110 protein-coding genes and 1 pseudogene (1 of these 111 only partly in view) are annotated in these 115,343 nt (G+C 41.9%); 36 read left to right on the plus strand and 75 right to left on the minus strand.

Annotation, left to right across the window (positions count from 1 at the left end; translation table 11 throughout):
- The 4 genes from EXA13_RS05240 to EXA13_RS05255 form a co-directional block, all read left to right on the plus strand.
- Positions 1-382, plus strand: the final stretch of a protein-coding gene (locus EXA13_RS05240; RefSeq protein WP_238132238.1) for a bifunctional 5-dehydro-2-deoxygluconokinase/5-dehydro-2-deoxyphosphogluconate aldolase. Its footprint begins 1,556 nt before the window's first position; the window shows 382 of its 1,938 coding nt (coding positions 1,557-1,938); the start codon falls outside the window, past its left edge; its stop codon occupies positions 380-382.
- Positions 382-1,272 (plus strand): myo-inosose-2 dehydratase, encoded by an 891-nt coding sequence (gene iolE, locus EXA13_RS05245; RefSeq protein WP_238132239.1) that lies wholly within the window; start codon positions 382-384, stop codon positions 1,270-1,272. Before EXA13_RS05240 ends, iolE begins: the two co-directional genes overlap by 1 nt.
- Before the next feature lie 82 nt (positions 1,273-1,354).
- On the plus strand, positions 1,355-2,131 hold the full coding sequence (locus EXA13_RS05250; RefSeq protein WP_238132240.1) for a sulfite exporter TauE/SafE family protein: 777 nt from the start codon (positions 1,355-1,357) through the stop codon (positions 2,129-2,131).
- A gap of 251 nt (positions 2,132-2,382) precedes the next feature.
- On the plus strand, positions 2,383-3,894 hold the full coding sequence (locus tag EXA13_RS05255; RefSeq protein ID WP_238132241.1) for a CoA-acylating methylmalonate-semialdehyde dehydrogenase: 1,512 nt from the start codon (positions 2,383-2,385) through the stop codon (positions 3,892-3,894).
- Between the two features lie 203 nt (positions 3,895-4,097).
- On the opposite strand, the gene EXA13_RS05260 is transcribed toward EXA13_RS05255, so the two are convergent.
- Positions 4,098-5,270 carry an iron-containing alcohol dehydrogenase gene (locus EXA13_RS05260; protein ID WP_238132242.1) on the minus strand — a complete coding sequence of 391 codons (1,173 nt, stop codon included), beginning with the start codon at positions 5,268-5,270 and terminating at the stop codon, positions 4,098-4,100.
- A 314-nt stretch (positions 5,271-5,584) separates the two neighbouring features.
- On the opposite strand from EXA13_RS05260, the gene EXA13_RS05265 reads away from it, so the two are divergent.
- The 6 genes and pseudogenes from EXA13_RS05265 to EXA13_RS05290 all read left to right on the plus strand — a co-directional run bounded on the left by EXA13_RS05265 (position 5,585) and on the right by EXA13_RS05290 (position 10,824).
- A complete protein-coding gene (locus EXA13_RS05265) occupies positions 5,585-6,964 on the plus strand; it encodes a GntP family permease (RefSeq protein ID WP_238132243.1) in 1,380 nt (459 codons plus the stop codon).
- A gap of 153 nt (positions 6,965-7,117) precedes the next feature.
- The gene (locus tag EXA13_RS05270) at positions 7,118-8,293 is read left to right on the plus strand and encodes a Gfo/Idh/MocA family protein (protein ID WP_238132244.1); all 1,176 of its coding nucleotides are present in this window, start codon (positions 7,118-7,120) and stop codon (positions 8,291-8,293) included.
- A gap of 301 nt (positions 8,294-8,594) precedes the next feature.
- A pseudogene (locus EXA13_RS05275) lies at positions 8,595-9,227 on the plus strand (DUF1538 domain-containing protein); the annotation flags it as partial.
- Positions 9,228-9,380: 153 nt separating this feature from the next.
- The gene (locus EXA13_RS05280; protein WP_238132445.1) at positions 9,381-10,079 is read left to right on the plus strand and encodes a DUF1538 domain-containing protein; all 699 of its coding nucleotides are present in this window, start codon (positions 9,381-9,383) and stop codon (positions 10,077-10,079) included.
- On the plus strand, positions 10,076-10,426 hold the full coding sequence (locus EXA13_RS05285) for a transcriptional regulator (protein WP_238132245.1): 351 nt from the start codon (positions 10,076-10,078) through the stop codon (positions 10,424-10,426). The genes EXA13_RS05280 and EXA13_RS05285 overlap by 4 nt, the downstream gene beginning before the upstream one ends.
- Positions 10,427-10,437: 11 nt before the next feature.
- A complete protein-coding gene (locus EXA13_RS05290; RefSeq protein WP_238132247.1) occupies positions 10,438-10,824 on the plus strand; it encodes a CBS domain-containing protein in 387 nt (128 codons plus the stop codon).
- Positions 10,825-10,872: 48 nt separating this feature from the next.
- Here EXA13_RS05290 and EXA13_RS05295 read toward each other — a convergent pair whose 3' ends face one another.
- Complete coding sequence (locus tag EXA13_RS05295; RefSeq protein ID WP_238132248.1) at positions 10,873-11,508, minus strand: hypothetical protein; 636 nt, start codon at positions 11,506-11,508, stop codon at positions 10,873-10,875.
- Between the two features lie 510 nt (positions 11,509-12,018).
- On the opposite strand from EXA13_RS05295, the gene EXA13_RS05300 reads away from it, so the two are divergent.
- Positions 12,019-12,558 carry a cytochrome b gene (locus EXA13_RS05300; RefSeq protein WP_238132249.1) on the plus strand — a complete coding sequence of 180 codons (540 nt, stop codon included), beginning with the start codon at positions 12,019-12,021 and terminating at the stop codon, positions 12,556-12,558.
- Entirely contained in the window at positions 12,555-13,124 is a 570-nt protein-coding gene (locus tag EXA13_RS05305) for a YceI family protein (RefSeq protein WP_238132250.1), read from the plus strand. The genes EXA13_RS05300 and EXA13_RS05305 overlap by 4 nt, the downstream gene beginning before the upstream one ends.
- An 85-nt stretch (positions 13,125-13,209) precedes the next feature.
- Here the strand turns inward: EXA13_RS05305 and focA are convergent, their stop codons facing one another.
- Positions 13,210-14,664 carry a formate transporter FocA gene (gene focA, locus EXA13_RS05310; protein ID WP_238132251.1) on the minus strand — a complete coding sequence of 485 codons (1,455 nt, stop codon included), beginning with the start codon at positions 14,662-14,664 and terminating at the stop codon, positions 13,210-13,212.
- Positions 14,665-14,883: 219 nt separating this feature from the next.
- On the opposite strand from focA, the gene EXA13_RS05315 reads away from it, so the two are divergent.
- The gene (locus EXA13_RS05315; protein ID WP_238132252.1) at positions 14,884-15,789 is read left to right on the plus strand and encodes a LysR substrate-binding domain-containing protein; all 906 of its coding nucleotides are present in this window, start codon (positions 14,884-14,886) and stop codon (positions 15,787-15,789) included.
- A 174-nt stretch (positions 15,790-15,963) separates the two neighbouring features.
- Positions 15,964-16,479, plus strand: coding sequence for a DUF1097 domain-containing protein (locus EXA13_RS05320; protein WP_238132253.1), 516 nt, complete (start codon positions 15,964-15,966; stop codon positions 16,477-16,479).
- A gap of 148 nt (positions 16,480-16,627) precedes the next feature.
- Here the strand turns inward: EXA13_RS05320 and EXA13_RS05325 are convergent, their stop codons facing one another.
- Positions 16,628-18,259 (minus strand): ATP-dependent endonuclease, encoded by a 1,632-nt coding sequence (locus tag EXA13_RS05325; RefSeq protein WP_238132254.1) that lies wholly within the window; start codon positions 18,257-18,259, stop codon positions 16,628-16,630.
- Positions 18,260-18,514: 255 nt separating this feature from the next.
- Here EXA13_RS05325 and EXA13_RS05330 point away from each other — a divergent pair, with 255 nt between their 5' ends.
- The 3 genes from EXA13_RS05330 to EXA13_RS05340 all read left to right on the plus strand — a co-directional run bounded on the left by EXA13_RS05330 (position 18,515) and on the right by EXA13_RS05340 (position 22,038).
- Entirely contained in the window at positions 18,515-20,251 is a 1,737-nt protein-coding gene (locus tag EXA13_RS05330; RefSeq protein ID WP_238132255.1) for a bifunctional metallophosphatase/5'-nucleotidase, read from the plus strand.
- Positions 20,252-20,658: 407 nt separating this feature from the next.
- Positions 20,659-21,627, plus strand: coding sequence for a TerC/Alx family metal homeostasis membrane protein (locus EXA13_RS05335; protein WP_238132256.1), 969 nt, complete (start codon positions 20,659-20,661; stop codon positions 21,625-21,627).
- A gap of 219 nt (positions 21,628-21,846) precedes the next feature.
- Entirely contained in the window at positions 21,847-22,038 is a 192-nt protein-coding gene (locus tag EXA13_RS05340; RefSeq protein ID WP_238132257.1) for a hypothetical protein, read from the plus strand.
- A 51-nt stretch (positions 22,039-22,089) separates the two neighbouring features.
- Here EXA13_RS05340 and EXA13_RS05345 read toward each other — a convergent pair whose 3' ends face one another.
- Positions 22,090-22,656 carry a PhnA domain-containing protein gene (locus tag EXA13_RS05345; protein WP_238115679.1) on the minus strand — a complete coding sequence of 189 codons (567 nt, stop codon included), beginning with the start codon at positions 22,654-22,656 and terminating at the stop codon, positions 22,090-22,092.
- Positions 22,657-22,761: 105 nt separating this feature from the next.
- Positions 22,762-23,553, minus strand: coding sequence for a M48 family metallopeptidase (locus EXA13_RS05350; protein ID WP_238132258.1), 792 nt, complete (start codon positions 23,551-23,553; stop codon positions 22,762-22,764).
- A 171-nt stretch (positions 23,554-23,724) separates the two neighbouring features.
- Between EXA13_RS05350 and EXA13_RS05355 the strand changes: the two genes are divergently transcribed.
- The 4 genes from EXA13_RS05355 (at position 23,725) to EXA13_RS05370 (ending at position 27,188) form a co-directional block, all read left to right on the plus strand.
- Entirely contained in the window at positions 23,725-24,174 is a 450-nt protein-coding gene (locus EXA13_RS05355; protein WP_238132259.1) for a hotdog fold thioesterase, read from the plus strand.
- Positions 24,175-24,177: 3 nt separating this feature from the next.
- Entirely contained in the window at positions 24,178-24,408 is a 231-nt protein-coding gene (locus tag EXA13_RS05360) for a DUF3389 domain-containing protein (RefSeq protein WP_238132260.1), read from the plus strand.
- An 80-nt stretch (positions 24,409-24,488) separates the two neighbouring features.
- A complete protein-coding gene (locus EXA13_RS05365; protein WP_238132261.1) occupies positions 24,489-26,183 on the plus strand; it encodes an SgrR family transcriptional regulator in 1,695 nt (564 codons plus the stop codon).
- A gap of 114 nt (positions 26,184-26,297) precedes the next feature.
- Positions 26,298-27,188, plus strand: coding sequence for a LysR family transcriptional regulator (locus EXA13_RS05370; protein WP_238132262.1), 891 nt, complete (start codon positions 26,298-26,300; stop codon positions 27,186-27,188).
- A gap of 61 nt (positions 27,189-27,249) precedes the next feature.
- Here EXA13_RS05370 and EXA13_RS05375 read toward each other — a convergent pair whose 3' ends face one another.
- Positions 27,250-29,943: a bifunctional acetate--CoA ligase family protein/GNAT family N-acetyltransferase gene (locus EXA13_RS05375; protein WP_238132263.1), complete on the minus strand. Its 2,694-nt coding sequence runs from the start codon at positions 29,941-29,943 to the stop codon at positions 27,250-27,252.
- A 263-nt stretch (positions 29,944-30,206) separates the two neighbouring features.
- On the opposite strand from EXA13_RS05375, the gene EXA13_RS05380 reads away from it, so the two are divergent.
- Positions 30,207-30,788: an SPOR domain-containing protein gene (locus tag EXA13_RS05380; protein ID WP_238132264.1), complete on the plus strand. Its 582-nt coding sequence runs from the start codon at positions 30,207-30,209 to the stop codon at positions 30,786-30,788.
- A 184-nt stretch (positions 30,789-30,972) separates the two neighbouring features.
- Entirely contained in the window at positions 30,973-31,977 is a 1,005-nt protein-coding gene (locus EXA13_RS05385) for a D-alanine--D-alanine ligase (protein WP_238132265.1), read from the plus strand.
- Here the strand turns inward: EXA13_RS05385 and EXA13_RS05390 are convergent.
- Positions 31,961-32,923, minus strand: a complete 963-nt coding sequence (locus EXA13_RS05390; protein WP_238132266.1) for a tyrosine-type recombinase/integrase — start codon at positions 32,921-32,923, stop codon at positions 31,961-31,963. The two genes, EXA13_RS05385 and EXA13_RS05390, sit on opposite strands and share 17 nt — an antisense overlap.
- Before the next feature lie 101 nt (positions 32,924-33,024).
- On the opposite strand from EXA13_RS05390, the gene EXA13_RS05395 reads away from it, so the two are divergent.
- The 3 genes from EXA13_RS05395 (at position 33,025) to EXA13_RS05405 (ending at position 34,493) form a co-directional block, all read left to right on the plus strand.
- Entirely contained in the window at positions 33,025-33,402 is a 378-nt protein-coding gene (locus EXA13_RS05395) for a DUF3319 domain-containing protein (RefSeq protein WP_238132267.1), read from the plus strand.
- A gap of 7 nt (positions 33,403-33,409) precedes the next feature.
- Positions 33,410-33,721: a stress response translation initiation inhibitor YciH gene (yciH, locus tag EXA13_RS05400; RefSeq protein ID WP_238132268.1), complete on the plus strand. Its 312-nt coding sequence runs from the start codon at positions 33,410-33,412 to the stop codon at positions 33,719-33,721.
- 349 nt (positions 33,722-34,070) lie between these two features.
- Positions 34,071-34,493: a phage protein gene (locus tag EXA13_RS05405; protein ID WP_238132269.1), complete on the plus strand. Its 423-nt coding sequence runs from the start codon at positions 34,071-34,073 to the stop codon at positions 34,491-34,493.
- Between the two features lie 22 nt (positions 34,494-34,515).
- Here EXA13_RS05405 and EXA13_RS05410 read toward each other — a convergent pair whose 3' ends face one another.
- The 25 genes from EXA13_RS05410 to EXA13_RS05530 form a co-directional block, all read right to left on the minus strand.
- Positions 34,516-34,980 (minus strand): type II toxin-antitoxin system death-on-curing family toxin, encoded by a 465-nt coding sequence (locus EXA13_RS05410; RefSeq protein WP_238129930.1) that lies wholly within the window; start codon positions 34,978-34,980, stop codon positions 34,516-34,518.
- Positions 34,980-35,138, minus strand: coding sequence for a hypothetical protein (locus EXA13_RS05415; protein WP_238132270.1), 159 nt, complete (start codon positions 35,136-35,138; stop codon positions 34,980-34,982). Before EXA13_RS05415 ends, EXA13_RS05410 begins: the two co-directional genes overlap by 1 nt.
- Before the next feature lie 118 nt (positions 35,139-35,256).
- Positions 35,257-35,421, minus strand: coding sequence for a hypothetical protein (locus EXA13_RS05420; RefSeq protein WP_238132271.1), 165 nt, complete (start codon positions 35,419-35,421; stop codon positions 35,257-35,259).
- Between the two features lie 5 nt (positions 35,422-35,426).
- A complete protein-coding gene (locus EXA13_RS05425; protein WP_238132272.1) occupies positions 35,427-35,594 on the minus strand; it encodes a hypothetical protein in 168 nt (55 codons plus the stop codon).
- The gene (locus EXA13_RS05430; protein ID WP_238132273.1) at positions 35,582-35,821 is read right to left on the minus strand and encodes a hypothetical protein; all 240 of its coding nucleotides are present in this window, start codon (positions 35,819-35,821) and stop codon (positions 35,582-35,584) included. The genes EXA13_RS05425 and EXA13_RS05430 overlap by 13 nt, the downstream gene beginning before the upstream one ends.
- Before the next feature lie 90 nt (positions 35,822-35,911).
- Complete coding sequence (locus tag EXA13_RS05435) at positions 35,912-36,343, minus strand: structural protein (RefSeq protein ID WP_238132274.1); 432 nt, start codon at positions 36,341-36,343, stop codon at positions 35,912-35,914.
- A 47-nt stretch (positions 36,344-36,390) separates the two neighbouring features.
- Entirely contained in the window at positions 36,391-37,101 is a 711-nt protein-coding gene (locus tag EXA13_RS05440; protein WP_238132275.1) for a hypothetical protein, read from the minus strand.
- Between the two features lie 3 nt (positions 37,102-37,104).
- Positions 37,105-37,794 (minus strand): hypothetical protein, encoded by a 690-nt coding sequence (locus EXA13_RS05445; protein ID WP_238132276.1) that lies wholly within the window; start codon positions 37,792-37,794, stop codon positions 37,105-37,107.
- 56 nt (positions 37,795-37,850) lie between these two features.
- Positions 37,851-38,228 (minus strand): chemotaxis protein, encoded by a 378-nt coding sequence (locus tag EXA13_RS05450; RefSeq protein ID WP_238132277.1) that lies wholly within the window; start codon positions 38,226-38,228, stop codon positions 37,851-37,853.
- The gene (locus EXA13_RS05455; protein ID WP_238132278.1) at positions 38,228-38,593 is read right to left on the minus strand and encodes a DNAase; all 366 of its coding nucleotides are present in this window, start codon (positions 38,591-38,593) and stop codon (positions 38,228-38,230) included. Before EXA13_RS05455 ends, EXA13_RS05450 begins: the two co-directional genes overlap by 1 nt.
- Positions 38,590-38,763 (minus strand): hypothetical protein, encoded by a 174-nt coding sequence (locus EXA13_RS05460; protein WP_238129940.1) that lies wholly within the window; start codon positions 38,761-38,763, stop codon positions 38,590-38,592. The genes EXA13_RS05455 and EXA13_RS05460 overlap by 4 nt, the downstream gene beginning before the upstream one ends.
- Before the next feature lie 32 nt (positions 38,764-38,795).
- Positions 38,796-38,945, minus strand: coding sequence for a hypothetical protein (locus EXA13_RS05465; RefSeq protein ID WP_238132279.1), 150 nt, complete (start codon positions 38,943-38,945; stop codon positions 38,796-38,798).
- 2 nt (positions 38,946-38,947) lie between these two features.
- Positions 38,948-39,241, minus strand: a complete 294-nt coding sequence (locus EXA13_RS05470) for a hypothetical protein (protein ID WP_238132280.1) — start codon at positions 39,239-39,241, stop codon at positions 38,948-38,950.
- Positions 39,242-39,250: 9 nt separating this feature from the next.
- The gene (locus EXA13_RS05475) at positions 39,251-40,096 is read right to left on the minus strand and encodes a major capsid protein P2 (protein WP_238132281.1); all 846 of its coding nucleotides are present in this window, start codon (positions 40,094-40,096) and stop codon (positions 39,251-39,253) included.
- Positions 40,097-40,098: 2 nt separating this feature from the next.
- Complete coding sequence (locus EXA13_RS05480; RefSeq protein ID WP_238129944.1) at positions 40,099-40,239, minus strand: hypothetical protein; 141 nt, start codon at positions 40,237-40,239, stop codon at positions 40,099-40,101.
- A 122-nt stretch (positions 40,240-40,361) separates the two neighbouring features.
- The gene (locus tag EXA13_RS05485) at positions 40,362-41,078 is read right to left on the minus strand and encodes a hypothetical protein (protein ID WP_238132282.1); all 717 of its coding nucleotides are present in this window, start codon (positions 41,076-41,078) and stop codon (positions 40,362-40,364) included.
- On the minus strand, positions 41,038-41,505 hold the full coding sequence (locus EXA13_RS05490; RefSeq protein ID WP_238132283.1) for a hypothetical protein: 468 nt from the start codon (positions 41,503-41,505) through the stop codon (positions 41,038-41,040). The genes EXA13_RS05485 and EXA13_RS05490 overlap by 41 nt, the downstream gene beginning before the upstream one ends.
- Positions 41,502-41,960 carry a hypothetical protein gene (locus tag EXA13_RS05495; protein WP_238132284.1) on the minus strand — a complete coding sequence of 153 codons (459 nt, stop codon included), beginning with the start codon at positions 41,958-41,960 and terminating at the stop codon, positions 41,502-41,504. Before EXA13_RS05495 ends, EXA13_RS05490 begins: the two co-directional genes overlap by 4 nt.
- Positions 41,941-42,117, minus strand: coding sequence for a hypothetical protein (locus EXA13_RS05500; RefSeq protein ID WP_238129948.1), 177 nt, complete (start codon positions 42,115-42,117; stop codon positions 41,941-41,943). The genes EXA13_RS05495 and EXA13_RS05500 overlap by 20 nt, the downstream gene beginning before the upstream one ends.
- Before the next feature lie 26 nt (positions 42,118-42,143).
- Positions 42,144-44,129, minus strand: coding sequence for a hypothetical protein (locus tag EXA13_RS05505; protein WP_238132285.1), 1,986 nt, complete (start codon positions 44,127-44,129; stop codon positions 42,144-42,146).
- The gene (locus EXA13_RS05510; protein ID WP_238132286.1) at positions 44,129-44,323 is read right to left on the minus strand and encodes a hypothetical protein; all 195 of its coding nucleotides are present in this window, start codon (positions 44,321-44,323) and stop codon (positions 44,129-44,131) included. Before EXA13_RS05510 ends, EXA13_RS05505 begins: the two co-directional genes overlap by 1 nt.
- Before the next feature lie 4 nt (positions 44,324-44,327).
- On the minus strand, positions 44,328-44,504 hold the full coding sequence (locus EXA13_RS05515; protein WP_238132287.1) for a hypothetical protein: 177 nt from the start codon (positions 44,502-44,504) through the stop codon (positions 44,328-44,330).
- A complete protein-coding gene (locus EXA13_RS05520) occupies positions 44,504-44,797 on the minus strand; it encodes a hypothetical protein (protein WP_238132288.1) in 294 nt (97 codons plus the stop codon). Before EXA13_RS05520 ends, EXA13_RS05515 begins: the two co-directional genes overlap by 1 nt.
- Positions 44,794-45,285 (minus strand): hypothetical protein, encoded by a 492-nt coding sequence (locus EXA13_RS05525; protein WP_238132289.1) that lies wholly within the window; start codon positions 45,283-45,285, stop codon positions 44,794-44,796. The genes EXA13_RS05520 and EXA13_RS05525 overlap by 4 nt, the downstream gene beginning before the upstream one ends.
- A complete protein-coding gene (locus EXA13_RS05530; RefSeq protein WP_238132290.1) occupies positions 45,282-45,473 on the minus strand; it encodes a hypothetical protein in 192 nt (63 codons plus the stop codon). The genes EXA13_RS05525 and EXA13_RS05530 overlap by 4 nt, the downstream gene beginning before the upstream one ends.
- Before the next feature lie 144 nt (positions 45,474-45,617).
- Here EXA13_RS05530 and EXA13_RS05535 point away from each other — a divergent pair, with 144 nt between their 5' ends.
- On the plus strand, positions 45,618-45,881 hold the full coding sequence (locus EXA13_RS05535; RefSeq protein WP_238132291.1) for a helix-turn-helix domain-containing protein: 264 nt from the start codon (positions 45,618-45,620) through the stop codon (positions 45,879-45,881).
- 123 nt (positions 45,882-46,004) lie between these two features.
- Here the strand turns inward: EXA13_RS05535 and EXA13_RS05540 are convergent, their stop codons facing one another.
- The 3 genes from EXA13_RS05540 to matP form a co-directional block, all read right to left on the minus strand.
- Positions 46,005-46,343 carry a hypothetical protein gene (locus EXA13_RS05540; RefSeq protein WP_238132292.1) on the minus strand — a complete coding sequence of 113 codons (339 nt, stop codon included), beginning with the start codon at positions 46,341-46,343 and terminating at the stop codon, positions 46,005-46,007.
- A 128-nt stretch (positions 46,344-46,471) separates the two neighbouring features.
- Positions 46,472-46,786 carry a DUF3634 family protein gene (locus EXA13_RS05545; protein WP_238132293.1) on the minus strand — a complete coding sequence of 105 codons (315 nt, stop codon included), beginning with the start codon at positions 46,784-46,786 and terminating at the stop codon, positions 46,472-46,474.
- A 15-nt stretch (positions 46,787-46,801) separates the two neighbouring features.
- The gene (gene matP / locus EXA13_RS05550) at positions 46,802-47,248 is read right to left on the minus strand and encodes a macrodomain Ter protein MatP (RefSeq protein ID WP_238132294.1); all 447 of its coding nucleotides are present in this window, start codon (positions 47,246-47,248) and stop codon (positions 46,802-46,804) included.
- A 165-nt stretch (positions 47,249-47,413) separates the two neighbouring features.
- Between matP and EXA13_RS05555 the strand changes: the two genes are divergently transcribed.
- Positions 47,414-49,057 carry a S16 family serine protease gene (locus EXA13_RS05555; protein ID WP_238132295.1) on the plus strand — a complete coding sequence of 548 codons (1,644 nt, stop codon included), beginning with the start codon at positions 47,414-47,416 and terminating at the stop codon, positions 49,055-49,057.
- A 71-nt stretch (positions 49,058-49,128) separates the two neighbouring features.
- Complete coding sequence (gene fabA, locus EXA13_RS05560) at positions 49,129-49,647, plus strand: bifunctional 3-hydroxydecanoyl-ACP dehydratase/trans-2-decenoyl-ACP isomerase (protein WP_238115685.1); 519 nt, start codon at positions 49,129-49,131, stop codon at positions 49,645-49,647.
- Positions 49,648-49,765: 118 nt separating this feature from the next.
- On the opposite strand, the gene rmf is transcribed toward fabA, so the two are convergent.
- The 13 genes from rmf to EXA13_RS05625 form a co-directional block, all read right to left on the minus strand.
- Positions 49,766-49,939 (minus strand): ribosome modulation factor, encoded by a 174-nt coding sequence (gene rmf, locus EXA13_RS05565; protein WP_078925117.1) that lies wholly within the window; start codon positions 49,937-49,939, stop codon positions 49,766-49,768.
- 166 nt (positions 49,940-50,105) lie between these two features.
- Positions 50,106-51,827 carry a DUF3466 family protein gene (locus EXA13_RS05570; protein ID WP_238132446.1) on the minus strand — a complete coding sequence of 574 codons (1,722 nt, stop codon included), beginning with the start codon at positions 51,825-51,827 and terminating at the stop codon, positions 50,106-50,108.
- 8 nt (positions 51,828-51,835) lie between these two features.
- The gene (locus EXA13_RS05575; protein WP_238132296.1) at positions 51,836-53,755 is read right to left on the minus strand and encodes an ABC transporter ATP-binding protein; all 1,920 of its coding nucleotides are present in this window, start codon (positions 53,753-53,755) and stop codon (positions 51,836-51,838) included.
- Positions 53,733-53,975, minus strand: a complete 243-nt coding sequence (locus tag EXA13_RS05580) for a glutaredoxin family protein (RefSeq protein ID WP_238096260.1) — start codon at positions 53,973-53,975, stop codon at positions 53,733-53,735. The genes EXA13_RS05575 and EXA13_RS05580 overlap by 23 nt, the downstream gene beginning before the upstream one ends.
- Positions 53,972-56,113: a bifunctional 23S rRNA (guanine(2069)-N(7))-methyltransferase RlmK/23S rRNA (guanine(2445)-N(2))-methyltransferase RlmL gene (gene rlmKL / locus EXA13_RS05585; RefSeq protein ID WP_238132297.1), complete on the minus strand. Its 2,142-nt coding sequence runs from the start codon at positions 56,111-56,113 to the stop codon at positions 53,972-53,974. Before rlmKL ends, EXA13_RS05580 begins: the two co-directional genes overlap by 4 nt.
- A 521-nt stretch (positions 56,114-56,634) precedes the next feature.
- A complete protein-coding gene (locus EXA13_RS05590; RefSeq protein ID WP_238132298.1) occupies positions 56,635-57,183 on the minus strand; it encodes a cell division protein ZapC in 549 nt (182 codons plus the stop codon).
- A 200-nt stretch (positions 57,184-57,383) separates the two neighbouring features.
- Positions 57,384-58,394: a quinone-dependent dihydroorotate dehydrogenase gene (pyrD, locus tag EXA13_RS05595; protein ID WP_238132299.1), complete on the minus strand. Its 1,011-nt coding sequence runs from the start codon at positions 58,392-58,394 to the stop codon at positions 57,384-57,386.
- Between the two features lie 73 nt (positions 58,395-58,467).
- Positions 58,468-63,309 carry an NAD-glutamate dehydrogenase gene (locus EXA13_RS05600; RefSeq protein WP_238132300.1) on the minus strand — a complete coding sequence of 1,614 codons (4,842 nt, stop codon included), beginning with the start codon at positions 63,307-63,309 and terminating at the stop codon, positions 58,468-58,470.
- Positions 63,310-63,496: 187 nt separating this feature from the next.
- A complete protein-coding gene (locus EXA13_RS05605) occupies positions 63,497-63,715 on the minus strand; it encodes a DUF2835 domain-containing protein (protein ID WP_238132301.1) in 219 nt (72 codons plus the stop codon).
- 74 nt (positions 63,716-63,789) lie between these two features.
- On the minus strand, positions 63,790-66,396 hold the full coding sequence (gene pepN, locus EXA13_RS05610) for an aminopeptidase N (protein ID WP_238132302.1): 2,607 nt from the start codon (positions 66,394-66,396) through the stop codon (positions 63,790-63,792).
- Positions 66,397-66,636: 240 nt separating this feature from the next.
- Positions 66,637-68,634 (minus strand): carboxy terminal-processing peptidase, encoded by a 1,998-nt coding sequence (gene prc, locus EXA13_RS05615; RefSeq protein WP_238132303.1) that lies wholly within the window; start codon positions 68,632-68,634, stop codon positions 66,637-66,639.
- Positions 68,635-68,651: 17 nt separating this feature from the next.
- Positions 68,652-69,275, minus strand: coding sequence for an RNA chaperone ProQ (gene proQ / locus EXA13_RS05620; protein WP_238132304.1), 624 nt, complete (start codon positions 69,273-69,275; stop codon positions 68,652-68,654).
- Positions 69,276-69,375: 100 nt separating this feature from the next.
- Positions 69,376-69,849, minus strand: a complete 474-nt coding sequence (locus EXA13_RS05625; protein WP_238132305.1) for a GAF domain-containing protein — start codon at positions 69,847-69,849, stop codon at positions 69,376-69,378.
- Between the two features lie 489 nt (positions 69,850-70,338).
- Here EXA13_RS05625 and EXA13_RS05630 point away from each other — a divergent pair, with 489 nt between their 5' ends.
- The 3 genes from EXA13_RS05630 (at position 70,339) to rsmF (ending at position 75,747) form a co-directional block, all read left to right on the plus strand.
- Positions 70,339-71,598 (plus strand): paraquat-inducible protein A, encoded by a 1,260-nt coding sequence (locus tag EXA13_RS05630; protein ID WP_238132306.1) that lies wholly within the window; start codon positions 70,339-70,341, stop codon positions 71,596-71,598.
- Complete coding sequence (locus tag EXA13_RS05635; RefSeq protein WP_238132307.1) at positions 71,591-74,233, plus strand: PqiB family protein; 2,643 nt, start codon at positions 71,591-71,593, stop codon at positions 74,231-74,233. Before EXA13_RS05630 ends, EXA13_RS05635 begins: the two co-directional genes overlap by 8 nt.
- Before the next feature lie 83 nt (positions 74,234-74,316).
- The gene (gene rsmF / locus EXA13_RS05640) at positions 74,317-75,747 is read left to right on the plus strand and encodes a 16S rRNA (cytosine(1407)-C(5))-methyltransferase RsmF (RefSeq protein WP_238132308.1); all 1,431 of its coding nucleotides are present in this window, start codon (positions 74,317-74,319) and stop codon (positions 75,745-75,747) included.
- Between the two features lie 464 nt (positions 75,748-76,211).
- Here rsmF and EXA13_RS05645 read toward each other — a convergent pair whose 3' ends face one another.
- The 22 genes from EXA13_RS05645 to tagH form a co-directional block, all read right to left on the minus strand.
- Entirely contained in the window at positions 76,212-76,928 is a 717-nt protein-coding gene (locus EXA13_RS05645) for an ankyrin repeat domain-containing protein (protein ID WP_238124837.1), read from the minus strand.
- A gap of 97 nt (positions 76,929-77,025) precedes the next feature.
- Positions 77,026-81,702: an RHS repeat-associated core domain-containing protein gene (locus EXA13_RS05650; protein ID WP_238132309.1), complete on the minus strand. Its 4,677-nt coding sequence runs from the start codon at positions 81,700-81,702 to the stop codon at positions 77,026-77,028.
- Between the two features lie 17 nt (positions 81,703-81,719).
- A complete protein-coding gene (locus EXA13_RS05655) occupies positions 81,720-82,616 on the minus strand; it encodes an NAD/NADP transhydrogenase subunit beta (RefSeq protein WP_238132310.1) in 897 nt (298 codons plus the stop codon).
- Positions 82,617-82,907, minus strand: a complete 291-nt coding sequence (locus EXA13_RS05660) for a PAAR domain-containing protein (protein WP_238132311.1) — start codon at positions 82,905-82,907, stop codon at positions 82,617-82,619.
- Positions 82,908-82,917: 10 nt separating this feature from the next.
- Positions 82,918-84,753 carry a type VI secretion system tip protein TssI/VgrG gene (gene tssI / locus EXA13_RS05665; RefSeq protein WP_238132312.1) on the minus strand — a complete coding sequence of 612 codons (1,836 nt, stop codon included), beginning with the start codon at positions 84,751-84,753 and terminating at the stop codon, positions 82,918-82,920.
- Positions 84,754-84,805: 52 nt separating this feature from the next.
- Positions 84,806-85,285, minus strand: coding sequence for an Hcp family type VI secretion system effector (locus EXA13_RS05670; RefSeq protein ID WP_078927369.1), 480 nt, complete (start codon positions 85,283-85,285; stop codon positions 84,806-84,808).
- Positions 85,286-85,492: 207 nt separating this feature from the next.
- Positions 85,493-88,060 (minus strand): type VI secretion system ATPase TssH, encoded by a 2,568-nt coding sequence (gene tssH, locus EXA13_RS05675; protein ID WP_238132313.1) that lies wholly within the window; start codon positions 88,058-88,060, stop codon positions 85,493-85,495.
- A gap of 11 nt (positions 88,061-88,071) precedes the next feature.
- On the minus strand, positions 88,072-89,034 hold the full coding sequence (tssG, locus tag EXA13_RS05680) for a type VI secretion system baseplate subunit TssG (protein ID WP_238132314.1): 963 nt from the start codon (positions 89,032-89,034) through the stop codon (positions 88,072-88,074).
- Positions 89,031-90,854: a type VI secretion system baseplate subunit TssF gene (tssF, locus tag EXA13_RS05685; protein ID WP_238132315.1), complete on the minus strand. Its 1,824-nt coding sequence runs from the start codon at positions 90,852-90,854 to the stop codon at positions 89,031-89,033. Before tssF ends, tssG begins: the two co-directional genes overlap by 4 nt.
- On the minus strand, positions 90,851-91,324 hold the full coding sequence (tssE, locus tag EXA13_RS05690) for a type VI secretion system baseplate subunit TssE (protein WP_238132316.1): 474 nt from the start codon (positions 91,322-91,324) through the stop codon (positions 90,851-90,853). The genes tssF and tssE overlap by 4 nt, the downstream gene beginning before the upstream one ends.
- Positions 91,321-92,124, minus strand: a complete 804-nt coding sequence (locus tag EXA13_RS05695; RefSeq protein WP_238132317.1) for a type VI secretion system accessory protein TagJ — start codon at positions 92,122-92,124, stop codon at positions 91,321-91,323. Before EXA13_RS05695 ends, tssE begins: the two co-directional genes overlap by 4 nt.
- Positions 92,125-92,133: 9 nt before the next feature.
- The gene (tssC, locus tag EXA13_RS05700) at positions 92,134-93,627 is read right to left on the minus strand and encodes a type VI secretion system contractile sheath large subunit (RefSeq protein WP_238132318.1); all 1,494 of its coding nucleotides are present in this window, start codon (positions 93,625-93,627) and stop codon (positions 92,134-92,136) included.
- Positions 93,628-93,673: 46 nt separating this feature from the next.
- Complete coding sequence (gene tssC / locus EXA13_RS05705; protein ID WP_078927376.1) at positions 93,674-95,167, minus strand: type VI secretion system contractile sheath large subunit; 1,494 nt, start codon at positions 95,165-95,167, stop codon at positions 93,674-93,676.
- A 10-nt stretch (positions 95,168-95,177) separates the two neighbouring features.
- Entirely contained in the window at positions 95,178-95,693 is a 516-nt protein-coding gene (gene tssB, locus EXA13_RS05710) for a type VI secretion system contractile sheath small subunit (RefSeq protein WP_238132319.1), read from the minus strand.
- A 16-nt stretch (positions 95,694-95,709) separates the two neighbouring features.
- A complete protein-coding gene (tssA, locus tag EXA13_RS05715) occupies positions 95,710-96,840 on the minus strand; it encodes a type VI secretion system protein TssA (protein WP_238132320.1) in 1,131 nt (376 codons plus the stop codon).
- A complete protein-coding gene (locus tag EXA13_RS05720; RefSeq protein WP_238096841.1) occupies positions 96,830-97,627 on the minus strand; it encodes a PP2C family protein-serine/threonine phosphatase in 798 nt (265 codons plus the stop codon). Before EXA13_RS05720 ends, tssA begins: the two co-directional genes overlap by 11 nt.
- Before the next feature lie 13 nt (positions 97,628-97,640).
- On the minus strand, positions 97,641-98,336 hold the full coding sequence (tagF, locus tag EXA13_RS05725) for a type VI secretion system-associated protein TagF (RefSeq protein WP_238132321.1): 696 nt from the start codon (positions 98,334-98,336) through the stop codon (positions 97,641-97,643).
- A complete protein-coding gene (gene tssM / locus EXA13_RS05730; RefSeq protein ID WP_238132322.1) occupies positions 98,318-101,833 on the minus strand; it encodes a type VI secretion system membrane subunit TssM in 3,516 nt (1,171 codons plus the stop codon). The genes tagF and tssM overlap by 19 nt, the downstream gene beginning before the upstream one ends.
- Positions 101,834-103,150, minus strand: a complete 1,317-nt coding sequence (tssL, locus tag EXA13_RS05735; protein WP_238132323.1) for a type VI secretion system protein TssL, long form — start codon at positions 103,148-103,150, stop codon at positions 101,834-101,836.
- Positions 103,151-103,160: 10 nt separating this feature from the next.
- Positions 103,161-104,486: a type VI secretion system baseplate subunit TssK gene (gene tssK, locus EXA13_RS05740; protein WP_238132324.1), complete on the minus strand. Its 1,326-nt coding sequence runs from the start codon at positions 104,484-104,486 to the stop codon at positions 103,161-103,163.
- A 28-nt stretch (positions 104,487-104,514) separates the two neighbouring features.
- Positions 104,515-104,970 (minus strand): type VI secretion system lipoprotein TssJ, encoded by a 456-nt coding sequence (gene tssJ, locus EXA13_RS05745; protein ID WP_238132325.1) that lies wholly within the window; start codon positions 104,968-104,970, stop codon positions 104,515-104,517.
- Between the two features lie 3 nt (positions 104,971-104,973).
- Positions 104,974-106,233 (minus strand): type VI secretion system-associated FHA domain protein TagH, encoded by a 1,260-nt coding sequence (gene tagH / locus EXA13_RS05750; protein WP_238132326.1) that lies wholly within the window; start codon positions 106,231-106,233, stop codon positions 104,974-104,976.
- 325 nt (positions 106,234-106,558) lie between these two features.
- Between tagH and EXA13_RS05755 the strand changes: the two genes are divergently transcribed.
- A complete protein-coding gene (locus EXA13_RS05755) occupies positions 106,559-108,739 on the plus strand; it encodes a serine/threonine-protein kinase (protein ID WP_238132327.1) in 2,181 nt (726 codons plus the stop codon).
- Between the two features lie 207 nt (positions 108,740-108,946).
- On the opposite strand, the gene EXA13_RS05760 is transcribed toward EXA13_RS05755, so the two are convergent.
- The gene (locus EXA13_RS05760) at positions 108,947-109,780 is read right to left on the minus strand and encodes a CvfB family protein (RefSeq protein WP_238132328.1); all 834 of its coding nucleotides are present in this window, start codon (positions 109,778-109,780) and stop codon (positions 108,947-108,949) included.
- A 101-nt stretch (positions 109,781-109,881) separates the two neighbouring features.
- On the opposite strand from EXA13_RS05760, the gene EXA13_RS05765 reads away from it, so the two are divergent.
- Complete coding sequence (locus EXA13_RS05765; protein WP_238132329.1) at positions 109,882-111,231, plus strand: hypothetical protein; 1,350 nt, start codon at positions 109,882-109,884, stop codon at positions 111,229-111,231.
- On the opposite strand, the gene EXA13_RS05770 is transcribed toward EXA13_RS05765, so the two are convergent.
- Both EXA13_RS05770 and EXA13_RS05775 read right to left on the minus strand, forming a co-directional pair.
- Entirely contained in the window at positions 111,228-111,707 is a 480-nt protein-coding gene (locus EXA13_RS05770) for a PaaI family thioesterase (protein WP_238132330.1), read from the minus strand. The genes EXA13_RS05765 and EXA13_RS05770 overlap by 4 nt on opposite strands.
- Before the next feature lie 174 nt (positions 111,708-111,881).
- Complete coding sequence (locus EXA13_RS05775; RefSeq protein WP_238132331.1) at positions 111,882-112,769, minus strand: putative PEP-binding protein; 888 nt, start codon at positions 112,767-112,769, stop codon at positions 111,882-111,884.
- Between the two features lie 206 nt (positions 112,770-112,975).
- Here EXA13_RS05775 and EXA13_RS05780 point away from each other — a divergent pair, with 206 nt between their 5' ends.
- Together EXA13_RS05780 and EXA13_RS05785 are read left to right on the plus strand one after the other, a co-directional pair.
- Positions 112,976-114,037 (plus strand): 3-deoxy-7-phosphoheptulonate synthase, encoded by a 1,062-nt coding sequence (locus EXA13_RS05780; protein ID WP_238132332.1) that lies wholly within the window; start codon positions 112,976-112,978, stop codon positions 114,035-114,037.
- Positions 114,038-114,052: 15 nt separating this feature from the next.
- Positions 114,053-114,535 carry a YajQ family cyclic di-GMP-binding protein gene (locus EXA13_RS05785; RefSeq protein ID WP_238132333.1) on the plus strand — a complete coding sequence of 161 codons (483 nt, stop codon included), beginning with the start codon at positions 114,053-114,055 and terminating at the stop codon, positions 114,533-114,535.
- A 66-nt stretch (positions 114,536-114,601) separates the two neighbouring features.
- Here the strand turns inward: EXA13_RS05785 and EXA13_RS05790 are convergent, their stop codons facing one another.
- Positions 114,602-115,333 carry a chromosome partitioning protein ParA gene (locus EXA13_RS05790; RefSeq protein WP_238132334.1) on the minus strand — a complete coding sequence of 244 codons (732 nt, stop codon included), beginning with the start codon at positions 115,331-115,333 and terminating at the stop codon, positions 114,602-114,604.
- Between the last annotated feature and the right edge of the window lie 10 nt (positions 115,334-115,343).

Below are 115,343 nucleotides of genomic sequence, written 5' to 3' on the forward strand. Positions count from 1 at the left end.
CCTCTATCTACGAGCGATGCAACGCTTTTATAACCTAGGCATAAAACCGGATTGGTGGAAGCTTCCTCCACTCGAGAAAGCAAGCTGGCAGGCGGTGTCTGCTTTGATTGAAGAGCGAGACTCTTATTGTCGAGGCGTGGTGATTCTTGGTTTAGATGCCCCACAAGCAGAATTACAGCATGGTTTTTCACAAACAGCAGGACAACACATCGTGAAAGGGTTTGCTGTTGGTCGCACGTTATTTGGAGAGCCCTCACGTGCGTGGTTAGCCGGTCAAATGGATGATCAAACTCTGATTCGTACCGTGAAAGCAAATTATCACAACTTAATCACACTATGGCGTCAACGCGGCGAAAATAGTGCAATAAAAGGAGACTTTTGATGAGTGTTCAACTAGGTATTAACCCACTCACGTGGACCAATGACGATATGCCAACACTGGGAGCAGAAACGTCGTTAGAAACCTGTTTAAGTGAAGGAAAGCAAGCGGGCTTTGCAGGCTTTGAGCTGGGAAATAAATTTCCACGTCAGGCGAGCGTGTTAGGCCCAATTCTAGCCAGTCATGATCTGAAACTGGTCTCTGGCTGGTATTCCATGGAACTTTTGACTCGTAGTGTGGAAGAGGAAATTGAAGCGGTACAAGAGCACCTAACCTTATTGCGTGAACTTGGCGCAACAGTGATGGTCGCCTGTGAAGTGACGAACTGTATTCATGGTGCAAAAGAAACACCCGTTCACTTACGCCCACTGTTTCCCGCTGAGCGTTGGGAAGAGTATGGTCGTAAGCTAACAGAGTTTGCTCAATACACACAAAGTCAAGGTGTCCAGATTGCTTACCACCATCATATGGGAACCGTGATTGAAACCGCGCAAGATATTGATAACTTGATGAAGCACACTGGCCCTGAAGTTGGCTTACTATTAGACACTGGGCATCTGACGTTTGCAGGCGAAGATCCGGTGAAAGTTGCGCAATGCTGGGCTGAGCGAATTAACCATGTGCATTGCAAAGACATTCGAAAAGACGTACTTGCCGATGTGAAAAATCGCAAATTAAGTTTCTTGGATTCTGTTCTAGAAGGCGTTTACACTGTACCGGGTGATGGTTGTATTGATTACCCCGCGGTATTTAATGTGCTGAAAACGGTCAATTATACAGGGTGGCTAGTGGTTGAAGCCGAGCAAGATCCTGCCATTGCACATCCGTTGACCTATGCCACATTGGGCTACAACAACCTATCTAAATTTGCCAAAGAAGCTGGGCTTTTATAGTGCCAATTCTTTGAGTAAAGAGCTAACCGCTTATTCCTGATAGCGCCTTTTTAGGCGCTTTTTTAGCAAAAAAGAGCACAGAATGATCATCAGCGATCCGTGGTTTTATGTGACCGCTATTCCTGCGGTACTGATTTTTGGTATTGGTAAAGGCGGGCTCGGAGGCGCGTTAGGTGTTGTTGCCGTTCCTTTGATGTCTCTGACCGTCTCGTCCACACAGGCGGCAGCGATTCTATTACCCATTTTATGTGCGATGGATGGGGTTGCGGTGAAACAACATTATCGGCATGTTGATACAACGCTGCTTCGTAAAATGTTACCGGGAGCGGTATTAGGGGTTGCGATTGCCGGAATGGTGATGTCATACAGCTCAGAAAACAGGCTGCAAATGGTGGTTGGTAGCTTATGCTTGCTTTTTTGTGGGCACTACTACTTTACGCTGTTTGTGACAGGACAAGAAAAACAAATTAGCTCCTCAAAGTACGACCGGTTACTGGCTTTTTTCTGGGCAGGGTTGAGCGGTTTTTCTAGCACAACGATACATGCCGGTGGTGGTCCTGCCAGTATCTACTTATTACCGCTTAAATTAGACAAAGTGACGTTAATCGCAACCATGGCAGTCTTTTTTGCCGTGGTTAACGCCTTTAAGCTGCTACCTTTTTATCTACTTGGTCAGTTTGACTATACCAACCTAATGACGGCTCTTGTTTTGATACCGCTTGCGCCGGTCGGAGTAAAACTTGGGGTATGGATGCTTCATCGGTTTAGTCAAGCAACAATCTACCATGTCTGTTACCTGCTGCTGCTTATTTCTGGAGCAAAACTGTTTTGGGCGGGCATCGGCTCTGATTTACTCTAAGCTTGAACACATCCACTTGATGGAGATTAAATGAAATTTATGTTTCATTTAATCGAGTAAATTAAGAGGGGTTCAGTACTATTTAGGAAAATTCCGTATTCAAAATGAAATAAATAGCCCTCTGTTGGTTGATAATGAAATGTTTATTCTGTATAAAGGTGTTATGGTCAAAGCGGTTCAAAAAGCACTGAATACGTAGTGACAGCAAAATAATAATGATCTTCCAGTCAAGACAGCCGAAGGAGAAAACGATGGAAACAGTGCTGAATTTTATTAATGGTCAACGCAAAACAAGCCAGAGTGAGCGATTTTCTGCAATCTATAACCCTGCAACAGGTGAGCAAACCCGTCAGGTACAATTAAGCCAAGTAAAAGATGTTACAGAAGCGATCAACACAGCGGAAACCGCGTTTTCCTCATGGGCGAAAACCAGCCCGCTGAAACGTGCGCGGGTTATGTTTCGCTTTAAAGCGCTACTGGAACAGAATATGGATCGCTTAGCTCGAATCATCTCTAATGAACATGGTAAAGTTTATTCAGATGCGGTAGGTGAAGTGACTCGTGGGCTTGAAGTGGTTGAGTTCGCCTGTGGTATTCCTCATCTACAGAAAGGGGAGCACTCTGCCAACGTGGGGACGCATGTTGATAGCCATTCTTTAATGCAGCCACTCGGTGTTTGCGCTGGCATCACCCCGTTTAACTTCCCAGCGATGGTGCCAATGTGGATGTTTCCCATTGCTTTGGCAACGGGCAATACCTTTATCTTAAAACCGTCAGAAAAAGATCCGAGCACGGCGTTAATTCTTGCTGAGCTGCTCACCGAAGCGGGTTTACCTGATGGGGTGTTTAATGTTGTGAACGGGGATAAAGAAGCGGTCGATGTACTGCTCACCGATCCGAGAATTCAAGCGGTTAGCTTTGTTGGCTCGACACCGATTGCCGAATATATTTATAGTACTGCCTCTGCCCACGGTAAGCGCTGTCAAGCATTAGGTGGTGCAAAAAACCACTGCATTTTGATGCCGGATGCCGATATTGATATGGCGACCAATGCGATTATGGGCGCGGCCTTTGGTGCTGCTGGAGAGCGTTGTATGGCACTTTCTGTCGCCGTGGTCGTCGGTGATGAAACCGCTGATCAATTAATTGAGCGACTACAACAAAAAATCGCCACTATGCGAGTGGGACCTGGTCTGGTCGATGGCACTGAAAATGACATGGGACCCGTTATCTCAGCGCAGCATAAACAAAAAATTTGTGACTATATTCAATCTGGACAGGAGCAGGGAGCGACTTTAATTACCGATGGCCGAGATTGTTCAGTTGAAGGGTATGAAGCGGGCTATTTTGTTGGTCCAACATTAATTGATCATGTTTCACCCGAGATGACCGTGTATCAAGAAGAAATTTTTGGTCCAGTGTTGTGTGTGGTACGGGTGGAGAATTATCAAACCGCATTAGAATTGATTAATCGCCATGAATACGGCAATGGTTCCGCCATCTTTACCCGTGATGGTGAAACTGCCCGTCAATTTAGTGAAGAGGTTCATACCGGCATGGTCGGCATCAACGTACCGATTCCTGTCCCTATGGCTTTCCACAGTTTTGGTGGTTGGAAGCGCTCAATATTTGGACCACTTAATGTTCATGGTCAAGATGGTGTGCGTTTTTATACCCGTATGAAAACCGTTACCAGTCGTTGGCCTGCAAGTGTCCGTTTAGAGCAACATGCCAGCTCTTTCTCTATGCCAACGATGGAATAAAGTTTTTTCTTCTCACCTTAAAACGACTGGCTTTTTAGTCAGTCGTTTTCTTTGCCAGAAGCTAAACCACTATCTGAACAGGTGTGATGATTTCACTTAAACGTTTTATTGGTCTGTCGTGAGTTAAGCGTATATCAATATCGGAATCAAATTAGCTCATCAGCACAACTCTGTGTTGGACTGATGAGTGATAGAAAGCCAGTTTATTTTTCGCCTTCAGTCCATACTTTGCGGTAGAGCGCGATCATTTCCTCAATCGTTGGAACTTTGGGGTTATTCAGCGGTGAGCCGGAATTTAATGCTTGCTGAGCCATTGTGGGTAGAAGTTGGAAAAATTTTTCTTTATCAATGCCATAAGACGCTGGCGAGGGGACATTAAGCTGCTCGTTCAACAGCTTTAGCTCTGCAACCAATTTTTGACAGGCGACGGAATTATGATCAGAAAGTCGTGCCACTCCCATTGCTCGCGCACAGTCTGCATAGCGCTCTTTTGCCGCAGGAATGGAATATTCTGTGATCACCGGCAATAACATGGCATTAGATAATCCATGTGGGACATGAAAAAAAGCACCAATAGGTCGGCTCATGCCATGAACTAAAGCAACGGAGGCATTAGAAAAAGCAATACCAGCTAATGTTGAGCCTAACATCATGGCTGCTCGAGCAGGTTCGTTCTGAGGTTCATGAAAAGCTTGACGAATGTGGGTTCCGATCATTTCTATTGCTGAGAGAGCTTGAGCATCTGTAAAAGGGCTAGCCTTTTTACTAACATATGCTTCAATAGCGTGGGTTAGGGCATCTAATCCACAATCTGCGGTCACTCTGGGAGGTAACGATAAGGTCAATTCATAGTCGATCAGTGCAGCCATCGGCATAAATCCTAGCCCCATACAGAGCATCTTTTCATCATTGCTATCATCGGTAATGACGGTGACTCGTGTTACTTCTGAACCTGTTCCTGCGGTGGTTGGAATCGCAATAATGGGCAGCCCATTTTCAGCCACATCTTTTGGAAATCGGTAGTCACTGATTTGCCCGCCAAATTTACCCACTATTGAGATTGCTTTTGCGCTATCAATCGGACTCCCACCGCCAATTGCAATGATCGAATCGAAATGACCTTTTCTAACCAAATCTACACCAGCTTGAATAGAGCTCGCGGTTGGTTCTGGTACCGTGTCTGAGTAAACCGTACTTTCAATGTCGTTACGGTGTAATATTTGTTGTATTTGTTCGGCATAACCTAGTGTAACCATCATCTTATCTGTAACGATGAGAGGGGAATGCACATGGAGTGTCTCCATCACCTCTGCCACCTTCATGGACGCCCCTTTCCCTATATGCATAATTCTGGGCAATACGATACTTGTACTCATGATTGACTCCTCACTTTTTCAAGGTTGAAAACTAGTAACCAAATTATATTACCACCGAAACTTTTATTTCCTTAAATAAATTAAATGAAAAATAAATTTCAACAATGAGCCACCCAAGAAATAAGTTGTGTTCTTTATTTAACTTATTGATATTAAATGTATTACATTTAATTTTTAGAGATATTTAGAAAATCGTGATCGATCTTACATAAAATAATCTTCCAAGATAATGAAATAAATGTTTCAATTAGTATGTATTTTGAAAATTTAAATTTTACCAGTAACCTAATTTTGATAGCAAGGAGAGGCATCTCGTGGATCTTGGAATGGTTGGAATTATTCTTTCGTTAGTGATGCTAATGTACTTAGCCTATAGAGGCATGTCTGTGATATGGCTTGCCCCGATTCTTGCCTTGTTCGCTGCGATTTTTTCGGCGGGAACCCCTTTAATGGCCAGCTATACTGAAGTTTTTATGTTGAGTGCAGCCAACTACGTAAAGCTGTATTTTCCAGCTTTTTTATTGGGAGCGGTTTTTGGCAAAATTATGGATGTTTCTGGCGCAGCCAAAACGATTGCTCAGGTGATCACGTCGAGGGTTGGAACAAACAACGCCATTCTATCGGTCGTACTTGCCGTGTCAGTGTTGACATATGGGGGCGTTTCCATGTTTGTCGTGGTGTTTGCGGTCTATCCTATTGCGGCACAGATTTTTCGTGATAGCCATGTACCCAAGCGGTTAATTCCGGGAACCATTGCTTTAGGATCGTTTACCTTCACGATGACAGCATTACCGGGATCGCCACAAATTCAAAATACGATTGCGATGCCATTTTTTGGTACGACGGCCTATGCGGGGCCAATACTCGGATTAATCGGTGCAGGCGTGATGTTTGGGTTAGGCATGCTATGGTTAAAAAGACGAGAAGCCACAGCTCGATCGAATGGTGAAGGTTATGGACACCACCTGGATGTAGATGTTGTCGATGGAAATGAGTTAGGTACTTTGCCTTCTCCACTGCTGGCATTTATTCCAATCGTTATTGTTCTGATGCTTAATTTTTTCTTGGTTACTTTTTATTATCCCAATATAGATGCTCATTATTTGTCTGATTACGGTTCAACTCTCCAAAAAGTGAAAGGGATGTGGAGCCTGATCATCGCGTTAACGAGTGCGATTGTCGTTGCTTTGATTCTATTTCGTAAACAGATAGCTCATGCACGAGAGGCGATCAATGATGGTGGTGAAAGTGCCATTATGCCCATCATGAATACGGCCGCCGCGGTCGGTTTTGGCAATGTCATCAAATCATTATCTTCATTTGATTCGATTAAAGAGATGATTTTGTCCATTCCCGGCTCCCCGCTATTGTCATTTGCCATGTCCACCAGTTTACTGGCTGGAATTACAGGTTCTGCTTCTGGTGGGCTAAGCATTGCTTTGGATGCACTTGGCGATATTTATATTCAGCAAGCGGAAAATTTTGGGATCAGCCTAGAAGCGTTGCACCGAATAGCTTCGATTGCATGCGGCGGGTTGGACTCATTACCCCACAATGGTGCAGTGATTACATTGCTTAGCATTTGTGGTATGACTCATCGAGATTCTTATAAAGATATTTTTGTGTGTACATTAGCGATCCCCATTGTTGCCACGGGAGTGGTGTTGATATTTGCGACGTTTGGTGTGGTGTAATGAACGTTGGTTCCAAATAGGGAAAATAAATCGAATAAAAATTTCATTCGATCACATATTTGGAAATATTAATTTCATTAAATAGATTCTTCGCCGTATAGTAGTCAAAGTATCCGTTGCGCTATACCCAAAAATAACGAGGAGAAACAATACATGTTTAATGAAGAGCAGCGATTCGAACACCCTATCCGCTGGGGAATGGTTGGCGGTGGACGTGGTAGTCAAATTGGATATTCACATCGAAATGCGGCTGTACGAGATGGTCTATTTACCCTTGTTGCCGGTGCTTTTGACTTAGATGCACAGCGTTGTCAAGATTTTGGGAAGCAGATTGGCCTTGATCCAGCTCGCTGTTATTCCTCCTATCAAACGTTATTTGAACAGGAAGCCAATCGGGAAGATGGCATTCAAGCCGTATCGATTGCGACGCCGAATTCAACACATTACGAAATTTGCAAAGCAGCCCTACAAGCGGGGTTGCATGTGGTGTGTGAAAAGCCGATTACCTTCACCAGTAAAGAGGCAGAAGAGCTGAAGTCTATTGCAAAAGCTAAAGATCGTGTGCTCGGCGTGATGTATGGTTATACCGGTTTTCCAATGGTGCATCAGGCGCGAGAAATGGTTGAACGGGGGGATCTTGGTGACATTAGAGTGGTTACTATGCAGTTTGCTCACGGCTTCCATAATATTGAACATGAAAAAGATAATCCTGGCTTGAAATGGCGAGTGAGCCCTGAAGTGTCTGGCCCGACTTATGTGATTGGTGATATCGGTACCCACGCATTTTATTTATGTGAAATGATGACAGGACTGAAAGTAGACCGACTCTCTTGTATGCGTCAAAGCTTTATTCCATCTCGGGCTCCTTTGGAAGACAATGCCCATGTGATGATGGAGTTTGAAGGGGGAGCTGTCGGGACGCTTTGGGCTTCCGCAGTCAATGCCGGCTCGATGCACCAACAAAAAATTCGAATTGTAGGAGAAAAGGCGTCAATAGAGTGGTGGGATGAACACCCTAATCAGCTGCGCTACGAAATACAAGGTGAACCAGTTCGAATTTTAGATCGAGATATGGACTACCTATATAAAGATGTGGCTGGGGTTGCCTCTAATCGGATTGGTGGTGGGCATGCGGAAGGCTATTTTGAATCATGGGCAAATCTGTATCACCGATTTGCTTTAGCCATGAATGCCGTTGATCATGGTGATAAGCAAACGGCTAAGACGATATGGTATCCCGGCATTGAGGCCGGAATAAACGGTGTTCGACTCTGCGAAAAATGTGTGGAGTCGGCAGATAACCATTCTACTTGGGTCGATTTTTCTTAATGTCTTTGGTTTGGAGTAACCGGATAGCCAAGTAAACCTATAACGAAGAGCCCATAAATTGTCTTATGGGCTCTTTTTTAGTGTGTTCTTTTAGGGTTAAACTCTCTTCGTTGTTTTAATGTGATAAATGCCACTTTTTCTAGCGTAAGATCCTGGATAGTTCGAATCTAATCCACAGTTATTTCTATTGCCTCTAGGTTTTAACTTGTTGTTTTCTATAATGGATAAACACAGCTTTTTGCACAAGTGTTTATGCTGCTGGCATAAAACGGTATGCGTTTGACTCTTAACAGGAATAGTGATGCCGTTTATCAAAGATTTTTATCACGCATTACTGCATGCGTTGAAAAACTTACTGCCGATCATTGCCGTGGTGCTTTTCTTTCAAGCATTTGTTCTTCGTCAGACTCCTGAAAATGCTTGGACAATGATCGCGGGGTTATTTGTAGTCGCGGTTGGGGTCGCTCTTTTCTTGCAAGGGCTGGAGTTAAGTATCTTCCCTGTTGGTAAAAGCTTAGCAAACCAATTTGCTCGGCGGGGTTCTTTACCGATCTTATTATGTTTTGGCTTTGCAATGGGCTTTTCCGCGGTGATAGCCGAACCAGCATTGATTGCTGTTGCGGAACAAGCTCAAGTGATTAGTGATGGGCGAATCAATGGGTTAACCTTACGTTTATTGGTAGCGGTATCAGTAGGGTTGATCATTGCCTTAGGTGTTTTTCGGACGATTATGGGCTATCCACTGCATTGGATTATGATTGTTGGTTATCTTTTAGTGGTCAGCCTCACCTATTTTGCGCCAGAAGAGATCGTTGGCCTTGCCTATGATTCAGGCGGCGTTACCACGAATATCGTGACCGTTCCCTTAATCGCAGCAATGGGGATTGGGTTAGCGAACTCAATTCGAGGACGCAACCCTCTGATTGATGGTTTTGGTCTGGTTGCGTTAGCCGTCATGGTGCCGATGATCAGCGTTCAGTTATACGGTATTTATGTGTATGCCAATCCTGCGGTATCTTATATGGTGATAGCGAATGCTGAAATAGTTATACAGCAGCCTAGCTGGTTGGCTCCTGTGCTCGATATTATGGCCATGATCCGAGATGTATTGCCAATTATTATTACTATCCTATTTTTCCAATATTTAATCTTGCAGCGACGCTTGAGCAACCCAAGGCAAATTTTATTTGGTTTTGCTTTGGTCATCATTGGCCTTTATGCATTTGTCATCGGCTTAAAGGTAGGATTATTTCCTATTGGTAGCGCGATGGCAGAACAATTGATTGAGCGAGAACAATTTCTTTCTGTCTACCTTTTTGCTTTTCTGATTGGTTTTGCAACCACCATGGCTGAACCAGCATTATTGGCTGTGGGGCTGCAAGCCGAAGAAGCGGCAGCAGGAAAAGTAAAAGCTAACACTATTCGTTTACTTGTGGCTCTTGGTGTCGCTTGTGGGATAGCGATTGGCGTGCATCGTATTATTATTGGCGGCTCAATGCACTATTTCATTATGAGCGGGTACGCGCTAGTGATTTTACTCACGCTATTGGCTCCCAAATACATTATTGCTTTAGCGTATGATTTAGGCGGAGTAACGACTTCTGAAGTCACGGTTCCTTTAATTACCGCATTAGGGATTGGCCTAGCAACACATATTGAGGGCCGAAATGTACTGATTGATGGTTTTGGTTTGATTGCTTTTGCCTCAATCTTTCCTATCGTTACTGTGATGATATACGCCATTTTTACGCAATGGTTTTTTCAATTTTTAAAGGTGAAATCATGAAGTTTTCCGTTTTGGTAGCAATCGTTCCAGAAGAGCTTGAGCAAGAGGTGATCGATACAGCTCGTGAGCAAGGGGCTGGCGGAATGACGGTATTGGCCGGGCGAGGGATCAGTAACGAAACTCGAAAAACGTTTTTAGGTTTGACCTATGATGGCAGCCAATCAGTTTTGTTCATGGTGCTGGAAAAGTCCCTCTCTTTACAAGTTTTAAAATCTTTGCAAACTTTGCTGCGACCAAGCGAAGAGGATTCAAAAGGCCTTGCCTTTACGGTTGGTTTAGAACATTTAGCTGGGATTGATCTTAACCAGTTGGACAAGTTTGAGCAACAGTTGAAAGAAACACTATAAGGAAATAAACCATGTTAGTGAAAGATGTGATGGTTCGTGATGTGGTGACAATTTCACCTTTCGCCAAATTGCGGGAAGCCATGAGTTTAATGAAAAAGCATCAACTTAAATCTTTGGTGGTTGAACAGCAAAATCCGCATGATGCTTTTGGGCTCATTACCTACACAGACATAGTTAAAACCGTTATTTCTGAAGATGGCGATATTGACCTATTGAATGTTTATGATGTGTGTGCGAAGCCGGCAATTTCTGTGGGAGAAAACCTTGCTTTAAAACATGTTGCTACCCTGATGGTACAACAACATATTAAACGTTTATTGGTTTTAAATGACAACCAACTACTCGGCTTTGTTACGATGGATGATATTATGGATGCATTGCTATCACGCATTGATTAATAAACTGATGATTGAATCCATGGTATGACAGACGTTGTGCCATGCCTTTTAAGCCCCTTGTAAAACCGCGTAAAGTTGAATGTATTTTCTCACTAATTGCTGATTTTTTGAACGCTTTAGCGGGTGACCAAACTTAATATAACAAGGGGTCATGGTGAAGGTATTATCTAATGCTTGCATTAACTGTGAGTCACTTTCATACAAAGTAATGCCTTGTGTGTGGTAATCTTCCATTTCATCGGGTAGCCTTCCGGTCCACCAATGGAGTAATTCTCGGCTTTTTTGGCTACGGCTGATCCAGTGATCCGTTAAGAGCAACAACAGATCATTCGGTTGAATTGCATAAGCATACTCTTGCTTCCATAAGCTAATATCTTTAAGTAATTTTTCCCGACATGTTTTGCCCGCACTAACCATATGGTGAGTCAAGACCCAGACTGTGCCTTTATCGCAACTGATTCGAAAGTGATGGGGGTTATCATGAACAGGAAAAAGATCAAGTGAAGCGTATTCACAAGGATGGCCAAATTCCGTTAGAGTACGAGCTAAACGACGGGAAAAAGCTAAACCGAGGTGATGTTCACTCATTCCTTGATTATGAATAGTGGGATAGTGTTTTTCACATAACTTCAGACAGTCAACTTGGAATTCATTAACACTTTGGGTCAGGATGTCCAGTAACAATTGAATCTTCTCCTTTATATCGCCAACTTAATCTGGTTACTTGTGAAAGGTATACCTATGTTTGGGCATAGGTCTTGCTCAATCCTATCATAAATCTGAGTGATATTTATGTTCACTGACTGGCTTCGAGTGCTTTATCACGCTGCGTTTTTTTATACACTAAAGTTTCTGAGACCTATGTGATTTTCTTGCTGAAGCATGTGGAAATAAACGCACGTTTTCTCTATTGTTGTTATAGTTTGTTACAAATGGCGAAACCTTTCTACTATAGACTTAGCTTAATCCATACTCAAATATTTTTTACTTCAGAACTGACTGATATTCCTGATAATCTTTTGTTATTTCAGGAGACAAACTAGATATTGTCTTCTAATTGATTCTTTCTAGTTCAAATAATTTGAACATCATCATCAAGTCGCTGGTATATTCATTATGTTGTAAATGGTAAATACTCTGTTACTAATATGTAGTTGAGTGGTGTAATTAACCAATTTTACTAAGAGATATGAAATGAATAGCCCTGTGACTCATTACAATCGAACGCTACAAATCATCCATTGGATCTCCGCACTGACCGTAATCGGTATGTTTGCGGTTGGTTTATGGATGGTCGATCTCTCTTATTACAGTGAGTGGTATCGCACCGCGCCTCATTGGCATAAATCTGTTGGTCTTTTACTTGCTGGATTAACTCTTTTTCGTCTTATTTGGCAGTCTGTGACGGTGTCACCTGTAATGGAGGGGCATCGGTTAGAAAAAGTGGCGGCAAAAGCTATGCACTGTTTTCTTTACCTCGATTTATTTCTTCTCTTTGTTTCGGGCTACTTGATTTCCACGGCTGATGGTCGAGGAATCGATGTATTCAATTGGTTTACATTGCCCGGAGCAGGAACCTTATTTAACCAGCAGTCAGATATCGCTGGAACCGTACACTTATATGCAGCTTGGACGCTGATAGCGATGGCACTACTGCACGCCTTGGCGGCTTTAAAACATCACTTTATTAACAAAGACAATACGCTACGCAAAATGATAGGAGCATCAAAATGAAGAAAACGTTACTAGCATCTGGTTTGGTATTGGCGATGGCTTTACCGTTTGGTGTAAGCGCAGCCGATTATGTGATTGACACCAAAGGGGCTCATGCGTCCATCAACTTTAAAGTCAGTCATTTAGGCTACAGTTTTATTAAAGGTCGTTTCAATACTTTTGATGGTGAATTCTCTTATGACGGAGACGATATCACAGCGTCTAAAGTGGTGGTGACTGTTGATACAACCAGTCTGGACTCTAACCATGCTGAACGAGATAAACATATTCGTAGTGCTGATTTTTTAAATGTGGCTCAGTTTTCTACCGCTACTTTTACAAGTACACAAGTGGTTGATAAAGGTGAAGGGAAATTAGCCGTGATGGGCGATCTGACTCTGCATGGAAAAACGAAACCGATCATTATTGATGCACAATTTATCGGTGCAGGTAGTGATCCATGGGGTGGGGAGCGAGCGGGTTTTGTGGGTTCAACACGTTTAGAGTTAAAAGATTTTGATATTGCCGTGATGGGGCCATCCAGCTATGTTGATATGGAGCTTCATGTTGAAGGGGTTAAAAAGTAATATTACCGATTCTGTTGATTAGAGAGAAAAGTCCCCTAAAGATAAGGGGACTTTTTTATGTCGGAAAGATGCTATTTGCCGTTGGTTACGCGCTTGCTAGCTCGTCTTGATCTTTAATAACACTTAAACGTTCGCCATAAATCGGGCGAAGAGCAGCAAGAACGTGGTTTCTTTCTAATACCCCAACAAACTGCCCATTTTCTAGAACTGGAAGAACATGAGGTTTGCTGACTTTCATGCTTTTCGCGCGTTCTTCGACAGAAAGTGCATTAAATCGAGTCGCAATACCCATATTCGTTGTTGGGAAGAGTTGTTCTTTATCGATGCATAAGAACTCAGTCACATCAACCAATGAGTCATTAGCATCGATAGCAATGACATCTCGAGTCATTAAATCAACCACTTTTTGTTCTTCATTGGGTAAGTAGTCTTGGCACCATAATTCAACCATGACATCATGAGCGGAGAAAATACCCACCAAACGACCTTGGATATCAACCACAGGCGCTGCGGTTAATTGATGCTCGACCAGTGCGTCGATAGCCAGTGCAATCGGCATGTCAGCATTAAGAGTAATAGGTTGCGTATTCATCATATCTTTGACGATAATCGAGTTTTTCATGGTCGTTTCCTTAACTGACTGAATAGGAGTGGTTTCCGTAATCGTGGCAATCTCTGCTTCTTTTAGGTAAGGGCGGCGATAGATTGACCAGTTAGCTAACCCAACTAAGACTGCGCCTCCAACAATATTTCCGAAAGTCACAGGGATTAAATTTGCGGTAATAAAGCGAGCTATATTTAAGTCGGCATATTGTGATGCAGACATGCCGACTTGTTGCCAAAAACTGTCTGGTGCAAAGTTATGAATAACAATACCCAATGGCACCATAAACATGTTCGCAACACAGTGCTCAAAGCCACTAGATACAAACATGGCAACAGGTAAAACGGTCATGGCAGCTTTTGTCATTGCATTGGCAGAACTAAATGTTAACCAAATAGCTAAACAGACTAGCAAGTTACATAAAACCCCTAATGCAAAGGCTTGAACTGGGGTGTGATGTAGTTTGTGTTGAGCAATATTGAGCGCATTAAGACCCCATTGGCCATGATCGAGTTGATACATGCCCGCCGCTGACACAAGCAGCAACAGAAACATGGCTCCAATAAAGTTACCGATATAGACTTTGCCCCAGATTGACAACATTTTGCTAAAGCTGATCTGTTTATTGGCCCAAGAGATGCTGGAAAGAACTGAACTGGTGAACAGTTCTCCCCCACAGATAACAATAAGAATAAGCCCCATACTGAAGGCAACACCTCCGGCAAGTCGGCTTAACCCCCATCCGGCACTATCACTGCCTGTTGTTACTGTGATGTAAAAGAGAAAAGCGAGTCCAATAAATGCACCAGCCATCATGGCTAAACTCAGAGTAATACCACTGGTTTTTTTGGCTTTGCTCAGAGCAAACTTTTCAGCTTCTGCCATCATTTCATAGGGCGAAAAGTAGTGTTGATTTTCAGTGTTTGCTGTCGACATTTTCGCTCCCCAGACTCAAATTCATAATTACCTCCTGACAAAAATAAGCAACGCCGGATGGGTTGCTTCACGATCAGGTTAGAGGGATGAGAGGGGAAGGTAAAATTGATAATTCTTTAAAACCTCATCAATTATATTGATATAGTCAAAGCAAGCAGTAAAATGAAACTCATTGCCCATAAAATTGGGATTGGTATAAATAGCTCCATAGGATAGGTTGTGCGGTATTCATTAAAACAATTAGCTGTTTTTGACGCAGTTGCGGATTGCGGTAGTGTGAGCGCGGCGGCGGATCAACTCGCTTTAACTCAGTCAGCGACGAGTATGTCTTTAGCACAGTTAGAAAAAATGCTGGGGCGTCCACTTTTTGAACGTCAGGGAAAGCAAATGGCATTGACCCATTGGGGGATGTGGCTACGCCCGAAAGCAAAACGTTTACTGCAAGATGCTCAGCAGATAGAAATGGGCTTTTATGATCAACATTTATTAAGTGGTGAAATTCGGCTAGGTGCAAGCCAAACACCTGCTGAACATTTAGTTCCCGACCTTATCAGTATTATTGATAGCGACTTCCCAGAGATCCGCATTGAACTGGGGGTTTGTCGTACTAAAAGTGTGATCGAGGGAATATTAGACTATCAATATGACTTAGGCATCATTGAAGGGCGTTGTGATGATAACCGGATTCACCAAGAAGTTTGGTGCCGAGATCACTTATGTATCGTGGCATCTGCTCATCATCCTTTTGCCAAACGAGAGGTGGTGAGTTTAGCTCAATTAGAGCAGGCAAAATGGGTTTTGCGTGAACAAGGCTCTGGGACCCGTAGCATTTTTGACAGTGCAATCCATAAGTTAATTGCTGATCTTGATGTTTGGCGTGAATATGAACATGTACCGGTTTTACGCAGTTTAGTTGCCAATGGTTCTTATTTAACATGTTTGCCATATTTAGATGTTGAACGTTTCATTCAAAGTGGTCAATTGGTTGCGCTGAACGTCCCGCAGCTTAGTATGGAACGAACGCTTTCTTTTATTTGGCGTGCCGAGATGGCTGAAAACCCACTGGCAGAATGTATACGGCGTGAAGGATTACGGATGATGAAAGGTAAACCGTATGTTTTATAATATCGCCATCTGTTGATTTATCGATTGCATCACATTTTTTTGTATTTTCTATCAATAAATACATTAAATTTGTGAATCAAATCCTTTGTCGTTTTTCCCCATCCTCTTACTATTCTCCGATTGTCGGTTGCCACATTTCACATGGGGCAACCGTGTTTCTTTGAGGGGGATATCATGAATGTACTTTTCGCTATATCACTAACAACGGGTATCTTATCTGGTATTTGGGGATGGATAGCGGTTTCTCTTGGCTTGCTTTCTTGGGCAGGTTTTTTAGGCTGTACTAGTTATTTCGCTACCTCAAAAACGGGTATAAAAGGATTAGCACAAAGTTTACTGTGTAATTTAAGTGGAGTATTTTGGGCGTGGGTGATTCTTTCCCTCTCTCAACTTATTGCTTGGGATATCATGGGGTATGTGATCACCGCTTTGGTCGCCTTTATGATGTGTATTCAAGCTAAACAGGCATGGCTGGCATATATTCCCGGTACTTTTATTGGTTCTTGCGCTATGTTTGCTGCCGATGGCAACGGGCTACTTGTTATCCCTTCTCTTTTTTTGGGGGGAGTGTTTGGTTATGCAATGAAAACCAGTGGCCTCTGGCTACATCAAAGAAATGAAAAAAGAAAAGGGGAAGTTAAGCCCTCCTTAACGTCACGCTGTAACAAAAAACAAGCCGTTATACGCTAGGTTCACATGTATGATCATAACATTGTTGTAGTTGAGAAAAAGCCTAGCCAGAAGGCGACTATCAGTAATATTGATGGCACTTTGAGCCTCAGCGTGATTCCCTTTGTGAATGCTTTTTCACAAAGGGAATGTGTTGAAATGGTACCGTTTAAATATTCCCGTTAGCCATGGTTACTACTCTTTTTAATGTCCAACGCAAGAGAACCGGAATTGATTCCACACCATTTTCTTCACAATGAGAAACGATAGCGAGAGCGAGATCAGGCTTTGCGTGCTTTTTCAACACTTTATTGACCACTTTTTTAGCTGGAATGGGATGATCATGAGGGATTTTTACCATATCTTTGAAAAAGAACTCAAAACCATGAGAGTACAAAAAATGCTCAATATCTCGATCGGGTAATTCGGTGAGACGATGTCGAGCTTGATCGTTTTCCAGCATATTCAAGACTGTTGTCGCATATTTTTTGCCTGCAGGATCTCCATCTGTGACGACATGCCATTCAATTGCGAAAGCCTTAGCCACTTTGATCAGTGATTTTAATCCTGATTGGGCAAATTCTATGATTTGTACCCCTTCTGCAGCTAGGTTATAGCCACATTGTCTGGCTAACTCACTAAATAGCCAAACTTCCGTTTCTCCTTCAACCAATAACCAACAGCGAGCAAAGAGAGCACCGGGGCGATGAAAACGAATATGAAAACCAATTCGTCTGAGTTCATCACGGCCTAATCCTCGGCTGGGCATACTGGTTGCCACCACTTTATCAGACGTTCTAACTAGGCGGCGAATCGAGTGTAGAGGAACAGAGGCGAGCAAATCACCGCTGTTAGTCGTTAATATTTTTTGCATGGGGAGTAAATCGAGTAAGTTCCATGCTCGAGCTAAATGGGTTGGGTGCAAGCGCCCTTCAGGATCCTCAACAATCAGTATTGGGCGAGCATAACGACGGAGATCATTTGGTCCTTTTGCTTGTAAGTAAGCATTCAGTAGCCCCATTAATAAGAGGCGTGTTTGTCGATTTTTCGTATCATCCACAATTTGCGATAGGCTTTTATCATGGCTTGGTGGTCCATAGACTAAACTTTCTCGCTCTCGACGTGGGTTCTTACGCTTTTGATCTTTAAACGAAAAGTAGTGCTCTATCAATGCCTGCATCGAATTTAAACTGCTGCGCATTTCTCCTTTATTCACATGACCAGGAATCGCCATTAGGCGGCGACAGGTATTATTAATGCGTTTCTCTACTCGGGCATTTTTTCCATTACCTTCAACAAAAGGGCGGTCAAATTGGCGGGAGTCTCGTAACCGAATAACAGGGTGTAAGCTCATCAATAGCTGGGCCAACTGTTCATTATCATGGATGGTAATGGCTTGCCCCTCTAGATCTAAGAAGGCGTAGTGGGTGGAAATGTCGTACTGCACGCGAGATGCATGGACGCGGTAAATAATTCGGTGGTAGCCATTTTCATCTTGTCGCCATACCGGTTTGAGTTTTCGATAGCGGCCAGCGCGATGCTCTTGTTTGTCTGAGGCGACAAAACTAAGAATAATTTGAATATCTTGAGTTTGTGGGTGAGATAGGGCGTAGTCCACATGAAAGTCTTGTAATTCGAACTGGTAAGGTTTTCCATCAGGGGGTAGCATTACTGATAGGGCATCTAGCAAAGAAGATTTTCCCCATGTATTTTCACCGATTAAGGTAGTGAGTTCATCAAAGGTAAGTGATAAGCGCCGAATACCTCGAAATCCTGATATTTCAATACGTTCTAAATGCATAGGCCTGTTCCTCTTTCTCAACGTCATTAAAAATTTGCGTTGAGTTTTTCTTTAAGCATAAAGGAAAACGGTTGAATAAGCAGACTCTTAAGCCACTAAACTGATCGGTATCTCACAGATTCTTTACTTTTTTCAGAGCGATAGAGTGGCCTTGGTTTTATTCTTTAACTTTGTCTTGCAAAAATATTTCATAAAAGTCACGGTTTTGTCATAATTTTTAGGCTAGGATGGAGGGGAAAGAGAAGAGAAAATATTATGAAAAGAACAAAAGAAATGACATCCATTACTCTGGCTCATATCAATGACACCCATTCTTACTTTGAGCCGACATCATTACAGCTATCCTTAAATATTCATAATCAAACCCTGACTCCTTTTGTCAGTGCAGGTGGGTTTGCTCGTATTGCAACACGAATTCATCAACTAAGAGCAGACGCTCAACGAATGAAGCGTGGCTTTATTTTTGTCCATGCGGGCGACTGCTTCCAAGGCACATTGTATTTTTCGTTATTTAAAGGTCAGGCTAATGCCGAGATGCTCAATGCACTTGGTATTGATGCGATGACGTTAGGAAATCACGAATTGGATATGGGAAATGAACCGGTTGCTCAATTTGCTAAACGCATTCAATTTCCATTACTCGCGGGTAACTGGGACTTATCTCAAGAGCGGCAAGATAAACAGCATCGACTCTCTAATAACCCAAAGGTATATGCCTTTGATCAAAAGCGACAATGTGCCCGTTGGATTGTGAAAGATGTGGATGACAGTCAAGTGGCTATTTTTGGTCTATCGTTGGATAAAATGGAAGAAATAGCGAATCCAGATGGGGATACACCTTTTGTTTCATCACTCAAAACTGCTAAAAAAACAGTTGAAGCTATTCAGCAATCAGGTATCAATAAAATCATTTTAGTCAGCCACTTAGGTTATGACGCAGATAAGGAACTGGCTGCCAAGGTTGAGGGGATCAGCGTCATTGTCGGTGGGCACAGCCATATATTACAAGGTGACTTTAGTGCGCTAGGGCTTTCAAAAGAAGAATCGTATGGGCAATTTGTCAATGGCACGTATGTGGTTCAAGCCGGATTATATGCTTTGGCACTTGGGCATTGCCATATTGACTTTGATAAAGACGGACACGTGGTAAGTTTTTCTGGGCGAAATGAGCTGCTGCTAGGGCGTCGTCTTTTCCTTGATGCCAGTATGAGTGAAGCGGGTAGTGATACCGCACACCTTGATGCTTGTGAGTATGTGAATAACCATCCCAATGTGGTGGTGTGTAAGAAAGATTCAGATGTTCATGGTATTTTACAGAATAAATACATACCCCGAGTCCGCGAACTACAACATCAAGTGATTGCTCATGCATCAGAGAAATGGCGTCATGTTCGTATTCCTGATGAAGAAGGGCCTAGCCAACTTGCGCCTTTGGTTGCTGAAGCGTTTGCGTATGCGATGGAAAAGCGTGGATATCGAGTTCAGTTTGCCATTCATAATGCCGGTGGGGTGAGAACCTCTATTTTGCCGGGGGAAGTTTCTGTCGCGGATATTGCCGGTAAATTACTGCCATTTGCTGTTCCGATTGGGGTTTATAAAATTTCTGGAAATGCGCTTGCTCAAACGTTAGAAGGGGCTATCAATAATGCACTCAATAATGGCGTCGAAGGGACGGGCTCCGGCAGTTACCCCTATACGCATAACCTATCTTTTGCTTATCAAGCCGAGAACCCGATAGGTGAACGAATTCAAAACTTAGCCATTTTTATCGATGGAGCTTGGCATTCTGTCGATGCGGACAGGGATTATTATGGCACATCATCAGCCTATACGATGAAAGGTAAAGAAGGCTACCATGCCTTAACTGAAATGAAAGGGGAAGGGAAAGTGACGAATGTTTCCATGGCTGACGCGTTTATTGAATTATTAACGGATAAGCCTTATTTATTGAATCAAACAGCATCGAATCATGTTGTCACTCAATTCAGTTGAGGTTTGGCTCAATTTTTGCTTGTGTTTCATTTTATAGAGTAAAGCATGAGTGTAAAGAGGCAATACGATGGGGAGTTATTGGGGGGATATGCTGGCAATTGTTACTTGGATCAGTTTATGGGCCGGATTAGTCTATTTTTTACCATCAAGCTAAATCCATGGTTTGTCTCTAGACGAAATGAACCAACCATAGTAGAGTAGCGCTGTTTGGGGAGTAGTCGCCATCATGCTGTTTACTTGTCGTCATCACGTTAAGCATTAAGCTTATCCGGCAAGTATAAATAGGTAGAAATTGTATCTATTTCGACGAGACCAACGCATCTATGCTGTTTTGTTCAGCATAATTTGGTATGCGGAAGGTTTCGTTTTCTTTTCTAAAACGTTTTTCTTCCGTGCATGGAGGAATTATGTCCCTAATGACTTACCTGAGCTTTTTGGCTCTCACTTTATTCTTGGTTACTATCGATATTTGGCAAACTCGTGGTACCCGTATTTCTTTAAAACGCGCATTAAGCTGGAGCCTTTTTTGGGTTTTGTTGGCTTTTATTTTTGCGACAACTCTTTTCCTGTTCTGGGATATCTATCTACCCAATAGTGATTACAACGCTTCGCAAGCCACATTGGCATTTTTAACGGGTTACCTATTAGAAAAATCGCTTAGTATCGACAACTTGTTTGTGTTCGCCATTATTTTTCATCAATATTCAGTGCCCGATCCCCTCCGTCCAAGAGCGCTGCTATATGGGGTAATTGGTGCTTTAATTCTACGTGGAATGATGATTGTGATCGGTGCGCAACTATTAGCTCAATACCACTGGATTTTATATGTTTTTGCCGTTTTTTTAATTTGGACAGGGATTCAGCTTGCGAGAGAAAAACAACACTCGGAACTTAACCCATTTCCTGAACGGATAATGAGGCGGTGGTTTAACGTAACTCATGATTATTCTGGACATGCTCTATTTGTTCGTCAGCAGAAAAATTGGTGGGTAACTCCAATGTTTATTGTTGTGGGTATGATAGCTTGCATGGATGTGATGTTTGCCCTCGACTCGATTCCCGCTATCTTTGCTGTCACTCGCGAGCCTTTTTTAGTGTTAGCTGCAAACGTGTTTGCTTTGTTAGGGTTACGTTCTTTGTATTTTGTTCTACAGGGGATGATGGATAAGTTTATTTATTTAAAACCTGCTCTTGCATTCATCATGTTATTTATTGGTATTAAGATGCTCTTAGTCGGCTCACCATGGGAGATACCAACGCCTATCTCTTTGTCGGTCCTATTGGTGACGATGTTGATTGCTGTCATTGCTTCGTTGATGAAAGGGCAAACAATCAAAACTCACACTGCGATCAAAGTCGAAAAAGAATATAAATGAATTTATTGTTAAAAAATAAATGCGGTGAATCTTTATTCAAAAAATAGACGGAGTAATAACTAGTTATTGAAGATAAGTGAAGCATGACTCAAGTGATTGTTAACGATTTGTTTTATTAGTTTTATTCATTCGAAATGTCAAATTTTGTCATTTTGTAAACTTGAGGGGATTGCTTAACATTCAGCCAAGTCAGTGACCGGTTTATCAAGAGAGGCAACTATGACACAAGCAATGTATTTTAGTTCTGTTTCAGCCCCTTCCTCTATGGATAAAAAAACCTATACGGTTAACTTCAAAGGATTGATTGCTCATTTTGTTGATATTCTTTTTGTCGAGTCCAGTTCGGCACATCGTTATCACACAGGGGAGTTATCGCATCATATACAGCGAGATATTGGTTTAATGCGCTAATTAAAAAAGCCGACGGTTATGTCGGCTTTTTGTTTGTTAGAAGTTATTGCCTTATTTTTTACGGCAATATTCCGCAATAATGAACATGGTTTGCCCATTAACTTTGCCTTGAATATGTTTAGGATCATCCGTTAAGGCAATACCACGCACAGCTGTACCTTGTTTAATCACCATGCTTGAACCTTTGACGGGTAAATCTTTAATTACAGTGACGTCGTCACCTTTTTTCAGCTCAACACCGTTAACATCACGCGGTTTTTCTTCGTCATCATTCATGCCGATTTCAGCCCATTTTTGGACTTCTTCATCCATGTACATCATATCGAGCAAGTCTTGTCCCCAACCTTTAGTTGCGGATAAGCGTTTTAGTTGGCGCCAAGCAAGAACTTGAACAGCAGGAACTTGACTCCACATACTGTCATTGAGGCAGCGCCAGTGGTTAATTTCTGCAGATTCAGGATCTTCAATTTGATCTTTACAGGTTGAACAAAGCATCACGGCATGGTCAACGGTTACTTGAGTGTGTGGTGAAACCACATATGGAGAAAGCGCTGACTCTGAAGAGCAGAGTTCACATTTGGATTCACAGCGTTCGAGTAAAGTAGCTTCAGTAGACATCGTCCCCACCTTATAAAATGAATTTCGCGGGTATTATCCACTTTATGCACAAAATTTAAAGGGATATTCCACGGTTAGTCATAATTAACCGTCTATTTTGACTATTTAATGACAATTTGGTGCGGAAAGCGAATAATTTGGCAAACTTTGCATTGTTCGGCTTAAATCTTCAATGCGTGTATCGTGTGAAGGGTGAGTAGAGAGGAGTTCCGGTGGTTGTTTTCCATCCGACGCTTTTGCCATGTTCTTCCATAATTCAACGCTTTGTTTAGGATCAAATCCGGCTTTCGCCATGAGTTCTAATCCTAAAATATCGGCTTCAGACTCTTGACGGCGACCATAGGGTAAAATCACACCATATTGCACACCAACCCCTAAAGCGGCCATCGTGATATCTCGATATTGGCCATATTCTGAAGCACCAAGTACAACATCGGTAATTTGTAATCCCACATTTGCTAATTGAGATTGCGATAAACGCTCATTACTGTGGCTGGCGAGTACATGTGCCAGTTCATGCCCAATGACCGTGGCTAATTGATCTTGATTGGTGGCAACATTAAGGAGCCCGGTATACACACCAATTTTTCCACCGGGAAGGGCAAAAGCGTTCACTTGTTCACTGTCAAAAACGATGACTTCCCATGTGTTAAACCCCGATTGTTTTGGAACTTGGGCGATAATTGCGTTGGCAACACACTGAACATAAGTGTTGGTTTTTCGATCTTGGCTAATAGGGATTTCTTTTTTCATCTGTTCAAAAGACTGTGCACCTAAGCTGCTCATTTCAGTATTTGAAAAAAGTAATAGTTGATTTCTTCCGGTTGGAGAAGCACTGCAAGCCATTAAGCCAATTGATGTGATGAGTAAGCCGCAAGCTTTCGTCCATGATCGCATTGAGATCTCCTTAAGGATTATGACTATAATGTTATTAAATTTGATGAGTATTTAATCAATCTGACAGCAAGATATAGCGTTTCCGGCATGGTCGTCAATAGCGAGCCTTGCATTGTGGTGTAGTATAATCCTTCTTTCTTTTTCTATGATTTAGTCAATAGTAGGAAACTCATGTCAATTTGGAAAAAACCAATCAGTTTAGAGGGCTTAAATGCCACATCAACAAACACCCTGATGGAACACCTCAATATTATTTATACCGAGATTACAGATAACACCATTAGTGCGACTATGCCTGTCTGCTCTTTTACCCATCAACCATTGGGGATGCTGCATGGTGGTGCTTCTGTTGTTTTGGCAGAAACTCTAGGTTCGATTGCGGCTAACTTTTGTGTAGACGAAACCCGTTATTGTGTTGGATTAGACATTAATGCTAATCATATTAGAAGCATGCGTGAAGGGATAGTCATTGGTACAGCGCGTCCAATACATATAGGGGTTTCCACTCAAGTGTGGCAGATAGAAATCACGGATGAAAGAGAACGACTTGTTTGTACCAGTCGTTTAACTATGGCGGTGAAACCATCTCGCTCTCAACGAATAGAAAAGCATGAGTCTTAAGATATGGTGATTGAATTTAAAAGCGGAAAAATTATTGTTACTGCCCATGAAATTCTTATTCGTTTGGAAGGAGAACACGGCTTATCATTACACGCCGTCAAAGATGCGGTGAGTCTAATATCAGGTGCTAATGTTGTCGTGGCCCATGGCAGTGAAACTAAATGGTCACTTAAACTCGATAGCGCGCAGCAATTACAAGATCTAGCTCAAGCTCTAGGGTGTGATATTGCTTAAAGATTATGGTTGAGTACTTGCGAAAAGTGCCATAAATAGGGAAACTGAAGTGATTTTACACTATGGTAAGTTTCCCCTTTATGAGCAGCCCTCGATTACGCGTCCAGTTTGAGACACTTTTTGAGCATTTTAATGGTCAAAATGCGGATACTCAGCTTGAAGATCTCACCGAGATTCTCTTTTGTACACGACGTAATGCACGCATTGTACTAAATAAAATGGAAGAAGAGGGCTGGATTGAATGGCATCCAGCCGCAGGAAGAGGAAAGTCATCTCAACTAATCTTTAAACGAAGCCGAACGGATGTCAGTGAAAATTTAGCGCGTCGATATCTACAAGAGGGTAAAATAGGCCAAGCATTGTCTGTGCTTGATCAAGATGCCGCCAAATTAACTCAAGTTATCCAAAGTTATTTGGGGGTTCAGCATCAAGAAGGTCAACAAGTGGTTCGCCTACCTTACTATCGACCACTTTCCATGCTTAACCCAGCCAAGCCGATGCGTCGTTCTGAGCTACATATTGCACGGCAGATCTACAGTGGATTAACCCGTTTAGATGAAGAAGAGCAGGTCCAAGCAGATTTAGCGCATCACTGGCAAGCGCTTAGCGCGCATCACTGGCGGTTTTATTTGCGTCCAGGCGTTCGATTTCATAATGGTGAACCATTAACGACAGAGGTTGTTGTACAAAGCCTATGGCAACTTCGGTTAGTTAACTTATTTGCTCATATTGAGCAAGTGACTTCGCCAGAATCTTGGGTAGTAGACGTGCATCTTGCAAAACCAGACTACCATTTACCTCTATTGCTTGCCGAATCGTGTGCCAAAATTTTATTGCCCGAAACGATGCGTTCCGATGATTTTGATTTAATGCCGATCGGTAGTGGGCCTTATAAAGTCATGGTGAACGATGAAAAGCGGTTAATTTTACAAGCCTTTGATGGGTATTTTGGATTTCGCCCCTTGCTTGACCGAGTGGAAGTCTGGGTGATTGATGAAGTGCATTCATCGATGGTATTTCCAAGTCTAGCGCACCCTATAAAAAGTCAACGAGGTTCGTTTACCGAGGATGTTGAGCTGGATCCTGGTTGTACTTATTTATTGCTGAATCGTCGTAAAGGATTAGCCGCGGATGACCAATGGGCGAGTTATTTTCAGCATAAGCTCAGTACGCTAAATCTATTTCGTTTATTACCAGAAGAAAAAGTGGTTGAGCTCGGGGTTTTACCAGCGTATGGCTTAAAACCAGGTTGGTATCATCAACTCTCCAGCAATAAGGCGATTTCTCCGCCAGAGTGTAGAACGGTAACGATTGCTTATCATGCTCAACACCCCATGTTCCCTACCTTAGCAAAAGTAATTCAACAGATCCTTAAAGCCGATGGTATTGAGGTGAATTTCATTAAATATGAGCTTACGGTGGAATCGGTTGAACAGGTTGATATTTGGATAAAAGCGATGGGGATAGCCAATCATCGAGATGATGCTCTAGCAGGTTGGCTACTCAATTATTCCGATATTGAGCATATGAGTCAAAGTGACGATTTTAATGAGTGGTCTGAACTTGTTGATCAATGGCGAGCTGAAGATAAGGGCAATTTCCCAGCACAAGAGCTTGGTAAGTCATTAATTGAAAAGCAGCAAATTATCCCGATGTTTCATTGTTGGCTCGGCGTCAGCAAAGATCAATGTGGCTCATTACAAAATGCTAAATGTAATGCATTAGGATGGTTTGATTTTAGCCAAGTTTGGGTGAAACCGGATATAGAAGTTTAGCCATAACAAGATGTTATTGCTTTAACTGCGCGATACAATGGCACCGTGTTAACAAATCAGGCATACTCATTAATCTCAACCTATTGGTTATTCTATAAAAAGGGGATCTCGGTTTTGCAAAGTCCAATGACATTAGAAGCCTTGCACATTCTTGATGCTATTGATCGTCGAGGCAGTTTTGCCGCCGCGGCCAATGAGCTAAATCGAGCGCCAAGTTCTTTGAGTTATCAAATTCAAAAACTGGAACAAGATCTCGATATTATGATTTTTGACCGTTCTGGTCATAAGGCTAATTTTACAGAAGCTGGAACATTGATCCTTGAACGAGGAAGAATGATTCTTTCTGCAGCAGAAAAACTGGTGAATGATGCAACATTACTAGCCAATGGCTGGGAGCTTGATATTACCCTCGCGTTTGATGGCATTATCCCGATCGCAAACTTTTTTCCCCTGGTTGAGGCGCTTGGTAATGTCAGTAAAACGCGTATTAGATTGCAAGAAGAAATTTTGGCAGGGTGCTGGGAGTCATTGGCAAATGATCGAGCTGACCTTCTTATTTGTCCGAAAATAGAGACACTTCCTCAAGATGTCAAAGCCGAACCTCTTGGAAAAATAACCATGGTTTGGGTTGCCGCCAATAAACATTATGTCCATAAGCGAAAGGGCGTCTTTGATGAAGATGCTCGTCAAAAATATCGGGTGATAGCGATTGCAGATACCGCGCGAGAGCAGCCCGCCATGAGCGTCAATATTCTCCAAAAACAACCTCGTTTAACGGTGACGAATTTTAATGCAAAATGCCAAGCTTTAATCGATGGGCTTGGCATTGGTACATTGCCACTCAGCGTTGCTCAACCTTTGATTGCTAATGGACAATTGAAAATAATTGAAGGAAGCGAAGACAAACACATTGATATTATCTTGGCTTGGCGACGAAATAAAATCGGTGAAGCCAAATCATGGTGTATCCAATATCTGAAAAAGAATTGGCAGTGGAGTGATTAAAACATTACTTCAAATGATAAGGTTATAGTCAGAGCGCGAGGCCCTGACTATAAATAGGCTATTATGGGTGAGGCGTCGTGAGTGGTAAAACCATATCCGCTTCACCATCTTCAAAATGAATGTCGATAGTAAAACCCATTTTTTGTGCCAAAGTAAGCATTCCTCTGTTGCTCGGCATAGTCATTCCTGATAACTGTAAGGTTCCTTTTGCTTTACAGTAATCAATGATTTTTTTCATAAGAACGGTTCCCAGCCCTTTGCCTTTGAGATCGGATCGGATCAATATAGCAAATTCTGCATCACTATTTTCATGGTTAATTAAGGCTCGAGATACGCCAATGATCTCCGGTTGTTCATGCTGATGACTAATAGCGACAAAAGCCATCTCTCGGTCATAGTCTATTTGGGTGAGGTTGGCGAGAGCTTCATGGTTGAATTCCCCTACATCAGAGAAAAAACGTTTATAGAGATCTTCTTTTGAGACATGCTTAATAAACTCGGCATGCAAAGGCTCATCTTCCGGTAAAATAGGGCGCAGTGTTATCCTCTCTCCATCCTTAGCGATAAAGGTATCCATTAATTCAGAAGGATAAGGGCGGATAGCTAATCGACTTTGCGCATCACCACTAAAGCGTTTAAGGGTGAGATCAGCATCTAAAATGGTAAACTGCCCCCCATTAACTAAAACAGGATGAATATCCAGCTCGTAAACTTGCGGGCAATCAACCACCATCTGCGAGATGCGAACTAAAAATTCAGATAACCCATTAATATCAATAGGAACAGGCTGCTTTTGTAAACGAATTTTACCACTGCGAATAGCTCGAACGATCAAATAACGGGCCAGTGTCATATTCAGTGGTGGCAACGCAGCTTCTGCATCAATCGACTCATCCCATTCTGAACCTCCTTGGCCAAGTAAAATAACAGGGCCAAAAGTGGAATCATGCTTAACTTTGATTCTCAACTCTTCTCCTCCGGCGAGCTTTGCCATCGCTTGGACGAGTAACCCATGAATTCGTGCTGAAGGGTAGGATATTTGGCTACGATCAAGGATAGCTTGTGCGGCATTCGCCACTTCACTGCTATTGCGTAAATTAAGCATTACTCCTTGCACATCAGATTTATGAGCAATGTCCGGAGAGCGTAGTTTTACTGCAACAGGATAGCCGATCGTTTCGGCAATATGGACAGCTTCACTGGTATCGGAAGCAATCCAAGTCGGTAATACCGTAAAATGAAAAAATTTAAAGAAAGCACCAATTTGATGAGTATCAAGTTGGATAGATTCTTGATCTGTCAAATGCTCTTCAATCCAAGCTTTTGCGCTGGTCACTTCAGAGGAATGTACCGCTTCTGAAGTACTAGGGGTTTCCATTAAATGTTTTTGATTTCGTCTGTACTCAACCAGGTGCATGAATGCGACAACTGCACTTTCTGGGGTTCGATATGTTGGAATACCCGCTTGGGTAAAAATCTGCCTTGCTGGTCTGGCTGTCAGCTCACCGGACCAATTGGTCAGAATATTAAATCGACGTGCTCGGGGATGATGTTTGATTACGTCTACAATCGCTTGAGCAGTTTGTTCTGAATGGGCGATCGCAGAAGGTGAGTGCATGACTAAAACGGCATCAACATCATCGCTTTCTAACACGGCATTTAATGCGTTAACATAGCGTTGATCATCGGCATCACCGACAATATCGATAGGGTTACTATGTGACCAACTGGGAGGCAGGCATTGATTTAGCGCATGGTAGACATCAGAGCTTAATTCAGCCAGTTTTCCTCCTCTTTCAAGTAAAGCATCAATCGCCATAATGGCTGGGCCACCACCATTGGTAATAATGGCAAGTCGTTCCCCTCGTAATGGAACGGCATGGGTTAGTGTTTCTACAGCGGCAAATAATTCGTGGGTATTATTCACACGCAACATCCCTGTGCGTCGAATTGCCGAGTCATAAATGCTATCGAGAGTATTATCACCGCCAGTGTGTCTTTGTGCCGCTTTTCTCCCTGCTGCTGTTCTTCCGCCTTTTAAGACTAATATTCGCCGATTACGTGAGGCAGCACGAGCTGCAGATAAAAAGCGACGAGCATCTTTTATGGTATCCACATAAAGTAAAATCGCCTCGGTATGTCTATCTGTACTTAAGCAATCGAGCAGGTCGGAAAAGTCGATATCACTGGCGTTACCTAATGAGACAAAGGCCGAAAAGCCTATTTGTTTATCATTGGCCCAGTCTAAAATTGTGGTACAAACTGCTGCCGATTGAGAGATAAAGGCAATATTACCTTTAAGAGCGGTGACAGGAGAAAAGGAGCCATTGAAATGACACCAAGGAAGAATCAGCCCTAAGCTATTTGGGCCTAGGATTCTCATTCCTGCCTGTTTGGCTATCTCATTGCATTGCTGCTGTATTTCTTGTTCTTGAAGATCGTTGGTATACATATCAGCGGATAAGACAATGACGTTAGAAACCCCTTTTTCTGCTAATTGCTTGAAGAGCGTAATGTTGCGTGAAGCATGTGTACAAAGAATGGCAATATCTGGAATAACAGGAAGGGCGTCGATGGTTTTATAAGCGAGAACACCACAGACAGAAGGGTAATAGGGGGTTACTGGCATAATCGCACCATCAAAACCTCCTTGTAAGAGGTTTTTCATCACGATATTTCCAGCTCGGAAAGCGCGAATAGAAGCTCCGATAACCGCAATGGATCGGGGGTTGAGCAACTGACTTAAATTATTCATAATTCTTACACCGTAAGTGGATATCGCTTACCACTTTGTTCGTAGATGAATAGATCGAAAGTGCGCTAGATAGCTTTATCCTAGTGAATTTTTTATGTCACTGTTGGCGTATTTCGCATCGATGTGATCATAGCAGCATAATATGAAGACAAGTTTGTGTCATAAATCACAGGATAAGCCGAGATTATCACAGTGGGTGCTTGATTCTGAGCGCCTCTATCGGCATGATTTACATTACTTTCTACTTAGAGTGTTATGAGTCCATGAAAAACGTTGCAATAGTCAGCTTGTCAGTGCTTCTCGCAGCCTGCGCCTCAGAGAGTTACATCACCGATGTAACAAGTCAAAGTCATACTGAAGAGTATGCAGTAGCTGAAGTTCCCAAACCCGTTGTTTCTGAGCAAGGAACAGCGGAAGGTATCTCTGAACAGAACGTCGAAATGAATGTGATCAAAATGACGCCAGCAGAAGAGAAAAAAGTGGTAAAAATGAGCCCGCAAACAAAGGCGAAACCGGCGGTTACCATTGCTCCACCAACGGATAAACAAATTGCGATGAACCCTCGCTATGGGTTTACGATTCAAGTGGTAGCCGTAGGCTCACAAAACAAGGTGGATCAATTTGCTAATCAACTTCCAAAAGGGAATCAACCGATTTGGGAAAACTATAAAGTAGTAAATGGTACCAAATGGTATACCGTGCTTTATGGTGACTATGCTAGTCGCAGTGAGGCCACCCAAGCCATTCAAACGCTTCCTGAAGAGTTCCAAACCTTAAAACCTTTTGTAAAAAGTATTGATAGTATCAAAAACTCTGAATACCCAACTTTGAATAAATTGAATTAGCATAAAATATTATTTTTATGGGTTAAAAATGCAACAAAGGGGCTTAATCGCTCCTTTGTTGCTTATTCTCTAAGCAGTTAAAACAGGATCGTGTGATTAATTCATCTCAATAGTGCACGCTTGCGTTGAATTGTCTATCATAGCGCAAGATTAGAAAACCTATTTGGTGTCACGGACAAGCTTAATGATGAAGACAACAATTTTACTTCTGTGCGGCGGTGGTTCGTCGGAGCATGAAGTTTCTTTAGTTTCTGCTAATTACTTACAGCAGCAGCTTTTACTTACTCCAGATTTTGATGTTATTCGCATTGAAATAAAACCAACCGGCTGGTTCTCTGAATCGAATGAATTGGTCTCTCTTGATACGAATACGGCATCACTCAATGGTGGGACGTGGTCAAGAAAAATTGATTTTGTTGTTCCGTGCATTCATGGTTACCCGGGTGAAACTGGGGATATTCAATCTATGCTTGAATTGGCTGGTATCCCATATTTAGGGTGTGGCCCTGAAGCAAGCTCCAACAGTTTTAATAAAATTACCTCCAAACTATGGTATGACGCACTCGGTATCCCCAATACACCTTATCTGTTTCTTACAGAAAATAGTGAAGAAACAAAGCAAAGTGCCGAACAAGCATTCAACAAGTGGGGGGGCATTTTTATAAAAGCAGCAAGACAAGGTTCATCAGTAGGTTGTTACAAGGTCACGGAGAGTGAACAAGTTAGCCAAGCGGTGGAATCTGCTTTCCAGTACTCAGATCAAGTACTTGTTGAGCAAGCGGTGAAGCCTCGTGAATTGGAAGTTGCCGCTTATGAATTGGGCGGTCAGCTTTATATTTCCAAACCGGGTGAAGTTATTGCACCGGATGATGCTTTTTATAGCTATGAAGAGAAATACAGTGTTGATAGCCATTCAAGAACCGAAGTAGAAGCAAAAAATCTTACAGAGCAGCAGCAAGCTTTAATTCATCACTGCGCTCAAAAGGTCTTCACACACATGAAACTAAGGCATCTTTCTCGGATCGATTTCTTTCTAACGGAACAAGGGAATATTTACCTTAATGAAGTCAACACCTTTCCAGGCATGACGCCCATCTCAATGTTCCCTAAAATGCTTGAGCATAATGGGCATAAGTTTAGTGAGTTTTTAGCTGATTGCGTTAACCAGTCTCTTATTCCAAACGTTTAAAGCGAACAAACTTAAACTTTTCCATTTCTGCGGTGTGTAAATTACCTAAATATTGATTTGGCATCGCAGGACTTAGCCAACGACCAAACTGCTGAATTTCTTTTGTTTTATATCCTTGTTTGGCAAGCTCTTTTACCGCACCAATACGGGTAGATTGACCAGAAAAATGCAAATTAGGTTGTGCAATAAGTTCTCCAGCTCGCCTTAAAATACGGAAAATAGAAGAGTCATTAAGTTGGGTTTGAGCAATGTTTCCATGTCTATCAATGGCTCGAAAAACAGGGCCATGAGGTTCATTGAGATAATTTAACCATTTTAATAATGATTGTTGAGCATTCGCTGATAAAGAATATTGCTCTGTACCTAAGTTAATGTATTGAATACCGGTTGCATTTAGATGAATGGCTTCCAATGGAAGATGCTTAAGTTCTGAACGCTTCATCGCGCATTCAAACATTACATGATATATAGCTAAGTCTCTAATATCTTTAGTTATTTCACTGTTAATTAAACATTTATACAATGCGTTCAGGTTTTGTCGAGTAAATGGTTTAGCTTGTTTTTCTTCACCTATTTTATCTAAACGAAAATGGCGAAGTTGATTGCGAACCTGAATATCTGAAGTGGGATCTGGTTGGTTGAGCAAATAGTGGATTAACTTGATTGTGACCACGTAACGTCTCAATGTGCTGAACTTCCTCGTCTTGGCTTCATGTTTGATAAATTGTCTCACGGTTAAGCTTGAGGCGGGTAATCGCTTGGTCGCTTTTTGTTGACCATATTGGACAAATCGATTCCAATCCTTCGTGAAAGCCAGAAGGGAATTGTGCTTATAATGATATTGAGTAAGCAAAGCCATTTGATCTAAGGTGATCTCATGACGAAACACTTCAACCATTTGTTTTATTTTAAGTTCATCGGTGAGAGGCAAGAGATTTTTTTTCATGCTAACGCACTATAACTTAGTTATTTATCGATAAATATACTTGCTAACCCGTCAGATACAATTATTATTTAACTATTAGCAATGAAAAGAAGCAGATCTCTATGGCGATAACAACTTACCGAGGGCTTACTTTGAAGTCGGCACCAAATTCAACTGAGGTCTGGCAAGTCAAAATAAAGACTCATGTGTTAACGGGAAACTTGGCTGCGGTCAAAAAGAGTATTGATTGGTGGTGTGATACCGCTTCTATCATTGATCCGAATGAATTTGAATCGGTAGGAAGGAAGCGTGAAGGAGCCTATAGAGCTGCACAAGAACAGTTTAATGGCTTCACTTTGAAAAATGATACAGGGGAGCCTAATGCTTGGTATTGCTTCTTCAATGGCCGGCTAATTAAAGGTTCAAAAATTGCTATTCAAAAACATATTGAAGCTCATCTTCTCGCAAAACAAAAAGCAGAAACTCAACTAAGAAAGTAAGAATTTTATGACATTGGTATATTCGACTGAAACTGGCCGTATTCAACCTGAACCTGAAAAAAAGGTACGCCCCCAAGGTGATGGTATCGTTCGTATCCATAAAGAGACTAAAGGGCGTAAAGGCAAAGGTGTTTCAATCATTAAAGGATTAGATCTTGATGATGCTCCGTTGAAGTTACTCGCCGCTGAACTGAAAAAAAACTGCGGCTGTGGCGGTTCAGTAAAAGATGGAGAGATTGAAATTCAAGGTGATATGCGAGAAAAAATCAAACAACTACTAGAAAAGAAAGGGTTCTCTGTAAAACTAGCCGGAGGTTAATCCTTATCGTTTGAGTTTGATAAACCATATAGAAAAAGAGCTTTATTATAATGCTCTTTTTGGTTCTTTACTTTATTTAACATAATATACGTAATGCGCACTACGATATTGAGTTTTAACATTTCGAGATTCTTCTCAGTTTAAAAAATATTTTCCTTTAAATTTAATTACTTATATTCTGGTTTTTAGTTAATACCTCGCTGTAAATCGTTTTTAATTGAATGTCTATTAATGTGATGTTCTGCTCAAAATGTACGGCCTTTCCTACTCATAGGCTTTATTGTGCAATTTCAAACTCATTAATAGAAAAAAACAATTAAATAGACTTTAAAAATGAGAGTTGTATCACATGGACGATTTAGCATTTAAGACGTTATTTTGGCGAGAATTTAAAAGTATTGGCGCAGGAGCCGATTATTTTCACGTTAAACCCATCACAGTTAAGCGTTGGTTATCCGGAAAAATCCCCATCAATCCCATGGCTGAAAAGCTGCTTATTATTAAAGCATTGGGCTATCTTCCTAATGATATCCGCTGGCAAGGCTTTCGCATTGACGAACAAAGAGCCGTGTTTATTACGCCCACTGGCCGCGAATTTTCTCCCACCGAGCTGGAATCCTTTGCTTATCATAAAGATGAATATCAACAATTGGTTGCGTTACATGGTCACGTTGAATATCCGCGTATTGTCCCTGCTAAAGAGAACGTGTTACCGTTTCGCGGCGGGCGTAGAATGAAAGCCGCACCGTGGATACCCACCAAATTTAAGTAATAAAAAACCCGCACTGAGCGGGTTATTCATTTGTGAAATACGTGATTATTTTGGAGAGTCCAACCCCCGCCAATGCAACAAGGTAAACCAAGCTAATGATATTTGCTAAATGCTTGGCTTCCACTTTTCCTTCTGCCACGCCTACCATCAAATCAGCCCATGAATCAACATTTTCTAATAGTTGCTCTTGCATATCATCCGGTACTGGAATGCCATTGATTTTAAGCACTGTTATCATAGTCACAAACGCGGTACGCTTATTTCCATCATTAAAGGCGTGTCCTCTCGCTATCGCTACCGCGTAATGAGCGGCTAAATCAAAAGGCGTTTGAATATTGTCCGTGTATGAATAATTGCTTTTCACCCGACCAATCACCGCCTCAACTTTATCTTGATTAACCCCTTTTAACCCTTGACCTTCAGACAACAAACTATCATGTATTTCGATAACGTCTTCCACGTCTAAAAAAAGTAACGATGATTTCATTATCTATCAGCCAACTCTGAAATGGTTTTTTTATGGCTTTTCATCACTTCTTTTATCGCCGCTTGTACCACTTCTTTCGGTGCTCTTTCAAAGGTGACTTCCACATTCTTATTGGATTCTATCGCCTTTTTTAGCTCTTTGCGTAATGCGTTACTCATGATCTCACCTTACTCGTCTCGTTCTTCTATTAACATTCTACATCATAGCCCCCCTTTAAAGCCAACTCGACTCATACAAAAAGGCCTGCATTATTGCAGACCTTTTAATGTGAGCGCATCAAAATAACTTGCCTTGCTTTTTGGCTTTCGCGCCTTTCTTACCCGCTGCGCTCAGCTTTCTACGCATGGTTGCCGCAAAGCGTTTATCTTTTTTCCAACGCTTTGCCGTAGCATTGCCGCCTTTTCGGCCCGCTGCTTTTACTGTGATTGATTTATTGGCCATAACCTTTAACCTTGTTTTTCTAATTCACACACGCGTTCATCCAAGTTGTCAAAAAGCTTTTTTAACCAGTGCATATCTGTTTTTAATGCAATGACCGTCGCGTAACTGGATGCAATACCCGCTACAATGCCCGTTGCAGAAGCGGTAATCACAGCGGTAATTATCGTTTCCATGTTAACCCTTTAATTTTATGTTCGTTTTGTTTGTATTCATCTCGAACCACATCATAAAACCCCACGCCCGCCGTAACCACCGCGCCGACCGCGCCGCCGATTTGCAAAACGCCCCCCTCGGTTAACGTTGCGCTAAACACATCACCGTAACCCAATGCCGCCGCCACGACTGACACCAAAACGGTTAAACCCCGCCATGTTGACCCCTGCATAAAACGCTCAAACATTATTAAGTACCCCTGTTTTTTTAAGAATTAACGCCGTAATAACGGCGACCGTTACCCCCACGGCCACACGACCTGCAAAAGCTTTTATATTCATGCGATAGCTACCCCTTTTCTCGCATCGTCGAGCGTGTAATACCCGCGCCCCACTTCCATGATTGACATTGCGTGCAATACCCGCGCTAATGTTTCACCATCTTGTAAATCAATGGATTCATTTACCCCAACGCCTACTTGGTCACCCACAAATTTTGCATAATTGTCGGTTTTGTTTTCGTTCGGCGGTGCAAAACGGTTAAGGATTTCATTGAGTGTGTAGAGCCCGTACAAGCTCTGATAATTGCGCAGTGTTACCGCACCCGCGCGAAAGCCGTATTTTGAATCACTAAACGTTTCGAAGCGCTTATCAATTGATGGGGTTACTTTCCCCCGCCAGTTATTCGCGCTGCTAATTTCAATATTTAGCGGGTTATTGGCACGAACGCCACGCGGCGCGGTTAACCCGATTTTTTTGCTGTTTTTCATAAGATAAAAGACCATCGCCAACATTAAAAAAGTAAGGGTCACCTTCATTAGAACGCCGCCATTGGAAACGTGGAGAATTTCCCCGCCGCACTTCCACTACAGCGAATATATCCACTCCCACCATTCATTCTTAACGGCCCACCCACAACACCAACGTTATAGCCAAATTCCGTTGGCTTATTCCAATGATTGGCATCTACAGACTGAGAGCCCGTATAGAAATTGGACGTTAAAACAAAAGCCCCATCAACACCGTAAAGGTTTTTCTTTAAGCTTTTCAATGTGGTATAGGGTAATGTTGTTCTATCCATCCATAATACTGGCCCCGAAAAATCGGCGGCGGTCGGGTATCCTTCACCAAGATGCGGAATAAACATGGTTGTCATGTTTACTTCAAAGACCGTGTTAACATTGACAAGAGGCTCTTTGCTCTCTGTCGGATTGTTCAACAATTCCCATAAAGTGGGCGACATTCTATGCAACGAAATCGCCAAACATTCTACGCCCGCTATTGTGTATATGGTTTCCGGCGTGGGAGACAAATACTTTAAGTCGTACCCTTCCAGAATGATCACCGGCACACAAAGCAACGCCTTTCTATATCCGGCGGTCACTTCTGATTCATGCAAATAGAAAGGAAGAGTAATACCCGATTTAAAATTGATGATCGCTTTAATTTCAACATCAATTTTGCTGCCGCGTTCTGCCAATCTTGCTAATTTATTTTCTGTGCTTCCTGTCCCTAATCCATTCATCATTTTTTAATACTCCAACACACACACGCGGTCACCATCCGCGCCCGTTAGTTCTATGCTTGCGGTCGTTTCTAGCTGGATTTTTTCGCCCGCGTCCAATTCATAAAAACCGTTAATCATTACCGCCGCCCCATTCGAAAGTGGGGCTTTTATCACAATGACTCTACGCGCTTTATTTTCCGGCACTAACAACGGTAAATCATCGGCATTCGTTGTTAGTGTCGCCGCCGTATCTCGGGCCACGCTTACTTTCCCTGACACTTCGACTTTTTGACCCTCAGCCAGTACAACAGGCTCAGACAGCGCCACCGTTTGCCCCTCAGCCAGTGCAACAGGTTCAGACAGCGCCACCGTTTGGCCCTCAGCCAATTCAACAGGCGCAGACAACGACACCGCTTGACCTTCGGCAATTTCTACGGGGGGCTGACTTTCCACAACCACGGGCTGACCCGCCGCTGGCGGCGTAAACTCGCCCCATCCGGTAATGATTTCCACTGTCCCTGTAAATTTAGGGGTAACAATTAACCGCCCAATTTCACCTTTTACGACTCGGTACACCGCCGAACGAGACAGAGAAAAACGCTCAGTACTGGCTTCACGATAAAATTCAAGCTCACCTGCTGCCGATTTTAAATAGATATATTGACCGTCTAAGGTGATCACTAACTCTTGATTTTTAATAACCGAAAGTTTCATTTTTTAGGCTCTCGCTACAACAAAGGCGGCAATGAAAAAGACCGCAACAAACGCAGCTAACTGCGCTTTGGACCGCCGTCTTGCTTAAATTTTGCAAGCTCCATCACCGCCCCAAGATTTTCCGCATTTTGCGCCGCTTGATTTCCCGCTAACCCCGCCAACATCTGCAAGTTTTCGCTATTACTTGCGCTGTAGCGCTCTAACGTTCTATCGGTAAAAGCAAAGGTGTTTTGTGAGACGTTTTCCATTGCTTCTATCATTTCGCCGCCCATGCTAAACGCCGCATCAACGGCTCCATGGTCGGTCGCGGTTATATTTACGCTTGAATTTGCAACACCTGTAAGCGCCACCCCAAGGTTATCGCCCTCTATACCAAGCTGACCCGATGTATTGTTATTCGTAGTGTTGCTTGAGGATTTCGATTTTCCGCCCATCACACACCCATTTTGATGTTAGAAATAGTTCCATCTTCTATTTCGCAAATTTTCTTACACAAACGCGCCACAGCGGGGAAATAAGTAATTGCGCTCATTTCTTTTAAACCCGCCGCCCGCGTGTATTTTTTAAGTTCAAGCACTGCCGAGATTAGTCCATGCCCAACGGCACCCCAGATAAAATAAGACGCTTCAACCACTTCGCCCGCTATCAGAACATCGTGAGACGTGTCAAACACTCGGTAAATGGACACTCGCCCCGCCGTGATTTCATCTAGCATGATTTGGTAATCATCTGGACACGCCCGAAACGCTTTTTTAATGGCATCTTGGGCGGCCTTATCTGTCGTCTTAATCTCTATCATTTTCTTGATTTAACAAATACGTATAACGCTAAGCCGATAACGGCATAAAGCACGATGTTTTTAACGCCGCCGCTACTGCTGCCGCCCATATTTAAAGACCCAACGGTAAACGTATTCGAATTATCTCCACCCGATACAGCGGGGCCACTGTCCCCGCCGTTAATTGGCATTGACCCGCTATTAGTTAACCCATTCGGCAACATTACAAATACACCTTGGCAATTAGAAAAATGAGACCCAAAATAACGGCATACCCCGCAGTCTTCGCCACAGAGTTAAGCCCGCCCGCCGCGAAAAAACCCACGCCGCCGCCCGTTAACCCTGCCGCTATAGCAATTGGTATCAATGGCATTGTTATTTCCCCTTCATTGCTAGATACAATCCGCCCGCTAATACAATACCGCCACCAATAAGCACCCATGTTTGAGTACTCAGGCCCAGCGGGCCAGCAACAACCACGGCCCGCCCGTCATTATTTTGATAGTCGGTTTGGTCTTTGCGGGCGGCATTAGGATCGGCAGATTTCGCGCTCTCTTTTTGATATGTAAAAACATCATCAATCGCCGCGCTTGTCCAACCACCGACCGCGTCTACTGCGCCACCGATGATTTCCCCACCTGTTTCTAAAATTCCGTCATACCACGCCATGACCGCCCCTTATGCGCTTGCCGCGCCGTCTTCGATTTGCCCAACTTGCTCAATCGCTTCGACAATCACCGGTACGCTTCCGACTTCGGTTTTATCCAGCTCAAATTGAAGTTGCTTCGCGGCGGCGGTCGGTAAGCGGGACTCAACGCCAAAGCCAAATTGCGTAAAGTCACAAGTAAACCAGCCTTCATTTTGCTCAAGCCCACAAAACGCCAGATCAAACGCGTTATCTTTTTTCGTTACGTTCATTTCTTCGCGGTCATCACGAAGCACACGAACACGCTGCACAGAGGCATCTTTAAAATGAATGCGCTTGAGAGATAAGAACGGGCTACGCTCTGCAAAATCAAATGGTGTACGACCTGTCGCAGCGGCCCACCATGTAAGCGAATACAAGCGCGGCAAATAAATACGCTTGCTTTGTGCTTGGGTCGTATGAGCGCGGGCGCGAATGGTTGGCGCTGGCTGAGCTTCTTTGTGTTTTAGCTGAATGTATAGCATCCAGATTTCACCGTTTAGCGTGACCAGTTCACCGGTACGAATGCCCGCTTTTGTATGGTAGGACAAATCCGCAAACGGGATGGTATAGCGCCCTTTTTCAACGTAGCGCTTACGATGTTCCATCAAATCAACCAAATCTTGGCCCGTCAGGTTCACAATTTCTTTGCCGTTTAATTTGAGCATGACGCGCTCAATATCTGCTGGGTCTTCGATGTTCGTGACCAAATCAATATATTGATAAGTTGGCCCTGAAACCAAGCGAAGTGTTGCTTGATTGCCCCAGTTCACGCCCTCTACAGGGTCCAGCTCTTTAGCGCGAGGGTTGTATGGGGTCATTAGCATTTCTAAAGCCATAATTAAAACCACCCTTCTTTTTTAGGCTGAACAAAATCACGAACCGGAGCTAACGCCCCAACGTTATTGATTGCTGCCAGTAAAAGCAGAGTGATCCCCGATGTAACGAGAATCGGAGTAAGTGTTTTCTTGTTTAAAGCCATTTTCTAGCCCTTGCTGTTGTGTATTGAATAAACAAAAGAGGCTTTATTACGCGAAAAAGAAAGGGGAATAGATAGGGGGTAAAACCTAATAGGCTAATGGCTTAGCCTATTAGGTTACGGGGTTAGGTTTTACAGTTTATTTGTCCTTGTTTTATGTTGCCGATACCCTCACCAACAAGCAAATACTCCGCAATGCCTTTATTAAATTTGGCACTTTTCAGGCTTGCTAACTGCGTAATGGGAACCCCTCGCGCATCGCTAATGTATTTTGCATCAACAGACGATTGCAACGCACCCACCCACCAGTTGGGCGATTGACTTATCACGGTTTTGGGTACTTCTTGCGGACGCTGGAAACAAGCGTGCATCACTAACCCATATTGACGCCCGCCGCGCCACAGCTCCCCCGCCTTTCCTTGAAGTTTTCCCGCCGTTTCACTCGCGCTGGCTAATTCTTCAATTACAACGTGAAACTGGGGCTTTAAACCGTCCCCCAAGGCCCAAATGATGCGCGCAAACATTTCGACATTTTCCGGCGTGGCTTCTTTGATTAAAGCTACTTTAAACGGCTTTTTCCCACTTCGGCCCGCAACCAGCGCTTTAGCAAACGAGCCAAACTCACGAAAGCCCCGCACTTGCTGACCTTGGAATCGCTTGCCGCTGTAGTTTTCGTAGGGGTCAAAGAAGGCCGCTTGCGAGCCTTTCGGAACTAACCCCATTTTTTTCACCGCCGTGGTTTTTCCGCTTCCGGTTGTCCCAATATAAACCACATGCTCAGCATTCAGCGCTTGGTTACTGTTACGCGGCGGCGGTAGCCGTATCTGTGGTTTTTTCGCCATCGTTCGCACTTGCTCCCATGTGTTCAGTTTGTAATTTCATTAACTGCTTACGGCTTGAGAGATAAAGCCCAAGCGCTGCGCCACTAAAGATAAGTTCTTCTTTCCACTGCTCAAACCATGCAAGCCACGTTAAACCGTGTTTTTGCATTAGCGGCCCAGAAGCGGCAAGAAACTTATCCTTGCTCTTTTCGTCAAATTCAAAGGGCAAGCCCGATGCGCTAGCGATGTATTGCTCTGACATAACCATCCCCATCTCTACCATTGCCACAGCGGCGGCGGGGTCTAGCTCGGTTTCTTTAGTTTGGTCGCTCTCTTCTTCCCCAGACTCTACGCCGTCTACCGCCCCCAAATCCTGCAGCATTTCATTAAAATTAGGGTCGTTTGCAGCGTCTAATTCCTGAGTGTCCATTTCGTTATCTTCAATCATGCGGTTTTTTCCTTAGCTCTGAGTTGATACATAATAAAAAGGGCCAGCGCCCCCATGGCAATAAGCCACGGCTTAGCGGCTTCAAGCCTTGTTTTTATTGGCTTCGCTGGCGTTTCGGTTGCCAGCTCTAAAGCTGGCTTGTTTTCGGCTTCTTCCGGCTCACAAAGCGTTACCCCGTCACCATTTGAAGCCGCAGCGGGCAAAGCTTCAAGCGGTTTAAGCTCACCTTTGCTTTCTTTCATGTGCGATTTTATCCAGCTTTGAAAGGCTTCCCCTTTCCCTTGCTGAAACCCGCAATTCGGGCAGTTATAGTAAAGCCGCCCAACATTCCGCTTATTTTTTGGCGGTTCACCCGCCGCTATGATTTTGTGCTCACCCACGGCGTGAACCGTGGACACCGCCCCGCAGTCGGGCATATGACAGCACACATATCCCTTAATTGGATTCTTCGACATTACACCCCCTTTCAAGCGCGTTTAATCGCTCGTTTGTTTCTTTCATCCAAACCAAGAGCAAACGAAGCGGAGCCGCTACCATTTTTAATAATGGATTCTTCGCGGCTTTGTTAACTTCTAGCTCTAATTCGTTAGTGATTGCCTCAGTTTTATTCATGTTGTGTTTACCTAGCATTTTTGTTGTTAGTGATAAAAGACACTGGCTTGCTCATACATCGACCAAAAATGAGCGTTTTGTCTGTCGAACTCATCACGACTTATCGTGACAGGCTCGAAGGGGTCGCGCTTGACGGCCTCCCAATAAGCCCGTTTTTCAATAAATTCGTGGTATTGATTCTGGTATTGAACTTGCGCCGCTTCTTTTATGTCGGATAAGTCCACATCGTTATAAAGCGGCGTCATTGACCATCCCCGCGCCCCTGCCGCCCACTTTAAAAACTGGTTTATTCTGATTTCGGCTTTTTTATCAAAGGTGATGCAAAAGCGGTTTTTTGCGCTAACGTGCATCCCTGCCGCTTTGGTTTCGGCTCGCGCATTTTTAATCTGATTTTCAAGGCGTGTGATTCGGTTTTTTAGCTTCGCCAGCGTGGCTACATCGTTTTTAGCCTTGGCTATCCCTGCCGCCTTAATGCTTTGCTCTTTCAGGTTTTCAGCCCGTTTAATGCTTCGTAATATCGGCTTTTTCCATCTGTCTAGCTTGTGCCCAAGCTCTGCAATAATTCCGGCCATATTTCCGGCCTCAAAGCTTGTTAGTGTTTCCCATTTTGGTGCGCGTGTACATGCGGCCATGCCATAACGATTCCCGCGAATAATCCCTTGATTTTCCTTGTCACCCTTAGCCGCATAGCCCACCGCTTTGATGATGTAAGTTCCGGCGGCCTCTGGCTTTTTGATGCGCTGCAGATTGGCAAAACCATTCCCCCAGAGTGACTCTATCTTTTCAGACCAGGCGATGAATAACTCCGGCGTCATGTCCCAATCCATTAATAAATGCACATGCGGGTTTGGTTCGCCGCCCTCGTTCGCTGGACACTCAGCCACCCATAGATAATGAAAATCCGATTTTTCGGGCATCACACACGCTTCTTGCTTGGGAAACGGACAATACAAACGCCCGCTTTCGCTGTCTCGCTCTGTGACATACGCTTTAAACCCGCGCTTTCTGGCTTTTTTTAGTGCATTGATAAACCCTGACACTTCCGCGCCTATCGTTGTCTTTGCACCTACCACACGCCAGAGCTTTTCTGGTTTAGCGAACAACGGCGAGTATGGCCCCGCAATTTCGCCGTTTTCATTCATTAGCGTTGTGTTTTTTATCTTGCCCCGATACCACTCAATAGCGGTATATGGCCCCGCTACCTCGTTCACACTTACCGCAAAATTTTGCACAAAGCCCACTGGCGAATAGAAAAGCCCGTCTTCAGTCAAATCTGTGCCATCTAACACGCGGCGGCGGCGCTCTTCATCAAACGTTAACGTTAAAAACGTCTTAAACCCGCCATGCCTCACCGCCACATAAGCGCCAGATTCAAAAATATTTTTTACGGCGCGGGCGGTCAGTTTTTCCGTGAATCTATCACCGCTATTTTCAGCGGGTGCCCTTTCCGCTGGGGTTTCAATCACTTGAATTAATCGGGTTTGTTGCGACCATTCGCGGGTTTGCAACTGAATTTTTACGACAGGTTTTTTATCTGCTAAGGATTTTTTATTGTTGCTATTGAGAATTACGCCCCGACTTACCGCCGCAAAAGTGCCGCTATCAGGCTGTGAGTGGTATTTATACGGATTTAATACTAGCGGGCCGCGTATCGACTTTTTTAGCGCGTGTAGGCGGGATGATTGCAATTTATAGCGTTTAAATGCCTCTTTCCCACTTGTCCGACTTTTGTGCCCTTTGACTAGCCTATTATCTCCGGCACTTCGTGCCGCCGCTTCGCGGATATGTTTCTCTATTGCTTTAACACGAACAGGCGTTAACTGCTCAGCATTTTTTAACTTTTCCTCTTCGCTTTGCTTCCATTCCTGAAAATCGGAAACAAAAAAACCGCAACGTTGCGCGGTAATGTTTTTTCTTGCTTTGTCTGATTGGTCAATGGCTCCAACTGCATACAGCAAAGCGTTTTGATTGAGGCCCACTTCATGCGGGCCAAATTTTGAGATCAATTCCATTACATAAACACCATGAAACGGCGGTTTTTATCAATTGCGATTAATGCCGTATTTCCTGCCATGTATTTAACCGCGTTTCCTGTGTGATATTCACACTCAGCCACAGCGCGAAAGAAATTGCGTGAAGGTTTGAACGGCAACGGCTCACCCGTTGGTAAACATTTCTCGTTGTTCCAAATTTCAACCGTTGCCATTGCATTAGCCCACCGTAGCCCAGTTACACAAAAACGTCATAACACCCACTAGCGCCCATACTTCTAGCATTGCGTGCCCGATATCACTAAAAGTAAATTTAAACGTGGCGGGGTTATAATCGCGCCCCATCAAAAAGCCAAAAAATCCGACAAGGAAAACGCCGAGAATAGATAGACTCATTAAGGAAACTCCTTTAGAACTTCACCCGCTCTGCGTAAATTTTTAGCGAATCCAGAATCACATTCTGGCGCTAACTCAGAAGCTGCAATTAAACTCTCTCCCGCCCGTCTTAACGCTCTTTTCTGATAGCTTTCTTTTTTTATTTTGCTTTTAAACTCAATTTCAGATGTAAACCCCTTACAAGCCTTACACTTAATAAGCCTAGGAGCTACAGCGAAAGCTATAACTTCTAACGTTTGTTGCGTTCCACATGCTCTGCATTCGTAATAATAAGTAATTGGCGGGAGACTCATAAATCCCCCATTAATTCGCAATCGGGACAAACATCATGATCACTTTTAAACGTGTTTTTGCATGAATCACAAAGCTCTATGGAAGATTCCGCGCCTTTGGTTTTCACCTCCGGCGCTTCCTCTTGCTTGCGGATTTCGTTTCGTCTCACAAGTTCGCGGCGCATTGGCGACCAGCTAGCATTTTTAAAGGTTTCGCTCTTTTTATTTCTTTTAATTGCTAGCCATAAACTAAATGGCGACTTGGCGACACTCTTAGCTAAAAAAGCCGTGTAGCTATCTGGATAATCACGAATCATAATTTGATTACTAAAAGTTTTATTCCAGTGCTTATGGCTTTTCTCGATAGATTGCGCCAACTCAGTAGCAAAATTACCACCATAGCGCAGCGTTAAATTAGTAAAGTGGTAGGACATGAATGCGATATTTCTAGCACGATACGCGCTAGCCAATCTCTTGTATTGCACCTTGGTAAAATCAAAATGGCTCATGCTTCACCCCCTTGGCGAAAACGTGCAGGGATGAATACTTGAGGTTTTCTTGGGGCTTTTTCTGCTAACATGGCCCGTAATTTTGCAACCATTTCGAGAGAGTTAGCGGTTTTCTGTGGGTCGGGATTAATACACCCCGCCATGTCGGGACATGGCAAATGAATTGGGTCTAAAATTTGTCGTTCCATCGTTCTAGCCTCCGCAAGCTGTTTCACAAACTGACGGAACAAACAATATTTCCAATTATTAGATATGTCCACTCAGCGGAAATAGTGAAATGAACAAAATGATCGCCTATGATTTAACAAATTGAGGCTTATAGGGTTAAAAAAATGAACTATACAAATTTACTTTTAAATAGAGTTAAAGCTAAGTTCAACCTAACTTCAGAGTATCAATTAGCAAAATATCTTGATGTTCCTCATAGCAGTTTGCATAGGTGGCGTAAAAGTGCTACTTCAATGGAATGGGACACCGCTTTTAAAATCGCCGATTTGCTCGGCGAAAGTGATCAAAATGTCGTCTATGGTTTGATTGACGATAAGTACAATAATCCTAGATTAGTCAATGCGTTACATGAAGCGCGGCAGTCATAAATCCGCTTTACCACATTATACGTAATGCGCACCTTAGACTAAAGGCAGTATAGATAAAAGATTATTCTATTAACTTACTGATATATTAAAGATTTTCATCTTTGGCGGCTCCTGAGTTAAAGATTACCATAAGTGTTTTTCTTCAATATGAATTCTGATCATGTAGTCAGGCTGTTGGTAAGAGTACTTTTTGCCTACCTTTATATATTGTTTGATCTGACGGCATTTGCTGGATGAGCCTGTGGATGTAATTTTCCTTATTTCTGCTTTTTTATCAGTGAGATGACGCATGTATATAAACACATCACAATAGCCAGACAAGGAAAATTGGTTCTTTTTTAGTTTTTTGACCAACTGGTGCTTAATTTTCTTTGCTGTCGGGTTACTTTCTGTATCATCAGCAAAAGCTGTCATCACTGTAATGCTTAATATTAACCCCAACCAAATAGATAATTTATTCATCAGCCTTTCCTAATTAAAAATGACAGCAGAATAATATTGAATTTGTTGAGCTATGTTAGTGTGATTGGGTGGATTCTCGATGCACTTAGTAAAGTAATGAAATTGGTGATGTTACTCAGTTCATAGATTTAGTGACTTTTCTTTGATTTTCCTCTGCTTTTAAAACCTTGATGAGGAAAAACATTGCGAATGCGCTGCTGTATTTTTTTGGGAACCTCTTTAGAAAAAATAAGTTTCATCCCTGCTCTTTGATGGTAAATCTTCATTTCACCGTCAAAAGGTGTCGATTCTGCAATATCAATTACATTGTGCTTAAATGTTGGAGGAAAATGCCCTTTTGTTGCCGTAATTTGTCCTGATTTAAATTTTACTTTTAAAATGGGTCTATCAACAGCGACTAACCAAAAAATCACGATGCTAGCAATAATAATGACATAAAGCATGTCGTGTGCTCCTAATCAAGATAACAGTTTGCTTAAATCTTCTTTCAAGCTATTTACCGCTCGACTTGCTTTTTCACTGCGTGACGCTTCACTCAGCAAATATTCAATCGCATCAGATAAAGTACAGCCAAGCTCATTTGCTCTAAAGGATAGCTTTTCCCATACTCGATAATCTAAATCTATAGACTTTTTACGAGTGTGAAGCTGTTCAGCGTTAAAATGCCGCTTACGTTTAGCTCTTATCGCTTGTTTCAGTTTATTATCCAATGCATCAGCCATATGCTGCTCGATCCAATCGAGAACTAATGTGGGTTCATATTCAAGCGCTTTCAATTGTAAAATGGCGGCTTCAGCTTTACTACGATCAATATGCCGAGTAATGATTTCCCCATCTTTCCATTTTTTCATCAAGTACTGCCATTTCCAACCGCATTCCAGATTTTCGAGTTGTTGATATTTCATGTTTGGCGAGCCTATATAAAATTATGGTGACAGTGTAACTCTGTCCTTATCAATTTTCAATTCTAGGGGCAAAAAATACGATAGAGATCATTAAGAATAACAAAGCTATTCGTGGATGGGGTTTTTCTATATAATTTCAGTCCTTTTAACCACTTTGATGACTCAATGACACAAGATATCTGGCGTTTAGTCACGCCCCAGTATGACGATTTTGACTTGTTATTTGCTCAGTTTGAACAAACGCCGGTTCATACATTTTTTCAGACTCAGCATCGTCTTTCTCAAGCAATCGAGCGTTTCATACAAATACAGGGCTTTAGCCGAGTTCTGCTTATTAATGCACCAGATAATTCTATCTATCGCTCTTTGCTCCAAGAACATATGCAAGTTCGGCAACCACAAGTACCGGTTATTCGGACAGAAAGTTTGGATATGTCTGTACTTTTTGGGCAAGTAAAAGCTGAAAATGGGCAAGTTATAACTCAAACCACCGGGTTGCTAGAGCAAGCACATAATGGATATCTCATTGTTTCTGCTAATTTACTTTTAGCTAATCCCCGTTGTTGGTCGCAGCTAAAATCGGCCATACTTGGTGAGTCTGTTTCTCCTATTAATTGTGATAAACGTTCATTATTACAATACCTACCTCGTCAATCCTACAATATTAAATTGATCATTGTCGGTGATCGTCATCAACTCGGCGATATTGATTTCCTAGATTCCGATATTCACGCAGGTCTGTGCTTATTTAGTGAGCTAGAATTGGATATTAAAATCAACCACAGCACAATGCCGACCTATTTAGGCTATCTTCGCTGGATTGTGGAACGTTACCGTTTACCCCCATTGGCTGTAGGAGCAATTGAAGCGGTGATGACAGCTGGTGCAAGGTATACGGAAGATCAACATTACGCTCCACTTTGCATAATGTGGCACCGAGCTTTACTTGAAGAGGCAGCGATTGAGTCTCAAGGGAAAACTATTGAAAAGTCACATGTGATTCAAGTTATTGAATCACGGTATTACCGAGCCTCATATCTTCCCGAACGGGCGTTGGATGATATTCTTGATGGACAAGTCATCATCGAGACTCAAGGTCAACAAGTTGGGCAAGTTAATGGTTTAACGGTCATTGATGTTGCAGGACATCCGACATCTTATGGTGAACCTGCAAGGATTTCTTGTGTAATCCACTTTGGTGATGGTGATATCGCCGATGTTGAGCGTAAAGTTGAGTTGGGTGGCAATCTACATGCAAAAGGAATGATGATAATGCAAGCCTTTGTGAGTAGTGCGCTTGATTTGGATGTCCCATTACCCTTCTCTGCTTCTGTTGTTTTTGAGCAGTCTTATAGTGAAGTGGATGGCGATAGTGCTTCACTGGCTGAACTTTGTTCTTTAGTGAGTGCACTTTCTGAATATCCAATAGACCAACAAATCGCTGTAACCGGTGCTGTTGACCAGTTTGGGCGAGTTCAAGCTGTTGGAGGGCTGAATGAAAAAATTGAAGGTTTCTATCGAGTATGCCAGCATCATGGTTTTACTGGGCAGCAAGGGGTTATTTTACCTAAGAGCAACTTAAAGCATCTGGCTCTTCATCCCCAAGTGGTTGAGAGCATTAAAAATGGGCAATTTACTATTTGGCCAGTCTCAACGGTTGATGAGGCGATTCCTATTCTAATGAGCAAACCATTTAGAGGGGATGACGACGAAAGTGTAATTAGCAAGATTGCCGCTCGAATAGCCTATTTTGAAAAACACATTCAACCACATGGAATTATGGAACGAATCAAAAACTGGTTTGTCTAGTACTGATCGGAGTTGTTTAGCGTACACCTGTTCACTAACATGCTTCCTATTGGAAATTGGAGTAGTAAATAATGCATAACAAACGTGATTCATACAATCGTGATGATCTTCTTGCCTCAAGCCGTGGTGAATTATTTGGTGAAGGCTATCCTCAGTTACCTGCGCCAAATATGTTAATGATGGATCGTGTAACAAAAATGTCAGAAAGCGAAGGTGACTTTGGTAAGGGGGTGATTCTTGCTGAACTGGATATTTCACCCGATCTTTGGTTTTTTGACTGCCATTTCCCGGGTGATCCTGTTATGCCAGGTTGCTTAGGACTTGATGCCATGTGGCAATTAGTTGGTTTCTTCCTTGGTTGGATTGGTGGTAAAGGCAAAGGCCGAGCATTGGGTGTGGGTGAAGTGAAATTTACTGGGCAAATTCTTCCTACAGCGAAAAAAGTCACGTATGAAATTCATATGAAACGAGTTGTTAATCGTAAGCTAGTAATGGGACTCGCTGATGGGCGTGTACTTGTTGACGGTAAAGAAATTTATGTAGCTAAAGATCTAAAAGTGGGTCTTTTTCAAGACACTTCTGCGTTTTAAATTTGATGGGACGGCTTATATAGCTGTCTTATTTTATAACAAAATATTCAGTTATAGTGCACTAGAATAAAAGCAAATAGCCCCTTTCGGGGCTAAGATCCATAGTGTATGTGGAAAATTATTTGTAGAGACCAGAGTGTTTATCATCTCTAGCATCACGCCAACCACCTAGCCAATATGAACGAGCATCCGTTTGTTGATAAGGACACTCATCAGGTGAACGGCCATTCAGCCCTGCTTTATATCCTTGAGATTGCGCTCTTTCCAGGCGATCACGCTTTTGTCTCTTCATAGTGCAGTCCTCATACAGTAACTTGTGTTTAACGTACAACTATTAAAACGATGTGGTAAGTTTATGACCACATCATTAAGAATCGGCCAAAAAACGGGCTTTCTCAAGGCGTAAAAAAGGCACAAGTCCAAATCTGTGAACTTGTGCCCTATTTGACAATTTTTCGCTATTTCCTGCGGAACCCAAAGAGCCCTAATAAAACCAAAGCCCACAAACCTACCGCAGCACCTTTACGTTCGGTTGCGCGTTCGTCCATTCCTCGGCGAACAATATTGTCGCTCGTTGCACCTGCTATTGGAATAAGCTTAACCGCAACAGTGCTTTCTTCTCTTGTGCCATTACCACAGGTGGCATTGTGCGCAGTTGAATCATAACCACCATCACATTTAAATGCGGTTGCCGCAATAACACCAGCATCATTAATATCGGTCGCATCAATAATGCGGTATTGGTTATTATCGGTAGAATGTTTACCACCATTAGTTAAATCATCTAACCACCAAGCCTGGTTATTAAAGATTTCTCTGCGAGTAAGCTCTGTCTTATTATTATCATCATCATATGGGTAGATAAAGCCACGTTTACGACGTGGTTTACCATTAACCTCACGAGTGTTATCGGCATCGATTTGACCAACCATTTCATTATAGTTATTAATTGCGCCCGCTTTACCCCCTGCACCTTCAAAGAAAATGCCTCCCGATAAGAATGCAGCGGTTGGTGGCTCAGCAGCAACATTGGGAACAATAAACAACCGATTCGCATAAGCTCCTTGCTTTGAACTTGCTCGTTTGGCTTCGCCTATTGCAATTAAGTTCTCATTCACAGAAGTTAAAATAGAATTAGTATGAAGCTTATCTCCGCTTGTCCCACCACCGGAATAAACTGTAGCACCTTTAACTTCAACGGTTTTTTTATGATTAAGACTATCATCATCATTAATGGTCAATAAAGAAACACTCGCTTGCATATAGTGATATTTTTCATAGAAAGTATTAAAACCGACGGCGTAAAGCGAATCGCCATCATCAGAGATGACAAAATCTCGGAGGCTACCTTGTGCTAAAAGCTGATTTCGTTTTGCTGCAACACCTGCTCCCCACGGTACCTGAATAGCAACAGTGCTGTTCTTCCAGATCGTCCCTTTCGAAGTATAGTAATCCCCTTGGCTATTGGTATTCTCGGTAGCAATGCTACCGACGGTATAAGTACCATCCGTTTTCCAAGCCCTCGTTTGTAGACTGCCATTAACAGTATAATCATCCGTTCCAACAAACGCCGTAACTGAATTTCGCCGATACCCTGTCCTATCTCCAAGTGCAGAAACAATGCCGACAGGTTGTTCATCTTCGGTCAAACTATTGATAACAACATTATTAACATTATTGGCAACATCAATTACTGATGCTGCCCTTGCCCCTTTGTCTTCAATAAAAGCGATGGCATTTGGCGTTGTATCACCATTAATCTCTTTATCCCAAAGGTTCCAACGAATGGATGCCCATGTATCACAAATTGAATAACCAAGTTCATTTCTACAATAGTTTTTAAAATCACTATTATCTTGTACATAGGCAAAACTATTATCTAACCGGAATGGCACTTCTTCTCGATAGCTAAGCCCATCGACCGCTTCACCCGCATGTGCTTCCACTAATCGCGTTTCTCCGGCTAGTAAAAATTCACATTGTGTGGGTGTGGTACTAGCATTAAAGCAGCCTAATGGCTCATTGACCATACCTGGCTGAATGGCGACACCATAACTACTTTTAAACAAGTAGTTTCCTGGATGTGTCACCTCAACTACTTCATAAAGTGCAGCGGATGCTGAGGTTGAAGCTAAAATTGCGGCACTCACCAACGTCCGTTTAAACGTATTACTACTCATTGGTTTCATTAACTTTCCTGTTGTATTGCTTCAAGCTCTTCCCAACGCTCAAAGGCAATCTCAAGCTCCTGCTCATAAGCAGCCAGCTTATCTAAAATGGGTTGGGTAATCTCTACAGCTTGGCTGAAAAAGTTGGGTTCATTCACCTGTAACTGTAGCGCTTCAATTTGCTCTTCTAGATGCTCAAGTTGTTCAGGCAAAGTTTCCAACTCGCGTTGGAGTTTATAAGATAACTTCTTCGCTTTTGGTTTTTGTGATGCAGATTTGGACGTTTGCTCAATAGCTGGCTCCACTTTCTGTACTGTATCTTCACCTGCTCGAGTTTGTCGTACTTGTTGACGTTGTTGCTGAGCATCATGATAGCCACCAACAAATTCTTCAATTTGTCCGTTACCTTCAAAAATCCAACTCGTGGTCACAGTATTATCAACAAACTCACGATCATGGCTCACTAATAATAATGTGCCCTGATAGTTGGCAAGTAAATCTTCTAAAAGTTCCAATGTTTCGATATCTAAATCGTTAGTCGGTTCATCAAGCACCAATAAATTATTCGATTTTAGAAAAATTCTTGCCAGTAATAGGCGGTTTTTCTCTCCGCCCGATAAGGCTTTAACCGGCGTTCTTGCGCGTTTAGGCGCAAATAAAAAGTCTTGTAAATAACTTAAGGCATGACGTTGACGCCCTGCCACGGTCACTTCTTGTTTGCCATCAGCCAGGTTATCAATCACGGTTTTTTCAGGATCGAGTAGCTCACGATACTGATCAAAGTAAGCGACCTCTAGTTTTGTGCCACAGTGCAGTCGGCCACTATCTGGAGCCAGCTCTCCGAGCAATAGCTTAAGCAAGGTGCTTTTCCCACAACCATTCGGGCCAATCAATGCAATGCGGTCTCCCCGCATAATATTGAAGCTAAAGTTACGAACAATCGGTTTGCCTTGAATTGAAAAGTTAAGGTTTTCCGCTTCAAATACAATTTTTCCTGAGCGAGCTCCATCATCAATTTTAAGGTTGACTTTACCTTGAACTTCGCGTCGTTCACTTCGTTCTTGTCGTAACTGTTTTAAGGCTCTCACTCGTCCTTCGTTACGGGTTCGACGGGCTTTTATGCCCTGACGAATCCAGATCTCCTCCTGAGCCAACTTTTTATCAAACTCAGCATTTTGCATCTCTTCTACACGCAATTGCTCTTCTTTTTCAACCAAGTATTGATCATAATTGCCAGGGAAAGAGTTCAGTTTGCCTCGGTCTAAATCCAAAATACGAGTGGCCATTGCTTTAATAAACGTACGATCGTGAGAAATAAAGATGATGGAACCACGAAAATCTTTAAGGAAGCCTTCCAGCCATTCAATCGTTGTGACATCTAAATGGTTGGTTGGCTCATCAAGAAGCAAAACATCGGGCTCGCATACCAAAGCGCGTGCTAAAGCCGCTTTTCGTTGCCAACCTCCGGAAAGTTCACTCAGTTTCGTCTGACCATTGAGTTTTAACGCCGTGAGAACATTATTAATTCGGTCTTCAAATCGCCAAGCACCAGAATGTTCCAGTTGCTCTTGAACTGTGGATAATTTCTTAATATTGGCGTCTGTTGGCGAGTGAGTCACAAGATCAAGCAGATCGTTATAGATCTTAAGTTGTTCCCCAGCTTCTTTTAAGCCACCTGCCACATAATCATACACATTACCTTGTTGGTCACGTGGCGGATCTTGTTCTAAACGAGAAACCACCACATCTTGCATGATCTGCATTTTGCCATCATCCATTAAAATCTCGCCGGCTAATACTTTCATCAGCGTCGATTTTCCGGCCCCATTACGGCCAACAAGACAAACACGTTCATTTTCTTGCAAAGCAAAGTCTGCATGATCCAATAAAGGGTGGTCACCGAACGCCAGCAACCCGTTATGAATGGTAATTAATGCCATTATTTTCTAACCACTGAGTTAATTCATTAAAATCGAAAGGCCAATTGAGTTCAACGCCTTGACATGCGACCACGGGTATGGTGACACCGTAACGAGAGAATAGCTCATCGTCAAAAGCAATATCTGCAATAGTGATCGGATCGGCAATATTCGCTTGTGTGAGCAGCTGATAAGCTTGCTCACACAAGTGACAGCCCGAGGTACTATAGAGAGTGATCACACTCGCCCCTGCTCTTGTGGTTTATGGGTAATTAACCAGCAGTTATGGATGTGCTTGTTACGCTCAAAATCCATGGGTAATGTCTGAGCTGAGATATTCTGCGCAAGCAAATCAAGTTCATCCAACTGTTCCATATCCATCTTAAAATGGCGCTTATTATTAGAAAATACGATGGTGCCACCAGGGCGTAAAATTCGTTTAAGGTTTTCCATCAATAGAATATGATCTCGTTGCACATCAAATGTCTGCTCCATGCGCTTTGAGTTGGAAAAAGTAGGAGGATCAATAAAAATTAAATCGTAGTATCCTTTCGCCGAGCTTAGCCATTGTAAACAGTCCGCTTGTTCATACTGATGTTGCCGCCCAACCTGCCCATTGAGCTTCATGTTTTCTTTCGCCCATTCAAGGTAGGTTTTTGACATATCGACCGTCATGGTGGATTTGGCTCCGCCACAAGCGGCATGAACTGTTGCCGAGCCGGTATAAGCAAATAAGTTAAGGAAGTCTTTTCCTTTGGCCATTTGTGCAAGACGACGTCGAGTTAACTTATGATCCAAAAATAGCCCTGTATCAAGGTAGTCATGCAGGTTAACCAACAATTTGACCCCATATTCATTCACCGTGAATGTCTGAGACTGCTGAGCTAATTTTTGGTACTGAGCCGCGCCTTTCTTACGTTCACGCACTTTGAGTACCACGTTATTTGCATCAGTGCCTGTCACCTGAATCGCAGCACGAATAATGTCAGTTAAGCGACGTTTGGCTTTTTCTTCAGGAATCGTTTTGGGCGGTGCATATTCTTGGATGACGAGTTGATCTAAATAAACATCAATAGCGACGTTGTACTCAGGAAGATCAGCATCATAGATCCGATAGCAGTCTAACCCTTCTCGTTTTGCCCATTTGCCTATTTTAGTAAGGTTCTTTTTCAATCGATTGGCAAAATCAGGAGCAATGAGTGACGGACCTGATACGTCCGTTAGTTGAGAAGTGTCTCGTTCTGCAATCGTGTAGTTCTTTTGGTGACAAGGTAACGCACCATTATTCAATTTGAACTGTTTTTCTGCTCGCATACGCAAACAACTCAGTAGTTCATCAGAGCTCGAAAAGATAGAAGCCTGACAGCCACCAAACTCGGCTTTTAACTGCCCACCAAAGGCAGTATAGAGAGCAATCAAGCCGGGATGAGTACCTAGCCGTTCACCATAAGGTGGGTTACATATGATCACACCATGCTCAAAACCTTGTGGACGAGTCAGTTTTGCCGCATCAGCTAACTCAAATTGAATCAGTTCATCAACCCCTGCTCGTCGGGCGTTTTCTTTTGCCATTTGCAAAACACGAGGGTCATTATCTGCCCCAAAAAACTTAGTGTCAGTTTTTTTGACACCCTTACGAGCTTGAACGGCTGCTTCTGATTTTATCTCAGCCCAGAGTTCCGGTTGAAAGTCTTCTAAAGCTTCAAAGCACCATTTTGCTCTTTTTAAGCCGGGAGCGATATTGGCTGCCATCATCGCCGCTTCTATCAATAAGGTTCCAGAACCGCACATGGGATCGAGCAACGGGCGGCCTGGCTCCCATCCACTACGCAGAATAAGGGCGGCAGCTAATGTTTCTCGTAAAGGAGCGCGACCCGATTCAGGGCGATAGCCACGAATATGCAATCCAGCACCAACCATATCAATACCTAGCAAGGCTTTTTCTTTATGGAGTCGGACGTGAATTCGAAGATCGGGTTGATCTTTACTGATCGATGGACGAGGTAAATTCTTCTTACTAAAACAATCAACAATGGCATCTTTAACTTTCATGGCACCGTATTGGCTATTACGGATTTCACGGTTAGTGCCATTGAAGTCCACAATAAATGTTTTCGAGCTATGAAAATGGTTAACCCAGTTAATTGCTGTCGCCGATAAGTATAGGTCCATATCATTCTGACAAGTAAATTCAGCAACTACACGTACGAATCGAGAAGCAAGCCGGCTCCATAAACAGCAGCGATAAATATGTTCGTTGGAGGCGGAAAACTTAACCCCAGCTTGAACAGGTTTGGCATCAGAAATCCCTAATTGGGTTAGTTCTTCTACTAATAGGTTCTCAAGACCATTGGAGGTCACCGCTAGATATTGATTCATAGTGTTCTTTAACTGCTAAAAATGGTTTCAGATTATAGCTGACAACTAAAGGTCATGGCTAAATTAAACAACGAATTTTAACAAAAAACCCTTAGGTTGTTTAATCATTAATCAGTTGAGCTCTTCCACTCACTCTCTATTTCCTCTAACAGCACTCATCCAAAGTTGAATAAAAATAACCACCATATCAACTCAACCAACTTATTCCTTCTGATGTGTTATCTACATTTTTACTAAACTCAAAGCAAAGTGAGTATTTATTCACGTGCATTTTGGACTATACCAGAATGAAGTTAGCACTGTAATTTAACAACAAATCTTGTTAAAAAGGGAATTTTTGCGGAGATTTACAGAATTCACCGCTTGAGGAATGTCACGTATGGTAAAAAAAGAAGAGAAAAAATGCGCAGAATATCGCCTTCTCTAGTGAGGTTTAATCGGTTTTTATAAAGTAGAAAACAAAAAAAATCGGCGAAACGCCGATGGGAAATGAAACAAAGGAACGAAAATAACTAGGGAAATTAACCAACCAATGCAATAAGCTCTGGTTGTAAAATGTGATTAGCCAACGCCATTCTGTCATGCATAACTTTAATCACCTGCCCAAACTCTAATGTTTTAGACCCATTTAAAATAAATGGTTGGCGATCAACCAAAGCACATAAGCTAGCGCACTCTCCTACTTCGAGAACGATGAAATAACCTTGACCATGACTATTGACCAAGCTCACAATATCTCCTTCTTGAGGAGATAGTCCTTCATCTGATTGCTGGTAGTCAAAAAACCAACTTCTTGGCTGAACAGGCTTGTGAAAGCGTTTAGCAGCCACACAGTACAAGGCTAATTCGACTTTACGTGGTTCAGGCAATTCTAAACCACTAATGCATTCTTTATAGGTTTGGTAATCTGATGCATCATCAACAGAAAAATGGTTATCTAAAAATGCACAATCAACCAGTAAATTTCGGCTAAGATTTGTGCGAAATACCATATCCTCACCGAGGTCGAGCATCAAATAGCCTTCGCTATCTGAATAGTACCAACTCCATTTATCACTGGGTTTTAGCATTATTCTGGCTCTCTATTTACCGGGATGATCGAACGATGAGGTAAACCACTTCATTACCTTTACTTATCTATTACTGCCATTTTAGGAAGGGGATAATAAAAAAAAAGAGGAAATGAATAATTCATTCCCTCTGAAAGTCACCTTGTCACTTTTTAAAAACCACTAAAAACGTGACTCTTTTCCCTACCACTTGTCATTCATTATAAATTTTTGACAATATCACTTACAAGCTTCGGTCCTTGGTAAATAAATCCACTATAAATTTGAACTAACTTTGCTCCAGCAAGCAGTTTTTCTTTCGCTGAAACATAAGAATCAATACCACCTACACCAATGATTGGAATTTGTTCACCCAGTTCTTGATAAAGTTGTTTAATCACTTCTGTACTGCGAGATTGCAATGGTCGACCACTTAACCCCCCTGCCTCATTAGCGAATTTCATACCTTCTACTAATGTTCTATCCAATGTGGTATTGGTCGCAATCACACCATCAATATTATGTTTCAATAGCGACTGACAGATTTGTTTCAACTCATCATCAGTTAAGTCTGGCGCAATTTTTAATGTTAGTGGGACATACTTACTATGCAGATCAGCCAACTCTGTTTGTTTTGCTTTTAGCGTTGCTAACAATTCATCAAGCGCTTCACCATATTGCAATGTACGTAACCCTGGAGTATTTGGAGAAGAGATATTGATAGCAATATAACCAGCATAAGGATAGACCTTATCCATACAGATTAAGTAATCCTCTGCCCCTTTTTCTATCGGTGTGTCTTTATTTTTTCCAATATTAATACCAATGATACCGTCATAATGTGCTTTTTTAACATTCTCTATCAGATGATCGACACCAAGGTTGTTAAATCCCATACGGTTGATGATCCCTTCTGCATGCACTAAACGAAATAATCTAGGTTTGTCATTGCCGGGTTGAGGACGAGGAGTTACGGTCCCTACTTCAACAAAACCAAATCCCATCGCTCCAAATGCTTCAATACATTCCCCATTTTTATCAAGCCCTGCCGCTAAACCGACCGGATTTTTAAAAGTGAGCCCCATGCATTCAACAGGACGTTGAGGAAGATGTTGACGATAAAAGAGATCAAGAGGTGTACCAGTGAAACGTTTGAAATTTTGAATGGCGAGATCATGCGCCTTTTCAGCATCCAGTTGAAAAAAGCCAGCTCTGGCTAAGCGGTAAAGCATACTGCCTCCGAAAGAAAAAAGCCCCGAATAAACGGGGCGTTATTATTGACTTATTCGGTTAACAATTCAATGCTTATTCTGCTCCCTGACAATTTAAGTTGAGCAACATTAATTCACGCATGGCCACTGAAAATTTTGCAAATTCATGTACAGTGCCGACTTTAAATTCATTGAGGATCGAATCCCAACGCTGTAAAGATTTGGTATTATTTTCGATCCAACAGTCCAATGCTTTGAGTATATCGGATGATTCTACATGATTGATACACGTTAATACCTGTGCCGTTAACTGACGCTGTTGCCAGTCCAAATCTTCTCGGAAAGCGGCTCGGGCTAAAGCCTGCCAATGGTTATCTACCGCCTGCTGATTAATCTGCTTTAAGAACCAGTGTAATGACAAACGATCCCCTAAGTTGAAATACAGTTTAGCAACTTGATCTACCGGAAATTGTTTTTCATGTGAGATGATCGAAATATCCAAAGCCGAATATAAGCTCGATAAACGTGCCACATAGTGTGCGACTTGATTATTGGCGCCTTGTTCGATCCAGCTTTGAGCAAGAATATTATGTTCTTCGACTTCGCTTTCGACTAAGGCATGATCCAGTTGTTGCCTTATGTGTTGAACATCCACTTGATAATGTTCAACCATCGTCTGGACCGAGACTTTACCCATACGATTTCGTAATAACCAACGTGATAATCGACGCAATGTTCTACGGACTTGGAACATCATGTCGTATTGCACCACGCTAGTGGCTTGACTATCGAGTAACCGAATCTCTTTTAAGACATTTTCTAACTGATAAATTTCCCGAGCCGCTGCATACGCATTAACAATCTCTGTAACGTGTGCCCCCGTTTCTTCTTGTAACCGAGTAACAAAGTTACACCCCATTTCATTCACCATCTGATTTGCCAATGCAGTAGCGATGATCTCTTTACGTAATGGGTGTTCTTTCATTTTCCCCTCATAGTGACCACGTAACTTTGAGGGGAAATAATGAATCAATTGTTTGGCATGAAATTCCTCATTCGCTATCTCATCGCAAGCCAGCTCCTCTTTTAGCCGCATCTTGCTATAAGCAACCAATACTGCGAGCTCCGGCCGAGTTAAAGCCTTCCCTTGTTTTTCTCTTTCCAATAATGCTTCATCATCCGGAATATGTTCTAAATTTCGATCTAAATAGCCGGCTTTTTCCATATGATGGATAAAACGAATTTGTTCTTTTACCGTATCAACGCCAAGAAACTCTGTAACAGAGATAGATTCCGATTGTGTATAGGCATCTTCGATAACAATCGCTCCCACCTCCTCTTCCATAGACTCAAGCAGTTGGTTACGCTGTTTTATGGTTAGATCACCACTGGCAACTAAGTTATTTAAGAGAATTTTGATGTTCACTTCATTATCAGAGCAGTCAACACCTCCCACATTATCAACAAAATCGGTATTCACACGCCCACCAGACAAGGCATATTCCACTCGTCCAAGCTGGGTCATACCAAGGTTTCCACCTTCCCCAATAATTTTGGCTCTGACTTCCTCCCCATTAATGCGAACCGTATCATTGGCTCTATCTCCCACATCAGAATGGGATTCGCTAGATGCCTTAATATAAGTACCAATTCCGCCATTCCAGAGTAAATCGACCTCCATCTTTAGGATCAACTTAATCATTTCATTGGGAGCAAGCGAACTTTTCGTGGTTGCCAACATCTTTTGCATCTCAGGAGAGAGAGGAATGGCTTTAGCCTTGCGGGAGAATACCCCGCCACCTTGTGAAATTAAGGCCAGATTATAATCTTCCCAACTGGATCGAGGTAATTGAAATAAGCGTTGACGTTCTTGCCAGCTCACTTGGGTATCAGGGGTGGGGTCAATAAAAATATGCACATGGTTAAACGCTGCTTGCAATCGAATATGCTGAGAAAGAAGCATTCCATTTCCAAAAACATCCCCAGCCATGTCACCAATCCCAATAGCGGTAAAGTCGGTTGTTTGGCAGTTAATACCTAACTCACGGAAATGACGTTTAACCGATTCCCACCCCCCTTTTGCAGTGATCCCCATCGCTTTATGGTCATACCCATTGGAACCTCCAGATGCAAAAGCATCGCCTAGCCAAAATTGATAATCGGTTGATATTGAATTTGCTAAGTCAGAAAAGGTTGCTGTTCCTTTATCTGCGGCCACAACCAAGTAAGGATCATCGTCATCGTGACGAATAACATTGCTGGGCGCACTAATCTGTCCATCCACAATATTATCGGTTACATCTAATAGCGCCTGAATAAAATGTTGATAGCAACGCTGTCCTTCTGCAAAAATTTCATCTCGACTAGTGAAGAATGGCTGTCTTTTACAGATAAAACCCCCTTTAGCCCCTACTGGTACAATGACGGTATTTTTTACTTGTTGCGCTTTAACCAGCCCTAAAATTTCGGTACGGTAATCCTCTTGTCGATCAGACCAGCGTAAACCTCCACGAGCAACTTTTCCTCCTCGTAGGTGTACTCCTTCAATATCGGGAGCATAAACAAAAATTTCAACAACAGGCACTGGTGCCGGAATATCAGGAATGTCCCGTGGAGTTAATTTTAAAGAAAGACAAGTTTTGGGCTCTTTATTGTTACCTAACTGAAAATAGTTAGTGCGTACGGTAGCGCAAATCATCTCCATATAACGGCGTAAAATACGATCATCATCTAAACTTTCAACATGATCAAATTGCTCCGTTAGTGCTTGGATCAATTTAACTTGTTGTTTTGCCCTGTCTTGATAGCTAGGATCAAAACGGCACATAAATAAAGCCACAAGCTCTTTCGCCAAATCTGGATAGTGATTAAGTGTTTCTTCAATATACTGCTGACTAAAAGGGAAACCGACTTGACGCATGTAGCGGGCATAAGCTCTTAAAATAGAGATTTCTCTTCCCGTTAATGAAGCACTTAACACGAGTCGGTTAAATCCGTCACTCTCTAATTTACCCTGCCAAATCGCAGCAAAAGCTTGCTGGAAACGATCTCTGGCTTCACGAAGATCCACCTGCTTATCACTTTTGTGCAGCATCGAAAAATCTAGGATCCAATATATTTGTCCATTGTTTTTTCTGATCTCATAGGGAGACTCACCAATAATACGCAAACCTAGGTTTTCCAACATCGGCATAACATCAGAAAGATGAATGGGTTCATCTCGATGATAAAGTTTAAGCCGAACGGCCTTTGAGGTTTTATGCTCTTCTTGAGGTCGATAAAAGAGCATACCTAATTTATTTTCTTCACTTAATGCTTCAAGACGTTCAAGATCAGAGACTGCCGAGCCTGGCATGACACTTTCTTTATAGGAACGAGGAAAAGCACTTAAATAAGCTTTGGCAAGAGGCATTCCCAGACTCTCCCCCCAATGGGCAATAATCGCTTGAGAAAGTCGGTCATCCCAACGGGTTGATGCTTCCATTAAATTCTGCTCTATTTTTTTAACATCGATATTGCCGTTATTATTCTCAACTCGCACGATGTAGTGCGTTCTTGCCAAAGGGCTTTCTGAGAAATATGTGGTAAATTCAACCTCTTGCTCACACCCAAAATAATCCTTCAAAATACGCTGACTCTGCCGTCTTAGTTCGGTGTTATAACGCTCTTTACTGACATACACCATACAACTAAAAAAGCGTCCAAAAGGATCTCGACGAACAAATAGACGAATAAGATCCCTATCTTGCATTTGGACAACGCCCATTCCCACTGCCAATAGTTCTTTTTCATTGGCTTGCAATAGTTCATCTCTGGGATAATTTTCTAAAATATTATGTAGCGCCTTATAGGCATAAGAGCCGGCTCGGTATCCACTTGCAGACAAGATACGCTGCACTTTTTCTCGAATAAGGGGGATGCTTTCCACCGTTTGATTATAGACAGCCGAAGTGTATAACCCAGTAAAACGATGCTCTCCTACCACCTTACCGTTTTCATCAAATTTTTTAATACCAATATAATCAGTATAAGCTGGACGATGAATTCGAGACTGTTTATTACCCTTGGTCAGAATAAGCAAAAATGGTTTTTCTGCTTCCACTCGAGCAGCATCAGAAAATTGAGAAAGCTTCACTTGCCGTACCCGCTTCCTATCAGAAAATAGACCTAAGCCTAATTCTTGAGTGGGGCGCAGTTCGATATCTCCTTCTATATTGACTAAATCAAATTCTTTATAGCCCATAAAAGTAAAATTATGATCACCAAGCCAACGTAGAAAATTCAAGGTTTCCTGATAATGTTCTGATTCAACAGGAATCGACTCTTTTTGTTGCTCTAGTTGCTTAATCACCTGATTGAGTTGGCTGACCATCGGCTTCCAATCGTGAACAACCAACGTCACATCCTTGAATATATTCAGCAGTTCTTCTTGTAGAGTTCGCATCTCTTGCTTGGTATTTAACTTATCGACTTCAATATGAAATAGTGATTGTAGTGAACCCTTTCTTTGATGAATACTTTTAACCAAACCTTGATTGTCATATTCAATATGAGTAGGACCATTGAGCATAAAATGGCACGTTAATCCTAAACGACTTAAGGCCATTTTGATTGAATCCACTAAAAATGGGCTATCTGGTAAAACGATTTCCACAATGGTGTGGGTTGATTGCCACCCATGTTTACTCACCGTGGGGTTAAAAACACGAACCGATAGAGCTTTTGAATCTTTCTCCGTAATATGATGCCAAAGACTGACTAGAGCACCATAGAGATCAGATTCATTTCGTTTGGTAAGATCATCTTGGGCCACATTACTAAATAGATGCTTTCCAAGTTGGGTAACGGGGACCTGTTGATTAAGCTCAAGTTTGTCTTGAATAAGCAGGTAAACTTTTTCAAGGAGAACCGGCATCAAACCTTCACGCGCAGTCATAAACGACTCCAAATATTAGAATTATAACGAGTAGGGTATGCTGTAAGCATAGTTGCTACTTAGGGTAATGCGGCGAATATTGTAAAAATTTGCCAACTGAACGTTAACAATTTCAGAATGAGATGGTGAGTGAAATGCTTAAGAATATGCGCTAAATATCAAGTTAAATAACTATAGAATCTAAAAATTACAGAATTTCTAGCTTTACAAATTTATTTTTCTGATCCGTCGTTAAACGAAATCGCCCTTTTATTCCAAGTTGGCTGAGAAATGGTCGCAATTTTGTCGCAGACAGTTGCAGCTTAAGCCCATTATCTGTCATGACGATGACATAACTGGCGGAACCAGAATAGTGAGCCAGAAAGGTTTGATAAGAGATGTTAAGTGTAAAAAAATAGTGATTCATTGAACTCAATTAAGTAGCACCCCGGAGTATGAATGAGAGCAAATATCCTTCCTCCTTAGTGCTACTCCTTGTGGTTATTGATCTAACGCTTTGGTCAATTTTTCAAAAAGATCTCTGGCTAAATTATCCAAGTTCTTTAAAGCATCGAGCTCTTTTTTCATTAAGGCTTGGCGGTGCTGATCATATAAGCGGAACTTGAGTAATGGATCAATTAATCGTGAAGCCACTTGAGGATTGCTGGTATTTAACTCACGCAGGATCTCACCAGCAAACTGGTATCCCTCCCCACTTTGTGCATGAAATCTTACTGGGTTCATAGTTAAGAAAGAACCAATAAGGCTGCGAATACGGTTAGGATTCTTCAGACTAAATGTTGGATGTTTCATGGTATTTTTGATCACCAACAGCGCATCTTCAGCGGGATTGCTCCCTTGCAGAGCGAACCATTTATCCATCACTAAACCATCATGCTGCCACTTGGCACTGAAGTCTTCCATAAGTGCTTCTCGACAAGATAACTGAGCACTATTAGCAGCACTCATGGCCGACATCGTATCAGTCATATTATTGGACTGATGGTATTGACGGTTAACTAGACGTTCTCCCTGCTCTGTATAAGCAAGGTAACTTAAACAGATATTACGCAAAGCACGTTGTCCAATCGCTTCATGGCTAATCGAATACTCTTCCTGCTTCAGTAAATGGTAAATAGTACTCAACTCATCTTCAAGCTCTGTAGCCAACATGACTTTAAACTGATGTAAAACTTGCGCGATGGCATCCACATCCACCTGTTTATACCAACCAGAAACTTCATTATGATTGGGCAGAGTCAGCATTTCAGTAATAAAAGCAGGATCAAGTGCGTCATTGAGTAAAATACCGCGGAAAGCATCAATAACAGAGTCTGGAAGTACAATAGTTTTACCTTGCTGTACCGAATCAACATTGTTACGAATATATTTCGCTAGCAACATTTGCCCAGCATCCCAACGCGCAAACTCATTTTTTGAGTGGACCATAAGGAAACCAAGTTCTTGATCAGTATAGTTATATTCAAGTTTAACGGGTGCTGAAAACTCTCGTAATAACGAGGGAATCGGTCTTGCTGGCACATTTTCAAAGACAAAAGTTTGCTTTTGTTGCGTAACATTCAGTACGTGATGAAGTGGCATTCCGTTACATTGTAACGGAATAGCCGTTCCATCTGGTTGGTACAGTTCAATATCAAATGGAATGTGCAATGGCTGTTTATTGGGTTGATCCGCCGTTGGTTCCGTTGTTTGCTCGATCGTCAAAGAATAAGTTGCTGACGTCGCTTGATAATCACTGCTGACTTTAAGTAACGGTGTACCCGATTGGCTATACCAAAGACGAAATTGCTGCAAATCAATCCCACTGGCTTCTTCCATTGCAAGCACAAAATCTTCACAAGTGGCCGCGGTTCCATCATGGCGAGTAATGTAAAGTTTTATTCCTTTCTGGAAGTCTTCTTCACCGAGTAAAGTATGCAACATACGAATGACCTCACTACCCTTTTCATACACGGTCAAGGTGTAGAAGTTATTCATTTCTATCACTTTATCAGGTCGAATAGGATGAGACATTGGCCCGGCATCTTCTGCAAATTGTGGCCCGCGAATGATGCGCACATTATGAATACGATTCACAGCCCGAGAGCCAAGATCAGAGGAAAATTCTTGATCTCGAAAAACGGTTAACCCTTCTTTTAAACTCAGTTGGAACCAATCTCGACATGTCACTCGGTTCCCCGTCCAGTTGTGAAAGTATTCATGCCCAATGACGGATTCAATACCTAAGTAATCTGTATCGGTTGCAGTTTTTTCATTGGCTAACACAAATTTTGAGTTGAAAATATTTAACCCTTTGTTCTCCATTGCGCCCATGTTGAAAAAATCAACCGCAACGATCATATAAATATCAAGATCGTATTCCAATCCAAAGCGTTGCTCGTCCCACTGCATTGAATGTTTGAGTGATACCATAGCATGGTTCGCTCGGTCTAAATTCCCTTTATCAACAAAAATCTCTAAATCAACTTTGCGCCCAGAATTGGTGACAAAGTGATCACGTAATACGTCAAAATCCCCCGCTACTAGTGCAAAAAGATAAGCTGGTTTAGGGTGAGGATCTTGCCATTTAACCCAATGTTTGCCGTTCTCTAACTCACCTTCTGCAACCTTATTACCATTACTTAATAAAAATGGATAAAGGGTTTTATCTGCTGTAATCGTTGTGGTGTATTTCGCCAAAACATCCGGTCTATCAAGATAATAAGTTATACGACGAAATCCTTCGGCTTCACACTGAGTACAAAAAGCTCCTCCAGACTTATATAACCCTTCTAACGCGGTGTTCGCTTGAGGATCAATTTGAGTCATGATCGTTAAAGTAAACGTCTCTGGTAGATGATAAAGCTCTAAGCTTAATTCACTCTGAGTGTAACTTGTCCAATCAACACCATTCACTTGAATAGATTGTAAAATAAGCCCTTCACCATCGAGTATCAACGTAGAGCTTGTGGACTGCTGCTGAACCTGAGAAATAGCGGTTACTAAGGTTTGGTCATCATGGAGCTCAAAGAATAATTCAATCTCACTAATGGTATGCGTTGGGGCTTGATAATCTTTACGATATTTTGCTTGTGGGCTTGTCGCCATGGTAGGGATCCTTTTTGACGTAGTCACTGTGGCAGGTAAGGTTAATCACCTTTATCATTATCTTGTGATCTTAAGCCTGTCAGTATGAATAACAACCCCCAGATAAAAAAAACATAGATATTCTCTTTATCATATCAAGTTAAGCACAGCATTAAGATCTCAAACCTTAAAGATCAGTAGAACCGATGTAAAAAAAGCGGGCTTATAAAGCCCGCTTACGATTAACAAAACATAAATAGATTAAAGTTTAAGCATATCAACCATAATTGCTACTGATTCATTCAGATATGCATCTGGTGTTTCATAATCTTTCGGTACATCACTGAGTTGAACAAACGGTGTTTGACCTAAGGCTTTCTGGCGAATGTTTATACGATCTAACCGTTGTTGATCCGCCTTATCCATTTCATCTTTACGTATTTTTTCATTTAAAGATAATAGGTTGTCACCTTTCTCAGCTTTATACTTCTCAATGTCTTGTAAAATAAAGCCAAACTCACGATCTGACAGAACACGAGCTTGATGTTGCTGCGCTAATTTTTCAATCGCATCGCCAAAATCATGCAACTTATCATACTGAGCTTTATCTATACTGTCCCAAGGCAGTGCATTATCTTCCACACTTTCCCCTGTTTCGTCAGCATTCACCGGTGTTGGGAAAGCAATATCAGGAATCACTCCACGATTTTGTGTGCTACCGCCATCAATTCGATAAAACTTTTGAATAGTGTACTGTACATAGCCCAACTCTTTTTCAAACAAGTCATAAATATGATTCAGTGAGCGATGTTGCTGAACAGTACCTTTACCAAATGAGTTCTCACCCAGAATAATTGCACGACCATAATCTTGCATTGCCGCTGCAAATATTTCTGAAGCCGATGCACTATAGCGATTAATTAATACCGCCATCGGACCTTGATAACTAATTTGCCCATCCATGTCGCTATTGACGTTGACACGTCCGTAACTATCACGGACTTGTACAACAGGACCGCTAGTAATAAAGAGACCAGAAAGTGCCGTGGCTTCAGTTAAGGCTCCACCACCATTATTACGAAGGTCAACGATAATTCCATCAACTTCCGCTGTTTTTAGCTCAGTAATCAATTTATCCGTATCTTGCGATAAGCCAACATAGAAGCTGGGAACTTCTAATACACCGATTTTTTTACCGTCTTTTTCAATAATCTGAGATTTAACGGCTCGATCTTCTAAACGGATCTTATCACGAACAATCGTGACAACGTGACTTTTAGCATCTTTCCCTTCCGGTAAGATTTGAAGCTTAACTTTAGTGCCTTTTGGTCCTTTGATTAACTGCACAACATCATCTAATCGCCATCCGATGACATCAACAATTTCACCTTTTTCCTGTCCGACACCAATAATTCGATCACCTTCCCCCAGTTGTTTACTGCTTGCTGCTGGCCCACCAACGACAAGGGAACGAATCACTGTGTAATCATCGGTCATTTGCAATACTGCACCAATTCCTTCGAGCGATAGGTTCATTTCTGACTGAAATTGTGCAGCATTACGAGGAGATAAATAGCTGGTATGTGGATCAATCTGACGAGCAAAAGCATTCATATAAACTTGAAAGACGTCTTCACTGTGTGTCTGTGTCAAACGTTTAATCGCATTGTTATAACGCTTTGCTAGCGTTTCTTGAATTTCCGGCCATGCTTTTCCAGCCAACTTCAAGTTTAATGCATCAAATTTAACCCGTTTTTGCCACAGTGAATCAATCTCAGCGTGATCTTTTGGCCAAGGAGATTGGGTTCGATCTTGCTCAATAGAATCATCCGAATCAAAGGTAACTTCTTTATCTAATAAAGAAAGCGCATATTGGAATCGCTCAAACCGTTTACGCATTGATAAGTTATAAAGATCAAAAGCGATCTGGTTATTCCCTACTTTCAGTTGGTCATCCAGTTGTAATGACCACTCGTTAAAGGAATCAATATCCGCTTGAGTAAATAAGTTGCGGTTATAGTCCAGCATCCCAATATAGCGTTCGAAGATGGCTTGAGAAAATTCATCATCTAAAGAAAAATGCTTGTAATGAGAGCGAGTAAAACGAGATGTGACCCTTTTACTCGCCGTTTCATGCTGAATTTCAGGCGTTAAATGAGGAAGATCTTCAACGTTAAGGTTGGCTTCGAGAGCCTGAACAGAAAAAGCTGCCAGCAATAAGCCAGCAGCAATTGATGTTAATTTTGAACGGCATTTCATGCGTAGGAATGTCTCCTTTATGCGCGCAAGTGCTCCGTCTTCACGACCATTTGTAGGCCGTTACCGAGTTGGACACGCACATCTTCCTTATTAATCTCAACAATGGTCGCAGCCATGTTGCCTTTACCCATGTTCACGTTTACTTGCTTACCAACACTGAGTTCATCAGCTTGTAAAGCGCGTGTTTCAACTGGTTTTTTCTCAGCTTTTGGCGCAGAACCTTGAGGACGACGAGCCTGAGGTTTCTTTGTCTTAGGTTTTGCTTTCGCTTCTTCACGAACTTTTTTCGCTTGCTCTTTACGACGAGCATCAACGCGAGCTTTGCTTTCTGCTAATGCGGCTTGAGCATGTTCAACATGTTGCTCTTCTAATTCACCACAAGCATTACCATCAAGATCAATACGAACCGCACCAGCTTTCACTCCATGTAGATAACGCCATGACGAGGTGTACTGTCTTAGCGCAGCACGAAGCTGAGTTTTACTTACTTTAGGGTCATCATTAAGACGTTCAGCAAGATCTTGAAAAATACCAATTTTTAGAGGCTTAGCCTCACCTTCTAAAGTAAAGCATTTAGGGAAACATTCAGCAATATACGCAATCACTTCTTTGCTGTTTTTTAACTTTTCAGTGTTTTCCATGAGGATTCCTGGTTGATGCGGCTGGTCCGCGGAGCATTAAATATAAATATGTTCGGTATTATAGTGACCTGACAACGAAAAACCACAGGCAAAGGTGAAATTATGCCTTGTTCGCATGTGAATTGAGCAGCTTTTCTACTTCAGTCATTAAAAAAACCAATCCTTGTTGATCGATTTTTGAAAAACGAGCAATAGTTGGGCTATCAATATCAAGAACTCCGACCACTTGATTATTCACAGAAAAGGGAATAACTAACTCTGCGTTGCTCTCTGCATCACAAGCAATATGGCCGGGAAAAGTATGAACATCATCTACTCGTTGAACAGTATTGCTCGCGGCTGCAGTACCACAAACGCCTTTCCCGATGGGAATTCGCACACAGGCCGGTTTACCTTGGAATGGTCCTAACACTAATTCATCGTTGCGCAGTAAATAAAAACCGACCCAATTAATATTGTCTAATTCCATGTTCAATAGTGCACTTAAGTTAGCAAGATTCGCCACTATATCGGTTTCTGATTCAAGTAAAGCAAGCGCTTGTTTGGTTAAACGGCGGTAATCATCAGTGTTCATTTTTATTTCCAATTAAAGACTTTTCTTACAAGTGACAGGTTTATCACCACAATGAGATATTGACGATATTCTGACTATCGTTCGTGATTTCTAAATATTTTTATCTACTCCGCATCGATAACTCAAGAGAAAATCGCTCTTTTCCTACATTGATAAGCACAGCTCTTTGAGATTTCTCTCTGCCAATGGATTAAACTCAGCTACACTTACCACCGTAATGATGGGTATAGTTGCCTTAAAAGCTTTTAGAAAAAGCTTTTTATTCAAAAAGATACGATTGGCAAATATACAATATGTTGTACATTCAATCCTATTTTGAGGCATAATTTATTTCCAATTGCCTTAACATTAGAGCATAACTTGTATGGATGACGACTTTCAGGCATTACTTCGTCCTAATAGACTAAATTGAAGCTTATGTCTTACCGAGCGACTACTCTTCACACAATAAATGTGACACGGTCACAAATATAGACTAAGCGGTGAATTATGCAGATAAAAACGCTATCACATCCGCACAATAAAACAGCCCTCATTCGTTTATGTCAGGGTTGCGAACTTCCGATCGATCTGATTGATATTAAACGCGGTGAAAGTGCTCACTGCCCGCGATGTGGGACGCGCTTATATCGGGGAGGAAATCCCTCGTTATCCGGAAATCTTGCGATAACGATTACCTGTTTATTACTCCTCATCCCTGCTCATTGTTTTAATTTTTTAACCATACGCTTGGTCGGGGTGATGATCCCTGCTTCTTTACCAGCCGGATTATGGGCTTTAGCTTCAGATGGGTATCCCGTTTTAGCACTACTGATATTTTTTTGTAGCTCTCTAGCCCCGCTATTGGTATTAAGTGCGATTGTTATTGCTCATATTGCACTGCATTATCGTTGGTTTAATGCCTTTCGTTATTCATTGCTTATCACCCAGAAATTAAAACCGTGGTCAATGATTGATGTTTTTCTCGTGAGTGTCGCCGTCTCTTGCTTTAAATTAACCGATTATGCCGATATTTTTATTGGCCCAGCATTATATAGTTTAGTGTTATTACAAGTGTTAACGGTATTGCTGATAAGTAGAGTAAGCATTCAACGTTACTGGGAAGTTTGGAAACCCGAGGCCCAGTTTCATACGGTTGCCAATAAACAAATGCATTGTCACTACTGTCACTTATCACAGTGTGCAAGCGCACATTGTGTACGATGTGGACAACCACTTCATCATCGAAAACCTCAATCCATTGAGCGGACATGGGCCTACACTCTTTCCGCCGCGATAGCCATTTTTCCTGCTAACCTAATTCCTATCTCCGTCTTTATTACTAATGGTCAACGCTTAGAAGACACTATTTTCTCAGGCGTTGCCGCTCTGATTAACAGCGGTATGTATGGTATCGCCGCCATTATTTTTATTGCCAGTATTGTTGTTCCGGTCGTAAAAATTTTAGGCCTGATTTATTTACTCTTGGCGATTCAATTTCAACGACGCCTTTATCATCGTCAACGGATGACGATTTATTATGTTATCAAATGGATTGGTAAGTGGTCAGTCATGGATCTTTTCGTGATTTCTATCATGCTGACCTTAATCGATCGTGGCCAACTGCTTGATTTTACACCTGGATATGGTGCAGTCGCATTTGGTTGTGTCGTAATTCTGACTATGTTAGCCGCTGAAAGTTTAGATTCCCGTTTGATATGGGACAATGACTCGGTTAAAGCGAAACACTGTGAGTCTTCTTATGAATGAGCACCCCATGAACCAAACTTCCTACTCTCCTGAAATAAAACGTAATAAGGGAATTTCGCCCTTATGGATATTACCCATTCTTACCGTTTTTTTAGCGGGTTGGTTAGTGACCAAAGCCATTCATGATTCAGGAGAACGAATCCAGATCTACTTTTCTAACGCACAAGGGCTTGTCGCCGGACGAACAACCATTCGTTATCAAGGGTTAGAAGTCGGCATGATAAGAGAGATAAAGCTCGCACCTGAACTTGATCGCATTTATGTTGAAGCCGATATCTACCCAGAAGCAACGCGTTTACTCTCTGATTCAACACGCTTTTGGTTGGTCAAACCAACAGCGAGTCTGTCTGGCGTTTCTGGCCTTGACGCTTTAGTTTCAGGAAACTACATTGCCATTCACCCCGGTAATGACGGCGATGAGCAAACAGAACATTCACAAGTTTTTCATGCGCTAGATAACGCTCCCTCAGACTTAATCTCAAATGGTGGATTGCTCATCGCCCTAAAAGCCAGTGATTTAGGCGGATTATCAATTGGGTCACAAATTGTCTATAAGAAAATCCCTATCGGAGAAGTTTTCAGCTATCAACTTGATGAAAACGCTCAATCGGTTCTTATTCAAGCCTCAATAAAAGAAGAATATCGACATTTAATTACCTCTAAGAGCCGATTTTGGAATGTCAGTGGCGTGGGAACCAGTTTAGGATTTGATGGTATTGATGTTCGTTTGGAAAGTTTAAGTGCCATGATTGGCGGAGCTATTGCTGTTGATTCTCCAGATGGCGGGGAGCCGGTTGCACAACACAGTCAATTTAGATTGTATAAAGACTTAAAAACAGCCGGACGAGGCATTCCTATTACGATTAAGTTACCTGATGATAACGGAATAAGCCCATCAGGTACTTCCATCATGTATCGAGGCATTGAAATCGGTCAAGTAACACATTTACAGCTCAATGATGACCATTCGCAAATTATTGCACACGCTGCGATCCAACCATCATTTAGTTCGATGTTAACGAACGGCAGCCAATTTATTTTGCAAGAAGCCAAAGTTTCTTTATCGGGTATAGAAAATCTCCCGAATCTTGTAAAAGGAAACTATCTCACACTGATTCCTGGTAATGGCGAACGCACACGTCAATTTACCGCATTACGTAAAAGAGACTACCAACAATCACAATCTCACTCGATTGAACTCACGTTATTTTCAGAGAATGCCTATGGCCTCAATGCAGGAGCCCCGCTACTGTTTCGAGGAGTAAATGTGGGGGTGGTTAAAGAGATCGCTCTGAACGAAAATTATGTAACTTTTCAGCTCGCGGTTGAGCAAAAGTATGAACAACTGATTCGCTCACAAAATCGGTTTTATGTTACCGGGGCAGCCAGAGCTGAACTTAATGCTTCTGCCATTAATGTTACGCTATCTCCGGTAAAACAATTGATGACGGGCTCAATCAGCTTTATCAGTGAAGGAAGCCAAAAGATCCAGCCACATTATTCACTGTATGCCAATCAATCATTAGCAGAATTAGCGAAATACCAGCAATCCGGTTCACAGACAATTTATTTGAATGCAAAAACTCAACCGCCCGTACAAGCAGGTAGCCCCCTACTTTATCGCAATTTAAAAGTTGGGAAAGTCGAGCGTTTTGCCCTTAAAACTCATGGTGTTGAAATTGCTATCAATATCGATAATCAATATCGCCATCTTATTAACGAAAATACCGTGTTCTGGAACCAATCTGGGGTAGAAATTAATGCGTCACTTGCTGGTATCCATGTTCAAGCAGCTCCATTACAAAGCCTATTACAAGGCGGCATCGCCTTTGACAGTCTACCGGGAATAGAAAATAAAAATGGTCAATTTTGGAAATTATACGATAGCTACCAGCACGCACAGAAATTTGGTGAAGCAATTACGCTGATCGCTCAAACGAATTTGGGCGTTATACAAGGAACACCGATAAAATATCAGGGAGTTCAAGTGGGTGAAGTTATGGCTGTTTCACCAAGCTTTACTGATCAACAAGTCACCTTTTCCGCACGAATTCAACCGGAGTATGCAGCCTTCATTACTCGAGCTAATTCTGTTTTTTGGGTAGCCGAAACCAAAGTTGGTTTAAATGGCGTGACCAATTTAGATAATTTGTTCTCCAAAAACATTGAAGTCAAACCTGGTGAAGGAGACATAACACACACCTTTACCTTAGCGAACCGTCCTTATCAGCCAGAGGGGATTCAATTTACCCTGCAGAGTGAAGAGAAAGGGTCGGTTTCTATTGATACGCCCGTTCTTTATCGAGGAATGGAAGTTGGTCGAGTGATCGATGTTCAACTCGGCGCTTTTGCAGATAGAGTCATTTCCATCATAGAAATCGCCCCAGAATATGCTTATTTGGTTCGTAAAAATACCGTATTCTGGAATACCTCCGGAGTGGATGTCTCTATCGGTTTATCTGGTGCTAATATTAAGTCTGGTACATTTGACAGCCTTGTTCGTGGTGGGATCACCTTTTCAACACCGGAACAAAAGCAACTTCTAGAACCTGCGCCTTCAGGACATGCTTTCTACCTCCATCCTACAGCTCAGGATGATTGGAAACAATGGAAAACGGCAATTCCACAACCATAATAACAATCGAATGAGAAAACTTTTCCTGGGGCTGCGATGGGTATATAATCGCGGCCCTAAAATTTTCCAATTGAGACTCCGTTTTGCATTCCAACGTTGCCCTACCCGAAGAATTTCTTTCTACTATTGCCTCTATTCTTCCTACCCATTTAAATTTGTCAGACTTCATTCAAGCCTGCCAAAGGCCGTTACGAAAAAGCATCCGTGTCAATACATTGAAAACCACTGTGGTGGAATTCGTTGAACAAGCACAAGTTAAAGGCTGGCAATTAGAGCCGATACCGTGGTGTGAACATGGTTTTTGGATTACAGCCGATGAAAGTGAAGTGCCGCTTGGAAATACAGCTGAGCATATGGCTGGGCTATTTTATATTCAAGAAGCCAGTTCAATGATGCCTGTCTCAGCCCTATTTATGCAGCAAGGACAAGAAACGCCACTTTATGCTGTATTGGATATGGCTGCCGCGCCTGGCTCAAAAACCACCCAAATTGCCGCTTTAATGGACAATCATGGTGTGCTAGTCGCTAATGAATATTCCGCCAGTCGGGTAAAAATCCTCCATGCCAACATTGAACGCTGTGGGATAAGAAACGTAGCTTTAAGTAATTTTGATGGGCAGGTTTTCGGTGGATGGCTGCCAGAGCAGTTTGATGCCGTACTCTTAGATGCTCCTTGTTCGGGAGAAGGAACTGTCCGTAAAGACCCAGATGCCATGAAAAATTGGAGCAAGGCTTCTGTTCTTTCCATTGCTAGTACCCAGAAAAACTTAATTGAAAGTGCTTTTCAAGCATTAAAAGTGGGAGGAGTCCTAGTCTATTCAACTTGCACCCTAAGTCGTGAAGAAAACCAAGAGGTTTGTTGGCACTTGAAACAGACCTATGGTGACGCTGTAAGTTTTGAGCGACTCGATTCACTTTTTGAACAAGCCTCTCAATCTATCACTGAAGAAGGATTTTTACATATATTCCCTCAAACTTATGACTGTGAAGGTTTTTTTGTCGCTCGCATACGAAAACATGCTTCTGTAGCATCACCGAAAGTAAAAAAACGGTTAGGCAAATTTCCTTTTGAAAAAGCTAGCAAAAAAATCTGTACAGACATAAGTCAGCAATTGAAAAAGTCTTTAGGGATTTCTCTGCCAGAAGAGACCACTCTGTGGTTACGAGAGAATGATGTTTGGCTATTTCCAACAGCACTAGAACCAATGCTGACTGAGCTAAGATTTTCTCGCATGGGTATTAAAATCGCAGAAGCTCATAAGCATGGTTATCGCTGGCAGCATCAAGTTGCAACAACACTCGCAACCGGTAATGATACCCATCGTATAAAACTGACTAAAGAAGAAGCCAGAGAGTGGTTTATGGGGAGAGATATTCGCCCTCAACAGACGTCTGGCCAAGGCGAAGTCATTGTTTATTATAATGGCCACGTGATTGGGCTAGGTAAATGGGTCAGTAACCGGATTAAAAATGGACTCCCAAGAGAAAGAGTTAAAGATAAAAATTTATTTTAGCCACTGAATGATATCTGGGCTTCACCCCGTGTCTCGTAGTGCGCTTGCCACACCACATCACCTTTAGGGTCGTAACAGTAAGCCAAGGCGTAACTCTTGAGTTTATTTACTCAACAGACCATTGGGTTGATAATGATAAGAAACCGTGCGATACGCACAGCTTGTTGTCGCCATCGTCGGCAATAATCGCCAGTGGTTGTTCTAGTTTTGGTCCTTCACGGTTTATGTTAACCATGGCAGGAAAGTTGATATATGCTCTCAGCTGCAACGCTATTAGCGTCTTTTTGTATAATAAACCAGAGCAGCGGTGTAATACCTTCATCGCCACGGATATTGAGGTCGACAAACCTGCTCAATATAAGCGCCGAAAGAACTTGCACACTTATGCTTTGTGAACAGAGAAGCGAAATATCATTGATTTAGAACCATTAAAAGGTAAAAGCTTAAGCATCAAATTAACTCCGTTATTGATTACGCTGTGCTCTGATTTCCTTTGGCGTTGGCGGAGGAAAACTTACACCTTTATCAATAAGCAAGGTTTTAGTTTTATGGGCATCGTCGCTCACCTTAAATGCCGGATTCTTAACATTTTTTTCAAGTGCTGAATGTACACGCCATGCTACTGATGCACCTGTTGTTGATGATTCTGTCGCTGATGCACCCGCGTTAATAAGTTTGTACACAAAGTCATACTTACCTAAATCAGCAGCATATAGAGCGCTATTGCTATTGCTTCTGTCTTTCGCATTAAGATCAACACCATACTCCAACAGTAGGTTGAATTGCTGCCAGTTATCATGGCCTATGGTGCCAAAGATAGCGGGTTGGCCAGTAGACTCGTCTCGGGAGTCCGGGCTGGCACCGTATTTTAGCAATAAGCTAAACAGCTTGTTGTCACCATGGCCGGCAATAATAGCCAACGGTTGGGCGGGCTTTGGCCCATCACGGTTTATGCTGACCATGGCAGGGAAATTAGCATCAGCACCTAACTGCAGGGCCAACTCAACGGCGTCAGTGTCTTTTTGCATAATTAACCAAAGCAGTGGCGTAATACCTTCATCGCCACGGATATTGAAGTCGATACCCTGCGCTAACATGGACTTGGCGCTGGTAGCATCCTGACGTTGAATGGAGTGTAGCAGTTTCACCATCTCGGTATCAAAAAATAACTCGGCTTTCATATTTTTTCCTTCAGACTTGCAACTGCTAAGCAGAGCAACAAGCACAATTATTAAAACGGGTAACAGCTTTAAGATTGTTGTAAGCGATACTTTTGCATTAACCATTATAGGCCTTTGAGACATTTGATAGGGTTTCTATATCTTCAGCCTTTTGCGCTTCTATACCATCAATAACCTGATCCATACCATGCTTAGCTACAGGATTGCCGCCCTTAATGCTAGGCAGCTCCAGCATAGTGCCAGCGGCTTTGGGTAAAGCGTTAAAGGCAGTAATACCTATTGCAACCAGTAAGCCAACGACAGAGCCTCCGATAGCGGCGGCAGCACCGGCAAGAACTGCCTTTGTACCCAAGCTTTGCGCCATAGTTAACACTTCACCTTTAACGGCCTGGGTGGTAATCAGCTTGGAAGCATCGGCAATAGATAACCCATTCTGGCGGCCAGCTGTTTTTGGATGTAAGCCTGCAGAATTAAAGGTGTAACCAGGTTGACCGGTTACCGCCGCGCCTGATGATGCCAGACCGCCGCCAAGTGAATGCCCAACTATGGAGAAATCACTACCGAAAATATCCTCAGTCTGAATTGCTAAACGCATTGCCTGATTATACTGCTCAGTCTCCAGGCCGCTGCCTTGTTTAAGGTTCGTTAACCAGTCCTGCTTGCCTGTTACCGCGTTATTGGTGCCGCGATACGTTAGCATGGTTTCACCATTGATCTCTGATTTAAATAATGCCGCACCAAAGCCGGATTGCTGATTAGTAAAATGTTCTTGATTAAGGCCGATATCTTCAGGGTTGATAATTTGTAGCCCTGGCGGTGATTCTGGTAGCACATCTAAGGCACCACGATTAAACTCGTCTACTTTGTACACATACTGTGCTGCTTCTGCCCGCAGAATATTGTCGTTATTAAAATTCAGCCGCTCATGAGCTTGCTGGACTTCAGGTATTCCCGCAGTGTTTTGCAACAATGTTTTGCGCTGTTGATACCTTAGTTGCCGCTGCTGCACCTTATTTAAGGCTTTCTCTGTGGTAGTAGCTACCTCATCTGTAATGGTCAGTCTGTCTGGTGTTTGTAGTAAGGTGCCATCATCCAATCCATTCTTAATCTGCGCTGGCGTAGCAACTCCCGCTTCGGCCAGAGCGTACAGTTTATCACTGGTGTTTTGGTCTATCACGTTTTTATCAACCGAATTGCTGAGTGCCGAACCCAGTTTTTCTAAGTCCGTACTTTTATTCGATGATGTTGTGCTAGATAGCTGCCCCACAGAGCTGCTGGCTAACGTAGTTGACTGATAACTCGCCGGAAGGGTACTCGTGATGAGCGTTTGCTGCGGATTCTCCGCTAAGGCTTCTATAGGGAGTGTGCTATCCTCTTTTGCGCACAGCCCTGTCGGGTCTATCCACATCACTGGATTGGGCGCGTACTGATAGTGGTTCAACCCACCCAATAAACCAATCGGGTCTGGTTGAATAAAACGGCCTGTGCGCGGGTCGTAATAACGGGCTAAATTATAGTGCAGCCCCGTTTCATCATCGTAATATTGCCCCTGAAAACGCAGCGGGTTAACCACACGCTCGATTTCTATCTGGGCTTCACCCCATGTCTCGTAGTACGCTTGCCACACCACGTCACCTTCAGGCGTCACTAACCTGAGCGGCGTGCCTAGGTGGTCACACTGATACACATAATACTGACCATCTTCCAACAATAGGGCTGGTATATGGCTATCGGGTTGATAAACATACCAACGGTATCGACCTTGGTGATATTCGCCAATTAGCAGGCTCTCATGCCAGATAAATTCCGTCACCCCCGCTTCAGTGATTTTGCGACTACGGCGGCCTAAAGCATCGTATTCATAGTGGGATAAGCCGCCATTGTTCTCCACGGCCACCAATTGATTCAATGCGTTAAAGCGGCGATGCTGAGCCTGACCTTCCCCTTCCACTTGGCTCTGGTTACCTTGAGCGTCATACTGATAACGCCAGCCTCCATGTTCCAACAACTTATCACCGCTGCATTGGCTCTGCGCGTCACTCGGGTTACCAAAAGGGTCGTACTGGTATTTCTCTTCCCGCTTACGGGTGGTCACTCGGGTTAACTGACCTACAGCATCATAGTGGTAGTGGGTCGTGCCCGCTTCACTGTCCATAATAATGGCTAAATACTGAGCGCCATCAAAATAGTATTTACGCTCTCTTCCTGACCAACGCTGCTGACACAAACGGCCAATGCCATCAAACTGCTTCTCTTCCTGTTGATTTGCGTAACGAAGGCGATAGAGCCGCCCCATCACATCATACTCATACTCGACAAGCGGGGCCGATTGTCCACTCAAAGACACCGCGCTTAACTGCCCATAGGCGGTGTAATCAAACTTGACGGTTTCACCACTCGGAAGATGAATGTCCGATAACTGACCATGTGGGTGATAACGATAAGCCAAGTCATGCACCCCTTGGGTTTGTTCTATCAACAGACCATTGGGTTGATAATGATAAGAGACCGTGCGATGCGTATTGCTGGCTAAGCAGAGCTTATCACCCGCACTGAACTGAAAATGATGTTCACTGATACCGCTCTCACCGCCCGCTCGAATCAGAGTTAAGTTACCTCGTGGGTCGTAATGAAACAGAACCTGACGTTTATCACAGGTTAAATGAGATAAACGACCCGCAGCATCATATTGATAGTCAGTAACGGTACCATCAAAGTGACGGGTTTGGGTGAGATGGCCTTCTTCAGAGAGCGTGAAATGGTAGCTTGCACCATCACTGCGAGTGAGGGCGGTCAGATTTCGTTCACCGTCATAATCAAAGGCTAGGCCTGCCCCATCAGGGCGAAGTAATGCTTCAGGTTGAGCCAGCTTGCTCCATTCAATAATGCTACAACCCGCAGGGGTCACTACTTGGGTAATACGACCAAAATCATCATAGTGGTAACGAACTTCTCGTTGATGGTCATCACGTTCACTGTACAAGCGCGTTTGAATGCACTGGCCGCGTTCATCGTATTCCAACGCCAGTAGCATTCCATCAGGGTAAGCAATACCATTAAGATGGTGGCTTTCGTCGTAGCTGTAACGCAATAAGGTTTGATTGGTTTGTTGGGCGATTAATTGCTCGGATTCATTCCACCACCATTGGCACTGCTCACCATGCTCACTTTGGCTTTGAATAAGACGACCGAACTTGTCGTACTGATAGTGGATGACAGAGCCTTCTGGCTCCGAGCGCCAGAGTAGCTGCCCTAGAGCGTTGTAATGCTGGTGTTGTTTTTCGCCATCAGGATACTCCACCATGGTGAGCTGACCAAGTGGATTATGTTGATAATGGGTGGTTGCGCCGGAGGAATGATGCTGCGCACAACGTTGACCATAAACATTGTATTGATAGCGCATAAAACTGCCATCAGGGAAATGCTCGGTCACCAGTTTGCCTAACGGGTTATAATCCCAGCGCCATAGGCGACCTTCTGGGCTCTGTTTTTCCAGTAACTGACCCTCATCACTATGACGAAAAATCCACTGATGGCCTAATGTATCGGTAAAACTTGAATTATGCTCACTATACTGAAAACGGTAATCATAAATCTGCTCATCACCGTAGTTACGCACACATTGAGCACCACTCCCCTCACCTAACCACTCAAAATAATGGTTAAATCCCGTATTACGGCGGCGGCGAAGAATCAGGTGAGCGTCGGTATACTCGTAATGCTCGGTCTGACCTTGTTGGTTGGTGGCAGAGATTAAACAATCTTGTGGATCATAACGATATCGGCTAAATACTCGCCCTGAATGAGGCTCTCGAATTTCAATTAAATGACCACGCTGGTCATATTGCAGCTCGAAACAGTGACACTGGTTGAAACTGACACCAATTAAACGATATTTAGAGGAGTAATCGAGCGTAACCAAGGTCAGAATATTGGGTCTAATCTGCTTAAGTAACCATGCTCCCTCGATACGTTCAAATTTATATTGCGCTCCACTCGCTAGCGTGACAAGGGCATAGCCTGTCTCTTGGTAAAAACAGCTAGCTCCAACATAAATTTGATAGCTCACCGCTCCTTTGTTTACCGCTGGAAATGAGATAGCATCCCCCATTTCATCAATAAACTGCCAGTGAGTCACACTACCTTTATCGCAAGCAATATCCAGTAATTGAAAGTCAAAGTTATGACGCCAACCATAGCCTAAACCAGTATCACTATCACAACGTGAAGAACGATAAGTTCGGCTAAAGACTAAACCATGATGCCGCGTTATATCGGTAAGAGTCAGTATTTCTTCTCCCGTCACCATAGAGACGGGGTCACCTACCGTTTCATGGTTCTTGCTACTTTCAGGATGTGACTCTTGACTAACACGATCCTCACCTCTCATCTCCTCTGATTTACCATCAGAGGTAGGTTTAGAGGGTTTTGCTTTAGGCGGAGAAGTAGGAGCCGCAGGAAGACCTCCGGTTGGATTCACACTCGCAATTTGTACAACATGCAAATGCCGATGAACCAAAGCTTGGCTTAAAGGCGCAAGATAATCAGCGAAAGTGTTTTTCTCACGATGAACATTGACTATTGGCTCAGCACCAATCCAACGAGCCAATTCTTCTATATCCGCGAGATCAGATAATTTAAAACGCTCCAGAAATTGGGTAGCTAGGGCGATGGTAGGAAAATCACACGCTTTACCCTCAGCGATTGGCTGATCAGAAAAGTAATGTAGTGAGCCGTCATACGCGGCCAATCGGACAATCCGTTGAATACTCATTTTATTTGACGTTTCTTTTAGGTGCGCCAACGATACAAAACGCCCGCGGCCATACCGTGAGGATCGCTGTCTAGTTGTAATGCATGAAAAGTAGATTTAAATGCCATTTTCTGCTGTTCATATAGCCCTAGCGTTTTCAAGAATCCACTCCCCGCCCCCACTTCACCAATCATCAGGTTATTGAATCGATAGGTTGTCTCTTGGGTGATCCATGGGGAGAAGCGAAACAAATGCGATTGCCAATCTGATGATTCATCGTCATGTAATGAGAGAGCCAGATCGGTTAACTCTTGCCCACATAAAGTCGCTAAAGAAGGCATAACGGAATCAACCCCACTGCTATATGCCTGTGAATAACAATCTATCTGGACCTTGGAGGCTTCCAAACCTTCGTCGGCGACAACAATACGTGACACCAGCAATGAATCAGTTTTGATATCATCAAACAACTGATATTCATGACCACTACAAAAAGACTCAGACGAGTCTAATGATAAAACCCAGCACCCATATGACGAGTGGGCTAATGTAGAAATCCTCTCCAGCGCAACTAAAAATGAGGCACTTCCGTATGGAAAACAAAATAACGGCCGATCGATATCCGTTGAAGTGGGTAAAACCCTCTGCACGGCTTTCAATACATCAGCAATATGTTGTCTATCGTTAATCTCTGGTAACAGAAGACACACTGAAGCATAGGGAGAAATTTGTGCTAATGCTGAACGATGATGCGCCAATAATTCAATCAATCGCTGAGATAATGAAGACGACTGATGCGATAATGCTCTACGTGTATTACCAGTGAAATAAAGATCATCACACCACTCTGGTGAACTCAATTCTTGCGAATAAAAATCGCCATAAAATACCTGATCTCCAAGAGCAATCACCGTTGATTCAAATACAAGAGCCATTTAGTCCCCAATCAACACTGTCGGCACACCAACTAATATTTTTCCGCCATGTGAGGTTCCATCACCCATACGAGCCGCCGGCTTTCCGTTGATTGTCACAGAGGAAGACCCTGTAGAAACACTGTCTGGAGGACCAACACAGACCAATTTATCGCCAACCCTTGCGGCAGGAATTCCTCCAATCTTAACATTGGGAGATCCACCAACAACAGGGCCACCCACATGAGGGATTTTCCCCGTCTTTTTAGGACACACATGAAAACAACCAATGACAGATGCAGCTTTACCCATATCCATTTCCTCAGTTCAAAGAAATCTGACCCGCTTTTAAGGCGATCATCGAACCATTAAGTGCAATCTTCTTACCTTTAATATTAATTTCACCTGAACTTGACATCTGAATTGAAGCCCCACCCACTTTAATTTCAATACTCTTACCCGCCGTCAATGACAAAACCTCACCAATATCAATACTGTAGTTTTTACCAACTTTAGATGTGGTATTTTTTCCTATCTCAGAAATGAGGTTATTGATAATTTTTTCAGTTTTATTGTTCTCAACCAGAACATCGACAGAATCTTCCACTTTCATCTGGAAGTCCTTCTCTGCGTGTAGATAGATATGCTCTTCACCGGGTTTGTCTTCAAATCTCAACTCATTGAAATTTTCCGAACCTTGCTCAACGGAACGACTTCGATAGCCACTTTGTGTTTTTTTATCAGGGAGTGCGAATGGAGGATTTTGTGTGCCATTGTAAAGAGAGCCAATGACCAAAGGCTGATCAGGGTCACCATTAATAAACTCAACAATCACTTCTTGCCCAACGCGTGGCAAAAATGAACTGCCCCATCCATTACCCGCTATTTGCTGCGCGACACGAATCCAGCAAGAGCTATTAACATCAAATTTCCCTTCTCTATCCCAATGGAATTGAACCTTTATCCGACCAAAGTTATCAACATAAATTTCATCGTCTTTATTACCCGTTACAATAGCGGTTTGAATGCCTCTAATATTAGGTTTTGGATAGTTCACCGATGGTCTATGCATTGTTCCTGATTCAATACAAGAGAAGAAAACTTTGACTCCCTGTCCGGAGGTACCACCTTCGCCCGTCTGGTTAAATACAGCGGCGCTTACAGTGATAGAAGAGAGCACATATTCTTTACCAATACGATCTTTATCATCATGTTTAGCAAATTTAAAACTTTTCCCTATCGAAAAAGTACGACAGCTTGCCTCTCCCGAACATATATAAGCATTCTGTTGAATCGACTCTATCGAATGGGTATTACGAACTTTATATTGGTCACTCGTTTCTGTTTCGCCAAGATACTCAAAATATTCACTTTCAGGGACAGTGAATAAGGCACAGTCTCCTACCGCTGTATTTTTCGGTACAGAGGAGGGTTTTTCCATATTAAAACCCGCTTTATGGCTACGTTTAGTCACTAAAGTCTGAATTTCATTCCATGATGATATATGGCCAATTTCAGAACTTCCAGAATCGAAATTCACCATAAACTCGATACCGGGCTTATAATAGCTTACATCATCAAATATTTCTAAACAGTGAGAGGAACTCGTATGAGAAAAACAGAATGATAACCCTTCCTCAGCCATCAGTCGTCTGACAAAAAGAAGATCAGATTCTTCATACTGAACTTTATAAGTATATTTAGGATAAGATTTCACTAATTTAAAAGAAAAATCCACACCATGTTCACCTAAAATCAACGTCAGTATTTCTTTTATATCTTTATTTTGAAAGATTCGGCTATTAATACGAAATGCTGAGAATTTTACTTTTGGTTCTATGATGATTTCAATATTTTTATAACAATCCCCTTGGCTTACTTTTGTTATGCGGGAGCCCATTAACCTAGCTTTTGATACTATTCCATGGAAATATCTCGGTTCTGATGAAATTTTCTCATGATTTCTCATAGTAATAACGACGGGTTTACCTAGGATCTGATTAAGCTCCCCCTTTTGCCCATTAAAGTAAGCAAGTACCTGCAATGAAAAAAGCTCCGACATTTCTTCCCGGTATTCAAAGGAATTAAGAATGATGGCATCTTTGCCATATGGAGTAGATATACTAATAAAATTGTTATCTTGTGTGGCTTTTTTCATTACAGACTTCTTTCTTAAAAAATAAGCGGAGGAGTAAATCCTCCGCAAAATATTACATTTGCTGACCTTTAACGCCACTGTAACCATATACCAATGGTGCAGAGACGTTGTTTTTATCATCAGTTGGTGTCACAGTCATCATCATTTCTGTATAGGAAATAGTGATTGTTTCAACTGGGCGATCATCTTGGATTGAAACTGAATAGTTAGAAATCATGGCATCGGTTAGTTCGATTTTCATGATTTCTTCAATTTTTTCGCCTTGCTTGGTGATATGAAATACCGCGGGTTTTCCTTTACCAATTGTCGCTTCTTTAAAAAGATCTGGTGATGAACGATCTTGAAGCTTAGTGATAGTCATATCATAAAGACGAGTCGAACTCGCTTCACGGTCCATAGCTGTACCGGTATAAGATGAAATCTCACGTCCTACACTCCAATCAACAGAAAGAAGGGTAATCATATCCTTATACTGTTCTGCGGTAGCTTCACCTTTAATATCTGCATATTTCAGGTAGGTATTTGCCTGCATGCTAGTCTCCTATAGCATTGATTAATAAAACTCGATTCGAGCAAGTTTGTTGTTTGATGCAAGAATGAACTTAATTATAAATGTATCAAATAAAATAATTTAAATACGCGTCTTTATAGCAGAAACCAATAACGCTTAATAGATCAAAATATCATCCCAGGCATTATAGTTTGATCTTGATCCAAAATATTTTACGATAATTATTTATTATTCCACTGAAACAGAAATATTATCTACCATTCCTTCAATTATAATATTATTAATAGAATAATCATTTAAAACTGAATTCAATATAGCATCAGATATTTTAGGTAAAACTCTATTTTCAATCACCGTTTGCAATGCTCTTGCGCCACTTCCCGACTCATTGCAGCTATCAACAATACTGTCAATTAATTTCTCAGAAATCTCTGTTTCAGCCTTGTAATTATTTTTGATCCTCTTTCTTATTTTTGAAACTTTTAATTCAGTGATCTTAATTAGGACATCCCTACTTAATGGAAAGTAGGGAATCACATTGACTCGACCTAAAAATGCGGGTTTAAAATCTTTCAACAAATCCTCTCGTAAGGCTTCTTTTAAAGATTCAGCATCTGGAGCCAGTTCAGGGTCTTGGAAAAGCTCCATGGTCGTATCAGTTCCAGAATTAGAGGTCATAATGATAATCGTATTTTTAAAATCGATATCACGCCCTTCTCCATCTTTGATCATCCCTTTATCAAAAATTTGATAGAAAATATCCTGAACACCTGGGTGGGCTTTTTCCATTTCATCAAGAAGAATGACACTATAAGGTTTTCTGCGTACGGCTTCTGTTAATACTCCCCCCTCACCATAGCCGACATATCCAGGTGGAGAACCGAGCAATAGGGAAACTTTATGCTCTTCCTTAAACTCAGACATATTGATAATAGTAATATTATCCTCATGACCATAAACTTGCTCAGCAATAGCAAGTGCTGATTCTGTTTTTCCCACCCCACTTGGGCCAACAAGAAAGAAAATACCGTTAGGTTTTGACTCTTCATTTAACTGAGCTCTAGCGGTTTTTATTACCTCTGCCATTTTGACTAAGGCATGATCTTGGCCTACGACCCGCTCACTCAAATACTTATGCAGTTCCAGTATTGCTTTGACTTCATCATTTTTCAGCTTACCTAATGGAATCCCTGTCCAATCAGCAATAATTTCTGCGACTAAGAGTTCATTGACATGAGAAAACACTAACGGCATAGGATTAACAGAGAGTTCCTGTTCGATTGAAACCAACGCTACCGCCTTATCAGAAGAAGGAGACTGTAATATTTCAGAACGAAGCGCTTTCGCCTTCGCTACTGCATCACTCTCTTGCCGCCAAATCTCCTCCAGTTGTTCTATTTCGTGGTGCAAAGAAGTTAATTTCAACTCCAATTCGCTAATTACTTGCTGATGTGAGTGCCCAAACGTCTCTTCTTTTAGCAATTGATTTAGTTGATTTTCTAACATTTGCTGCTGTTTATGTTTCTGATCAAGTGAGCCGGGTATTGTATTTTGGCTCAGGGCCACTCGTGAACATGCTGTATCTAAAACCGCCACCGCTTTATCAGGAAGCTGACGCCCACTGATATAGCGATCCGATAGACATACCGCCGCTTTCAATGCTTCAGCCGTAATATAAACGCCATGATGTTTTTCCATGACGGGGACTAAACCTCGCAGCATTTCTATCGCTAATTGCGGTGTTGGCTCTTCGATTTTCACAACCTGAAAACGCCGAGTCAATGCCGCATCTTTTTCAAAGAACTTCTTATATTCAGCCCACGTTGTGGCTGCAATGGTACGCAATTCACCTCGTGCTAATGCGGGTTTCAGGATATTCGCTGCATCCCCTTGCCCCGCTTGAGCCCCCCCACCAATGAGCCCATGAGCTTCATCAATAAACAAAATAATAGGAACGGCAGATTCTTTCACTTCTTTGACTACATTTTTCAGGCGATTCTCGAATTCGCCCTTCATCCCTGCACCAGCTTGTAATAATGCAAGATCTAACGATTTAATTTGTACGTTTTTTAAGGCCGGAGGTACATCTCCTGCGGCAATTTTCAACGCTAGTCCTTCAACAACAGCGGTTTTTCCAACGCCAGCTTCTCCCGTTAAAATTGGATTATTCTGCCGACGACGTAGCAAAATATCTGTCATTAAACGGATTTCATTGTCTCGACCAATAACAGGGTCAATCTGACCGGCCTTCGCCTGTTCAGTGAGATCAACGGTAAATTGGTCTAGGGCCTGAGTTGATGACTTGTGACTAGCCATCGCTTTTTTCGGTGCTTTAGCCTGCTCTTTCCTATATTGAATCAGCGCATCGGCATTAATTTTTGTCAGTTCTGAGCTAAAATGGGATGAAAAAGCAAACAGTGTGTCGTCTGATAAAAAGGCATGCAATATGTGGACTGATGCAATCTCTGGCTCTTCAAAAGCAATCGTGGCCGTCATCCATGCATTTTGTAAAATGGTTACCGTATGAGAAGAAAGCCCTGGTACCGTTTGACAACCTGTCTTAAATTTTTCCAATTGTAGCTGTAGATCACTGTGTAATTGGGCAAGATCCACAGAAAAAAACTGATACATCTCTCGTTCTGCCTCACTGGGGTCCTGAATCATTGTCAGTAACCAATGAGCAATTTCTATACTGTGGTGAGTTCTTGAACTCGCTAAAGCCGCCGCTTGCTCTAAACTCCCTTTAGCTTCGGGAGTCAATTTGTCAACCAACGCTGATAGTGATAAAGACGTCATTATTAATCCTTTCAGATCGTTATCGTTATTTGTTTATTTATGGCTGCATTTTTTGCTGCCAATACACTTCCTTTACCAAGGGTTCCAACCCCCTTGCTAAGATTTGCTTTAGGGAATAACTGGCGTTCAGCCGTTAATTTCCATTTAATCTGTTTACTCTCCCCCAAAAGTTGTTTGGCGAGTATTTTGGTTTGTTCTAATCGTTGGCACTGCAATAACGCTCTTGCCGTTTGTGCATCCGTTGCCACAAGCTCAATCTCAATACCGGCATTCATATTCCAACTTCGTTTCCCGATCAAAGCACCACTACCTAATTGAGCAAACTGTCCTTCGGGCATACACGGACTGCAAATTCTCGTCTGTTCGTGCACTTCAATATCAAACCAACGACCTTGGAATTCATGCAGAACAACCGAACAACCTGATTGCATTTCAAGCAGTGTTTTCACCATCGCCTTACTACGAGATCGACGATGAAAAGCGCCCCCCAAAAAAATGGCGCTATCTCCTTGATCTCCAGTTAATGCACTTAAGATGGTGTGAATGGGTGCACTTTGGCCATCCGCAACTTGACATAACTGAGCGGTTAGTTGAGAAGAGAGCCAGCAACGGTAGTAAAGAGAGAGAAGTCGATGGTTAAAAATGTCAAAAAAATCCGACATTGCCTCATCATTTTCACGAATACGCTGAATGATACGCTCACTATAATGATTAGGAAGAATGCCTTGCTCCCCAGTCAAACCCATTAAGTTCGTTTTTAGGTGTAGTTTGGTTGTTGATTTTTTGCTTATGCTCACCAACTGATTAGCTTCATAGCCGAGTTTTTGTAAAACAGAAAGGGAGATGCGTTCATTCTCAGGTAAAGTATCACTTCCAAGATAACTTTCTCCCTTTAAATAGTGATGCTCAAGCAGATGAATCGCTTCAAACAAAGGCAAAGCTTCTAATGCATCAAAGAACTCTTTTTCCGTCATAGAAGTTCCTTTTCCCCCGCTAAAGCAGGCCAGCTAAATAGTCTTTCACCCGTAGAAGTCAAATGAATGGATAACTGAGTAAAGGTATTGATTTCAGCAAATTGTGCAAAATAGGCAGACAATACATTCCCCAACAAGAAGATTTGTTCACGTGACAAAATCTGATCAGAGATATGAAGGACAATTCCAGTGCCATTGCAAAAACCGACTCGTCCATTCTGTAAGGCGCGTCCCGTCGTTATCGAGGTTTTCATGTCTTTAATGGCTTCAATCAATGCTTTTGTTTCAGGTGTTCCTCTAAAAGCCAGTAGGTTCAGCACTTGTTTCAATGCTTCAACGCCATTCTCATCGCTAAAGTGATTTAGCGTTAATAACTTCGCAAACTGCCAGCGAGAACTTTCATCCATTTCCGGCCGAATGGTTTCTGTCGGAGTTACGAGGCACTTAATCTTGCTAAAATTATCTTTACAGTCAGGCATGGAAACTTGGGGTAAACCGCCTCCAAATGGAATTTTAGCGGCAAGATTACGGTTGCAACACCAAGCTTCCACCGACATCAGCCAATTTTCACGAGACTCAGGAGAAAAAAGCCGATACTGCTTATCCACAATTGAAACAAAAACTTCTCGACCCGGTTCGTCAAATCCCCCCGCCCAATTTTTATCTTCTCGGCGTAGAACCCAATATATTTCATCTTTAGAAAAATAGTGGGGGTGATTACCCGCATAATATGAGGGTAAATTATCGTAGACTTTATTCCAGTTTCTCAGGGTTACCTTATCTAAGCTCACCACTTCGCTTGATTCAGGATCCATATATTCTGTATAAAGCTGATATTCATAATCCGATGGCTGAATACGAACTGGCTTCATCTTTGCTTTATACAGATTAACCACCGGAGAACAACCTAATTGGATGTTCTCGCAGGTTATCTGTTTTTCTAGCCAATCATTGGATTCTTTAAAATAGAACCAGAACTCTGCCTGAGTCCCCTCTCCTAAAATAGTTAAATCAAGATCCACTAAATCGAAGAACAAGAATTTTTCTGGGAAATGCAAATATTCAATCAGCATACGAGTTCCAGAAAAACTACGCTTACTGTAAGGAACGACTTTATCGAGATCACTAAACCCGACCGTATTAATATGTCGTTGAGTGAACTCTTTAACACATCGTCCTCCTTGCACTAAAACTAATCCCAAGCAGGAGCTGAACAAGTGTTGATAAAGCTGTAGCGAAATCTGCGATTGACCACTGAGATAAAATCTCAACCGTTTATCTTTGTTATCGGCAATATTGATCTCATCACTGTGACTTTGTAGTCGCAGCTTCAGGACTGACTTGGCTTCCGCTTGTATACGAGCCTCTATCCCAGTAAAGGGAGCATTCTCAAACTTTGCTTCGGTCACGTCAAAAGGTAGAACTTGTGTTTCATAACAAGTAATAAAATCACACTCTTTAAAGCCTGGAGCGGTGATCGTAACCCTTTCCCCAGCGGGGACTGTCACACTTGATGTCGCAGAACTCGAACCACAGACTTTCACGATGGACATCGAGGGAATCGGGGCATGAAAATCAGGGAAAAGTTGACCAATAAGCGCTTCTGTCAATTGTGGAAAAGCATTATCTAAACTTTGTCGAATTCGGGCGGTAAGGAAAGCGCAACCTTCCAATAAACGAGATACATGAGGATCTTCTACGACCTCCTCACTTAAACGTAAACGAGCCGCTATTTTAGGGTAGTGTTCTCCAAACTCATGACCTTTATGTCTTAAATACACCAGCTCACGATTATAATACTTTAGAAACTCTTCACTCATTTCGCTTTACTCAGTTTAATTCCTAAGCTAACGGGTTCTACTTCTGAATCCATAACAAGTTCTTGTTCAGTACCGTCAATAATGCAGGTCGCACGGATGCGTAGTTTTAATATCCTGTCTAATGGATTCTTATCTTCTGCAATACTCACCGTCACATAACTCAAACGCGGCTCAAACTGTATGACCGTTTTTTGTACTAAGTTGCATAAAAATTGCTGCCCATCTGCGCTACTAAATGGCATGGATGAAAAATCTGGCAAGCCATAGCGGAGAATAGAGTGGGATAATTCTCTAAGCTCTTCTGGTAATGACTGCCAATTGATTCGACTGTTTAACAAAGCCTCGAGATCCAAACGAATTGAATCCATTAACGCATGACGTGTTAGTGGATAATGCTTGTCATAATGACTCTCTGGATCATAATCGACCAATTTATCCAGTAAAGAAGGCATCACACTTAACTCGTTCATTCAACCGGAGCCAACGCAGCTTTTTTAAGCTCACCCAATTGAGATAAGGCGATCACCCCCTCTCCGGCCAACCACATTTTTTGCCCCATACCTAGGCTATGCTCAGTCTCCAAAATTCTTTTCCAATCGGTTTCTCGGCCTAACTTTTGACTATCCGTTTCGGAGTCCACATACGTCATTGGGAAATGAGCCTCTCCTTCTCCTAATCCATCAATATCAAATTCACATGGACGCCAAATGGTTTCTAGTAAATTGGTTGCGGGTTTCAGTTGCAGTGAATTCACTTGGCTAAGTGGAACCAAATAGTAATTACCCATCGATGAAAAGAGCTCAATAAAACCCGCTAAACGATCATCTAGATCCCTAACATCTTCGTAAGTCGTACCGTTTACCGTAAAAGCAAGCTTAGGACGAACCGCTTCAACCTCATCACACACAGCGGCCAATTCATCCACACACTGATTTCCTAAGGCCAAACTAAAATTAACCAGCATGTTATTTTGTTTTTCCGCTTCACAAACAAATTGTGCCGTTGCGGCGCCTTGCGAAAAATCAACTCTCGCTTGTGCCGCTTTCACTAAATGCCGGATCTGGCTAGCACCCGGTAGATATTCGGGAAACAACTTAATTGCCTGCATCAATTGCTCATCAGCACGAATAAAATCGCCTTGTAGACAAAGAACTTCGATAAATGCACTACGTAATGTGGCATTTTTAGGCTCTTGTTTTATAGCGTTAATCAAGGCTTCTTTTGCTTGTTGTAATTCGCCCTGTCCAATGTATTGTTGCCAATCTAACATTTTGATTCCTTACAATATGTGTTCTGGGGATAGCTCTGTAATCAGTTTTATAGAGGAGACCATCTGATCCAGTTGGAAATGTGGCCTTAAATGGATCACTGAGTAGTAATTTCCTGGACTACCCAATTTTTCCGTCACTCGTATCCGCGCTTCATTAAGCGGATATTTTGCTCTTAGTTCATCCGAAGCTTCATCGGATGCGGTCGTATATTTGTGTAACCACGCCTGAAAATCCCTTTCTATACTTTGTGCATCTTGGTAACTTCCAACTCTATCTCGTCCCATCACTTTGATATAATGAGCAATTCTTGATACACAGAGTGTGTATTGCAACATCGATGATAAACGAGCATTGACATTAGCCCCTTTCTCCGAAAATAGACGGGATTGATGCAATGAAATATTCGATGTAAAACTAATAAACTGTGTTTCTGCTACTGGGGATAAAGGAATAAAACCACAATCCGATAACTCCTGCTCACGTCGTTCTGTAACTTTAAGATTTAGGGGCGCTTTATAGCGCTGAACTTTTCCTGGTAAATGAACACGACACGATGATGGAGGTTGAATAATTCCTTGTGAATAGTCCCCCGTTTTATGTCCACGAATATGAGTAAACCAACCGTTTTCCTGAAATGCACGCATGATGACTGCCGCAAAACAAAAAGAAGCATTTCCCCAAAGCAAGTCACGATTGGAATCACGGATCCGCTCGTTATAAACAAATTGGTCACTTCTTGAACCATCACTACAATATGGCTGACGGTAAAGAACATTCGGCATTGTTAGTCCAATAAAGCGCACATCATCTGATTCTCTTAATTTACGCCAATTCAAATACTCACTTTGCTCAAACTGGGTATAGATATTTCCGATAGAGGCAATATCAGAAAAATGATCCGTACCAAAAACGCTAGGGCTTACCGACATAATAAAAGGACTAAAAGCCGCAGCAGCCGATTGAGCCATTTTACCTAAAGTTCGAATATCTCTATCCACCGCATTTCTTCCCGGTGACTGCCCTAAATAATAATCTCCAACTAATAATCCGAAAGGTTCTCCACCCGGCATTGAATATTCATTTTGATAGATCAATTTAAACAAGGCTGATTGATCAAACTCTATCGCTCGCGTTGCATCTTTGACTAACTCATCCCAAGTACATGTTAAGATTTTAATTTTTACTAATTCTTCAGCATTAGAGTCTTTTTGCTCAACTAAATAACGCAGCCCCCGCCAAGTAGATTCAAGACGTTGGATAACACTATGGTGTAAAATATCGTCTAATTGCTGGTTTAACTGGACATCTATCTGTTCAATCGTACTCAGAATGCTATGAAAGAATTCCTCTTTACTCTTAATACCAGCTAACTCAACCCAGTACTGTATTGCTTGACTTAAGTCCTTAGTATCCAAAAAACGCTCGATCCAATGATTTGCCAATAATGGCTGATCTGGGGTCGCTCGTTGATGTGTGAGTTGTTCTACTGAGACGAAATTCATGCTACTCATCAGGGGCTGGTGTAATACACCACCCCTGCCTTCTTAATTAACCACCTGATTGTGGTATTTTTGCGACTAAACGTAATGAAGTTGTCAATTCTTCCATTTGCAGCCAAGGTTTTAGCCAAGCAACCGCATTATAAGCTCCCGCTGTACCAGGAATTTCTTTAACCTGAACACGCGCATCAGCCAATGGATATTTAGCACGGATCTCTTGACCACCCCCTTCCGAAGCGTTGACGTAACCTAATATCCAACGATTCAACCAAGACTCCACATCTTCCGCTTCCATAAAACTTCCGATTTTGTCTCGTGCCATCACTTTGAGGTAGTGAGCAAATCGAGAAGTCGCCATCATATAGGGTAAGCGAGCGGAAATTGCCGCGTTTGCAGTGGCATCAGGAGAGTCATACTTCGCGGGTTTTTGGCAGGTTTGCGCACCAAAAAACACCGCATAGTTCGTATTTTTATAATGACATAAAGGAAGGAATCCCAGTTTGCCTAATTCCGCTTCACGTCGATCCGTGATTCCAATCTCAGTTGGACACTTCATATCAGGATCACCATCATCACTCATAAAAAAGTGAGTCGGTAAATTATCAACTCGGCCGCCACCTTCAGCGCCACGAATCGCGGTACAGAAGCCATATTTAGAGAATGCATCTGTCAATTTAGCACCCAGAACATAAGAGGAATTCATCCAACAATAGTCATTATGCTGTGCATTGGTGGCAATACCAGAAAGTTCATCAACATCAAACTCTTCAAACCCGAACTCTTCGACTGGTGACGTTGCTTGACCATAGGGCAAACGAGCTAAGACTTTAGGCATTGTCAAGCTCACAAATCGAGAGTCTGCACTTTCACGAAAAGCACGCCACTGAGTGTACTCTAGTGATTCAAATACTTTTTCTAAGTCACGAGGTTTAGAGAGTTCTGTCCATTCATCGAACCCAAATAACGCTGGAGAAGCCGCAGAAAGGAAAGGTGCAAAACCGGCGGCAGCAACATTAGACATTAAACGTAAGCTCTCAATATCTTCCGGATGATTAGTAAATTCATAATCACCAATCAATGCGCCATAAGGTTCCCCCCCTGCACTACCAAATTCGGCTTCATACACTTTTTTAAAGATTTGGCTTTGATCAAATTCAACCGCTTTACTTAAATCTTTATGCAACTCTTTCTTCGTCATGCTGACCATACGAATTTTAAGCGTAGAGCTGGTTTCCGAATTCATGACTAAGTAATTCAAACCTCGCCAAGTTCCTTCCAACTTTTGTAGATCGGGGTGGTGCATCACTTCCGAAAGCTGTTCTGATATTTTTTTATCCAGAGCCGTGATTGCTTCGCGGAAGGTAACGGTTAAGTTTTTATTCCAAGTCACTGTACCTTTCAAAGCTTCTTCAGCTAAAGTTTTGATCAGTTCTTGTGCACGAGCAGCTTCTGTTTGTTTCGTTGCACCAATTGCCTGTTCAAGAAATGAAAGTGACTGACTCTCAACAGTCGGGTCCAATTGATTTTCTAACTGTGTTGACATCTTATTTTCCTTATTCTGCCAGCGCATCGCCCTGACCAATCTTCAGCTCATCAGCCAATTTGGATAAGTTTTCAGTATTATTGAGTACCGCCTCTAGAACATTTTCCAAATCTTCAGAACGATCGACTTTGGTCATTAAGTCTCGTAACTTATTTCGGGTATCCATTAATTGACGAAGAGGATCAACTTGCCTAACAATGGAGGCAGGTTCAAAATCTTTCATTGACTGAAACTTCAAATTAACTTGAAACTCAGAATCATCATCCGCGAGTGTATTTTTCACTTTAAATATGACTGATGGGCTCATTTTTTTCAGAACATCATCAAAGTTATCACGATCAATTTGAATGAACCGTCGATCTTTCAATGGTTTAAGAGCCTCGGTATTTTGACCAGCAAAATCCCCCATAACCCCAACCACGAACGGAAGCTCTTTCTTCAATGATGCGCCTTCAGTTTCTACATCGTAGGTAATATGAACACGTGGTTTCCTGACTCGTGACAGTTTCGAGTGAATACTAGCCATATTGTTCTCCCTTTAATTACTCATCTTTATTTGCTATGCCAACTAAACGGAAGTAGCCCTTTTTGGCTTCTCCATCAGATATCAGCTCTGCCAATAAATCAGGCAAAGCCATTCCACACCAGCGAATGACTTGTTCGATAGTGTATGAAACGGGTGAATGTGGTTCTGTCTCTCGAAAAAAATCAGCCACTTTTCGTAATTGCTCTATTGCCTCTTGCCGAGATTCTACATTTCCATTCCAGAGTTCATGGTGAAGGCCCGTACGAGTATTGTTCTCAGCGTTTAACCCAAATTCTTCTTGCCCATCTAATACTTCTGACGTACTTGTGCCAGCACTTCTTATTAGTTTATCGCCAGCAAGATGCTTTACCGCGGCATAGATGGCGTCTAGCTTATGAGCAATATATGAACTTGGGGTCACCTCTCCACAAACATTATCGAGTACTTCAGAAAAATGCCGAAAGTTATCAATCGCACTCTGTAAATCTTGTTCTAATTCCTGATAAAAAGTGCGACTAGAAGCTTTAGCGGTTTGTACAATATCGTTAAGCGCAGCAACACCTTGATTGTGTTTAGCGCGCTTTTTATCTTCATCGAGTCGCTCAATTTCCAGCGCCTGTTGGTACTCCCAGTAGGCATAAGCTTGCTCACTTCCCTGCTCAGTAATCGGGATACATGCAAGCGGAAAAACTAATGTTCCCTCATTATCGATACCATTAAGCCCAATAATAGGAGAGATGCGTGTCTCGATACCTTCTTCATCTGGCATTGGATGTAAGTGTGGCCAGTAATGCTCTACATAATAACTCGCTAGATCATAACCAATTGCCATACCTCTGAAACCCTGTAAACGGGTCAAGGCCTCTATCAGCCAAGCAACGAACTCCAAATCTTTAGTCTGCGTTGCTAACGCTAGTGGTAACTCTTCTAGAAAAACGCGCCACAAACTGGAGTGACTGAGAAGAGGCTCTTCTTCAACAATGGCATTACGCTCGATATTTCGAGCCTGCATACGTTGATCTTTCAGTCGATAATAGAGTGACTGGGGAGTGATATCTCCTCTCGGGTCAATCCCCGTAGGCGATTCTCCCGCTATCGCAGCTTTTGCTGCATTCAACCAACCATAATCGATGTCCTCAAAGCCCATTCATTCTTCTCCTTGGGTATACCGGAACCGTGGCATCAGAGGAAACGGTTACGCCTTCACTAGCAAACGGCAAACTGACTTTGATGAGAGCACATGTAATATTGTCACTCGCACCACGAACTAAAGCAGAATGAAGCAAAGCCAACCCAGATTGATTCACCGAATCTGCATAAAGGCTATTTTTTATTTCGTTATCATGTAGCTCTTTCGTTAACCCATCGCTGCATAACAAAAATTGATCCCCGTGTTGTAACTGACCCGACACCTGATCAATTCGAACGCCATACTCCACACCGATGGCCCGAGTAATAACATTGGCTAAGGGGTGATCTTCAGCTTCATCCACAGATAAAATCCCTTGCTCTATCATTTCCATCACTTGGCTATGATCACGCGTTTTCTGTGAAAAAATATCATCACGCAGTAAGTAAATCCGGCTATCTCCTACCCAAAGACAGTGAAAATAACCATCTTGGATCATCAACAACACCATGGTCGTGCCCATCGTTTTCCCAGCTAAATGCTGCTGTGCATAATCATAGATATCCATATTCGCCAGTTCTATTTGATGGCGTAAGTCATCAACACTGAAATGTGGAGTATCAATAATAAACCGTTCAATTTTATCCACTAACATTTGGCTGGCGACATCTCCAGCAGCATGCCCTCCCATACCATCGGCGACCACCCAAACCTGACGACTCGTCATATCCAATAATGAATCTTCGTTATATGGACGAACTTTTCCTGGATGCGATTTTGAAAATGTAAAAAAATTCCAATTCATTCACTTACCCACATTACCAATTCCACTTTTCCCATTGCCCATCCAGCATAGCGGCATATTTGCCTATTGGAGGTAAACCCTCGGAGATAAACGTAATAGGCTCCACGGTATCGTTTCCATCAGTCCACCAATAACAGGGGGTGTTGTATTTTTCGTTAATAAGAAACTTGAGCAGATCGTCCGCCCCAATTTCAGCATACTCCTTGAATATCAATGACTCACACTCAGCATTTTTCAACGAAACCTGACCACTAAACTTACGATTCAAAGCCAAGTTGTCGTTCGATGAGGATAAAAGATTCAGCCAATGATCAAACGAAAAACTATCTTCTAATACAGCCAACGCTAATGCTTGTGAATCTTCCGCCCAGACTCTATGCTGCCAATAGGCTAAGGCATGCTCTTCGACCAATCGGGCAACCGTAAAAAAGAAATATCGCCCGGCAGCATCCACACTTGGAATCATGCTACCAATTAATGTTGACTCACCCGTTATCGAAGCATCGAATGAAAAATTCCATATTGGTGCATTCAGATACAGTGTCTGCCAACGCTCTTGAAGCTGCTCTCGACTGACCGCAATCACAGCTTGTTGCCAGTCATGTAACACATTTGCACAATGCTTAGGCAAACCATGTTTGATAAAATCGCCTTTTGCGGGGATCTTTCCGATATACCCCCAACCCGGAGTTACAATGTCTGAGGGCATCGGAATCTCTCCATATCATTAGACCAAAATGGGTTCATGGTACTTCTGGGTATTAATTCCAACTGAACTTTATTACCTCTCAGATCAATCATAACGATGTTATCTCTACGAGATTCAGGCCTCGCTTTAAGAGACTGGTCGAGAAGCTTAAACATCCCCCACTCTCCCTCAAAGGTATGCGATATTTCACGACGAGAATCGGGTGGAGTGAATATAATCCGAGCAACAGGGTGCTTAGAGGGCCAACTCAACGTTTGTATTCTTGCAGGGCCATGCCTATAAACTAAATTTTGCCCACCTAACTCAAGGGAAAAACTGGTAATATGCTGATCTAAATAAATCGGCTTCATACCAAAATCGACCCTTAACGTATTATCTGATTCAAAAAACACCTGTCTTATTCGGTCTGCTCGTTGAAATATTGCTAAGGTATTTTGGCTCACCCCTATTTCTTGTTCAAAACGCCATACTGACTTTGACGTATCCACAAATGGGGCTAAGTACTCATTAAAGAATGAATCCAATGTTCCTCCATAGCCAAAGAAGCGACTAAAATCTTTCAATGTGACTTCTCTTTGTGCTGAGGGATTGAAAGGATAACGTCCCTGTATACTTCTTTGATATGGTTTATAAACTTTGTTCGTCCATAGTGTATTGAGGTGTACTCGTGACCCCTTCTCCGCTAACTTAGCAGAACCACTGGACAGTTCACCTAGCCAAGAATCAAAAGGCTTTGGCAATAATTGCCTTGCGTGATTAATCGATGCAGCAACCTCACCACTTAATGTCCCGTTTAACATACTCTTATAAGCCACTCTTTGGTTATTACCTGAGCTTGATAAATCTGAGAGGTATTTTCTAAGGCTGGATAATGCTTGATGAATGTCCTCAAAGTCTTGATCAGTTATCTGAATAATATCCTCAAATGCCTCTTCAACTTCTTTACCAGGCAAAGAGAGATTAAAGTTTTTATCATCGGAAGGACGATATCGACGTAATGTGTCCGCCGTACTAGATAATTTCACTTTAGCCACATTACTTGCTACCTCGGCCGTAGCTTTTTCATTTTGTGACAAAGCGAGTTGAGTGAGAGCCACTTCTCTTCGCACTGCTTTTAATAATGATTCCACTGGCCTTTCAGAACTCACTAGTGTATCAGTTTGCTCCAAACTACTTTTCAGATCAGAAGTCGGTTTTAATTGAAGATCGTCAAGTAATGATCTCCATTCATGAATGTAATCTCGAAAATAACGATCACGAACACCAGCAATAGCAAGATCGTGATCAATATTGCGAGCATCAATTTCATCACCATAAACCCAGTTCTCTTCCATTAAGGACTTAACTGTCCGGCCTATCTGTAATTGAAATATACTGTGAAAACCATTGTAGGTATAAAAACCCGAGATCCCCATGGATAATGGTTTACCACTACGTCTTTCAAATTGCTCAAGACTACGAGCCCCCAACACATCCGTTAAGCGGAAAGAAGGAACATGGCTTTTAATAAATTGTAATTTCATTCTCTGGTAAGCCCTTTCAGATAAGGACATTTGCGTAAGCACTTGTCGAGCATCTGAAACAACATCATTACTTAAATAGAGACCTTTTTCTGTTTGGTTAATATAATTCTTTGTGTGCTGCTCTAAGTCTGAACGTAATCCTTCATTTAACACACCTGAATATGCTTGCTCATAGTAATAAGAGAACCAGCCCAATACATGTTCAGGATCTAATTTATCGTCATTAAACAACATTAAGTATGTTTTCAGTGTCTCGTATAAATACTCTCGGTGATGCTCATTCGATCTCAGCTCACTTAACAAGATGCCTTCAATAAAAGGGGCAAAATAGTTGACTAATGCATTGTGATAAGCGGCTTTCGCAGATTGCTCAATTTTCTCACCTTGATACAATCCTAGAGATCTGACTTTACCTTTCTCTTCTTGTTGCTCACTATTAACCATTGGGAGCATCATGATTTGATTTAACACATCCACTGATGGAATTAAGTTGTCTATCAAATCAATATCTTGAGTATGAATAAGATGCTGTACTTCTTTTATTTGAGTATCCGTTCGACGGATCAAATGGTTATTCCATTGATAGCTCATCATCCATAACGTGACGGCTAATAGAGAAACTCCTGCACAAATTACATATGCACTTCTTCGTAGCCAGCTGCTTTGTTTTTGATGGTGTCGATTGACAGTCCCCAGCAATTGCTCCTTAAAAATGACATCTTCAAAAAGTTTTTTCACAAAATACGTACAAGAGTCTTTAGAGCTCAGGCGTAATGGCGGTCTACCGAGTCCGAGACCTTGCGAAGTCTCAAGCATAATCCTGTCTATCGGCATACCTTCTTGAAGAGAACTCACGATGAATACACCACGAATCATGGATGGCTCTTCAAACTTATTTTGAGCAAAAATCTCCGTTAGAAACTCATCTAAATTCGCCTGTAAACAACGAAGTTGCTTAGGAAACTCAAACATTAAAGAGCGTTTATCTAGATCTTCTTCCATTTCTAATCGTTGCATCATGCGCTTATCTAATGATTCAAGAAGATCATGGAACTCTTTGTTAAACAGAGAAATCACTCCTCTTTCGTCCTCAACTTCACGAGGAAAAACAAAGCCTAAAAACTCTTCTCTCTTTTCTTTGCTAAGATCAGAAAAGAATTCATTGAATCCAGCGATCAAATCAGCCTTAGTCAATAAAACATAAATAGGAAACTGCATTCCCAGTTGATTCTTGAGTTCTTGCAAACGATTTTTAATTGCTCGGGCGTGCAAACCTCGTTCTGTTCGAGTTTGGGTCATCATACTAGCAAGGCTAAGAGTCACAATGGCACCATTTATTGGACGCTGCTTACGGTATTTTTTCAATAACCCTAAAAAACCATACCAAGCTTTAGAATCTACTTGCACTTGGCTATCTTGCGTCGTATACCGCCCAGCGGTATCAATCAGCACGGCTTTATTGGTAAACCACCAATCGCAATGACGAGTGCCACCTATACCACTAACAGAATCACTTCCTAATGCATCACTTAAAGGGAACTCAAGACCAGAATGCTTTAGTGCCGAAGTTTTACCTGTACCAGGAGGACCAATCAATACATACCAAGGTAGGTTATACAGATTCTTCTTTCCTTTCCCATCTTTAGTAATGATTTGAACAGCGCGGTCAATTCGTTCACGCATGACATCAATTTCTGAGGCTGCTTCATTGTCATTTAACGAGTCCACTTCTAGTAAATGCTGAATGCTCTCGTCTTGCTCTTTACGCTCTTTTTGCTGACGGAATAGATTCATTGCCCCCCAACCAAAAATCAAAACAGCGATCATCAGCAATCGATTAAATTCTGATTTAAATGGTTCAGATCCAGCAATCGCAATCAATGGCCCGACAAACCAAATGAAGATAGATATGGCTAGTAAACCCACTAAGCTAATAACCCAGCGCTGGCGAAAAAAGTTTTGTATAGCGACCATCTAGTTATTCCCATCCATTAACTGACTAGAAATCAGCAGATCAATTTCAACTCGTCTATTCATTCTTCGCCCTTCTGGGGTTTCATTGGATGCCAAAGGTTTTGCGTCCCCCCAACCTTCAGGAATGATTCGTCCTTTAAGCATTCCATTAGACATTAAATAATCAGTCAAAGATGTAGCTCTTGCTAGAGACAAGTGCCAGTTAGAAGGAAACTTACTGGTAAAAATAGGCTTATTATCCGTATGACCAATAACTAAAAGTTTTCCCGTGGTGGATTCTAACGCCCTAGCCACTTTCGAAATAACGGGTCGCATATGGGCAACCATCTCTGCACTACCAGACTGAAATAAATCCTGTGATTGAAAAGAAATACGGACTCGATCAGCCAACGGCTCTACACGTAATATCCCCATTTCTATTTCTGTTGCTAAAAAACGTTGTATCTGCTCACTAATGGCAAGTGAAGAACCATAACTATCCTGATGCTGGGATGCAGCTCTATCTGGCAATAGATTAGTCAAGTTGCTAAAGGTCACATCGGATTTTTCATTAAGATTAAAGTTCAAATACATATAAATACACGCTAACAGTGCAGCTGTAATAGAGAACACCACCCATAGTGGTGCTCTCTCTGTCACCTGCTGACCGGTTAGAATATTTTTCATCGTACTTTCATATAATTCCGTATCAGGTACTCTCTCGTAATGTTTCAATACATCCATAACTTTAATTTTCAAGGCCCGATGCTGCTCACTACCATTCTCTTTGACACGGAAATGTCCTTTAAAGCCTAAACTCATACATAAATACATGACTTCCAGAAGATCAAGAGACGTTTTAGGCTGTTTAAGACATTCCTCTAAATGTATAAAAAACTCTTCTCCTCCTTGCGTATTTGAATAAAACGTAGAGAGTAGAGAATTATCAACCCATACAGACTGGCTACCCCATACGGTATTCAATACCGCCTCGTCAATAGCACAGCAGAGGCAGTATCTAGCAATATCAATCTCTCTCGGGTCAGCACTTCGCAAGCGAAGACGATTCTCGTAATCACGCATTTTCTGAACAAAGGCTTCTCGTAACTGCTTTACATCACTATGAACTGCAGTAGAACGGATCTGTCCAAGTAAAGAAAATATGATGTTTGCCTCTGCGAGTAAGACATTACTACCATAAGCAATCACACTAGATTCTTTCTCTTCTTTTATCATCTGGGTTAAAAGAACTGTATTATCACTTTCAACAGCGGCTACTGCTGACAAAGCGGAACCTTTCTTTCTTCCAGGTGTCGGTTTTACAATTGTCTCATCCATAACTTAACCGCTACTGATTGATGCTCCAAAGCTCCATTTCTAAACCTGGATAATTCCCAGATACGTGAAAAGCCATACCACCGCTTTCCATTAAACGAGACCAATAAGTCCCTTTTTTGATCAATTCAAAATACACAAAGCCTGAGGAATAAGGCATCTGCCGAGGCACAACGTTTAAAGGAGCAATGGAGATACCATTAATTTGGTTATTGATCAGCTCACGAATGTTTTCCGCAGGCCCAACCTTAATCTGCCCAGGTAACTTCCGACGAATTTCTTCCGGAGAAACATCGGCTTTGATAGCGAGAACAAACTGGCAGACTGAGAGCAATTTTTTATCAGGCAGAGGAGTCACATGAATACCAAATTGCCGAATATCAAGCGGCATTTTAGTCGCGGTTTGTTCAAGCACAACACTTAAGTACTGGCTTAATATTTGGTTAATTTCAGCAAATACCTCCCCCATATTGTGATGAACATACTCAGGTAATTTAGGTATTCGTTTATTTTTATTTGAAAATGTTGCCAATTCACCCACTAAACTAAACAGATGTGTTACTAAGGTATAGGGGTGCAACTCAACACCTTGAGACCAATGCCGTAGGCTTGCCTCATAGCGATTTAGCATTTGTAACATGATAAAATCGACAGCAGAAGAAGCCGCTGATTTTCCCTGAGCTAAACGTTGGGCAATAGCATCCGCTCGAATTTTAAGCATAGCTAAAATATTCTTCAAATACTTGGTTAATACTGGGCTATGATGCACATTAAGGAAGGGAGGGACATAATCTTCATCAAGGATAATTTCACCTTCAGCCGTCACCTGACGAATACGAGCTAGAGGAAGTGAAACATAACCAGGAAGGTTCTCATTAGAGACTTTAATTTCACATTTTAACCCAGCCAATTGAACAATCTCTTCATCCACTCCAAAAACATTATCCGTAAGGCTAGACTCAATAAACTTATAGCGTGTCACTTGAGTATCTTCTGCTGTAGAAACATTCTTACCTTGGTATTTTTCAATAGGCACAGCTAATTGAATCAGAGTGTTCTCAATATGAGGCTCTACGGTGATCGCTGGAGGTATAGAATCTTTCTCGGGAATAATAACCAATGTCATGTCAGGTAGAATGGCAATTAACTTAGTAAGAGATAACTGTCCTTCTTTTAGAGAAGCAACCTCAAAGCTAAGTTGCTCAATTCCTCTAGCATAACTGCTAGTTAATCTTGCTAACCCTCGATATTCATAGGCCAATGCCCGTTCCTGCTGTTGGAAATGCTGTGGACGCAAAAACATCCCTTCACTCCAAACCATTGGTGAATATACACTCATTTATAAACCTATTAATGCTATCTGTTTGTTATTTTATTGCTAACGTCAATTCGTCTAATAAAAGCGTATATGTGTTATAACCTGTCCGATCAACTTTAATCACTTTTCGCCAATTGGCATTTTCTATATCACGGAAAGCAACAATAACTCCAATATACTCAACACCAGGTTTCATACTTGAACGATAATGTTCTGACTGTCCCGGTGAGAGTGATATCTCTGTTTTTTCCACCATATCTGGTCCGAGGACCTCATTGGAATTCTCATATAAAGAAAAAAAACCTTGACTTTTAAACAACGTATCAGAAGTCAATTCAAATATATGAACAACCACCGGAGATGGGCGTCCATTCATATCAGGGTTTATATTATTCTCAGCATAAATATTAAGATTAGAATAAGGATCAACGGCCATGTTGGCGATACTACACCCAACTAATAAAAATGTAATTAATAACGGTAAAATTTTGATTAAACGTCTCACTTATTATCCCTCTATATTCCTTATTGCTTTATCATATTCTCTTGCAAAATCTTCTAAATAAAATTTATCACTATCAAATCCACCAACTTCGAAATCATTATTTAGTTGATAGTAAAATGCTTCATATTTCTGCCATTTTTTTTTATCTACTTTCGAAAAGAGAGTAGAAAATAGACTTCTCTCATATTGAGAAATATTTTCAGCGATATGATTAGGATCAAGTAGCTTCATTACACTAGAGACCGCACCGTGCAAGCCATTTATCATCGCTTTTTCATGACACTCTATATCTCGAAATGCCGATTTAATCGCTGCTTCAGGTGAAAGAAAACTTGAACTTTTTCTGTTGTACAAATTGTGTATGGCATCATCAAAATCTGCCGAAAATTTCAAAGGGTTATTTTCTCTCTTCTGGAAAGCAGTGTGATTTAGTTTGTTGGATTGTTTGAACTTTGTTCGATTATGCAATGTTTGCATCAAACCGTCTAACATTAATGCATAGGATTTCCCCAGCTCTTGAAACCACACTTCTTTCTTGTTATCCGGTAACAAGCTTTCATCAATGCCAGCTCCAGAAAGGAACGCACGTAAAAGCGTTTCTGACTCAGGCTGAAAACCTGATGTCTCTTCAACCATTGGCCGTTGCAATAGCTTTTTTGTTTTTTCTTTCTTTTCAATAGAAAAATCTTCAATATTTTCAATTGATTTAGTATCAAAAAAGTCGTCGATATCCCCAATATCTGGTTTCTCTAAAACTCTAGGAATTTCCTCTTCTTGAGAAAGAAATAAATTGGCATCAAAGCCGAAATCCATATCACCCATTTTTGGCATATCGACAGGTTTATTTAAAATCTCTCTTGGTGACAAGGTATTAAATGAAGTGGTCATAAGGTTGTGATTAGGCAGTACATCATCTGTTTTTTTATTGGTATCACTTAAGGTCACTTCTATTTCGTAGTCACCGAAACTGATCGTATCATTATCATTAAGCGTGATCTCCATTCCACTTCCAATTGGGCTAACTGATTTATTAATAAATATCCCATTTGTTGATAAATCTCTTAGTAAATAATCATTCCCAAATTTAGATACTTCACCATGTACACCTGAAATAATTCGTTCAGGGTCAGGTAAAACCCAATCACAAGAATCAGAACGCCCAAATTTAATGGAGCAATATTCTTCCTCAGAAGAAAGTGTATAAACACTTTTTAGTTCTGGTGTGAACTTATGAAAACTGGTAATGGAAAGAATTAAATCCATGTCAACCTCTAGCCGATATGTATCTTGTATTTTTATAGTCTCTGACTGAATGCACAATAGACAGACTAACCACCAGCCTAAATAACAAAACAATCAATAATAGAGCCGTTACTTATAACGGGCAAATAATGAATCATTTAAAATTCAATTCAACGCAAAGTTGTCTAATAAAACAAAATCTAGAACCAAGATCAAATTTTTATAACTTTGCATTTCATATTTCGCTTAACCTCTGTTAGTTAAATCGAATTTTATCTCATACAACCTCTATTAAATAAATATTAGGGATTATAGTCAGTTTTACTTTTAGCTAGGAGCCTAACACATGTCTATTGATAAAAAAGAAAATAAAGACCAACCAATCATAATTAATGGGGATAAAACACAAATCATAAGAAATCAAACGTGGAATCAAGAAGATGTTAATCCTAAAAATCAAGAAGAAAAAAAACTGAAAATGGATAAAAAGAATAATATTTCTCAAAATTCAGACAATGATATGAAAAAAAATCTCTCTTCCGAGACTGAAGAGTTCAATATTGGGACTAATGATAAAAATGATTTTAAAAATAAAACGACAGAAAAAAACTCGAACGATCTGGTCGAACATTCCACTTTAACGCCTGGCCATCTAGTTAAAGGTCGATACATCATCGATGCACTTATTGGCCACGGTGGACTTTGTGATGTCTATCGAGCAAAAGATAAAGTATTAGAGTCATCAGGATCTCATAACCCCTATGTAGCATTAAAAGTCTTACAGAGTGAATACATTGATCAACCTGAAACGGCTCGGATGCTGATACGAGAAGCACAGCATACACAAACCTTAAGCCACCCAAACATCATTCGGGTATTTGATTTCGGTGTCGATAACAAAACGTATTTTATCGTAATGGAATATCTAGATGGCGAAACTGTCGAGCAGTTAATCCAACGCTCCCGCCCCTCTGGCTTGCCATATCACAAAGCAAAAATTATTTTTAATCAAATCCTTGATGCACTCATCTACGCGCATTCGCTTGATATCGTACATGCTGATTTAAAACCAGCTAACATCATGATCGAATCCAATGGGAATGTAAAAATCCTTGATTTTGGTGTATCAAAGATGGAAAAAATTAAACAAGATCAGTATTCGGCAAAAAGAAAAGACGATGATAACTCTGTTATGGGGTATACTCCGAATTACGCTTCACTCAATATTTTAGCGGGTAATAAAGCAACACGAGAAGATGACATCTTTGCTTTTGCTTGTATTGCTTATGAATTGGTTAGCTGTAAACATCCATATAATCGAACAACGGCTGATATCGCTCTGAAGAAAGCACTAAATCTCACTAAGCCAGCATCCTTGCCCTTTTTGGCATGGCGGCCATTAAGAAAAATTCTATCCTGCTCAACAAATCATAATCCATTATCAGCCAACGAACTAAAACAACGCTTAAACTGTGCCGTAACACCTAAGTTTGCAATCGCTGCATCAAGTTTATTATGGTTAGTTGCCATAACACTCCTTATTAATTATTACGATCAAAAACTCTCCTCTATCAACCAAGTTGCAAAAAAACAAGCTGACCAAATCAACTACCAACAAGTACTTCTTAATACACCACCTGAAGATGTATTAGCACTAACCCAATCAGATAATCTTCAACCTATTGTTCGAGACGGGTTAATGCGTTACCACCAAGATGCACTCCTTAGTCTCTTTGAAACCCAAATTGACGAAATACTTAATGCAAGCGAGATGGAATACCCTGATTATAATAAAGTAGAGTCTGTCCTAAAAGATGCAGCACGCTACTACCCAGACTCTCATCGCCTTGAAATATTAACTCTAGACATCCGATCCAGTAAACGTTCAACACTACTGGCAATAGAAAGACAACTCAATTCTATGTTGGAAAAAGCGCATTACACCTCTATTGAAGATGAGAAGTCTGTTACTGATTTATATAAAAAATTCAGTGCGATTCATGCAGACTACTCTTTTGAACCTTCCTCTTTAGCTAGTGAAGTCTTTGGTCAGAAGCTTAAACAAGCACTGATCCAACGAGATGCACAAGCTTTAAACACACTGATTAATATTGGTAACACTTTCTTTAGTTCATCCGATACTCATGAGGAAAATTTATCCATTAGTAATCAAATGAAAGAAGCTATAGAAGAAATGAGTGATTATCTTACAGATAAACATAAAGGCAATTCACCAGACTACCCGTATGAGGCAGCTCGTATTTTATACAAAAATGAATTCGAAAATTTATACCGTCGTATCAAAAATGCATCAGCCCTCAACACTCTTGACAGAATAGTCACTGAGATAGATAAGTTGGCAAAAGAACTGCCTTCTAATTTTAGTGATATCTCAGATCTACGTTTTCAAGCATCAGACAAATATCTAAAACTTTCAGATAGTTTGCTTAAAAAGCGTGAATCAAAGAATGCACGTAGAGCAATACAAAAAGCGAACGAATTACTCCGACAGGTTGACAGAGGTTGACAGCCATTCTACAAGTAATACAAACACAGCGTAAGAATACTGAGTATAAAACGACTTAGTTTCTAAAAACCAACATCCGTAAAATGGGCTATACTTTAACCGTTATTCTCGAACAATTGAAAATATATCCAGAGAATAATGCTGTTCCCTTATAAAGAACTTCCCCTAAGGCCCTAAACGCTTTGTTTCGGGCCTTTTTTTATCGTACTAGACTAAACGAATACCCTCTTGTTCAATGACAATTTTGCCTTGCTTAAACAAGCTGCCAATCGTTTTCTTAAATGTGCCTTTGCTGGTTCGAAAAGTAGCAAAAATCGCTTCAGGGGAGGATTTATCACACAAAGGAAGGAATCCCCCTTTCTTCTCTAATGTTTCCAAGATTTTTGAACTCAGCTCATCCATCTTTTCAACCCCTACTTTTTGCAAAGCGAGATCAATTTTACCGTCAGGACGAATGGTCTTAATATATCCCTTAAGTTTTTTACCAATAAATAGCTTTCCAAAAACATCTGAAGGAAAAATCATTCCCCAATGCGAACCATTAATAATGGCTTTGTATCCTAATTCTGATCGCTCTGCGATCAAGAGATCGACTTGTTGATTCCGAGTATAGTGAGCCGGTGTTTTGTCTAACCACTTATTAAACTTTGTCGTTCCAACAATACGTCCTGAGGCTTTATCCGTATAAACATAAACTAAAATCGTTTGTCCTGTCGAAAAACGGGCGCGCTGCTCACTAAAAGGAACTAAAAGATCCTTATCTTTTATTCCCCAGTTAACGAAAACCCCCGTGCTATTGACCCCTTCTACCTTCATTAAGCCCCATTCACCCACTTGAGCAATTGGCGTTTCTGTTGTAGCAGCCAGCTGATTTTCTGAATCAAAATATAAGAACACATCAATGAACTGTCCTAATTCAACACCTTGTGGTGCATAACGTTTAGGTAACAGCGTTGTACCAAACTCGCCTGCGTCTAAAAAGACACCAAAATCTGTTATCTTTACCACTTCTAAACTATTAATCTGGCCAATGTTAATCATGTAAAACGGTCTCACAGCAAATTTGCAGAGATTATACGTGATCTCTGGTATGCTTTCCCCATTGTACAGAGAAAATTCAGCAATTTTTTCAGGAGCTTTCATTGATCATTGTAGATAAGCATGATGCCGTGACTTTAAAAATTTCCACCGAAATCTCAGAAAGTAAAATACTGGATCTTGATGCCTATTTATTTATTCCCGGAGAACTTGGGTTAACACCAGAAGTCATGTCTGAATCCGAGTTTTTCTACAGCTCTATTCATCAAAAACGCTCCTATTACAGTGATAAAATTCTTCTTCCTTTAGTACACAGCCGTTTAGCACAACGAGGCCGACTTTCATCCACTCAATATCGAGTCAGTCTCAGTCTCTTTGCTTATCAATACGTAATTGCATTAGATCGTGCCGTTAGCCAACTCAATTCAACTAGTGACACCGTCACCTCGGATGAAGTGGATACGGTGATAGAACTGTCTCTCGACATTCTTAAACGATTACGTAGGACAATTCCTTATGAAGAAAGCATAAAGCGCTATTATGCGAATATTGATAACTATCTTTCTTGGTATACCGAACAAAAATTTCTTTCCATCATCGCTCATTTAGCTCGAGATAGTGATTACAAAACTATTAAAGAACGGTTGATCACATTAGTTGAGAAAGAACAGGCACATCGAGCACTCAACCATTACAACTCAGCCAAAGCCGATACAGACATCACTCGGTTAAGCAATAAAATGCGCTTATTACGACGCCTGATTGAGCACCCCATCATTCTCAATGAAAAAGTGACCTCGTTGGGCAATAATATGAAGCGAGCCGTAAAAGGGGTTGCAACAGGCTTAATTATGGTAGTGGTAACTATTACCGCAGTTTCTGCACGTGATTATTGGGGAGAAATTACCGCTTCTTTTATTATTGCTATGTCATTTATTTATGCTTTGCGTGAAATCTTTAAAGATGATCTCCGTGATATGCTTTGGCGTTGGATCCGCAAAGGCAAACCCAAATGGCGTCGCCGCTATTTCGATCCAAGTACGGGAAAACTGGTTGGGCAAAAAGATGAGTGGCTCGACTATAGAAACCTTTCCACCTTGCCAGAAAAAATCCAAAAGATTCGAAAAAAGCGTGTAGTCCAGCGCGAAGAACAAATTTTGCATTATCGTTCTAAAGTTGAAATGTCCACCTCTCGCTTTATGAGTGGCTATGAAGAAACCAGAGAATCGATGATGATCGATCTTAGGCCAATTACACGATTAATGGATAAAGGATCTAACCGGATTTATCAATTGAGCAATGGGCAAGTCAGCCGAGAATCCGTTGAAAAGCGTCACCTCATTAACTTAATAGTCAAAGAAGATGACCACCTACACCCACCGACTTACTACCGCTGGAAAATCGTACTCAACCGCAGCAAAATAGTGGACATTGAGTCCATAACCTTGGATTAAGGCTTTACACATTTTAACGATAAGGTGAGCCAGAACTCCGCCATGGGTTCATTTCCATGCTGCGATGGACAGGTTGCGATAATTTTTACCGCCTTATTTATTCGTTGTCCCGTTGCAATAGTTTCATCCAGCATAGAGTCAATCAGCTCCCCATCATCACAATGAAAATGAACATCGGCTTCTGGGCGCTTAAAAAATTCAGCATTGACCCCTTTAAAAGCCAATGAAATAGGCTTACCTCGACGTTGTGCTTTATGCATTGCCATAAATCCCCCCGCCACATCCGCCCCAACAGCTAATACACCAAAGTACATGCTATTTAGGTGATTTTTATTACGACGTTTTAAAGGAATACGAATTTCTACCGATCGTTCGTTAAGAGATAAAATTTGAGGCCGACAATACCAAATCAAAGGAACTTTAAGAAAGCCAAAATAATTTAAATAAAAATTCGCTTTGGTGAGAGCAGAAAGCATAACGAGTCATCCTTATTAACTTGTCAGACCAGTAAATTCTAAGAACGCACCAATGTCAATAGAATGTTACCAAAATGAGCATCTTGATTAACTTTTAGCATAAAAATGATTCACTTTACCTTCTCGATGAACTTAATCACGCCATCGAGAAGGTAAAAATTGATGTTTATTGATTTAAAAATTGTAGATTGATTCAGCTTGCGCTATCTCTGCGAGGAAGGCTTGTAGTTTAGGGAACTCTTGCAATGAGTAAGTGACCATTAATAAAGGTTTTTTAGCTTGATGAGCCGCTTTAATTGCGACCTCGGCTAGCAGCATGATAGCCTCACTATCTGGATTATATAGGTAATCTAGTTCACGATTTCCTTTATCTACCCCTAAAGTAAATTGCGACAAATCTTGCCAATCAATCACAACGCCATCAAAGTATTGCAGCAAACGCTCAGCCAATATAGCAGCCGCTGGAACATTACATACATACAAGACTTTTAGCCCATTAAGTCCGCGAGGGAGTCCTTGCTCGGCTAAACGATCAATAATAGTTGCCGCATCACTCAGAGCTCGAACAAACGGGACAACGATCTCAATATTGTGACCTTTCTCCTGCAATGTTTTGATCACTTGGCATTCTAATGTAAAGGCACTGGCATAAGCAGCCGATGCAAACCGAGAGACACCTCGCACCCCCATTGCTGGATTTGCTTCCACCGATTCACAATCACCGCCTATCAATGTTTGAAATTGAGCACTATCTATCCCACTTAAACAGATACGAATCACCTTATGCTGAGGCTTAATTCCCTGCTCAATTCGAGTTACCAAAGTATCGACAAAATGCGCATCAACCGTTTTCCCATCCAATAATGCGGACAACGAGTTTTTCTCCAACTCCGTCAGTGAGTCATCCTCAACAGAAATCGCCGGATGGTAAAAAACACTTTCGGCAATAAGCTCAGAAAGAGAAACGAACAAATCCGCACTCGGCGTTTGGGTCGAGATTTGAGGTAATGTATTTCCTAGTACCAGCTGTGGCTGGATTGTGGGTGATTGTTCTAAACTCATTACAGCTCCGGTCATCCTTAAAATCGATAAGATTGAAAATACCGATATACGGAAAGAAAAACAAGCAAATAAAGTAAATATTTATACAATCTAAATGAATAAATACCCACAAAATAACTTGTATCACCTCCTTTTGTGCTAAATAGTTTATTCTGACGGTTAAATTCGTTATCTTTAGCGCTTCGCAATAAAAAACAGGCAATCTTATGCCACTTAAAACTGATGAATTACGTACCCAATCATTGGGTCCAATGCCGACACCGGCAGAGTTAAGTCTGGCTCATCCTATTACTGATGATATCGCAGATCATATTGCCCAATCTCGTCAACATATAGAACGCATTCTTACTGGAAAAGATGACCGATTACTGGTCATTATCGGGCCATGTTCGGTGCACGATCCTAAAGCCGCTCTCGATTATGCACATCGTTTAAGCCAGGTACAAAAAGACTATGAAAACGAACTATTTATTGTCATGCGTACTTACTTTGAGAAACCACGTACGGTTGTTGGTTGGAAAGGCTTAATTACCGACCCTAATCTCGATGGTTCTTACGCATTAGAAGATGGCCTAAGTAAAGCACGCCAACTGCTGTTAGATATCAATAAGCTGGGCTTAGCAACCGCCACTGAGTTTCTAGATATGATTACCGGGCAATATATCGCGGATCTTATTAGCTGGGGAGCCATTGGAGCCCGTACAACAGAGTCACAAATTCATAGAGAAATGGCCTCTGCACTTTCTTGCCCTGTTGGATTTAAAAATGGAACCAATGGCAATATCAAAATCGCCATTGATGCTATTCGCGCCTCTCAAGCTTCTCACTACTTTTATTCCCCTGATAAACAGGGTCGCATGACGGTCTATCGCACCAGTGGGAACCCTTTTGGTCATGTCATTTTACGTGGGGGTGAAACGGGACCAAACTTTGATGAAGCCTCGATCGACAATGCCTGTAGACAACTGGCACAAGTTAATTTGCCGCCGCGCTTGGTGGTTGATTTCAGCCATGCTAATTGTCAGAAGCAGCACCGTAAACAACTTGAAGTTGCAGAGGTGATTTGCCAACAAATAGAATCTGGAGGCTCAAAGGTCGCTGGCATTATGGCAGAAAGCTTTATTGTCGAGGGCAATCAACCGATGGATGATTTAAATGATCTCACTTATGGTCAATCTATCACCGACCCTTGTCTAAGCTGGGAAGACTCCACTATCATGATGGCTCGATTAGCACAAGCAATAAAAATAAAACGAGCTCGTAAATAATAAGGAAACAAAACCATGCCTTCTTTTGATATCGTTTCAGAAGTCGATACTGTTGAACTGCGTAATGCAGTCGATAATTCTAACCGTGAACTGGCTACTCGCTTTGATTTTCGTAACGTAGAAGCTAGCTTTGAGATCAAAGATGAAACAGTCAAATTAGTGGCGGAAGGTGAATTTCAGCTTAGCCAAATGATGGATATTTTACGTAATAATTTAGCCAAACGAGGTGTGGATGTCCGCTCAATGGAATTGAAAGACTCCGTTCATTCTGGTAAAAAGTGGTACAAGGAAGTGGTTTTAAAGCAAGGTATTGAAACTTTATTGGCTAAAAAAGTGGTCAAAATGATCAAAGATGCCAAATTAAAAGTTCAAGCCGCTATCCAAGGGGATAAGGTGCGAGTGACGGGGAAAAAACGAGATGATTTGCAATCGGTGATCACTCTGCTCCGTGAATCTGAACTTGAACAACCTTTTCAATACAACAACTTTCGTGACTAAGCTAAGCTTGCCTTGATATAAAAAATCCAGCCCTATTGATCAGGCTGGATTTTTTGCTAAAGAAGGCTACAACCCTAACTCTTCCGATAATGATTTTATTTGCTCTAAATCCATTTGGTGGACTCGGAGCATTTGATTTATCTGGCTCAATCTTGAGTTGATATCATCCTGTCTATCACACGCATCCGATTTAGCATCCCAAGACTGACCTTGCAAATAAACATCACACTCTTTTTTTAACTCTTTCGCTGTTTGGGCTAAGTGCTGCTGTTCTTGCTGTAGCTGCGCCATTTCCTGTTTCACTTTAAGCTCTTTCTGAAATAGCTCACGTGAACGCTCAAACAACACAGCTTGCATATCCGCTTGACGATTTAAACGAGAATTTTGAGCATCTGCCGCTTGCAAAGCACTTTTTTGTTTATCTAACTGCTGCTCTAACGAAAGATTCATCTTTTCCAACTCCATCAGTTGTTTCTCTACTTGCTGGAGTTTGGTTTGATACTCTTCTTGCTGAGCCTCAAGCTGAGATTGCAACTTCGCTTCCCATGCTTGCTCTAGTTTCTCTGTATTTTGTGTTGTTTCAGTCTTACGCTGCTGCGTTTCATCTTGCCACTGCTGAAATTGCACTTGCAAGGTTGAATAAGAGGCTTCCCACTTCGACGCCGTGAGCATCGAGCCCACCAAGCCACCTAGTGCGATACCAAGAATCGCCGCAATAGCAATGTATAAATAGCTCCGCTTATCACGTTCTTCTATGATAACAACATCATCGTGTTCGTCTTGATTTTTTTGATTCACATAAACTCCC

Origin of the sequence: Vibrio cincinnatiensis, assembly GCF_022113815.1 — a bacterium.
Taxonomy (GTDB): domain Bacteria; phylum Pseudomonadota; class Gammaproteobacteria; order Enterobacterales; family Vibrionaceae; genus Vibrio; species Vibrio cincinnatiensis_A.

Bases quoted from the DNA above. Each gene is read 5' to 3' on its own strand.
- iolE (WP_238132239.1), top strand. From the start codon at position 382: ATGAGTGTTCAACTAGGTATTAACCCACTCACGTGGACCAATGACGAT.
- EXA13_RS05250 (WP_238132240.1), top strand. From the start codon at position 1,355: ATGATCATCAGCGATCCGTGGTTTTATGTGACCGCTATTCCTGCGGTA.
- EXA13_RS05255 (WP_238132241.1), top strand. From the start codon at position 2,383: ATGGAAACAGTGCTGAATTTTATTAATGGTCAACGCAAAACAAGCCAG.
- EXA13_RS05260 (WP_238132242.1), bottom strand. From the start codon at position 5,270: ATGAGTACAAGTATCGTATTGCCCAGAATTATGCATATAGGGAAAGGG.
- EXA13_RS05270 (WP_238132244.1), top strand. From the start codon at position 7,118: ATGTTTAATGAAGAGCAGCGATTCGAACACCCTATCCGCTGGGGAATG.
- EXA13_RS05280 (WP_238132445.1), top strand. From the start codon at position 9,381: ATGGCCATGATCCGAGATGTATTGCCAATTATTATTACTATCCTATTT.
- EXA13_RS05285 (WP_238132245.1), top strand. From the start codon at position 10,076: ATGAAGTTTTCCGTTTTGGTAGCAATCGTTCCAGAAGAGCTTGAGCAA.
- EXA13_RS05290 (WP_238132247.1), top strand. From the start codon at position 10,438: ATGTTAGTGAAAGATGTGATGGTTCGTGATGTGGTGACAATTTCACCT.
- EXA13_RS05300 (WP_238132249.1), top strand. From the start codon at position 12,019: ATGAATAGCCCTGTGACTCATTACAATCGAACGCTACAAATCATCCAT.
- EXA13_RS05305 (WP_238132250.1), top strand. From the start codon at position 12,555: ATGAAGAAAACGTTACTAGCATCTGGTTTGGTATTGGCGATGGCTTTA.
- focA (WP_238132251.1), bottom strand. From the start codon at position 14,664: ATGTCGACAGCAAACACTGAAAATCAACACTACTTTTCGCCCTATGAA.
- EXA13_RS05320 (WP_238132253.1), top strand. From the start codon at position 15,964: ATGAATGTACTTTTCGCTATATCACTAACAACGGGTATCTTATCTGGT.
- EXA13_RS05325 (WP_238132254.1), bottom strand. From the start codon at position 18,259: ATGCATTTAGAACGTATTGAAATATCAGGATTTCGAGGTATTCGGCGC.
- EXA13_RS05330 (WP_238132255.1), top strand. From the start codon at position 18,515: ATGAAAAGAACAAAAGAAATGACATCCATTACTCTGGCTCATATCAAT.
- EXA13_RS05335 (WP_238132256.1), top strand. From the start codon at position 20,659: ATGTCCCTAATGACTTACCTGAGCTTTTTGGCTCTCACTTTATTCTTG.
- EXA13_RS05340 (WP_238132257.1), top strand. From the start codon at position 21,847: ATGACACAAGCAATGTATTTTAGTTCTGTTTCAGCCCCTTCCTCTATG.
- EXA13_RS05345 (WP_238115679.1), bottom strand. From the start codon at position 22,656: ATGTCTACTGAAGCTACTTTACTCGAACGCTGTGAATCCAAATGTGAA.
- EXA13_RS05350 (WP_238132258.1), bottom strand. From the start codon at position 23,553: ATGCGATCATGGACGAAAGCTTGCGGCTTACTCATCACATCAATTGGC.
- EXA13_RS05355 (WP_238132259.1), top strand. From the start codon at position 23,725: ATGTCAATTTGGAAAAAACCAATCAGTTTAGAGGGCTTAAATGCCACA.
- EXA13_RS05360 (WP_238132260.1), top strand. From the start codon at position 24,178: ATGGTGATTGAATTTAAAAGCGGAAAAATTATTGTTACTGCCCATGAA.
- EXA13_RS05365 (WP_238132261.1), top strand. From the start codon at position 24,489: ATGAGCAGCCCTCGATTACGCGTCCAGTTTGAGACACTTTTTGAGCAT.
- EXA13_RS05375 (WP_238132263.1), bottom strand. From the start codon at position 29,943: ATGAATAATTTAAGTCAGTTGCTCAACCCCCGATCCATTGCGGTTATC.
- EXA13_RS05380 (WP_238132264.1), top strand. From the start codon at position 30,207: ATGAAAAACGTTGCAATAGTCAGCTTGTCAGTGCTTCTCGCAGCCTGC.
- EXA13_RS05385 (WP_238132265.1), top strand. From the start codon at position 30,973: ATGATGAAGACAACAATTTTACTTCTGTGCGGCGGTGGTTCGTCGGAG.
- EXA13_RS05390 (WP_238132266.1), bottom strand. From the start codon at position 32,923: ATGAAAAAAAATCTCTTGCCTCTCACCGATGAACTTAAAATAAAACAA.
- EXA13_RS05395 (WP_238132267.1), top strand. From the start codon at position 33,025: ATGGCGATAACAACTTACCGAGGGCTTACTTTGAAGTCGGCACCAAAT.
- yciH (WP_238132268.1), top strand. From the start codon at position 33,410: ATGACATTGGTATATTCGACTGAAACTGGCCGTATTCAACCTGAACCT.
- EXA13_RS05405 (WP_238132269.1), top strand. From the start codon at position 34,071: ATGGACGATTTAGCATTTAAGACGTTATTTTGGCGAGAATTTAAAAGT.
- EXA13_RS05410 (WP_238129930.1), bottom strand. From the start codon at position 34,980: ATGAAATCATCGTTACTTTTTTTAGACGTGGAAGACGTTATCGAAATA.
- EXA13_RS05415 (WP_238132270.1), bottom strand. From the start codon at position 35,138: ATGAGTAACGCATTACGCAAAGAGCTAAAAAAGGCGATAGAATCCAAT.
- EXA13_RS05420 (WP_238132271.1), bottom strand. From the start codon at position 35,421: ATGGCCAATAAATCAATCACAGTAAAAGCAGCGGGCCGAAAAGGCGGC.
- EXA13_RS05425 (WP_238132272.1), bottom strand. From the start codon at position 35,594: ATGGAAACGATAATTACCGCTGTGATTACCGCTTCTGCAACGGGCATT.
- EXA13_RS05430 (WP_238132273.1), bottom strand. From the start codon at position 35,821: ATGTTTGAGCGTTTTATGCAGGGGTCAACATGGCGGGGTTTAACCGTT.
- EXA13_RS05435 (WP_238132274.1), bottom strand. From the start codon at position 36,343: ATGAAAAACAGCAAAAAAATCGGGTTAACCGCGCCGCGTGGCGTTCGT.
- EXA13_RS05440 (WP_238132275.1), bottom strand. From the start codon at position 37,101: ATGATGAATGGATTAGGGACAGGAAGCACAGAAAATAAATTAGCAAGA.
- EXA13_RS05445 (WP_238132276.1), bottom strand. From the start codon at position 37,794: ATGAAACTTTCGGTTATTAAAAATCAAGAGTTAGTGATCACCTTAGAC.
- EXA13_RS05450 (WP_238132277.1), bottom strand. From the start codon at position 38,228: ATGGGCGGAAAATCGAAATCCTCAAGCAACACTACGAATAACAATACA.
- EXA13_RS05455 (WP_238132278.1), bottom strand. From the start codon at position 38,593: ATGATAGAGATTAAGACGACAGATAAGGCCGCCCAAGATGCCATTAAA.
- EXA13_RS05460 (WP_238129940.1), bottom strand. From the start codon at position 38,763: ATGCCAATTAACGGCGGGGACAGTGGCCCCGCTGTATCGGGTGGAGAT.
- EXA13_RS05465 (WP_238132279.1), bottom strand. From the start codon at position 38,945: ATGCCATTGATACCAATTGCTATAGCGGCAGGGTTAACGGGCGGCGGC.
- EXA13_RS05470 (WP_238132280.1), bottom strand. From the start codon at position 39,241: ATGGCGTGGTATGACGGAATTTTAGAAACAGGTGGGGAAATCATCGGT.
- EXA13_RS05475 (WP_238132281.1), bottom strand. From the start codon at position 40,096: ATGGCTTTAGAAATGCTAATGACCCCATACAACCCTCGCGCTAAAGAG.
- EXA13_RS05480 (WP_238129944.1), bottom strand. From the start codon at position 40,239: ATGGCTTTAAACAAGAAAACACTTACTCCGATTCTCGTTACATCGGGG.
- EXA13_RS05485 (WP_238132282.1), bottom strand. From the start codon at position 41,078: ATGGCGAAAAAACCACAGATACGGCTACCGCCGCCGCGTAACAGTAAC.
- EXA13_RS05490 (WP_238132283.1), bottom strand. From the start codon at position 41,505: ATGATTGAAGATAACGAAATGGACACTCAGGAATTAGACGCTGCAAAC.
- EXA13_RS05495 (WP_238132284.1), bottom strand. From the start codon at position 41,960: ATGTCGAAGAATCCAATTAAGGGATATGTGTGCTGTCATATGCCCGAC.
- EXA13_RS05500 (WP_238129948.1), bottom strand. From the start codon at position 42,117: ATGAATAAAACTGAGGCAATCACTAACGAATTAGAGCTAGAAGTTAAC.
- EXA13_RS05505 (WP_238132285.1), bottom strand. From the start codon at position 44,129: ATGGAATTGATCTCAAAATTTGGCCCGCATGAAGTGGGCCTCAATCAA.
- EXA13_RS05510 (WP_238132286.1), bottom strand. From the start codon at position 44,323: ATGGCAACGGTTGAAATTTGGAACAACGAGAAATGTTTACCAACGGGT.
- EXA13_RS05515 (WP_238132287.1), bottom strand. From the start codon at position 44,504: ATGAGTCTATCTATTCTCGGCGTTTTCCTTGTCGGATTTTTTGGCTTT.
- EXA13_RS05520 (WP_238132288.1), bottom strand. From the start codon at position 44,797: ATGAGTCTCCCGCCAATTACTTATTATTACGAATGCAGAGCATGTGGA.
- EXA13_RS05525 (WP_238132289.1), bottom strand. From the start codon at position 45,285: ATGAGCCATTTTGATTTTACCAAGGTGCAATACAAGAGATTGGCTAGC.
- EXA13_RS05530 (WP_238132290.1), bottom strand. From the start codon at position 45,473: ATGGAACGACAAATTTTAGACCCAATTCATTTGCCATGTCCCGACATG.
- EXA13_RS05535 (WP_238132291.1), top strand. From the start codon at position 45,618: ATGAACTATACAAATTTACTTTTAAATAGAGTTAAAGCTAAGTTCAAC.
- EXA13_RS05540 (WP_238132292.1), bottom strand. From the start codon at position 46,343: ATGAATAAATTATCTATTTGGTTGGGGTTAATATTAAGCATTACAGTG.
- EXA13_RS05545 (WP_238132293.1), bottom strand. From the start codon at position 46,786: ATGCTTTATGTCATTATTATTGCTAGCATCGTGATTTTTTGGTTAGTC.
- matP (WP_238132294.1), bottom strand. From the start codon at position 47,248: ATGAAATATCAACAACTCGAAAATCTGGAATGCGGTTGGAAATGGCAG.
- EXA13_RS05555 (WP_238132295.1), top strand. From the start codon at position 47,414: ATGACACAAGATATCTGGCGTTTAGTCACGCCCCAGTATGACGATTTT.
- fabA (WP_238115685.1), top strand. From the start codon at position 49,129: ATGCATAACAAACGTGATTCATACAATCGTGATGATCTTCTTGCCTCA.
- rmf (WP_078925117.1), bottom strand. From the start codon at position 49,939: ATGAAGAGACAAAAGCGTGATCGCCTGGAAAGAGCGCAATCTCAAGGA.
- EXA13_RS05570 (WP_238132446.1), bottom strand. From the start codon at position 51,827: ATGAGTAGTAATACGTTTAAACGGACGTTGGTGAGTGCCGCAATTTTA.
- EXA13_RS05575 (WP_238132296.1), bottom strand. From the start codon at position 53,755: ATGGCATTAATTACCATTCATAACGGGTTGCTGGCGTTCGGTGACCAC.
- rlmKL (WP_238132297.1), bottom strand. From the start codon at position 56,113: ATGAATCAATATCTAGCGGTGACCTCCAATGGTCTTGAGAACCTATTA.
- EXA13_RS05590 (WP_238132298.1), bottom strand. From the start codon at position 57,183: ATGCTAAAACCCAGTGATAAATGGAGTTGGTACTATTCAGATAGCGAA.
- pyrD (WP_238132299.1), bottom strand. From the start codon at position 58,394: ATGCTTTACCGCTTAGCCAGAGCTGGCTTTTTTCAACTGGATGCTGAA.
- EXA13_RS05600 (WP_238132300.1), bottom strand. From the start codon at position 63,309: ATGACTGCGCGTGAAGGTTTGATGCCGGTTCTCCTTGAAAAAGTTTAC.
- EXA13_RS05605 (WP_238132301.1), bottom strand. From the start codon at position 63,715: ATGAATCACTATTTTTTTACACTTAACATCTCTTATCAAACCTTTCTG.
- pepN (WP_238132302.1), bottom strand. From the start codon at position 66,396: ATGGCGACAAGCCCACAAGCAAAATATCGTAAAGATTATCAAGCCCCA.
- prc (WP_238132303.1), bottom strand. From the start codon at position 68,634: ATGAAATGCCGTTCAAAATTAACATCAATTGCTGCTGGCTTATTGCTG.
- proQ (WP_238132304.1), bottom strand. From the start codon at position 69,275: ATGGAAAACACTGAAAAGTTAAAAAACAGCAAAGAAGTGATTGCGTAT.
- EXA13_RS05625 (WP_238132305.1), bottom strand. From the start codon at position 69,849: ATGAACACTGATGATTACCGCCGTTTAACCAAACAAGCGCTTGCTTTA.
- EXA13_RS05630 (WP_238132306.1), top strand. From the start codon at position 70,339: ATGCAGATAAAAACGCTATCACATCCGCACAATAAAACAGCCCTCATT.
- EXA13_RS05635 (WP_238132307.1), top strand. From the start codon at position 71,591: ATGAATGAGCACCCCATGAACCAAACTTCCTACTCTCCTGAAATAAAA.
- EXA13_RS05645 (WP_238124837.1), bottom strand. From the start codon at position 76,928: ATGAAAGCCGAGTTATTTTTTGATACCGAGATGGTGAAACTGCTACAC.
- EXA13_RS05650 (WP_238132309.1), bottom strand. From the start codon at position 81,702: ATGAGTATTCAACGGATTGTCCGATTGGCCGCGTATGACGGCTCACTA.
- EXA13_RS05655 (WP_238132310.1), bottom strand. From the start codon at position 82,616: ATGGCTCTTGTATTTGAATCAACGGTGATTGCTCTTGGAGATCAGGTA.
- EXA13_RS05660 (WP_238132311.1), bottom strand. From the start codon at position 82,907: ATGGGTAAAGCTGCATCTGTCATTGGTTGTTTTCATGTGTGTCCTAAA.
- tssI (WP_238132312.1), bottom strand. From the start codon at position 84,753: ATGAAAAAAGCCACACAAGATAACAATTTTATTAGTATATCTACTCCA.
- EXA13_RS05670 (WP_078927369.1), bottom strand. From the start codon at position 85,285: ATGCAGGCAAATACCTACCTGAAATATGCAGATATTAAAGGTGAAGCT.
- tssH (WP_238132313.1), bottom strand. From the start codon at position 88,060: ATGACGTCTTTATCACTATCAGCGTTGGTTGACAAATTGACTCCCGAA.
- tssG (WP_238132314.1), bottom strand. From the start codon at position 89,034: ATGACGGAAAAAGAGTTCTTTGATGCATTAGAAGCTTTGCCTTTGTTT.
- tssF (WP_238132315.1), bottom strand. From the start codon at position 90,854: ATGAGTGAAGAGTTTCTAAAGTATTATAATCGTGAGCTGGTGTATTTA.
- tssE (WP_238132316.1), bottom strand. From the start codon at position 91,324: ATGAACGAGTTAAGTGTGATGCCTTCTTTACTGGATAAATTGGTCGAT.
- EXA13_RS05695 (WP_238132317.1), bottom strand. From the start codon at position 92,124: ATGTTAGATTGGCAACAATACATTGGACAGGGCGAATTACAACAAGCA.
- tssC (WP_238132318.1), bottom strand. From the start codon at position 93,627: ATGAATTTCGTCTCAGTAGAACAACTCACACATCAACGAGCGACCCCA.
- tssC (WP_078927376.1), bottom strand. From the start codon at position 95,167: ATGTCAACACAGTTAGAAAATCAATTGGACCCGACTGTTGAGAGTCAG.
- tssB (WP_238132319.1), bottom strand. From the start codon at position 95,693: ATGGCTAGTATTCACTCGAAACTGTCACGAGTCAGGAAACCACGTGTT.
- tssA (WP_238132320.1), bottom strand. From the start codon at position 96,840: ATGGGCTTTGAGGACATCGATTATGGTTGGTTGAATGCAGCAAAAGCT.
- EXA13_RS05720 (WP_238096841.1), bottom strand. From the start codon at position 97,627: ATGAATTGGAATTTTTTTACATTTTCAAAATCGCATCCAGGAAAAGTT.
- tagF (WP_238132321.1), bottom strand. From the start codon at position 98,336: ATGCCCTCAGACATTGTAACTCCGGGTTGGGGGTATATCGGAAAGATC.
- tssM (WP_238132322.1), bottom strand. From the start codon at position 101,833: ATGGTCGCTATACAAAACTTTTTTCGCCAGCGCTGGGTTATTAGCTTA.
- tssL (WP_238132323.1), bottom strand. From the start codon at position 103,150: ATGGATGAGACAATTGTAAAACCGACACCTGGAAGAAAGAAAGGTTCC.
- tssK (WP_238132324.1), bottom strand. From the start codon at position 104,486: ATGAGTGTATATTCACCAATGGTTTGGAGTGAAGGGATGTTTTTGCGT.
- tagH (WP_238132326.1), bottom strand. From the start codon at position 106,233: ATGGATTTAATTCTTTCCATTACCAGTTTTCATAAGTTCACACCAGAA.
- EXA13_RS05755 (WP_238132327.1), top strand. From the start codon at position 106,559: ATGTCTATTGATAAAAAAGAAAATAAAGACCAACCAATCATAATTAAT.
- EXA13_RS05760 (WP_238132328.1), bottom strand. From the start codon at position 109,780: ATGATTAACATTGGCCAGATTAATAGTTTAGAAGTGGTAAAGATAACA.
- EXA13_RS05770 (WP_238132330.1), bottom strand. From the start codon at position 111,707: ATGCTTTCTGCTCTCACCAAAGCGAATTTTTATTTAAATTATTTTGGC.
- EXA13_RS05775 (WP_238132331.1), bottom strand. From the start codon at position 112,769: ATGAGTTTAGAACAATCACCCACAATCCAGCCACAGCTGGTACTAGGA.
- EXA13_RS05780 (WP_238132332.1), top strand. From the start codon at position 112,976: ATGCCACTTAAAACTGATGAATTACGTACCCAATCATTGGGTCCAATG.
- EXA13_RS05785 (WP_238132333.1), top strand. From the start codon at position 114,053: ATGCCTTCTTTTGATATCGTTTCAGAAGTCGATACTGTTGAACTGCGT.